This is a genomic window from Nocardioides sp. Soil774 (assembly GCF_001428125.1).
In the GTDB taxonomy this organism is placed as follows: Bacteria; Actinomycetota; Actinomycetes; order Propionibacteriales; family Nocardioidaceae; genus Nocardioides.
In genome coordinates this window covers 171,153-285,063 of the sequence record NZ_LMSM01000010.1, presented here as the reverse complement: position 1 = coordinate 285,063, position 113,911 = coordinate 171,153, and the positions used below count along the sequence as shown (strand labels likewise).

General features: G+C 71.5%; 102 protein-coding genes (2 of these 102 only partly in view). 50 read left to right on the top strand and 52 right to left on the bottom strand.

From position 1 onward, the window contains the following. Positions 1-255, bottom strand: the 5' portion of a protein-coding gene (locus ASG76_RS16775; protein ID WP_056606015.1) for a GNAT family N-acetyltransferase. 318 nt of this gene lie to the left of the window's left edge; 255 of the gene's 573 nt are visible here — the first part of the coding sequence; the start codon lies at positions 253-255; its stop codon lies off the left edge, out of view. Between the two features lie 1,918 nt (positions 256-2,173). Between ASG76_RS16775 and ASG76_RS16765 the strand changes: the two genes are divergently transcribed. Then, on the top strand, positions 2,174-2,512 hold the full coding sequence (locus tag ASG76_RS16765; protein WP_056606009.1) for a VOC family protein: 339 nt from the start codon (positions 2,174-2,176) through the stop codon (positions 2,510-2,512). Between the two features lie 81 nt (positions 2,513-2,593). Here ASG76_RS16765 and ASG76_RS16760 read toward each other — a convergent pair whose 3' ends face one another. Continuing rightward, complete coding sequence (locus ASG76_RS16760; protein WP_200948223.1) at positions 2,594-4,528, bottom strand: hypothetical protein; 1,935 nt, start codon at positions 4,526-4,528, stop codon at positions 2,594-2,596. Between the two features lie 273 nt (positions 4,529-4,801). Between ASG76_RS16760 and ASG76_RS16755 the strand changes: the two genes are divergently transcribed. After that, a complete protein-coding gene (locus tag ASG76_RS16755) occupies positions 4,802-5,305 on the top strand; it encodes a GNAT family N-acetyltransferase (RefSeq protein WP_082587638.1) in 504 nt (167 codons plus the stop codon). A 31-nt stretch (positions 5,306-5,336) separates the two neighbouring features. On the opposite strand, the gene ASG76_RS16750 is transcribed toward ASG76_RS16755, so the two are convergent. From ASG76_RS16750 to ASG76_RS16745, 3 genes are read right to left on the bottom strand one after another with little or no spacing between them, the layout of a single operon-like run. Next, positions 5,337-6,368: an SIS domain-containing protein gene (locus ASG76_RS16750; protein WP_056606005.1), complete on the bottom strand. Its 1,032-nt coding sequence runs from the start codon at positions 6,366-6,368 to the stop codon at positions 5,337-5,339. A gap of 19 nt (positions 6,369-6,387) precedes the next feature. Then, positions 6,388-6,564: a Trm112 family protein gene (locus ASG76_RS18885; RefSeq protein ID WP_082587624.1), complete on the bottom strand. Its 177-nt coding sequence runs from the start codon at positions 6,562-6,564 to the stop codon at positions 6,388-6,390. Positions 6,565-6,579: 15 nt separating this feature from the next. Beyond that, the gene (locus ASG76_RS16745; RefSeq protein ID WP_056606002.1) at positions 6,580-6,942 is read right to left on the bottom strand and encodes a DUF3499 domain-containing protein; all 363 of its coding nucleotides are present in this window, start codon (positions 6,940-6,942) and stop codon (positions 6,580-6,582) included. A 49-nt stretch (positions 6,943-6,991) separates the two neighbouring features. On the opposite strand from ASG76_RS16745, the gene ASG76_RS16740 reads away from it, so the two are divergent. After that, positions 6,992-7,429 carry a metallopeptidase family protein gene (locus tag ASG76_RS16740; protein ID WP_235529697.1) on the top strand — a complete coding sequence of 146 codons (438 nt, stop codon included), beginning with the start codon at positions 6,992-6,994 and terminating at the stop codon, positions 7,427-7,429. Between the two features lie 19 nt (positions 7,430-7,448). On the opposite strand, the gene ASG76_RS16735 is transcribed toward ASG76_RS16740, so the two are convergent. The 3 genes from ASG76_RS16735 to ASG76_RS16725 are packed head-to-tail and all read right to left on the bottom strand — an operon-like array spanning position 7,449 to position 12,066. Beyond that, positions 7,449-8,846 (bottom strand): DUF5719 family protein, encoded by a 1,398-nt coding sequence (locus ASG76_RS16735; protein WP_056605995.1) that lies wholly within the window; start codon positions 8,844-8,846, stop codon positions 7,449-7,451. Further along, positions 8,843-11,755, bottom strand: a complete 2,913-nt coding sequence (locus ASG76_RS16730; protein WP_082587623.1) for a glycosyltransferase family 2 protein — start codon at positions 11,753-11,755, stop codon at positions 8,843-8,845. The genes ASG76_RS16735 and ASG76_RS16730 overlap by 4 nt, the downstream gene beginning before the upstream one ends. 53 nt (positions 11,756-11,808) lie before the next feature. Continuing rightward, positions 11,809-12,066, bottom strand: a complete 258-nt coding sequence (locus ASG76_RS16725; protein ID WP_056605988.1) for a WhiB family transcriptional regulator — start codon at positions 12,064-12,066, stop codon at positions 11,809-11,811. A gap of 122 nt (positions 12,067-12,188) precedes the next feature. Here ASG76_RS16725 and cofD point away from each other — a divergent pair, with 122 nt between their 5' ends. From cofD to ASG76_RS16705, 4 genes are read left to right on the top strand one after another with little or no spacing between them, the layout of a single operon-like run. After that, a complete protein-coding gene (gene cofD / locus ASG76_RS16720; protein ID WP_056605985.1) occupies positions 12,189-13,232 on the top strand; it encodes a 2-phospho-L-lactate transferase in 1,044 nt (347 codons plus the stop codon). After that, entirely contained in the window at positions 13,229-14,143 is a 915-nt protein-coding gene (locus ASG76_RS16715; RefSeq protein ID WP_056605982.1) for a coenzyme F420-0:L-glutamate ligase, read from the top strand. The genes cofD and ASG76_RS16715 overlap by 4 nt, the downstream gene beginning before the upstream one ends. A 50-nt stretch (positions 14,144-14,193) precedes the next feature. Further along, on the top strand, positions 14,194-14,931 hold the full coding sequence (locus ASG76_RS16710) for a DUF3105 domain-containing protein (protein ID WP_056605979.1): 738 nt from the start codon (positions 14,194-14,196) through the stop codon (positions 14,929-14,931). An 18-nt stretch (positions 14,932-14,949) separates the two neighbouring features. After that, positions 14,950-15,681, top strand: a complete 732-nt coding sequence (locus tag ASG76_RS16705; RefSeq protein WP_235529695.1) for a TIGR03089 family protein — start codon at positions 14,950-14,952, stop codon at positions 15,679-15,681. 31 nt (positions 15,682-15,712) lie between these two features. On the opposite strand, the gene ASG76_RS16700 is transcribed toward ASG76_RS16705, so the two are convergent. From ASG76_RS16700 to ASG76_RS16655, 10 genes are all read right to left on the bottom strand, one after another. Further along, positions 15,713-18,448, bottom strand: a complete 2,736-nt coding sequence (locus tag ASG76_RS16700; protein ID WP_157559169.1) for an FG-GAP-like repeat-containing protein — start codon at positions 18,446-18,448, stop codon at positions 15,713-15,715. Positions 18,449-18,700: 252 nt separating this feature from the next. Beyond that, complete coding sequence (locus ASG76_RS16695) at positions 18,701-19,507, bottom strand: ABC transporter ATP-binding protein (protein WP_056605973.1); 807 nt, start codon at positions 19,505-19,507, stop codon at positions 18,701-18,703. Continuing rightward, on the bottom strand, positions 19,507-20,466 hold the full coding sequence (locus ASG76_RS16690) for an ABC transporter permease (RefSeq protein ID WP_056605970.1): 960 nt from the start codon (positions 20,464-20,466) through the stop codon (positions 19,507-19,509). The genes ASG76_RS16695 and ASG76_RS16690 overlap by 1 nt, the downstream gene beginning before the upstream one ends. Then, positions 20,463-22,490 (bottom strand): glycosyltransferase, encoded by a 2,028-nt coding sequence (locus tag ASG76_RS16685; protein ID WP_056605967.1) that lies wholly within the window; start codon positions 22,488-22,490, stop codon positions 20,463-20,465. Before ASG76_RS16685 ends, ASG76_RS16690 begins: the two co-directional genes overlap by 4 nt. Beyond that, positions 22,487-23,695 carry a UDP-galactopyranose mutase gene (gene glf, locus ASG76_RS16680; RefSeq protein WP_056605964.1) on the bottom strand — a complete coding sequence of 403 codons (1,209 nt, stop codon included), beginning with the start codon at positions 23,693-23,695 and terminating at the stop codon, positions 22,487-22,489. The genes ASG76_RS16685 and glf overlap by 4 nt, the downstream gene beginning before the upstream one ends. Before the next feature lie 36 nt (positions 23,696-23,731). Further along, positions 23,732-24,649: a glycosyltransferase gene (locus tag ASG76_RS16675; protein ID WP_235529694.1), complete on the bottom strand. Its 918-nt coding sequence runs from the start codon at positions 24,647-24,649 to the stop codon at positions 23,732-23,734. Continuing rightward, positions 24,646-25,575 (bottom strand): glycosyltransferase family 2 protein, encoded by a 930-nt coding sequence (locus tag ASG76_RS16670; protein ID WP_235529693.1) that lies wholly within the window; start codon positions 25,573-25,575, stop codon positions 24,646-24,648. The genes ASG76_RS16675 and ASG76_RS16670 overlap by 4 nt, the downstream gene beginning before the upstream one ends. Positions 25,576-25,606: 31 nt before the next feature. Continuing rightward, the gene (locus tag ASG76_RS16665) at positions 25,607-27,052 is read right to left on the bottom strand and encodes an LCP family protein (RefSeq protein ID WP_235529692.1); all 1,446 of its coding nucleotides are present in this window, start codon (positions 27,050-27,052) and stop codon (positions 25,607-25,609) included. 189 nt (positions 27,053-27,241) lie between these two features. Next, positions 27,242-27,853, bottom strand: coding sequence for a GNAT family N-acetyltransferase (locus ASG76_RS16660; RefSeq protein WP_157559168.1), 612 nt, complete (start codon positions 27,851-27,853; stop codon positions 27,242-27,244). Positions 27,854-27,861: 8 nt separating this feature from the next. Continuing rightward, the gene (locus tag ASG76_RS16655) at positions 27,862-28,365 is read right to left on the bottom strand and encodes an acyl-CoA thioesterase (RefSeq protein ID WP_056605953.1); all 504 of its coding nucleotides are present in this window, start codon (positions 28,363-28,365) and stop codon (positions 27,862-27,864) included. Between the two features lie 25 nt (positions 28,366-28,390). Here ASG76_RS16655 and ASG76_RS16650 point away from each other — a divergent pair, with 25 nt between their 5' ends. The 3 genes from ASG76_RS16650 to ASG76_RS16640 all read left to right on the top strand — a co-directional run bounded on the left by ASG76_RS16650 (position 28,391) and on the right by ASG76_RS16640 (position 30,857). Further along, the gene (locus ASG76_RS16650; protein ID WP_056605951.1) at positions 28,391-29,590 is read left to right on the top strand and encodes an LCP family protein; all 1,200 of its coding nucleotides are present in this window, start codon (positions 28,391-28,393) and stop codon (positions 29,588-29,590) included. 197 nt (positions 29,591-29,787) lie between these two features. Further along, positions 29,788-30,444 (top strand): PadR family transcriptional regulator, encoded by a 657-nt coding sequence (locus tag ASG76_RS16645; RefSeq protein WP_200948221.1) that lies wholly within the window; start codon positions 29,788-29,790, stop codon positions 30,442-30,444. Next, entirely contained in the window at positions 30,441-30,857 is a 417-nt protein-coding gene (locus ASG76_RS16640) for a DUF1707 domain-containing protein (protein ID WP_082587619.1), read from the top strand. The genes ASG76_RS16645 and ASG76_RS16640 overlap by 4 nt, the downstream gene beginning before the upstream one ends. Positions 30,858-30,863: 6 nt before the next feature. On the opposite strand, the gene ASG76_RS16635 is transcribed toward ASG76_RS16640, so the two are convergent. Then, positions 30,864-31,607, bottom strand: a complete 744-nt coding sequence (locus tag ASG76_RS16635; protein ID WP_235529690.1) for a dienelactone hydrolase family protein — start codon at positions 31,605-31,607, stop codon at positions 30,864-30,866. Between the two features lie 110 nt (positions 31,608-31,717). Here ASG76_RS16635 and ASG76_RS16630 point away from each other — a divergent pair, with 110 nt between their 5' ends. After that, positions 31,718-32,242, top strand: coding sequence for a hypothetical protein (locus ASG76_RS16630; RefSeq protein WP_056605942.1), 525 nt, complete (start codon positions 31,718-31,720; stop codon positions 32,240-32,242). 4 nt (positions 32,243-32,246) lie between these two features. On the opposite strand, the gene ASG76_RS16625 is transcribed toward ASG76_RS16630, so the two are convergent. Next, entirely contained in the window at positions 32,247-33,419 is a 1,173-nt protein-coding gene (locus ASG76_RS16625; RefSeq protein ID WP_056605940.1) for an acyl-CoA dehydrogenase family protein, read from the bottom strand. Positions 33,420-33,589: 170 nt separating this feature from the next. Continuing rightward, positions 33,590-34,513 carry a DUF6801 domain-containing protein gene (locus ASG76_RS16620; protein WP_056605937.1) on the bottom strand — a complete coding sequence of 308 codons (924 nt, stop codon included), beginning with the start codon at positions 34,511-34,513 and terminating at the stop codon, positions 33,590-33,592. 158 nt (positions 34,514-34,671) lie between these two features. Here ASG76_RS16620 and ASG76_RS16615 point away from each other — a divergent pair, with 158 nt between their 5' ends. Then, positions 34,672-35,103 carry a CoA-binding protein gene (locus ASG76_RS16615; RefSeq protein ID WP_056605935.1) on the top strand — a complete coding sequence of 144 codons (432 nt, stop codon included), beginning with the start codon at positions 34,672-34,674 and terminating at the stop codon, positions 35,101-35,103. A gap of 7 nt (positions 35,104-35,110) precedes the next feature. On the opposite strand, the gene ASG76_RS16610 is transcribed toward ASG76_RS16615, so the two are convergent. Together ASG76_RS16610 and lhgO are read right to left on the bottom strand one after the other, a co-directional pair. Then, complete coding sequence (locus tag ASG76_RS16610; protein WP_056605932.1) at positions 35,111-36,106, bottom strand: Gfo/Idh/MocA family protein; 996 nt, start codon at positions 36,104-36,106, stop codon at positions 35,111-35,113. 10 nt (positions 36,107-36,116) lie between these two features. Continuing rightward, positions 36,117-37,370 (bottom strand): L-2-hydroxyglutarate oxidase, encoded by a 1,254-nt coding sequence (gene lhgO, locus ASG76_RS16605; RefSeq protein ID WP_056605923.1) that lies wholly within the window; start codon positions 37,368-37,370, stop codon positions 36,117-36,119. A 67-nt stretch (positions 37,371-37,437) separates the two neighbouring features. Here lhgO and arfB point away from each other — a divergent pair, with 67 nt between their 5' ends. Beyond that, the gene (gene arfB / locus ASG76_RS16600) at positions 37,438-37,872 is read left to right on the top strand and encodes an alternative ribosome rescue aminoacyl-tRNA hydrolase ArfB (RefSeq protein ID WP_056605922.1); all 435 of its coding nucleotides are present in this window, start codon (positions 37,438-37,440) and stop codon (positions 37,870-37,872) included. Here arfB and purE read toward each other — a convergent pair. The 6 genes from purE to ASG76_RS16570 all read right to left on the bottom strand — a co-directional run bounded on the left by purE (position 37,869) and on the right by ASG76_RS16570 (position 42,447). After that, positions 37,869-38,420, bottom strand: a complete 552-nt coding sequence (gene purE, locus ASG76_RS16595; protein ID WP_235529689.1) for a 5-(carboxyamino)imidazole ribonucleotide mutase — start codon at positions 38,418-38,420, stop codon at positions 37,869-37,871. The genes arfB and purE overlap by 4 nt on opposite strands. A gap of 5 nt (positions 38,421-38,425) precedes the next feature. Further along, positions 38,426-39,595, bottom strand: coding sequence for a 5-(carboxyamino)imidazole ribonucleotide synthase (locus ASG76_RS16590; RefSeq protein WP_082587618.1), 1,170 nt, complete (start codon positions 39,593-39,595; stop codon positions 38,426-38,428). Between the two features lie 71 nt (positions 39,596-39,666). Beyond that, positions 39,667-39,984 (bottom strand): winged helix-turn-helix domain-containing protein, encoded by a 318-nt coding sequence (locus ASG76_RS16585; RefSeq protein ID WP_056605911.1) that lies wholly within the window; start codon positions 39,982-39,984, stop codon positions 39,667-39,669. A gap of 83 nt (positions 39,985-40,067) precedes the next feature. Next, positions 40,068-41,090 (bottom strand): adenylate/guanylate cyclase domain-containing protein, encoded by a 1,023-nt coding sequence (locus ASG76_RS16580; RefSeq protein ID WP_235529682.1) that lies wholly within the window; start codon positions 41,088-41,090, stop codon positions 40,068-40,070. Beyond that, entirely contained in the window at positions 41,065-41,568 is a 504-nt protein-coding gene (locus ASG76_RS16575) for a PH domain-containing protein (protein WP_056605908.1), read from the bottom strand. Before ASG76_RS16575 ends, ASG76_RS16580 begins: the two co-directional genes overlap by 26 nt. Positions 41,569-41,646: 78 nt before the next feature. Further along, a complete protein-coding gene (locus ASG76_RS16570; RefSeq protein ID WP_056605906.1) occupies positions 41,647-42,447 on the bottom strand; it encodes a biotin--[acetyl-CoA-carboxylase] ligase in 801 nt (266 codons plus the stop codon). Between the two features lie 121 nt (positions 42,448-42,568). On the opposite strand from ASG76_RS16570, the gene ASG76_RS16565 reads away from it, so the two are divergent. From ASG76_RS16565 to ASG76_RS16535, 7 genes are all read left to right on the top strand, one after another. After that, the gene (locus tag ASG76_RS16565) at positions 42,569-44,152 is read left to right on the top strand and encodes an acyl-CoA carboxylase subunit beta (protein WP_056605898.1); all 1,584 of its coding nucleotides are present in this window, start codon (positions 42,569-42,571) and stop codon (positions 44,150-44,152) included. A 107-nt stretch (positions 44,153-44,259) separates the two neighbouring features. After that, positions 44,260-44,466: an acyl-CoA carboxylase epsilon subunit gene (locus ASG76_RS18875; protein WP_162254132.1), complete on the top strand. Its 207-nt coding sequence runs from the start codon at positions 44,260-44,262 to the stop codon at positions 44,464-44,466. Between the two features lie 130 nt (positions 44,467-44,596). Next, the gene (locus ASG76_RS16555; RefSeq protein ID WP_157559166.1) at positions 44,597-45,595 is read left to right on the top strand and encodes a type IV toxin-antitoxin system AbiEi family antitoxin domain-containing protein; all 999 of its coding nucleotides are present in this window, start codon (positions 44,597-44,599) and stop codon (positions 45,593-45,595) included. 85 nt (positions 45,596-45,680) lie between these two features. After that, complete coding sequence (locus tag ASG76_RS16550) at positions 45,681-47,369, top strand: DUF885 domain-containing protein (protein ID WP_056605894.1); 1,689 nt, start codon at positions 45,681-45,683, stop codon at positions 47,367-47,369. Beyond that, entirely contained in the window at positions 47,366-47,977 is a 612-nt protein-coding gene (locus ASG76_RS16545) for a Maf family protein (protein WP_056605893.1), read from the top strand. The genes ASG76_RS16550 and ASG76_RS16545 overlap by 4 nt, the downstream gene beginning before the upstream one ends. Before the next feature lie 40 nt (positions 47,978-48,017). Then, the gene (locus ASG76_RS16540; RefSeq protein WP_056605890.1) at positions 48,018-48,635 is read left to right on the top strand and encodes a CDP-alcohol phosphatidyltransferase family protein; all 618 of its coding nucleotides are present in this window, start codon (positions 48,018-48,020) and stop codon (positions 48,633-48,635) included. Beyond that, the gene (locus ASG76_RS16535; RefSeq protein WP_056605887.1) at positions 48,635-49,093 is read left to right on the top strand and encodes a VTT domain-containing protein; all 459 of its coding nucleotides are present in this window, start codon (positions 48,635-48,637) and stop codon (positions 49,091-49,093) included. Before ASG76_RS16540 ends, ASG76_RS16535 begins: the two co-directional genes overlap by 1 nt. A 21-nt stretch (positions 49,094-49,114) precedes the next feature. Here ASG76_RS16535 and ASG76_RS16530 read toward each other — a convergent pair whose 3' ends face one another. Beyond that, a complete protein-coding gene (locus tag ASG76_RS16530) occupies positions 49,115-50,296 on the bottom strand; it encodes an ABC transporter permease (RefSeq protein WP_056605884.1) in 1,182 nt (393 codons plus the stop codon). Further along, positions 50,293-51,174, bottom strand: a complete 882-nt coding sequence (locus ASG76_RS16525; RefSeq protein ID WP_056605881.1) for an ABC transporter ATP-binding protein — start codon at positions 51,172-51,174, stop codon at positions 50,293-50,295. Before ASG76_RS16525 ends, ASG76_RS16530 begins: the two co-directional genes overlap by 4 nt. 74 nt (positions 51,175-51,248) lie before the next feature. Between ASG76_RS16525 and ASG76_RS16520 the strand changes: the two genes are divergently transcribed. Continuing rightward, a complete protein-coding gene (locus tag ASG76_RS16520; RefSeq protein ID WP_056605874.1) occupies positions 51,249-51,755 on the top strand; it encodes an AAA family ATPase in 507 nt (168 codons plus the stop codon). Here the strand turns inward: ASG76_RS16520 and ASG76_RS16515 are convergent, their stop codons facing one another. Genes ASG76_RS16515 through ASG76_RS19670 form a run of 5 tightly spaced genes read right to left on the bottom strand, consistent with a single transcriptional unit; the run spans position 51,756 to position 60,587 of the window. Next, positions 51,756-52,385: a hypothetical protein gene (locus ASG76_RS16515; protein ID WP_056605871.1), complete on the bottom strand. Its 630-nt coding sequence runs from the start codon at positions 52,383-52,385 to the stop codon at positions 51,756-51,758. Between the two features lie 2 nt (positions 52,386-52,387). Beyond that, complete coding sequence (locus tag ASG76_RS16510; protein WP_056605868.1) at positions 52,388-54,088, bottom strand: GmrSD restriction endonuclease domain-containing protein; 1,701 nt, start codon at positions 54,086-54,088, stop codon at positions 52,388-52,390. A gap of 15 nt (positions 54,089-54,103) precedes the next feature. Then, positions 54,104-57,058 (bottom strand): type I restriction endonuclease subunit R, encoded by a 2,955-nt coding sequence (locus ASG76_RS16505; protein ID WP_056605866.1) that lies wholly within the window; start codon positions 57,056-57,058, stop codon positions 54,104-54,106. Next, a complete protein-coding gene (locus ASG76_RS19190) occupies positions 57,055-58,305 on the bottom strand; it encodes a restriction endonuclease subunit S (RefSeq protein ID WP_157559165.1) in 1,251 nt (416 codons plus the stop codon). Before ASG76_RS19190 ends, ASG76_RS16505 begins: the two co-directional genes overlap by 4 nt. Then, positions 58,302-60,587, bottom strand: a complete 2,286-nt coding sequence (locus ASG76_RS19670; protein ID WP_235529681.1) for a type I restriction-modification system subunit M — start codon at positions 60,585-60,587, stop codon at positions 58,302-58,304. Before ASG76_RS19670 ends, ASG76_RS19190 begins: the two co-directional genes overlap by 4 nt. A 170-nt stretch (positions 60,588-60,757) precedes the next feature. On the opposite strand from ASG76_RS19670, the gene ASG76_RS16495 reads away from it, so the two are divergent. Continuing rightward, positions 60,758-62,092 carry an HNH endonuclease gene (locus tag ASG76_RS16495; protein ID WP_157559164.1) on the top strand — a complete coding sequence of 445 codons (1,335 nt, stop codon included), beginning with the start codon at positions 60,758-60,760 and terminating at the stop codon, positions 62,090-62,092. Between the two features lie 179 nt (positions 62,093-62,271). Here ASG76_RS16495 and ASG76_RS16490 read toward each other — a convergent pair whose 3' ends face one another. Continuing rightward, positions 62,272-63,468 carry an acyl-CoA dehydrogenase family protein gene (locus tag ASG76_RS16490; RefSeq protein ID WP_056605864.1) on the bottom strand — a complete coding sequence of 399 codons (1,197 nt, stop codon included), beginning with the start codon at positions 63,466-63,468 and terminating at the stop codon, positions 62,272-62,274. Between the two features lie 147 nt (positions 63,469-63,615). On the opposite strand from ASG76_RS16490, the gene ASG76_RS16485 reads away from it, so the two are divergent. The 7 genes from ASG76_RS16485 (at position 63,616) to ASG76_RS16455 (ending at position 74,323) form a co-directional block, all read left to right on the top strand. Continuing rightward, positions 63,616-64,644, top strand: coding sequence for an iron ABC transporter substrate-binding protein (locus ASG76_RS16485; protein WP_082587616.1), 1,029 nt, complete (start codon positions 63,616-63,618; stop codon positions 64,642-64,644). Positions 64,645-64,649: 5 nt separating this feature from the next. Then, on the top strand, positions 64,650-66,200 hold the full coding sequence (locus ASG76_RS16480) for an ABC transporter permease (protein ID WP_056605862.1): 1,551 nt from the start codon (positions 64,650-64,652) through the stop codon (positions 66,198-66,200). Positions 66,201-66,261: 61 nt separating this feature from the next. Continuing rightward, positions 66,262-67,311 (top strand): ABC transporter ATP-binding protein, encoded by a 1,050-nt coding sequence (locus ASG76_RS16475; RefSeq protein ID WP_056605860.1) that lies wholly within the window; start codon positions 66,262-66,264, stop codon positions 67,309-67,311. Then, a complete protein-coding gene (locus ASG76_RS16470; protein ID WP_082587615.1) occupies positions 67,308-69,887 on the top strand; it encodes an AMP-binding protein in 2,580 nt (859 codons plus the stop codon). The genes ASG76_RS16475 and ASG76_RS16470 overlap by 4 nt, the downstream gene beginning before the upstream one ends. A 75-nt stretch (positions 69,888-69,962) precedes the next feature. Then, the gene (locus ASG76_RS16465) at positions 69,963-71,741 is read left to right on the top strand and encodes an acetyl/propionyl/methylcrotonyl-CoA carboxylase subunit alpha (protein ID WP_056606166.1); all 1,779 of its coding nucleotides are present in this window, start codon (positions 69,963-69,965) and stop codon (positions 71,739-71,741) included. Between the two features lie 207 nt (positions 71,742-71,948). Further along, positions 71,949-72,575, top strand: a complete 627-nt coding sequence (locus ASG76_RS16460; RefSeq protein WP_056605854.1) for a TetR/AcrR family transcriptional regulator — start codon at positions 71,949-71,951, stop codon at positions 72,573-72,575. After that, positions 72,572-74,323, top strand: a complete 1,752-nt coding sequence (locus ASG76_RS16455; RefSeq protein ID WP_082587614.1) for an FAD-binding dehydrogenase — start codon at positions 72,572-72,574, stop codon at positions 74,321-74,323. The genes ASG76_RS16460 and ASG76_RS16455 overlap by 4 nt, the downstream gene beginning before the upstream one ends. 46 nt (positions 74,324-74,369) lie before the next feature. Here ASG76_RS16455 and ASG76_RS16450 read toward each other — a convergent pair whose 3' ends face one another. After that, the gene (locus ASG76_RS16450) at positions 74,370-75,311 is read right to left on the bottom strand and encodes a plastocyanin/azurin family copper-binding protein (protein WP_056605850.1); all 942 of its coding nucleotides are present in this window, start codon (positions 75,309-75,311) and stop codon (positions 74,370-74,372) included. Positions 75,312-75,463: 152 nt separating this feature from the next. Continuing rightward, complete coding sequence (locus tag ASG76_RS16445) at positions 75,464-76,165, bottom strand: TetR/AcrR family transcriptional regulator (RefSeq protein ID WP_056605848.1); 702 nt, start codon at positions 76,163-76,165, stop codon at positions 75,464-75,466. Between the two features lie 123 nt (positions 76,166-76,288). On the opposite strand from ASG76_RS16445, the gene ASG76_RS16440 reads away from it, so the two are divergent. After that, complete coding sequence (locus ASG76_RS16440) at positions 76,289-77,233, top strand: NAD-dependent epimerase/dehydratase family protein (protein ID WP_056605846.1); 945 nt, start codon at positions 76,289-76,291, stop codon at positions 77,231-77,233. Between the two features lie 55 nt (positions 77,234-77,288). Next, positions 77,289-80,681: a pyruvate carboxylase gene (locus ASG76_RS16435; protein WP_056605844.1), complete on the top strand. Its 3,393-nt coding sequence runs from the start codon at positions 77,289-77,291 to the stop codon at positions 80,679-80,681. On the opposite strand, the gene ASG76_RS16430 is transcribed toward ASG76_RS16435, so the two are convergent. Further along, complete coding sequence (locus tag ASG76_RS16430; RefSeq protein ID WP_056605840.1) at positions 80,668-81,597, bottom strand: SGNH/GDSL hydrolase family protein; 930 nt, start codon at positions 81,595-81,597, stop codon at positions 80,668-80,670. The two genes, ASG76_RS16435 and ASG76_RS16430, sit on opposite strands and share 14 nt — an antisense overlap. Beyond that, complete coding sequence (locus ASG76_RS16425; RefSeq protein WP_056605833.1) at positions 81,594-82,826, bottom strand: SpoIID/LytB domain-containing protein; 1,233 nt, start codon at positions 82,824-82,826, stop codon at positions 81,594-81,596. Before ASG76_RS16425 ends, ASG76_RS16430 begins: the two co-directional genes overlap by 4 nt. A 116-nt stretch (positions 82,827-82,942) precedes the next feature. On the opposite strand from ASG76_RS16425, the gene ASG76_RS19665 reads away from it, so the two are divergent. Next, positions 82,943-84,565 (top strand): DNA-formamidopyrimidine glycosylase family protein, encoded by a 1,623-nt coding sequence (locus ASG76_RS19665; protein ID WP_235529679.1) that lies wholly within the window; start codon positions 82,943-82,945, stop codon positions 84,563-84,565. Here the strand turns inward: ASG76_RS19665 and ASG76_RS16415 are convergent. Together ASG76_RS16415 and lpdA are read right to left on the bottom strand one after the other, a co-directional pair. After that, on the bottom strand, positions 84,501-85,892 hold the full coding sequence (locus tag ASG76_RS16415) for an NAD(P)H-quinone dehydrogenase (protein WP_056605829.1): 1,392 nt from the start codon (positions 85,890-85,892) through the stop codon (positions 84,501-84,503). The two genes, ASG76_RS19665 and ASG76_RS16415, sit on opposite strands and share 65 nt — an antisense overlap. Continuing rightward, the gene (lpdA, locus tag ASG76_RS16410; protein WP_056605827.1) at positions 85,892-87,292 is read right to left on the bottom strand and encodes a dihydrolipoyl dehydrogenase; all 1,401 of its coding nucleotides are present in this window, start codon (positions 87,290-87,292) and stop codon (positions 85,892-85,894) included. Before lpdA ends, ASG76_RS16415 begins: the two co-directional genes overlap by 1 nt. Before the next feature lie 67 nt (positions 87,293-87,359). On the opposite strand from lpdA, the gene ASG76_RS16405 reads away from it, so the two are divergent. The 5 genes from ASG76_RS16405 (at position 87,360) to ASG76_RS16385 (ending at position 90,954) form a co-directional block, all read left to right on the top strand. Further along, positions 87,360-87,812, top strand: a complete 453-nt coding sequence (locus ASG76_RS16405) for a gamma-glutamylcyclotransferase (RefSeq protein ID WP_056606161.1) — start codon at positions 87,360-87,362, stop codon at positions 87,810-87,812. Between the two features lie 31 nt (positions 87,813-87,843). Continuing rightward, complete coding sequence (locus ASG76_RS16400; RefSeq protein WP_056605825.1) at positions 87,844-88,656, top strand: purine-nucleoside phosphorylase; 813 nt, start codon at positions 87,844-87,846, stop codon at positions 88,654-88,656. Positions 88,657-88,667: 11 nt separating this feature from the next. Beyond that, positions 88,668-89,462 carry an NAD-dependent epimerase/dehydratase family protein gene (locus ASG76_RS16395; protein ID WP_056605824.1) on the top strand — a complete coding sequence of 265 codons (795 nt, stop codon included), beginning with the start codon at positions 88,668-88,670 and terminating at the stop codon, positions 89,460-89,462. Between the two features lie 55 nt (positions 89,463-89,517). Further along, entirely contained in the window at positions 89,518-89,892 is a 375-nt protein-coding gene (locus tag ASG76_RS19445) for a MerR family transcriptional regulator (RefSeq protein ID WP_056605821.1), read from the top strand. A 63-nt stretch (positions 89,893-89,955) separates the two neighbouring features. Continuing rightward, a complete protein-coding gene (locus ASG76_RS16385; RefSeq protein WP_056605815.1) occupies positions 89,956-90,954 on the top strand; it encodes an aldo/keto reductase in 999 nt (332 codons plus the stop codon). Between the two features lie 19 nt (positions 90,955-90,973). Here the strand turns inward: ASG76_RS16385 and ASG76_RS16380 are convergent, their stop codons facing one another. Next, positions 90,974-92,284, bottom strand: coding sequence for a DUF2252 domain-containing protein (locus tag ASG76_RS16380; protein WP_056605811.1), 1,311 nt, complete (start codon positions 92,282-92,284; stop codon positions 90,974-90,976). A 75-nt stretch (positions 92,285-92,359) separates the two neighbouring features. Here ASG76_RS16380 and tpx point away from each other — a divergent pair, with 75 nt between their 5' ends. Continuing rightward, a complete protein-coding gene (gene tpx / locus ASG76_RS16375; RefSeq protein ID WP_056605808.1) occupies positions 92,360-92,857 on the top strand; it encodes a thiol peroxidase in 498 nt (165 codons plus the stop codon). Between the two features lie 73 nt (positions 92,858-92,930). Here tpx and ASG76_RS16370 read toward each other — a convergent pair whose 3' ends face one another. Next, positions 92,931-93,575, bottom strand: coding sequence for an MOSC domain-containing protein (locus ASG76_RS16370; RefSeq protein WP_200948220.1), 645 nt, complete (start codon positions 93,573-93,575; stop codon positions 92,931-92,933). A 9-nt stretch (positions 93,576-93,584) separates the two neighbouring features. After that, on the bottom strand, positions 93,585-93,953 hold the full coding sequence (locus tag ASG76_RS16365) for a VOC family protein (protein ID WP_056605800.1): 369 nt from the start codon (positions 93,951-93,953) through the stop codon (positions 93,585-93,587). Positions 93,954-94,004: 51 nt separating this feature from the next. Between ASG76_RS16365 and ASG76_RS16360 the strand changes: the two genes are divergently transcribed. Beyond that, entirely contained in the window at positions 94,005-95,648 is a 1,644-nt protein-coding gene (locus ASG76_RS16360) for a phospho-sugar mutase (protein ID WP_056605798.1), read from the top strand. Between the two features lies 1 nt (position 95,649). After that, positions 95,650-96,792 carry a right-handed parallel beta-helix repeat-containing protein gene (locus ASG76_RS16355; protein WP_056605797.1) on the top strand — a complete coding sequence of 381 codons (1,143 nt, stop codon included), beginning with the start codon at positions 95,650-95,652 and terminating at the stop codon, positions 96,790-96,792. Positions 96,793-96,811: 19 nt separating this feature from the next. On the opposite strand, the gene ASG76_RS16350 is transcribed toward ASG76_RS16355, so the two are convergent. Further along, positions 96,812-97,420 (bottom strand): hypothetical protein, encoded by a 609-nt coding sequence (locus tag ASG76_RS16350; RefSeq protein ID WP_056605794.1) that lies wholly within the window; start codon positions 97,418-97,420, stop codon positions 96,812-96,814. 78 nt (positions 97,421-97,498) lie between these two features. Here ASG76_RS16350 and deoC point away from each other — a divergent pair, with 78 nt between their 5' ends. The 4 genes from deoC to ASG76_RS16330 all read left to right on the top strand — a co-directional run bounded on the left by deoC (position 97,499) and on the right by ASG76_RS16330 (position 101,574). Further along, positions 97,499-98,476, top strand: coding sequence for a deoxyribose-phosphate aldolase (gene deoC / locus ASG76_RS16345; RefSeq protein ID WP_056605791.1), 978 nt, complete (start codon positions 97,499-97,501; stop codon positions 98,474-98,476). 5 nt (positions 98,477-98,481) lie between these two features. After that, a complete protein-coding gene (locus tag ASG76_RS16340) occupies positions 98,482-99,921 on the top strand; it encodes an aldehyde dehydrogenase family protein (protein WP_200948219.1) in 1,440 nt (479 codons plus the stop codon). After that, on the top strand, positions 99,918-100,778 hold the full coding sequence (locus ASG76_RS16335) for an aldehyde dehydrogenase family protein (protein ID WP_056605788.1): 861 nt from the start codon (positions 99,918-99,920) through the stop codon (positions 100,776-100,778). The genes ASG76_RS16340 and ASG76_RS16335 overlap by 4 nt, the downstream gene beginning before the upstream one ends. Positions 100,779-100,875: 97 nt before the next feature. After that, positions 100,876-101,574 carry an alpha/beta fold hydrolase gene (locus tag ASG76_RS16330; RefSeq protein WP_056605786.1) on the top strand — a complete coding sequence of 233 codons (699 nt, stop codon included), beginning with the start codon at positions 100,876-100,878 and terminating at the stop codon, positions 101,572-101,574. 65 nt (positions 101,575-101,639) lie between these two features. On the opposite strand, the gene ASG76_RS16325 is transcribed toward ASG76_RS16330, so the two are convergent. After that, positions 101,640-103,304, bottom strand: coding sequence for a substrate-binding domain-containing protein (locus tag ASG76_RS16325; RefSeq protein WP_056605784.1), 1,665 nt, complete (start codon positions 103,302-103,304; stop codon positions 101,640-101,642). 94 nt (positions 103,305-103,398) lie between these two features. On the opposite strand from ASG76_RS16325, the gene ASG76_RS16320 reads away from it, so the two are divergent. Both ASG76_RS16320 and ASG76_RS16315 read left to right on the top strand, forming a co-directional pair. Next, entirely contained in the window at positions 103,399-104,016 is a 618-nt protein-coding gene (locus tag ASG76_RS16320) for a hypothetical protein (RefSeq protein WP_056605782.1), read from the top strand. A gap of 10 nt (positions 104,017-104,026) precedes the next feature. Next, the gene (locus tag ASG76_RS16315; protein WP_056605779.1) at positions 104,027-104,572 is read left to right on the top strand and encodes a hypothetical protein; all 546 of its coding nucleotides are present in this window, start codon (positions 104,027-104,029) and stop codon (positions 104,570-104,572) included. Here ASG76_RS16315 and ASG76_RS16310 read toward each other — a convergent pair. After that, positions 104,529-105,647, bottom strand: coding sequence for an adenosine deaminase (locus ASG76_RS16310; RefSeq protein ID WP_056605777.1), 1,119 nt, complete (start codon positions 105,645-105,647; stop codon positions 104,529-104,531). The genes ASG76_RS16315 and ASG76_RS16310 overlap by 44 nt on opposite strands. Before the next feature lie 63 nt (positions 105,648-105,710). On the opposite strand from ASG76_RS16310, the gene ASG76_RS16305 reads away from it, so the two are divergent. Then, positions 105,711-106,163: a MaoC family dehydratase gene (locus tag ASG76_RS16305; RefSeq protein WP_056605774.1), complete on the top strand. Its 453-nt coding sequence runs from the start codon at positions 105,711-105,713 to the stop codon at positions 106,161-106,163. Positions 106,164-106,185: 22 nt separating this feature from the next. Here the strand turns inward: ASG76_RS16305 and ASG76_RS16300 are convergent, their stop codons facing one another. The 3 genes from ASG76_RS16300 to ASG76_RS16290 form a co-directional block, all read right to left on the bottom strand. Further along, positions 106,186-107,808: a substrate-binding domain-containing protein gene (locus tag ASG76_RS16300; protein WP_056605770.1), complete on the bottom strand. Its 1,623-nt coding sequence runs from the start codon at positions 107,806-107,808 to the stop codon at positions 106,186-106,188. 108 nt (positions 107,809-107,916) lie between these two features. Next, complete coding sequence (locus ASG76_RS16295) at positions 107,917-109,200, bottom strand: thymidine phosphorylase (RefSeq protein ID WP_056605767.1); 1,284 nt, start codon at positions 109,198-109,200, stop codon at positions 107,917-107,919. Further along, on the bottom strand, positions 109,200-109,634 hold the full coding sequence (locus ASG76_RS16290; RefSeq protein WP_268788375.1) for a cytidine deaminase: 435 nt from the start codon (positions 109,632-109,634) through the stop codon (positions 109,200-109,202). The genes ASG76_RS16295 and ASG76_RS16290 overlap by 1 nt, the downstream gene beginning before the upstream one ends. A gap of 185 nt (positions 109,635-109,819) precedes the next feature. On the opposite strand from ASG76_RS16290, the gene ASG76_RS16285 reads away from it, so the two are divergent. The 3 genes from ASG76_RS16285 to ASG76_RS16275 all read left to right on the top strand — a co-directional run. Then, the gene (locus ASG76_RS16285) at positions 109,820-110,935 is read left to right on the top strand and encodes a BMP family lipoprotein (protein WP_157559162.1); all 1,116 of its coding nucleotides are present in this window, start codon (positions 109,820-109,822) and stop codon (positions 110,933-110,935) included. A 256-nt stretch (positions 110,936-111,191) separates the two neighbouring features. Then, positions 111,192-112,715, top strand: coding sequence for an ABC transporter ATP-binding protein (locus tag ASG76_RS16280; protein WP_056605757.1), 1,524 nt, complete (start codon positions 111,192-111,194; stop codon positions 112,713-112,715). Further along, positions 112,712-113,911 carry the 5' portion of an ABC transporter permease gene (locus tag ASG76_RS16275; protein ID WP_082587611.1) on the top strand. 99 nt of this gene lie beyond the right edge of the window, so the window shows 1,200 of its 1,299 coding nt (coding positions 1-1,200); the start codon lies at positions 112,712-112,714; its stop codon lies beyond the right edge, outside the window. The genes ASG76_RS16280 and ASG76_RS16275 overlap by 4 nt, the downstream gene beginning before the upstream one ends.

The window sequence follows — 113,911 nt, the reverse complement described above, 5'->3', positions numbered from 1 at the left end:
GGCGGGCGTGCCGAACTGGCACCAGCCGATCGCCCGCTCGCCGTCGTACACGAGAACCTGGTGCACCGTCCCCTCGCGCGTGTGCCTCTCCTTGGCCGCCCGGTGGTCATCGGCGGTGCCGCCGAGGCCCTCGGGATGGAAGCCCATGCACCAGCACCCGCCCCACACGCCGTTGTTGGCCTGCACCAGCTCGGCGAAGTCGTCCCACGTCTCGGGGGTGAGCAGTCGCGTGGTGTACGCCGGTGCCTCGGGCATGGGGTCAGGCTAGGACGGGTTGCGGACGATCAGGCGCCTCATTCGGTGGTTGAGGCGCGAGCGAAGCGACCTCGAAACCACTCGCTCGACTGGATGGGCCTTGACCGAAACTGAGGCCCCTCTGCCGGTTCCCGCTGGGGCGACTGTCAGTAGGACCAACTAGAATCAAACGCATGATCGACACGATGGCAGGCCCCGGACAGGCTGAGGCAGACGCCCTCAGCCCGGCCGGCCTGCTCGCGTTGATCCGTTCCCGAAAGGACGACGAGGACCGTGCGGCGGCTGATCAGCTCGACCTCGCTGCCCGCTGGGCCGACCTCCACCCGCCCGAGTCGATCCACTCCGCGGCCGCGTTCACCGTGCGCGGCAGCGAGCACGAGGAGCCCATCGCCGGTGACGGCTGCCCGCTGGTCGCGGAGTTCTGCATCGCGGAGCTCGGCACCGTGCTCGGCATCTCGACCACCGCGGCGAAGAAGCTCATCGGCCACGCCCTCGAGCTGCGCCACCGCCTCCCACGGTTGTGGGCACAGGTCCAGTCGGGGCGGGTGCCCGCCTGGCGGGCGAGGTCCGTGGCCGAGGTGACGATCCACTCCGCGCCCGCGCTCACGGCTGACGCGGCACGCTTCGTCGACGCCCAGGTCGCCGCCGTGGCAGGGAAGATTGGTTCCGCTCAGCTCGACCGGCTCGTCGCGGAGACGATCAAGCGGTTTGGCCTCGCCGAGGTCGACCCGGCTGCTGATCCGGAGGACGGCTACCTGTTCGTCGACCCGCGCCACGTCACGATCCACGACCAGGACGTGCACTTCGCCGGCACCGTCCGCGTCGATCCGGAGGACGGCTACCTGTTCGTCGACCCGCGCCACGTCACGATCCACGACCAGGACGTGCACTTCGCCGGCACCGTCCGCGTCGAGGCCGAGGTCGGGCTCGCTGACGCCATCGACCTCGACCGCGCGCTCGCCCAGGGCGCCGCGACCCAGAAGGCGCTCGGCTCGACCGAGTCCCTCGACGCCCGACGCGCGACCGCGCTGGGCGACCTCGCCCGGACCCAGACCGCGCTCGACCTCTACTCGCAGGGCGCCACCGAGCCCAGCAGCGGCGAGGACGACGGCCTGCCGGCGGCGCGAGAGGTCGTGCTGCACGCGCACTTCGACGCGAGCGTCGCCCGGGACGGATCCACGGTCTTCGGTCCTACCGGACGCCTCGAGGAGCGCCAGCGGCTCCTGCTCCTCGACCATCTGCAGTCCTGGTGCGGCGACTCCCGCACCAAGATCACCATCAAGCNAGAGGTCGTGCTGCACGCGCACTTCGACGCGAGCGTCGCCCGGGACGGATCCACGGTCTTCGGTCCTACCGGACGCCTCGAGGAGCGCCAGCGGCTCCTGCTGCTCGACCAGCTGAAGTCTTGGTGCGGCGACTCCCGGACCACGATCACCGTGAAGCCCGTCATCGACCTCAACACCGAGCTCTCGACACCGGCGTACGAAGTGCCCGACCGGATCCGCGAGCAGATCGTTCTCCGCGACCGCACGTGCGTGTTCCCGTGGTGCGGCCGCAACGCCCGCGCCTGCGACGTCGACCACGTCGTCGAGTTCGACCACGAGGCTGCCGCAGAGGGACGCGAACAGCCCGGCCCGACGACGACCTCGAACCTCGCTGCCCTCTGCCGCTCCCACCACCGCCTCAAGACCCACTCCGCCTGGCGCTACGAGCTGACAGCGCCCGGAGTGTTCGAGTGGACCTCACCCCACGGCCACCGCTACCGCCGCGACCGGCACGGCACCACCGCACTCGACCCACCCCACCCCGGTCCGCCACGGATCCCGCACCAGCGCCGACCATGACCCCGCCCCACACCCCGCCACCCACGCGATGGCGGGGCCACGGGCATGTCCTGAGCCGTCGCTAGCGTGCGCCCATGACCTCCTTCGTGAAGTCCGTGACCTTCGACTGTCGAGAACCGCTCGTCGTCGCGACGTTCTGGGCTGCCGCGCTCGGCTCCAACGTCGACGAGGACAGCACCGCCGAGCGCGCCTGGGTCGAATCTGCCGGCTGGGGCGGCCCGAGCCTGTGGTTCCAGCGGGTGCCGGAGGCCAAGACGGCCAAGAACCGGCAGCACTTCGACCTGCGGGCTGCCGGCCCGCTCGAGGTCGAGCGCGATCGCCTGGTCGCGCTGGGGGCGAGCGTCGTCACTCAGGACGGCGACCTCTACGTGATGCTCGACCCAGAGGGCAACGAGTTCTGCCTCGAGACGTGACCGCGGACCGGACGCGACACTGCCGGGCCGGGGGACCCCGACCCGGCAGCGCGCATGATGCGTTCCGTCACGGAGATGGCGTCACGGACTGGAGACCGTTCCTCCGTTCGTGATCGTCAGTGCCGACGTCTCGTGGCACTTCGCCGAGATGTCCTCCTGCGCCTGGTTGGTGCTGTCGTAGGCGACCTTCCAGGAGAAGCTGCCCGACGTGCTGACAGCGGTGGTGTTCGACGTGTTCACCGTGACTCCGGAGGCAGCACCGGCCACGCTGCGGTTCACCGGGCCGTAGAGCGCGGTGCCCGTGCAGTCGCTGGTGCTGTAGAGGGTGAACGTGACGGTCCCTGCCAGGTTCCCGCTGCCGGCGGGCGCCGAGATCGTGGCGGAGTCGTTGGGCACCCAGGTCTGCGCGGTGCTCATCGACGACTGCACCGTGTTGACCACGACGTCCTCGTCGGTGTCGCCACATGCGGTGTTGTGCGACGTCCCGCTGGTGTTCGGCGAGCTGCCGCTGTAGACCGCGACCCAGTGGTAGGTGCCGGCAGCCGCCGGCTGGAACTGCGGGTTGGGTGTGGTGTAGGTGCCGTTGCCGCTCACCGTCACCCCGGCCGAGGTGTACGCCAGAGTCGTGCAGTCACCGGGACCGTACAGCTTGAAGGTGATGGTGCCGCCCGCGGGTGCGCCGCTGGTCCCCGTCAGATTGATGACGGGAACGGCCGGCTGGGTCGCCGTACCGCTCAGCGCCGCGGAGTCGGACACCGTGCCCCCGAGGTTGATGTCGGGTCCCGCTGTGGTGGCCAGGGTCGGCGTCACCGGGTTGACCGTGAAGCACTCGGTCGCGCTGGAGTCGCTCGAGGTCGGGATGCCGTTGGTCGCGTCACCGCTGAACGTGGCCCGCCAGCAGTAGCGACCCACCGAGGTGACGTAGGCCGTCGGTGACACCACGGTCACCGGGTAGGCCGTCCCGCTGAGGTTCGTGGATCCGACCGTGGTCCCGCCGGAGGTGCACAGGGCCGGTGCGTCGACCTTGCACAGCGAGAAGGACACCGAGCCCGCCGGAGCGGCGGTCCCCCCGACCAGGCTGACGAGGGCCGAGTCCTTGGCTCCGACGACGCCGGTTCCGATCGAGAGCCCACCCGCCGGGATGTTCGCGCCCGTCGAGTCCTTCGGCGTGGTCACCGTGGTCGACGTGCAGTTGGTGATGGGCGGCGTCGTCTTGAGGATCGTGTCCTTGTAGTCAGCAGTGTCCGAGTTGCCGGTCACCGTGCTCGGGATCGTGTTGGCGAAGGTCTTGCAGGCGGTGCTGCCTCCGAAGATGGTCGCCGTCAGGTCGACCGCGGCCTCTCCCTTGAACCCGTCTGAGCTGTACGCCGCCTGGGAGACCGTGGAGTCGAGCAGCGTCGGAGCCCCCAGGGTGAGGTTGGGCGCGGTGCCGCTCCAGGTCCGCAGGTAGAGGTCCAGGCTGTTGCCCTGCTGGTCCCACAGGATCATGAAGTCGCCGGCCCTGCGGTTGGCCCACGGGTTGCAGCCGTCGATGAGCTGGGTGTCGGTGGCCGTGTCGTAGGCACACGCCGCCGGCGCAGGGTTCTGCATGAACTCGTAGGAGATGAAGCCGCTGCCGCTGTTGGCGTCGCGCTCCCACGCGAAGTAGAGCCAGTCGTGGCTCGAGGCGGTGTCGCGCTCGGTGTCGAGCCAGGCACGGCGCAGGTCCACCTGGCCGTTGGGGTTCGTCAGGCCGAGCGTGGGCACGGCGTCGTTGTGGATGACGCCGATCTTGGTGGTGTTGGAGTTGAGCGGGCCGAGCTCCTTGACGTTGCCCGAGAGGTCGGCGATCTCCGTGGTGCCGGTGTCCGGCACATCGCCTTCGATGGTGTAGGGGCCGTCGGCCGCGTAGGCCGCCAGCGGGACGACGACGGCAGCAGCGACTGCCAGCGAGGCCGCGGCTGCGCCGATCCGGCGCCTCGGACGCCGCAGCGTCCGCGTGCGAGCCCAGGTGAGGGCATGGTCGAGGTGAGGCATGGTGACGCTTCCTTCCGTCGGATGCTCCCGGCCCGTGGATCGCGTCGAGAGGGGCATCGCGCCGGCCGCGCGGGGCCCGTCCCGCGAACGCGAGTGGCCGTGCAGGAGGAGCCCGCACGACGGGGGGTCACAGCAGGGTCGTCGTTGAACCTTCTCCGCACGCTAGGGAAGTGTCACGCCCGCGGCATCGCCGAATTGGTGTAGTCGCACTCACCCATCGGGGTGAGACGGGTCGCCACCGGCCGACCGCGTCCGGCGACTAGGGTGCGCAGCGTGCTGCCCGAGCCGACCGAACGCCTGCGCTTCCGCGCGATGGAGATGGCCGACCTCGACGACGTCACCGCCCTCCTCGTCGCCTTCGACGCCGTCCGCGGCGGCCGACCGCCCAGCACCCGCAAGGACGGCGTGCACTGGATCGAGTGGCAGGAGCGCAACTACGCCGAGCACGGCTTCGGCCTCTGGGTGGTGGAGACCCACGACGGCGAGCTCGTCGGCGACTGCGGCCTCACGATGCAGGACGTCGAGGGCACGGACCTCGTCGAGGTGGGCTACCACCTGCTGCCGCACGCACGCGGGCGCGGCTACGCCACCGAGGCCGCCATCGCCGTGCGCGACTGCGCCGCGGCGGCGGGGATCCCGCACCTCGTCGCGCTGGTCCGGCCCGACAACGCGCCCTCCCAGGCGGTCGCACGCAGGATCGGCATGGAGGTCGAGCGCACCGCCCACGTCCATGGGGTCGACGCGCTCGTCTTCGGGATGCGGCTCGGGGTCTCGTGACGGCCGCGTCGCGACCTCCTCGACCAACGGTTCAGTCGTCGACCAGCCCGACGCGGAGGTACTCCGCGGCATAGGTGCCGCTGAGCAGCAGCGAGGCGTAGCGGGCCACCTCGGCGTCGGCGTCGGTCTCGAGCGTCTCGACCCGTACGCCGTGGCGCGCCGCGGCGGCGCGCAGCAGGCCGGCCTGCTCGCGCACGACGGGGTCGTCGGAGCGGTCGTCGAGCACGAGCAGCAGCGGACGGAGGTCGCCCGCCTCGTCGGAGAACGGGTCGGCGAACAGGTCACGCTGACGGGTGGCCTCGATCACCGGCAGCAGGTGCTCGGCGTCGCCGGCGATCGCCGATCGTCCGCTCGTGCGGCGCAGCGACTCGGCCAACCGCCGGGCGGCGCGGGCGGCGAGCACGGACCCACCCCACACGAGCGGGTTGGTGTCGGCCATCGCGATCGCCAGCATCTTGGCGGGGTTGACCGACAGGTCGCGGTGCGGCGAGCAGCTGGTGGCCACCTCGTCGAGCGACTCGGCCACCGACGCGGCGTCGGCGCTCGGGCCGAGGTGGACGTGCGCGAGGTAGTCGAGCACCACGACGGCCGTGGCGAGCTGGTCGCCGGTCACCGTCGGGAGCAGTGTCACGTGGCGCCCGGAGGCGTGCTCGCCCACGAGCGAGCGAGGCGGGCAGGCGACGACGACCTGCGCGCCGCGGCGTACGGCCTCGGCGACCGCCGACGCCGACCCGTGGTCGTTGCCCTCGGGGGCCAGCATCACGACGAGGTCGAGCGAGCCGGCCCAGCCGGGCAGGCCGGGGTTGGGCCAGGCGACGAAGGGCACGGGGCACCACGGCTCCAGCACCGCCCGCAGCAGGCGCGAGTCGGGACCGGCGGCGATCACCGCACGGGGGCGGGCCTCGTCGCGACCGCGTGCGATCGCCTCGGCGGTCGCGGCGGCGGCCTCGTGGGCCTCGCGCCGCACCCGGGCGCCGCTCTCGGCGAGCGTGCGCAGCCGCAGGTCGACCGTCTCCAGCACACCGGCGTCGTCGAGCCGGGCCTCGTCGAACCAGGTGGCCACGCCAGACTCCTCTGCGGTCTCAGGCGGGCTTGCGGGCCTCGTCGACCAGCAGCACCGGGATGTCGTCGCGGACCGGGTAGGCGTTGCCACACCCCTGGCACACGAGCTCGTCGCCACCGTCGTGCACCTGCGGCGACAGCTCGCCGTGGCAGGCCGGGCAGACGATGATGCTCAGCAGCTGCGGGTCGATGTTCACGCCGACGATCCTAGGTCAGTCGGTGGGGGTGAGGACACGCAGGTGCCCGCGCTTCGCGCCACGGCTCGACTCGTCGGTCGAGTGCAGCGGGACCGCCACCGGCGCCGGGCGCCCGGCCTCGCGCACCGCGTCGGCCAGGGCGAGCAGGTCGTCGGTGCTCGGACCCTGCGCCTTCGGGTCGGGAGCCAGGCGCAGCACCTCCCAGCCGCGCGGCGCGGAGAGGCGCTCGCTGTGCACGTCGCACAGGTCGTAGGCGTGCGGCTCGGCATAGGTCGCCAGCGGCCCCAGGACCGCGGTCTGGTCGGCGTAGACGTAGGTCAGCGTGTTGACCGCGGGACGGCCACACGCCGTACGCGAACAACGACGGCTCAGGCTCACGGCGCCGACGCTACCTGCCCCGTGCACGTCCGGCGTTTAGGCTCGCGGCGTGGACGACGTGAGCAGTGCGGCACGCAGCCGGCGACGTGACAGGCGCGGGCGCGGCATGCGCGGCCCCGGCGTGCTGCCCGAGGTCCCCGGCACACCGGCGCTGCGCACCGCGCGGGAGAAGTTCGACCAGCTCGTGCTCGACGTGGTCACCCCGCTCGACGAGCGCTGGCAGCGCCACCTCGGGCTCGTGGAGTACGCCGTCGAGGACACCCCGATGCTCCCCGACGACTGGGGTGACGACACCGTGCCGCTGTCGTCGCTGGTGCGCGGCAAGGCGCCCGAGCCCACCCGGCTGGTCATCTTCCGCCGCCCGATCGAGCACCGTGCGTCGGACCGTGACGAGCTCGAGGCGATGGTGCACACCGTCGTCGTCGAGCAGCTCGCCGAGCTGCTCAACCTCACCCCCGGACAGGTCGACGAGCGCTACCTGGACTGAGGCTCGACTGGGCGGTCGGCTATCGCTGCGCCGGGCGCACGTCGGGCACCTGGCTGGTGGTCGTGACCTGCGTCAGCGGCAGCACCGACAGCCCACGGTCGCTGACCTCCAGCGACACGACCGCGCCGGTCCGCTCGAGCCGCACCACGGCGAGGACGGCTTCGTCGGGCAGCCGCAGGCGCGCCGCGGTCGCGGGCGCGACCTCGACCCTCCGCTCGCGCACGACGGGCTTGCCGTCGGCGTCCCACGCCTGGAGCAGCAGCACGCCACCCGCGCCAGCACCCGCCACGAGGACGCGCTTGGAGCCGGCCGGCAGCGCCACCGCCGTCTCGTCGGCCACCACGGAGCCGGCGACGGAGAAGGCCAGGTCGCCGGCCGAGCGCACCCGCAGGGCAGCGGTGACCGGGCCGGTTGCCTCGACGCGGATGGCCTGCACGCCCTCGGCCGTACGGCCGCGCAGCACGCCGGCGAGATCGAGCTCACTGACCGACGCCGGGGCGAGCCGGACCTCCTCGAGCCCCGAGGGCGCGAACTCGCTCTCCTCGCTGACCAGCTTGAGCTCGACCCGCACCTCGCTGTCGCCGGGGTTGGCCAGGGTCAGGGTGCGGTCCGAGGGGGTGGCCCCCACCCCGACGACGTACGACGTCGAGGCGGGCGCGGCCTGGCCCGGCAGCCACTCGCGGACCGGCTCGTCGCGCCCCACGGGGTCGAGCACGTCGACCACGCTCGAGGAGAGGCGTCCGCGCGAGACGAGCACCCGGGCGGCCAGGGCGTCGCGGTTGGGGGCGACCTCGGAGAGGTCGAAGGACGTCGAGCGACCGCCGGGCACGCGCACGCCGCGCAGCGCAGGCACGTCCACGAGCCCGCTGCCGTCCCACAGCGTGACGTCGGCGACGGCCGGCCCCTTGTCGGGGTTGACCAGCGTCAGGGTCGAGGTGTGCTCGGCCGAGGCGCCGAGCCCGGTGAACCAGCGCTCGGGTGCCGGCTCGTCGCACCCCACGGCGGAGCCCGCGCCGGAGCGCGACACCACGAGCCCGGGCGCGAGGTCGCCCGCACCGTTGACCACGACGGGGGCGCGCTCCTCGCGCGACGCAACGCCCGACACGAGCGCCTCGGTGTCGTCGTCGCGCCCGACACGGAGCGCGAGGTCGCCCGACGCGAGCCCGGCACTGCCGAGACGCAGCTCGTCGGCCCCCGGCAGGCGCGGCGGGCAGACCGCGGTGGAGCGGTCGAGCGGGGCGTCGCTCGGCGAGTGGGACGCAGGCGGGGTCGCGGCCGGCCGCACGAGCGCGAGCGCGAGCACGGTGAGCAGCGGGATCAGCACGGCGAGCACGGTGAGCGAGGACGGGCGGCGACGGGCCGCCTCGGCGACGCGCCGGCGCCCACCTTCGTCGGGGGGCGTGGTCTGGTCGCTCACGCCGACCTCCCCTCACGCGCGCGGCGCACGGTCGGTGCGGCGAGGACGAGGGCGGCCAGGATCGCCAGGCCCTGGACGACCAGCAGCGCGGTGCGCCACCACGGGCTCGGACCGTCGAGGGCGGCGGCGTCGAGGGGACGGTCGACGTGCCAGGCGCGCGTGGTGCGGTCCTCGGCGCTGGCCTGCTCGAGCCCGGCGGTCGCGTCGAGCAGGGAGGACACGCGGCCGTCCGCGGGCGAGGCGAGGACGACGTACTCCACGCCGCGCTCGCCCAGCGAGGCCACCACGGCAGGTGTCGGGGCCGACACGAGTGCCTGCACGTCGGCGGTCAGCGCGGTGTCCTCGTCGGCGAGGGTGAGGATCTCGTCCTCGCCCACCGTGGTGCCGTCGTCGCGGCGGATGCGATAGGTGATGCCGTCCTCGACCGAGCCGCCGACGACGAGCACGCCGTGCTCCTCGCCGAGCAGCGAGCTCTGCTCCATGTAGACCGGCACGGTCGTCTCCGCGTCGCGCGTCATCGCGTTGTCGGGAGTGGTGAGCCACCAGGCCAGCCCGCCCAGCGGGACGGCTGCCGCCACGACCGCGAGGGCCCCGGCCAGGGCGCGCTGCCACACGGGGTGGTGCTCCTCGAGGCGGCGCAGGTAGGCGTCGGCGCCGAGCACGACCGCGACGACCGCGGTGCCCTGCAGGATGACGGTGAACAGGCCCAGGCTGGGACGGGTGGTCACCGCGGGCAGGTCGAGCGAGACGTGGGCGAGCACCCCGGAGACGACGGCCGCGGCGAGCGCGACCAGCCAGCAGATCACGACCGCCACCCGCGTGCGCCGCGGCAGAAGGGCCGCGACCGCGAGCACGCCGAGCACCACCCCGAGCCAGCCGGGCGCGCCGAGGTCGTTGAGCCGGCCGGTCAGCAGGCCCGTGAAGGTGACCTGGTCCACGGTGAGCCGGCCGGCCTCGAGCATGAGACCGGAGGCCGAGCCGGTGGTGAGGAGCGGGAGCAGCCACGGGGCGAGGAGCAGCGGCGTGGCGGCGACGGCCACCACCGGCGGGCCCCAGCTGTCACGCTCGCGCAGCAGCCGCGGCGAGATGACGGCGGCAGCGCCCAGCACGACGGTGGTCGCGAGCAGCGCGAAGAGCCAGAACCCCGGCACGAAGGCGGCGCCGAGGGCGAGCAGGAGCGCGGTGCGCCACGCCGCACGCCACCGCCGGTCGCGGTCGGGGTCGACGAAGCCGAGCGCGGCGTGCGCCGCCCACGGGAGCAGCGCGGCGACGGCGACGGTGCCGAAGCGACCCTCGGCCCAGGCGCCCGAGGCGGCCGGCACCAGGGCGTACGTCAGTGCGCCCCAGACCACCAGCCAGCGCGGCAGTCCGCGCGGGTCGACGAGGTGACCGACCACCTTGAGCAGACGCCAGGCGCCCCAGGCGGAGATGGGCACCGCGAGCAGCATGAGCCCCGAGACGACGGCCCCGGTGTGGCCGAGCAGCAGGGAGGCGGCCAGGGCGAAGGGCAGGACGTAGGCGGGCGCGGGCACGTCGGTGCCGGTCCCGAGCGGGTGCCACGTGGTGGTGTGCAGGCGCCACCAGTCGCCGGCCTCGGCCGGCACGGGCGACAGTGCGCCGCCGGTGATCGAGCCGAAGGCCTCGCGGGCCGCGAGGAGCGCGAGGATGCCGAACAGCACCATCACCACGGCCACCGGGTTGGTGAAGAACCGCGCCACGAGGCCGGTGTCGGTGAGGTAGGCCTCCTCGTCGTCCTCGGCCGACCCGCGCCGCTGGTCACGGCCCGCCGGCACGGCGTCGGGCGTGCGGGCGAGCCGGCGGCGCTCGGCGACGTCGGCGGCCTGGCTGGTCGCGGCCGAGGCCAGGTCGGTGACGAAGTCGAGGCCGTGCCGGTAGGGCAGCCACGCCGGCGCCAGCAGCGACCGGACGTCGGCCGGCTCCCCCACCCGTCGCTCGGCACGCTCGCGCCGCGCGGCCAGCAGCTGTCGCGGCCGGCCGTGCACCGAGAGCGTCGCGGCGAGCTCGTCGAGCGCCTCGCCCACCGAGCGCACCGCGAGGTAGCCGACGACCCGCAGCAGCGAGCCCATGAACAGGCGGACGTAGTGCCAGGGCAGGGCCCGCGACGACACGTTGGCCAGCGAGGTGAACAGCGCCGCACGGCGCTCCTGGTAGTGCGTGTGGCGGCCGGTGAGCGGCGTACGTCGCAGGCCGCGATGCGCCGCCTCGGCGTGGAAGACCACGGCCTGGGGCACCACGAGGGTGCGGTGCCCGGCGAGCGCGGCGCGCCACCCGAAGTCGATGTCGTTGCCGAAGATCGGCAGCTCCTCGTCGAGCCCGCCCAGCGCCTCCAGCACCGAGCGGCGCACGAGCATGCCGGCGGTGTTGACCGCCAGCACCTCGCGCACGGCGTCGTGCTGGCCCTGGTCGTACTCCCCGCGCTCCAGACCGGTCTCGCGGTGGCCGGTGCCGGTGATCGTCAGGCCGACCTCGAGCAGGCGTCGCAGCGAGGGCCACTCGCGCAGCTTGGGCCCGAGGACGGCGGCCTCGGGGTGCGCCTCGGCGGCCGAGAGGAGCTCGGCCAGCGCGGACGGGTCGGGGTTGCTGTCGTCGTGGAGCAGCCACACCCACTCCGCATCACCGGCGGCGGGGTCGGCCGGGGCCAGGCCGAGGCCGTGACGCACGGCGGCGGGATAGCTCGTCGAGCCGGGGACGACGTCGACGAGGGCCCGCGAGCCGTCCAGGCCAGCACGGTCGAGGGCGTCGCGCACGAGGTCGACGCTGTCGTCGCGGCTGGTGGTGTCGACCGCCACGACGCGGTCCACCGGGAGGGTCTGCCCGGTCAGACCAGCGAGAACTGCTGGGAGCCACCTCGCCCCGTCATGGGTGACGAGGAGCGCGGTGACGGACACCGGAGCACCTTAGCGAGCGCTCGGTGCCGCTCGAAAACGGCGAGCGGACCGCCTCAGACGGCGCGCTTCTTCAGCTTGCGGCGCTCACGCTCGGACAGCCCGCCCCAGATGCCGAAGCGCTCGTCGTTCATCAACGCGTACTCGAGGCAGTCGTCGCGGACCTCGCAGGTGAGGCAGACCTTCTTGGCCTCACGCGTGGAGCCGCCCTTCTCGGGGAAGAACGCCTCGGGGTCCGTCTGCGCGCACAGTGCGCGGTCCTGCCACCCGAACTCCTCGCCCTCGGGCTCGAGGAGAAACAGTTCTGCTCTCATGTCCGTACGCCCTTTCGACCCTGGCTCAAGCTGAACGACACTGTGGGAATTACATGCCTGTCGTACGCGTGAAGTCAAGCCCGGATCTGATATAGCCATTCCCCTTCGGGCAGGCTGTTCCTATGCCATCATCCCCGCTCACGCTCAGCCGTATCACCGTCCTGTCCGGAGGGGTCGGCGGGGCACGCTTCCTGCAGGGCCTCCTGCACGGCCTGCGCACCGGCGCGGTGCCCGGGGGCTCCCCCGACACGCAGGTCACCGTCGTGGCCAACACCGCCGACGACTGGTGGATCCACGGCCTCAAGGTCTGCCCCGACCTCGACACCGTCATGTACACCCTGGGCGAGGGCATCGACGTCGAGCGCGGCTGGGGCCGCAGCCAGGAGACCTGGAGCGCGAAGACCGAGCTCGAGGCCTACGGCGTCGAGCCGACGTGGTTCGGGCTCGGCGACCGCGACATCGCCACCCACCTCGTCCGCACCCAGATGCTCGAGGCCGGCTTCACCCTCTCGCAGGTCACCGAGGCACTGTGCCGCCGCTGGCTCGAGCCGCTGCACGGCCGGCAGGTGCGGCTGCTGCCGATGAGCGACGACCGCGTCGAGACGCACGTCGCGATCGCCGACGCCGACAGCCCGAGCGGACGCCGGGTGGTCCACTTCCAGGAGTACTGGGTGCGCCTGCACGCGGCGGTGCCCGCCGAGACCGTGCTCGCCGTCGGGCAGGACGCCGCCACGCCGGCACCCGGCGTGCTCGACGCGATCGCCACGGCCGACCTCGTCGTGCTGCCGCCCTCCAACCCCGTGGTGTCGGTGGGCACCATCCTCGGCGTGCCTGGCATCCGCGCCGCCGTGCGGTCGACCCCCGCGCCGGTCGTCGGCGTCTCCCCCATCGTCGGCCCCACCCACGTGCACGGCATGGCGCAGCAGATGCTCACCAGCATCGGCGTGGAGGTCAGCGCAGCGGCCGTCGGGCTCCACTACGGCGCGCGCTCGCGCGGCGGGGTGGTCGACGGCTGGCTCCTCGACACCCGCGACGCCGAGCAGCTGCCCCGGCTCGAGGAGGCGGGCGTCCTCGCGCGGGCCGTGCCGCTCATGATGAGCGACCACGACGCGACCGCCGCGATGGCCGCCGCTGCCGTCGAGCTCGTCGCGGGCCTTCGAACATGACCCGGATCGAGGTGTGGGCCCCCGATGGGGTGCCGGAGGTGCGGGCGGGCGACGACCTCGCCGGGCTGCTCCTCGACGTCCTCGGCGGCGGGTCGGAGCTGGCCGACGGCGACGTGGTGTGCGTGACGAGCAAGGTGGTCAGCAAGGCCGAGGGCCGCACCCGCACGGGTGGGCGCGAGGAGGCGATCGACGAGGAGTCGGTGCGCGTGGTGGCTCGGCGCGGCGCGACCCGCATCGTGCGGCACCGCCTCGGCCTGACCATGGCCGCGGCGGGCGTCGACGCGTCCAACGTCGCGGTGGGCTCGGTCGTGCTGCTCCCGCTCGACCCGGACGCCTCGGCCCGGGCGCTGCGGCGCGAGCTCGCGGCCCGGGCCGGGGTCAACGTGGGCGTCGTCGTGACCGACACGGCCGGGCGCGCCTGGCGCGAGGGACAGACCGACATCGCGATCGGCGCCGCGGGCCTCGTGGTGGCGCAGGACTTCGCCGGACGCACCGACGCGCACGGCAACCCCCTCGTCGTCACGCTCCCGGCGGTCGCCGACGAGCTCGCGGGGGCCGCGGAGCTCGCCCAGGGCAAGCTCGGCGCCCGCCCGGTGGCCGTGGTGCGCGGCCGGGCCGACCTCGTGCTGCCCCCCGGTGACGACGGGCCCGGTGCCGCGGCACTCGTGCGCCCCGACGGCGCGGACATGTTCGGGTGGGGCGCGCGGGAGGCCGTCGTACGTGCGCTGGCGGGCGCGGACGGCGACCGCGTGCCCTTCGGCGCGCCGGCCCCCGCCGACGAGCTCGCCTCAGCGATCGCCCACCTGCCCCGCCCGGACGACCGGACCGCGGTGGCGGCGCTGTGCTTCGCCCACGGCTGGCGGGTGGAGGACTGGGACCGGGTGTGCGAGGGATCACCGTCGACTACGTAGACTCTGCCAGCGCAGACCGCAGTTCCACCGACCGAGAGACACCGAGCACCGTGGCCAAGCAGGCAAAGACCGACCGTCAGGCGGTCATCGACTCCATCCGCTCCCAGCAGTCGCGCTCCGAGAACCGGCGCGGCATGGCGATCATCGGCGTGTGCGTGCTCGTCGCCGTCGTGATCATCGCTGCGGCCGCCTACAAGCCGGTCAAGGACTGGTACGACCTGCGTGCCTACTCCTCGGACTCCCTCTCCGAGATCGGCGCCAAGGCGTCGGCGTGCCAGAAGGTGACGACCAAGAAGGCCACGGGCAACCAGGACCACGTCGACGTCGGCACCCCCATGAGCTACCCGGACGCGCCCCCCGCCTTCGGCCAGCACTGGAACATGTGGGACTCGATGGACCGCAAGCTCTACATGGCCTCCGACCGTCCCGACCTCGGCGAGCTGGTGCACAACCTCGAGCACGGCTTCACGATCCTGTGGTACGACGAGACCATCGCCGATGACGGCGACAAGATGGACGAGCTGCGCGGCATCGCCTCCAAGCTCCAGGGCACCACCAACTACCGCGACAAGTTCAAGGCCGTGCCGTGGACCTCCAAGGACGGCAAGGCGTTCCCGAAGGGCCAGCACGTCGCCTTCACCCACTGGTCCGTCGGCGGCGCCGGCGAGACCGACCCGGAGAAGCAGGTCGGCGTCTGGCAGTACTGCTCCGACGTGAGTGGTGCCGCGCTGGAGACCTTCATGGAGGAGTACCCCTACATGGACTCCCCCGAGCCCAACGCGGTCTGAGCCGGCGTCGGTCCGGTCATGATGGACACCTTCGCCGACGTGCTCGCCGCGCAGCTCCGGCGTGACCCCGGGCGCCCGCTGGTCACCTTCTACGACCACGCCACCGACGAGCGCGTCGAGCTGTCGGTGACGACGTACGCCAACTGGGTGGCCAAGGCCGCCGGTCTCCTGACCGACGGAGTCGACCTCGAGCGCGGCATGTCGCTGCGCATCGACCTGCCACCGCACTGGCTCTCGACGGTCTTCCTCGGTGCTGCCTGGACGGTGGGCCTGCGGGTGACGACCTCGGACGACCCCGACGCGGTGGTGTGCGGCCCGGACTCGCTGGACACCTGGGCCCCGCGTGCTGCACAGATGCCTGTGCTCGCCTGCAGCCTGCGCCCGCTCGGCACCCGGTTCACCGACCCGCTGCCCGGTGGCGTCCTGGACGTCGGCGTGGAGATCTGGGGCCAGCCCGACGGCTTCGTGGCGTGGGACCCGCCCACCGCGGACGACGCCGCCACCGACACCCTGACCCAGGGCGAGCTCTTCGCCGCCGGCCGACAGCCGGACGACCTGACGGCCGCCGTCGGGAGCTCTCTCACCGACGGCGGCCGTCTTCTGTCGGTGGCCGACCCGGCTTCCCCACCAGGAACGGCCACCTTCACCGAGCCCCTCAGACGAGGAGGCTCGCTGGTCCTCGTGCGCAACCCCGACCCCGCTCGCCTCGACGACGTCCACGACGCCGAGCGGGCGACCGCGCGGGCCTGATCGCGCTGTCCCACTGCATCCGCCTGTGCCGTCAGCCGGCCAGGTCGAAGCCCCCCAACCCCTCGCCCAGCAGGCGCGGTCGCGAGACGCCGGACCTACGGCCCGGGAAGACGTAGGCCACGCCGCTGGCACGGTCGCGCACGATGTAGTCGCCCGCACCCTTCAGCGTGACCGCCTGGACCTCGATCACCCAGTCGTAGACCGAGAGGTCGGACGGCAGCCCGGCCCGGGTCGGCACCTGGCCGGCCACCGGGACGGGGGCGGTGAAGTGCGTGCCGTTGCCCCGCCACACCGAGAGGCGTCCGCCGGCCGGGGTGCCCATCAGGTCCGGCAGGCCGTCGCCGGTGACGTCGCCGACGGCCTCGAGGCCGGCGATGCCGCCCCAACCGCCGCCGACCAGCCGGGGCTGGGCCAGGGCGCCGGTGCCGTTGCCGCTGAAGATCCAGAGCTGACCGGCGGTGTCGCGGGCGAGCACGTCGCCGAAGCCGTCGCGGTCGACGTCGCCGGCGTTGAGGAGCAGGTCCATGCCGGCGAACGACACACCGGTGTCGACGGGGGCCCCGAGCTCGAAGGTGTCGCGGTTGGCCACGACGACCAGCTGCTGGCCCGAGACGCCGATGAGGTCGGCACCCGAGCCCCCGACGAGGTTGGCGGCGCTGATCCAGCGCATCGTCTTGAGGTTGGTCGCCGGGCCCAGTGCGGCGCCGTACGTCCCGTCGCCGCGACCGGGCAGCATGACCACCTTGCCGGCGCTGTCACGTGCCACCAGGTCGGGACGGCCGTCGCCGTTGAAGTCGCCGGCCACGAGGCGGTTGTAGCCGCTCCAGCTGCCCGCCACACGGCTCGGCGGCGCGAAGCGCCCGGTGCCGTAGCCGGTCTGCAGGAAGACGCGGTTCTTGGTGCGCAGCAGCAGGTCGGCACGGCCGTCGCCGTTGACGTCGCCGGCGCCGACGAGCTGCCGGTAGTTGCCGTAGCCCTTGCGGGTCGTCTTGCGGTCGAAGCCGCCCTTGCCGGTGGCCAGCAGGGTGGTGAGCCGGCCCTTGAAGCGCGCGACCAGGTCGTTGCGGCCGTCTCCGTTGATGTCGCCGACCGCGGTGATCAGGGAGTAGCCGCGCAGCGACATCGTGCGCGCGGTGTCACCGAACTTGCCGTCGCCCCGGCCGGCGCGGATGCGCACCTTGCCCGAGCGGTCGACGGTCACCAGGTCAGGCGTGGAGTCGCCGGTGAGGTCGGGCGAGACCAGGACGTCGGCACGCTGGTCCCAGCCCTTCTTGCCCACCACGCTGCGCTTCTGGAACGAGGTGAGGCCGCCCGTGGGGATCACCATGCCGCGGCCGTCGCTGGCGCGACGTACGACCAGGTCGGGGTAGGGCGAGGCGTCGAGGTTGTTCTGCGGGTCGGGCTCGGAGACCTCGATCGGCTGGACCGGCGGGACCGGCGGGACCGCCGGGGCCGCCGCGCTGGCGTACTGCCGGATGACGGGCAGCTTGGCGTAGAGGTACTTGCCCGGGCAGGCGGTGGCGGCCGTGGGGCTGTCCCGGTGGCCGTTGATGGCCGCCATCGTGGAGCGACCGACCTTCTGCGACGTCGAGGCGGGGTCGACCCCGTGCAGCGAGAGCTTCCAGGCGAAGAGCTGGCCGTAGGCGCGCAGCATCACGTCGGGCGGCTGCACGACGTCGAAGTTGCCGATGGCCGACATCGCGAAGGCGTAGTCGTTGTAGTTGAGGGTGTGGGCGCCGACGACGGGCTTGTCGATGCCGCCGAAGCGCCCCTCCCAGATCCGGCCGAACCGGTCGACGAGGAAGTTGTAGCCGATGTCGCTCCAGCCGCGGGACTTCACGTGGTAGGCGTAGATGCTGCGGATGATGGCCGGCACCTGGGCCTCGGTGTAGTCGTTGGCGTTGACCGTGTGGTGCACGAAGCCGGCGCTGATCGTGCCGTAGCGCAGCGAGCTCTTGTCGCGGATGCTCTCGTCGGCGCCCCACTGGGCGCGGGAGAAGATGGTGGGCTGGGCGACCGTCTGCTTGGCGTACGCCGCCTGCAGGCTGATGCCGTCGGACTTCAGCTGCTCGTCCTGCTCGGCGTAGTCCTGCTCGTAGGAGGCGGTCGGGTCGTCGGCCGACGGCTTGTCGGCCGGGGCCTCGGTCTCGCTGGTCCTCGCCGAGCCCGGGTCGACCAGCGCGAGCGAGAGGTCGTCGGGCAGGGTCGCGCCCTCGGTGCTCGCCTGCACCTGCACGTCGTCGACCTCGCCGACGAACATGGGCTCGGTGCCGGGGCGGGCGTTGGTCGCCTCGGCGCTGCCGGCGTCGGGGCCGTGGTCGTCGTGGTACTCCAGCGCCTCCCAGTCGCTCCAGGTGTCGCCGGTGCGCGTGCGCACCCGCACCGCGATCTGGTCCTCGGCGAGGTCCTCGCCGTGCTGCCAGGTCACGCCGATCGCGGCGAACCCGGTGACGGCCTGCGGCTTGCTCACCACGCGCGAGGCGGTGGCGCCGCCAGCGATCGTCCGCCCGGCGAGGCCCGCGAAGCCGCCCTTGGCGCCGGTCAGCGGCACCTCGGTGACGACCGGCGTGACCGCCGTGGTCGGCACCGTGGCGGAGACCAGCTCGGCCGGCGCGGCCGCGCCGGCGCTGGCGGGCTGACGGCCCGGGTGCTCCCCGACGATGTCGAGGGAGACCACGCCGGAGGCGGGCGTGAGGACGACGAGCACGACACCCAGGGCCAGCACCTGCTGGCACAAGGTGACGAGACGAGCCTGGAGAGGACGCATGGGAGATCTCTGTTCCTGTGTGGGGGAAGGTCACACAAGGCAGGAGTTTCACACCAGTCACACCAGTCACGGAAGAGTTTCTGAGTAACTACAACGGTGTAATTTCCACTCGACACGCCGTTACATGGGTGTAATTCTGACCGATCTTCGGCCGAAAAGCCACTGAAACACCGAGAGCGGTGGTCCAGCCACATTCCTCGCACCGGGAATGAAGGTGGACCGCCGCTCTACGGATACGTCGAAGCGCTCAGCTCAGATGTCGCTGGCGAGCGCGTCGTCGCGCTCGTCCTCGTCGCTCTCCTCGCCGTCGGGCTCGTCGTCGTCGCCGTCGTAGTGGAGGAACTTGATGGCCTCGTCGACGTCGCCGTCGAAGCCCACGTGCCCCTTCTCCAGCACGATCGCCCGGTCACACATGCGCTTGACCGAGCCGGCGGAGTGGCTGACGTAGAACATCGTGATCCCGGACTCGCGGATCTCCTTCATGCGCTTGAGGCACTTGCGCTTGAAGGGCCGGTCCCCCACCGCCAGGACCTCGTCGGCGATGAAGATGTCGCAGTCGACGTGGACCGCGACCGAGAAGCCCAGGCGGGCGAACATGCCCGAGGAGTAGTTGCCGACGGGGGTGTCGAGGAAGCGGCCGACGTCGGCGAAGGCGGCGATGTCGTCGAACTTGGCGTCGGTCTCGTCCTTGGTCATGCCGAGCATCGCGGCGTTCATGTAGATGTTGTCGCGGCCGGACAGCTCGTTGTGGAAGCCGGCGCCCGTGGCGATCAGACCGGAGATGCGCCCGCGGGTCAGCACCTCGCCCTCGTCGGGGCGCATCACGCCGCTCACGAGCTTGAGCAGGGTGGACTTGCCCGAGCCGTTGAGGCCCATGAGCCCGATGGACTCTCCTTGCTGGACCTCGAAGGAGACCCCCGACAGTGCCTGGAAGGTCTGGCTGGTCGAGTTGCCGCGGAACTTGTCCTGCAGGACCTTCTTGAGCGTCGGGTGCGCCTGGTAGCGGAACGTCTTGGAGACGTTGTCGACGACGATCGACGTCGTGGCGGTGGTGGTCATCAGAGGCGCTCCGGGACGGTCTTCTCGAGGCGCGAGAAGACGAACTGACCCACGGCCAGCAGGACGAGCCCGATCACGAGCATCACCAGCCCGCGGGAGTAGAGATCTCCGACGAACTCCGGCAGCTCCGCGCCGGTGAGCGGGTCCACGACGCACGGGCCGTCGCAGGTGGGGATCCAGAAGCCGCGCTGGATGAGCATCACGGCCTCGGCGACCGGGTTGGCGACGTAGAGGTCGTGGTACTTCAGCGGGATCCGCTCACCGTCGGCGATGAGGTAGTAGGGGTACATCATCGGCACGGTGAACGGGATGATGTTGATGAAGGTCTGCACGATGCGCTGGAAGTCGCGGAAGATCACGTTGACGCACGAGAACATCAACCCGAAGGCCGTGCCGTAGACCATGATCAGGGCGAAGCCCAGCAGCGCGGCGGCCATGCCGACCGCGTCCGGCACCCACAGCGGGCCGTCGCCCACCCAGCCGGTGGCGACGCAGGCGATGACCAGGATGACCAGCTGCGGGATGGCGTGCCACAGCGAGACCAGCATCGAGGCCACCGGGAACATCTCGCGCGGCATCGCCATCTTGCCGATGACGCCCCGGTTGGACAGGAGCGACCGGGTGCCGGCGGTGACCGACTCGGTGAAGTAGTTGACCAGCACCATGCCGGCGAAGAGGTGGATCGCGAAGTTCTGCATCCCCGACCCGCGCCCGAGCAGCAGGCCGAAGACGAAGTAGAACGTCAGGAACCGGGTGAACGGGTTGATGTAGGACCACGCCAGGCCGAACGCCGTACCGGCGTAGCGGGCGCGGATCTCGCGGCGCACCATGAGCCGCAGCAGGTAGCGACGACGGAAGACCTCGAGCACGCCCGAGGTGCGTGACGGCGGCACCAGGGGCACGTGGGCGAGGTCGTGGCGGACCTCGACCGAGTCAGCCTGGCCGGCCGCCTGGCTCACCCGTCCTCCCGTTGCGTCGCGTCCTCGCTCCACGGCGCGAAGGTCTTCTCCCACGCCTCGGGCGAGGTGATCTCCCCCAGCGCCTCGCGGTACTGGCGGGCCAGCTCGGGCCACTCGCGGTGGAAGCGTCGGTGGATCTCGATCGTGCGCTTGAGCAGGTCGCGGTAGTGGGCGGGGTCGCGCTGGTAGAGCGCGACCGACGACCCGTCGTTCATCGAGACCACGGCCGAGTCGTACTTCACGAGGTTGTACCAGCTGGCATCCATGGCCGGGAGCTCGGTCTCGGGGAACTGCTGGGACATCTCGCGGACCGGTCGCAGCTGGCGGATCGGCGCCAGCGCGGCGGCGATCAGGGTCGCCTTGCGCCCGGGGATCTCGATGTCGGACTTGCCCTTCTTCGGCGGCTTCTTGCGGCGCACCTGCGGCAGCTCGTCACGGTCGGTGTGGAGCTGGGCGTCGGAGAACTGCTTGCGGAAGGCGTTGATGTCGGCGAGCTTGGTCGCCAGCTCGCCGTGCAGCGCGTGCGGACCGCGGAGCACGTCCTCCAGCGCGAGATGCCGCAGCTCGGCGGTGGAGTACTGCAGCGACGCGAGGTGCTTGATCTGGTGGTTGAAGCTCTCGCGCACCATCCGTCCGCCCCGCTCGTAGGGCGAGTGCAGCAGCGCCGCGATGAACCGGTTGCGCTGGTGGAAGTAGGACTGCCAGTCCACACCGTCGTTCTTGTCGGTCCACGGCACGTGCCAGACCGCGGCACCCGGGAACGACACGGTCGGGTAGCCGGCCTGCTTGGCGCGCAGGCCGAACTCGGAGTCGTCCCACTTGATGAAGACCGGCAGCGACAACCCGACCTCCTCGAGCACCACGCGCGGGATCAGGCACATGAACCAGCCGTTGAAGTCCACGTCGGCGCGCTTGTGCAGCCAGCGCGCCGAGCGCAGGTTGCGGGCCGCGAAGTCCCACTGGCTGTATCCGTCGAGCCGGGTCTGCCACCAGAAGCGCCACGGCTGGACGATCTCGCCGAACGAGTGCAGCTCGGCGCGGCTGAACAGGTTGAACATGTGGCCGCCGACGATGGTCGGACGCTTGGCGAGGTCACCGAAGGTGACCGCGCGGATGATGCCCTCGGGCTCGCACACGACGTCGTCGTCCATCATCATGGCGTACGTCGCGGTGCCCTTGCGCACGCTCTCGAGCTGGCCGCGGGCATAGCCGCCCGAGCCACCGAGGTTGCCCTGCACGATCACACGCAGCTTGTCGCCGAGGCCCGCCTTCGCGGCCGGGAAGTACTCGCTGTCGGTGACCTTGTCCTTGCCCTGGTCCATCACCATCACGGTGTCGAGGTAGGGCTGGAGCTCGGCCTCCGCGCCGAGCTGGCCGAGCAGCTGGGCGCTCATGTCGGGCAGCATCGTGGTGATGCACACGTCGACGGTGCCGTGCTCGGCACGGTCGGCGGGGACCTGGGCGGTCCACTCGGCACCCTCGACCACGGCCCCGTGGTCGCCGGCGACGACGTCGTACCAGTACCACCCGCCGTCGACGAACGGCTTCAGCGGCAGGGAGAACGTGAAGGTCCCGGAGTCACCCTCGACGGTGGCGGAGTCGACGCGCTGGGCGTGACCGCGCGCCATCGACTTGTAGACCGTCACCGACGAGCCGGCGCCGGTCACCATGACGGAGAGCTCGACCTCGGTGACGATGGTGTGGCGTCGCCAGTAGGAGGCCGGGAAGGCGTTGAAGTAGGTGCCGAACGACAGCAGCTGCGACGGCGTGAGCCGCAGCGCCGTACGGGACTGGATCTGGTCGGGGTGCAGCTTCTTGCCCGTCGAGGTGGACTGGCGGATCGCGGCGTTGTTGAGGTCCTTGGCGGCCTTGTCGCCGCCGACCGCGTGGCGGTCGGTGTCGAGCTTGGCGTCCTCGAGGTCGACGTAGAGCGCGAAGACGTCGGTGTCGCGGTCGATCGGCAGGATCTGGCGCTGCAGCAGGCGCGTCACGGTCTGGGTGCCGGTCGGGGTGGTGGTGCTCATGCGTCGATGCCTCCGCTGGTCAGCTCCGCGCCCTCGGTGAAGTGCGGCTTGAGCTTGTTGTCGTACATCGACAGCGCCGACCCGATGGCCATGTGCATGTCGAGGTACTTGTAGGTGCCCAGGCGACCGCCGAAGAGCACCATCGGCTCGGCCTTGGCCAGCTCGCGGTACTTCAGCAGCTTGGCGCGGTCGTCGGCGGTGTTCACCGGGTAGTAGGGCTCGTCGCCCTCCTCCGCGAAGCGGCTGTACTCGTGGACGATCACGCTCTTGCCGGGCAGGTGGGTCTTCTCCCGCTCGGGGTGGAAGTGCTTGAACTCGATGATGCGGGTGAAGGGGACGTCCTGGTCGTTGTAGTTGACCACGCCGGTGCCCTGGAAGTCGTCGGTGTCGACGACGCTCTCCTCCAGGTCGACCGTGCGCCACGAAAGGCGCCCCTCGGAGTTGCCGAAGTATTCGTCCACCGGACCGGTGTAGACGATCGGGACCTTGCCCTTGTAGGCATCGGCCACTGCGAAGAAGTCGGTCTCGAGGCGCACCTCGATGTTCGGGTGGTCGGCCATCTTGGTCAGCCAGGCGGTGTAGCCCTCGACCGGCAGGCCCTCGTAGGTGTCGCTGAACCAGCCGTTCTGGAAGGTGTAGCGGACCGGGAGGCGGGTGATGATGTCGGCGCTGAGCTCGGTGGGGTCGGTCTGCCACTGCTTGGCCGTGTAGCCCTTGATGAACGCCTCGTAGAGGGGGCGCCCGATCAGGCTGATCGCCTTCTCCTCCAGGTTAGAGGCGTCCTCGGTGGCGATCTCGCTCGACTGCTCGGCGATCAGCGCGCGGGCCTCGTCGGGGGTGTGCGACTTGCCGAAGAACTGGTTGATCAGCGCCAGGTTCATCGGCAGGGAGTAGACCTGCCCCTGGTACTTGCCGAACACCCGGTGCTTGTAGTCGGTGAACGACGTGAAGCGGTTGGCGTACTCCCACACGCGCTCGTTGGAGGTGTGGAAGAGGTGGGCGCCGTACTTGTGCACCTCGACGCCGGTCTCCGGGTTGCGCTCGGAGTACGCGTTGCCGCCGAGGTGGTGGCGACGCTCGAGGATCAGCACGCGCAGACCCAGCTCCTCGGCGCAGCGCTCGGCGATCGTGAGGCCGAACAGTCCGGCGCCGACGATGACGAGGTCGGGAAGCGGTGCGGTGTCGTGCGTGGTGCCCTGGGACAAGGGATGAGCTCCTTGGTTGAGAAACGCTGGGTGAGTCTATCGAGGGGGGCGGGCGGTGGCGCTCAGGCGCCGCATGCCCCGCGCCGACGCCATGGCGCGGATCACGTTGCGGGCCTCGGCCCGTCCGCCGCGCAGCGGGCTGAGCAGGACGACCACCAGGGTGATCAGCCACGGCTTGAGCCGCACGAGCGCGTTCTCGCCGTGGCGCAGGTGCACCACGAAGAGGTTGCGATACATGTAGAAGCCCTTCCACCCGGCCAGGTCGTGCTGCTGGTTGAACTCCAGCTGCCGCACGAGCACCGCGTCGCGCACCGCCCAGATCCGCCGTCCGGCACGGCGGGCGCGCACGGCGTACTCCGCGTCGTCGAAGAAGATGAAGAACGCGGGGTCGGGGAAGCCGATCTCGGTGATGACGTCGCGCCGCGCCATGAAGCCCTCGAACGCGACGTTCTGCACCTCGACCAGCTCCGGCATGGAGGCGCGGTCGGCGTAGGTCGAGTCGACGGTGCTGCGCTTGGGCCGGATCGCGAGCGGGTTGCGCAGGTCGAACTCGACGGCCGCCTTCTCCACGAGCGTGCCCGCGAGGTCCTCGCGCACGGCGATGAGGCAGTCCTCGTCGACGGCCATGAGCGCGGCGAGGCACGCGGGAGCAGGCACGACGTCGTCGTCGACCAGCCACACGCGGTCGAAGCCCCGGTCGTACGCCGCCCTCACCCCGCGGTGGAACCCTCCGGCACCACCCAGGTTGTCCTGCTCGATCACCTGCAGCGGCAGGTCGGTGCGCGCGGCCAGCACGTCGGCGGTGTGGTCGCTGCTGGCGTTGTCGACCACGATGACGGCGTCGGCCGCGCGGGTCTGCGCGGCCAGGCCGTCGAGCAGCCGGGCGAGCAGGTCGGCACGGTTGTGGGTGACCACCACGACCGCCACGGTCTCGCTCACGTCGCTCGCGCTCACGTCAAGAACCTCCGGTGGCCCTCGAAGTCGCCGGCGATGCCGGCGCGCATGGCGCCGACGCTGAGCCGCAACCGCGACAGGCTGGGCCGGGTGAAGGTGTAGAACCACGCGGTCTTCACCACGAAGGCGAAGGCGTGGAGGGGGCCGCGGTAGTCGCGCAGGTTGACCAGGTTGTTGCGTGCCATGCAGTAGTGCTTGAGGTCGCTCGGCGAGTCGTTGTAGGTGGTGCGGCCGAACATCATCGGGGTGCCCAGGTTGCCCACGCTCGGGTGGCGCACCGTGGCGGTCACGACGGTGGCGACGCGGGCGCCCGCCTCCTCCGCACGCAGCCGGTATTCGTGGTCGTCGCCCCAGATGAAGAACTCCTCGCGGGGCAGGCCGATGCGGTCCACGAGCTCCTTGGTCACCAGGACGCCGTTGAACGGGATGACGATCCCGTCGATGCGGTCGTGCCTCGCGGCGCGGCGTACGTCGTCGACGGCGTGCACCACGCGGGTGCCGCCGGGCAGCCGGATCGGGAACACCAGCCGGCCGGGGTCGGCCTCGTCGACGACGAGGGGTCCCCAGAAGTCGAGGTTGTCGGTCTCCTCGAGCAGCCGGTCGAGGCAGTCGTGGTCGGGCAGGCCGTCGTCGTCCATCAGCCACACGAGGTCGGCCTCGCGGTCGATCGCCCAGGCCAGGCCGTCGTGGAATCCGCCGGCACCACCGCGGTTCGTGGTGAGCGTGCGTCCCGAGAGCGGGACCTCGCCGGTGTGGCCGCGCGCCGCCAGCCACTCCCCCGTGCCGTCGGAGGAGGCGTTGTCGACCACCAGCACCTCGGCCAGGCCGTCGATCTCACCGAGTCGCTCGACGAGCTTCTCGAGCAGCGCGAGGCGGTTGAAGGTGACCACGACCGCGACGATGCGGGGCAGCGGTCCGGTGGTCACGGCGTACACAGTAGGGGGCGGGCGCGGAGGCTCAGCAAACCGCGCCGAGGTCCTCCGACTGGTTGGCGGCGTAGCCCGTGGACAGCGAGCCGAGCGAACCGCCGGTGATGGCCGGCGGGGTGGTCGGGGTGGCCGGCGCCACGGGGGTGGCCGCCCCACCGGAGCCCGCCGCGGGTGCCTCGGTGGCGGCGTCGCCGGAGTCCTCCGCGGGGGCGGCCTCGGCCGTCTCCGCCGGGGCCTCGGTGGCCGGCTTCTGCCCCTCCGCCCTGGCGATGGCGGCAGCGACCTTCTGCTGGACCAGGGCGATGTCGGGGTGCGCGGTGTTGATCATCGGCGGCACCAGCGAGAGCGTCGCGATCTTCTGGCTCTTCGCCTTCAGGGCCAGGTCGACGAACCGGTCGACCTCGCTGCGCGGCACGTCGGTGGAGACCATCGCCGAGCTCGCGCCGGCGATCTTCTCGAAGTTGCGCAGGGCGACCTGGGGGCTCACCTGCTGCAGCATCGCGCCCATCACGCACTTCTGGCGTGCCATGCGGGAGTAGTCGTCGGAGTCGTAGCGGGCGCGGGCGAACCAGAGCGTGTCGACGCCGTTGAGCGTGCGCTGGCCCGGCTCGATGTAGTGGAAGAAGGAGTCGCTCGGCAGGCCGACCGGGATCTTCTGGCGCACGTTGAGCTCCACGCCGCCGACCGCGTCGACGAGGTCCTTGAAGCCCTGGAGGTTGACCATCGCCCAGTAGTTCATCTTCAGGCCGGTGATGCCCTCGACGCCCTGGATGGTGGCGTCGACGCCGGGGTTCTTCGAGCCCTTGAACACCTCGGGGTGGTCGAGCGCCCACGTGGAGAGGCCGTTGAGGTACATCCCCTCCACGTCGAAGCCGTCGGGGAACTGCTTGCGCATCGCCGATCCCTCGGGGAACGGGAAGTTCTGCATGTTGCGCGGCAGCGAGATCAGCACGGTCTTGCCGGTCTCGGCGTCGATGCTCGCGACCGTCATCGAGTCGGGGCGCAGCCCCCAGCGCCCGGCGCCCGAGTCACCGCCCATGAGCAGCACGTTGTAGCGGCCGTGGTGGGCGCCGACGGCCGACCCCTCGCCGAACATCGAGATCATGAACTCGCGCTGGACGCCGACCATGTGCGCGCCGAAGAGCAGCGCGCCGGCGACACTGAAGCAGAGGAAGCCGTTGACGCCCACGATCGCGAGACGGTGCTGGCGCTGCAGCGTCAGCGGCTGACCGAGTCGCCAGGCGTCGACGAAGAGGTAGGCCCAGCCCACGGCGAGCGCCATCAGGCCCAGCCGGAGCACCTGCAGCAGCAGGGTGTTGGTGCCGGCCCAGAAGGCCACCCCGTGCCAGACGTACGACACCAGCGCGGCGGTCAGCGCCACGACCGCGAGGACGACGAAGGTGCGCAGCGCGATGCGACCCACCCTGCGGTTCCCCGAGACCAGCTGGGCCGATCCGGGGAGCACGAGCGTCATCAGCATCAGCGTCACCGCGCGTCGGAACCGGACGCGCTGCGCACGGTCGAGCGTGGTGAACCGCGTCTGCTGCGACCCGGGGGGTGTTGCGGGTGGCATCGGGGGGCCTCTCTGCTGGGGGAAGTCAGCCCGCCCAGTATCACCAGTCACACCTGTCCCAGCGGCCCGCGACGCGCCGGGGCCAGCAGGTCAGCCCACCAGACCGTCGGGCGGCATCCCCTCGACGGCCAGCGCGGCGACCAGGACGTCGTCGGGCTCACGGTCGAGGAAGACCAGGCGTACGACGTCGGGGTCGGGGTTGTCGGTGTCCGGGCCGCGCCACACGAGCCGGAGCCCGAGCCGCTCCGCGGTGCGGCGCGAGGCGACGTTGTGCTCCACGAGGTAGGCCAGCACCGGTCGGTGCGGCGCGACGGCGCGCGCGGCCTCGAGGGCCGCTGTCCCCATCTCGGTGGCGTAGCCGCGCCCGAGCACGCGCTGGTCGAAGCGGTAGTAGAGGTTCCACCACCCGCGCCCGGTCACGTCGGCCTCGATCGCCTCGTCGGGCACCGCGCAGCCGCCGCGGCCCACCACCGCGCCGTCCACCTGCTCGCGCACCGACCAGTACGCCAGCCCGTCGCGCTCGAAGCGCCGCCCGCTGGCGCGGACCATGGTGCGACCGGCCTCCGGGTCGGTGACCACGCCCGACGGGAAGTGCCGCCACGAGGCCGGGTCGGCGTGGATGGCGAGCAGGGCCTCGGCGTCGCGCTCCTCGGGCAGGTCGAGCAGGAGGCGGGCGGTGCGGACGTGTCGCCAGTCCCTCACCCAGTCCCTCACCCCTCGCGGCCCTCGTCGATCTCGGCCTTGCGAGCCAGCCGGTGGGACCTGCGGATCTCCGCCTCGCGCTGACGGCGTACGTCGCCGGGCGTCTCGGTCTCCAGCGGCGGCACCCGGCGCGGGCGGCCCTCGTCGTCGATGGCCACGAAGACGAAGTAGGCGCTCGCGACGTGCACCGGCTCGTCGCCCGCGTTGCCCCACGGCTGGGCCTCCACCCGCACGCCGATCTCCATCGAGGAGGTGCCCGCCCAGTTGACCTGGGCATAGGTCTTGATGATGTCGCCGACGTGGACCGGGGCCAGGAAGGTCATCTCGTCCATCGCCGCGGTGACGGCCGGTCCTCCGCTGTGCCGGTGCGCGACGGCCCCCGCCGTGGAGTCGGCGAGCTTCATGATCTCGCCGCCGTGCACGTTGCCGAGGAGGTTGGCCTCGCTGGAGTGGGCCATGATGCCGAGGCTGACCCGGCTGTACGACGTGGGTCGCGGTGCACTCTCCGTCATGTCCGGCACGGTAGCGTCCCGTCTCATGGCTGAACGTCCGCAGGGCTCCGGGGTGCCCGAGAAGGGAACTCCCGAGTACGACTGGCTCTACGGCGGCAAGGCGCAGGCCCCGCCCTCCGACGCCACCCAGCAGGTGCCCGCCCAGGGCGGCCAGCGCGCCGACGAGACCCGCGTCATGCCGGTCGCGCGGCGCGAGGCACGCGGGTCGGGCGGTCAGCCGCCCGGCGGCACGCGCACCGCGGCCGCCGCCCCGCCGCCGAAGCCGAAGAAGCCGCGCCGCCGGTTCCGCCCGCGCCTCGGGCTGATCCCGCTGGTGCTGCTGCTCCTGCTCGTCTACCTCGTCGGCGTCCCGCTCTACCACTGGACCACGATCGACAAGGTCGACGCCGAGCCGTCGGGCAAGCGCCCCGACGACCAGCCCGGCACCAACTACCTGATCGTGGGCTCCGACAAGGCCGACGACCTCAGCGACGAGCAGCGCAAGGCGCTCAAGACGGGACCGCGAGGCGGCACCAACACCGACACGATCATCGTGCTGCACACCGGCTCGGGCGGTCGCACGATGATGTCGATCCCGCGCGACACGCTCACCGACGTGCCCGGGCACGGCAACCAGATGATCAACGCCGCCTTCGCCATCGACGGCCCGCCCCTGCTGGTCGCCAGCGTTGAGCAGCTCACCGGCATCCACATCGACCACTACGTCGAGCTCGGCTTCGGCAGCGTGATCAACACCGTCGACGCGTTCGGGGGCGTCGAGATCTGCCCGAAGCAGGACATGAAGGACCCCCTCGCGCGCCTCGACATCAAGAAGGGCTGCCAGGAGGTCGACGGCCTCACCGCGCTGGCCTACTCCCGCTCGCGCCACGTCACCGCCCTGAGCGACCTCGACCGCGTCGCGCGCCAGCGCGAGGTGATCAGCGCCCTCGGCGACGAGGCCCTCTCGCCGTGGACCTTCGTCAACCCGGTGCGCTACTGGAACATCAACGCTGCCGCGTCGGGCGCGATCCGCGTCGACGAGGGGATGAACCCCGTCGACCTGGGCCGCTTCGCGCTCGCCATGACCGGCGAGAGCCAGACCTGCACGATGCCCAACCTCTCCGCGCCCAGCGACCCCAACCGGATCATCGCCGACCCCGACCGCGCGCCCGCGCTGTTCGACGCGATCATCTCCGACTCCGCGGTGCCCAAGAAGGCCTGCACGCCGACCGGCCGCGCCCGCTAGCTCGTCGTACGCCGCTCGCCGGCGCCCGAGCGGTGCGTGAGGCGGGTTCCGACGGTCCGGAGCCCGCCTCACGCACCGCTGCGACGTCCCCAGGATGTGCCTTGTCCCGACCCCGTCGTCGGCGTACGCTCGCGATATATCGTGATAGGTCAGCGACACTCACCGACCCGTCACCCCGAGACGCGAGGGAGCACGACATGGGACACCACTGGCCCGGGGCCGACTGGCCCGGCAACGACCGCGACGACAGCGCACGCGACCGCGGGCCGGGCTGGAGCCGCCGGCCCAGCGGCCCGCCGCCGTGGCTGAGCGAGATCTTCGGCTTCGCCACCGCCCCGCAGCGTCCGCAGCAGCGCAGCCCGCGCGTGCGCCGCGGCGACGTGCGGATGGCGATCATCGACGTGCTGCACCGCGCGCGCACCGCGGGCGAGCCGATCAACGGCTACCAGGTGATCCAGGAGATCGCCGAGCTCAGCAACGGCGAGTGGCGCCCCTCCCCGGGCTCGGTCTACCCCACCATCCAGCAGCTGCAGGACGAGGGGCTCGTGGAGGCCGACGACGAGCGTGGGCGCCGCACGGTCCGGCTGACCGACGCCGGCGTCGAGTGGGTGGAGGCCAACACCGACGAGCTCGCCTCGGTCTGGGCGCCGTTCGTCCGCGCCGAGCGCCCGGCCGCCGACCAGCCGTCGGGGCAGGCCGACATCAAGAGCGAGATCGGCCAGGTCGTCAGCGCGGTCTGGCAGCTGGCGACCCAGGGCTCGGAGGCGCAGAAGAAGGCCGCGCTCGACGTGCTGGTCGACACCCGCCGCCGCCTCTACGGGATCCTCGCCGACGGACGGGACGCGGAGCGATGAGCGTGCCCGACCCCCGGTTGCGGATCTCCGACGCCGACCGCGAGCGGGCGATGGCCGACCTCGCCGGGCACTACGCCGACGGCAGGCTCGACCACGAGGAGTACGACGAGCGCCTCGACGCCATCTGGACCGCTCGCACGCGCGCGGACCTCGCCGTGCTCTTCAGCGACCTGCCCCGGCCCGACCAGGTGCGTCCGGCCGTGCCGGCGGGCAGGTCGGCGCGGACGGCCCGGGGGCGGATCCCGCTGCTGCCCGTCCTCGCGGTGCTGGTCGTGCTCAGCGTGCTGCTCCACGCGCCCCTGTGGCTGCTGATCTTCCCGATCCTGTTCCTGCGCCGCGGTCGGGGCGCTGCGTGCATGCCCGCCCACGGTCGCTCCGACTACCGCCGACCCCGGGGGTCGCACGGCTTCTAGCGGGAGTCAGCGAGCCAGCGTCGAGGTGAGCAGCGCGCGGAGGCTCTCGAAGTGGCGCTCGGCGGACTCCTCGTCGTACATCGACGTGTCGGCCATGGAGTAGCCGTGCGGACCCGGGAAGACCTCGTTGACGGCGCTCAGGCCGGCCTCGTCGAGCGCGGCACCGAGCGCCGCGACCGCCTCGGGCGGCATCGAGCCGTCGTTCGAGGCGTGCCCGAAGGCGAAGCTCGCCCGGGCCGTGGCCAGCGCGAGGTGCGGGCTGTCGGGACCGTCGGTGACCAGGCCACCCCCGTGCCAGCCGCCCACGGCGACGACGGCCGGGTCGAGGCCGGCAGCGCGGATCGCGATCCGCGCCCCCATGCAGTAGCCCGTGACACCGACGCCCTCCCCCGCCACCTCGGGCAGGGCGCGCAGGGCGGCAAGGTAGGCCGGGAGGTCGCGAGCCAGCAGGTCCGTGGTCAGTCGCTGCACCCGGCCCATCGCCTCGCCCATGAAGGCCTCGCGGGCACCGGGCTCGCGCAGGTCGCCCTGCGGGGCCACCTCGCTCGCCGTCCCCTCGCGGAAGAAGACGTTGGGCGCGAGCACCGTGAAGCCCCAGGAGGCGATGCGGTCGGCCATCTCCTCGATCCGGGGCCGCAGCCCGATCGCGTCGATGACGAAGAGCACGCCGGGCGCGGGTCGCCCGCCCGGAGCCGGTGCGACGTAGGCCTCGGCGTCTCCGTCGGGCATGGTCAAGGTGAGTCTCGGCACGCCCCGAGGCTAGCCACCGACCCAAGAGGCGCATGCAACCTCTGCGGCTCCGTGCGCGTCCCTCACTGCGAGGGGCCGACTCGCGGCCGCCCGTCACGGAAGGCGTCACCATGCGTCGTGCTGCCCTGCTCGCCCTCGCGGTCCTCGCGACCCTGCTGCCCACCACCGCTCCGGTCGCAGCTGAAGCGTCCGCCACCCGGTCCGCGCACGTCCGCACGGTCACCTACCCCGGGGACGGCGCCGTGGTGACCCTCGACCACCTCGACCGCATCTCCGGCACGTCCAGCGCCTTCCGCACCTTTGTGGAGCGTCGGCTCACCCGCCTGTGGCACGACAACGACCCCCGACCCGAGTGCCGCACCGCTGCCACGATGATCGTGAAGCGGTGGCGCTCGGACGGCTTCGCGCTGGTCAGCGACATGGGCAACTTCGCCCCGTGCCCCGGCGGCGGCTGGATCCAGATCGTGGTGCGCGAGGACGGGCAGTGGCGTACGCCGGTGCGACTCGGCACGCAGGAGCCCTACCGGTGCTCGTTGCTGGGGTCGTACGACGTCCCCGTCGCGATCGTCCCCGGCGACGTCTGCTTCGTCGGCGAGCAGGTGGTGTCCTACCGCGACTGGCGGGCGGACCACTGAGCGCTCAGAGCTCGGACTGCACCCCGGCGAGCAGCTGGCGGGCCATCACGATCCGCTGGACCTGGTTGGTGCCCTCGTAGATCTGGGTGATCTTGGCGTCGCGCATCATCCGCTCGACCGGGTAGTCGCGGGTGAAGCCGTAGCCGCCGAGCACCTGCACGGCGTTGACGGTGACCTCCATGGCGACGTCGGAGGCGAAGCACTTGGCCGCGGCACCGAAGAAGGTGAGGTCGTCGTCGCCGCGCTCGGAGCGGCCGGCGGCGGCGTAGGTCATCTGGCGGGCCGCCTCGACCTTCATGCCCATGTCGGCGAGCATGAACTGCAGGCCCTGGAAGTCGGCGATCGACTTGCCGAACTGCCGGCGCTCCTTGGCGTAGCCGAGCGCGTAGTCGAGCGCCCCCTGCGCGACCCCGACGGCCTGGGCGGCGATGGTGACGCGGGTGTGGTCGAGGGTCTGCATCGCGGTCGTGAAGCCGGTGCCCTCCTCGCCGATCATCCGGCTCGCCGGGATGCGCACCTTGTCGAAGTAGACCTCGCGCGTCGGCGAGCCCTTGATGCCGAGCTTCTTCTCCGGGGCCCCGAAGGAGACGCCTTCGTCGGACTTCTCCACGACGAAGGCCGAGATCCCGCCGCGGGTCTTCTTCTCGGCGTCGGTGACGGCCATGACGGTGTAGAACTCCGACTCGCCCGCGTTGGTGATCCAGCGCTTGACCCCGTCGATGACCCACTCGTCGCCGTCGCGCACCGCGCGCGTCTTCATCCCACCAGCGTCGGAGCCGGCGTCGGGCTCGGAGAGGCAGTAGGAGAAGCCGCCCTCGCCCTTGGCGAGCTTGGTGAGGTAGGTCTGCTTGAGCTCCTCCGAGCCCGCGATCTGCACCGGCAGCGAGCCGAGCTTGTTGACCGCGGGGATCAGCGAGGAGGAGACGCACGCGCGGGCGACCTCCTCGATCACCAGCACGGTGGCGAGCGCGTCGGCGCCGGCGCCGCCGTACTCCTCCGGCACGTGCGGGGCGTGGAAGTCCGAGGCGAGCAGCGCCTCGGCGGCCTCGTGGGGGTAGCGGGCCTCCTCGTCCACGGCCGCGGCGAAGGGCGCGATCTTGGCGTCGGCGACCGCGCGGACCGCCTCGCGGATGGCCTGGTGCTCCTCGGACAGGGCGTAGAGGGGGAACTCGCTCATGGGTCGGATTCTAGGACGTCCAAGCTTCTGGGAGGAGGCGTCGGCGGTGTGGCGATGACCACGCCCGCCGGCCTGCGCCCGGCCCCCCGCGCATGACGAACGCCCGGCCGGTGCAGTGCACCGACCGGGCGTCGCGGATGTGAGGCTGTGTCGAGCGGGCCTCGAGCGGGTCAGCGGACCCGGATGATGACCTTCTTGTCCTTGGACTTCTCGGTGTAGTCGTCACCGAGGTAGAGCACCTTGACCTTGGTCTTGCCCGCGGGCAGCGCCTTCTTCAGCGTGACCTTGGCCTCGCCCTTGGAGTTGAGGACGCCCTTGCCGAGCGTCTTCTTGCCGAGCATCACCTTGACCTTGCCGGTGGGGACCTCGTTGGCGGCCGCCACGACGACCTTCAGCTTGGTCTGCTTGCCGAGCTTGGTGACGGCGCGGGCCGGCTTGGCGTCGGTGGTCGACTCGTTCTTGGCCAGCACGATCGAGCCGAGGCTCGCCGGCGAGCCCGGCTTGAGCACGCACGGCACGTCGGCGAGCATCGTCACGTCACCCTGCTTGGTGGCGGTGAACTTGAACGCCGACGGCACGACGATGTCGTAGGTGCCCGCGCCAGGCAGGTTGACCGGGACGGTCGAGGCCGGCACGGCGCCCGGGGTGGTGAGCGGGTTGGGCGTGTTGAGCGTCAGCGGCGTGTTGGGCGTCGTCGGCACCGCGGTCTGCGGGAACCGCGCGTTCTGCAGCGGCAGCTGAGCAGCAGCCGACGAGGACAGCTCGTCGAGCGTGGCGACCATGTCGTTGGAGAAACCGCCGATGGTCGTCGCCTGGAACAGGCCCTTGGCCGCGTCGACGACGTCACCCGGGAGAGTCACGCTGAGGAGCACCGGGATCGCCGGGGCGTCGAGGCCCGCGTTGGCAGCCGGGGGGAGGGTGGCCGTGATGGCCACCGGGATGTCCCGCGCGCCGAGGCTCGGGAAGGTGCAGGTGTAGGTGGTCGACGCCGTGGCTGCGGTGGCGGCCGGAGCCGCCATGGCGACGAGCGCGCCAGCGCCGAGCGCGCCTGCGGCAGCGACGACGCCGAGGCGCCGTGATGCGGTGTTGAGCATGTGGGTATTCCCCTCGTGACAAAGTGGGTGTGACGGGGCCCATCCCACCACATGTGTCACAGCAGGCACAGCACAATCGCGAAGTCTCACCAACACTCGGTAGTGCAGCGAGCCGGGTCCGGCGACGGCGTGCGCGGGCGCGGGGCTACGGTCGGGGCATGGGCTCGGACTGGCAGGACCCCGCGACCGTCGAGACGATGCTCGACGACCTCGAGACGTGGGCGGTGGTGGGCCTCTCCGGCGACCCGTCGCGCACGGCGTACTCCATCGCCTCGCTGCTGCAGGAGCGCGGCAAGCAGGTCGTGCCGATCCACCCCTCCTTCGCCGACCCGGCGACGCCGGCTGTGCTGGGCGAGCAGGGCTACGCCACCTTGGCCGACGTGCCGTTCGCGATCGACGTCGTCGACGTGTTCCGTCGCTCGGAGGCCGCCGGCGACTTCGCCGACCAGGCGGTGGAGATCGGCGCGAAGGGGGTCTGGTTCCAGCTCGGGGTCGTCGACGAGGCGGCCTATGAGCGCACCACCGCCGCCGGCGTGCCGATGGTGATGGACACCTGCCCCGCGATCGAGTGGCGGCGCCGGGGCCGCTGAGCCGCGGCTACAGCTCGACGGGCGCCTCGGCCATGTCGATGCCGAGCTGGTCGAGGCACTCCTCGAGCACCCACTGGACGTCGAGGGTGTCGGTCAGCGGCATCACCGGGCTCTCGGCGAGCCCGGCTGCGAGGCAGCGCTGGACCTCCTCGGCCTGGTGGACGTAGCCGCTGCCCCTCGCAGGGCGCTCCATCACCTCGGGCTCCTCGTCCCCACGTCGTACGACGACCCGGCTGGGGTGGTGGAACGGCGGCTCCAGCTCGATGGAGCCCGTCGTGCCCACGAGGACCGCGCGCCCCGGGGTCGAGCTCGACAGCGAGCCGGTGAGCGCCGCGGCCCGGCCGTCGGCCCACGCGAGGTGGATCGCCGCCGAGGCGTCGGCGCCGTTGGGGTAGTGGGTGCCGGTCGCGACCACCCGGTCGGGCCGGCCGAGGAAGTGCTGGGCCAGGGAGATCGGGTAGACGCCGAGGTCGAGGACCGACCCGCCCCCGAGCGACAGGTCGAAGAGCCGGCTCTCGGGGTCGAACGCTCGGTGCGCACCGAAGTCGGCCTGCACCATGACCACGTCGCCGATCTCGCCGGCGGCGACCAGCTCGCGGGCGAGCGCGAGCGCCGGCTGGAAGCGGGTCCACATCGCCTCCATGCAGAAGACCTCGGCGGCACGGGCGGCCGCCACCACCTCCTCGGCGCCGGCGAGGGTGGCGGTGAACGCCTTCTCCACCAGCAGCGGCGTGCCAGCCTCGATCGCCGCGAGGGCGAGGTCGTGGTGCTGCGGGTGCGGGGTGGCGACGTAGACGACGTCGACCTCGCCCGCGCGGCCCGCCTCGACGAGGTCGCGGTAGGTGCCCGAGGCGCTCGCGCCGAAGCGACCGGCGAACTCGGCGGCCGAGTCGGCGGACCGGCTGCCGACGAAGGCGACCTCCGCGTCGGGCACCAGGAGCAGGTCGGAGGTGAAGGCGGCGGCCATGCGGCCGGTCGCGGCGATTCCCCAGCGCGTCGTCATGGGCTCGACCCTAGGCGCCGCGCGCGTCCCCCGGCCACGCCCGGTCCACCACGTAGGCGGCGATCGCCAGGCTCGACGTGGCCCCCGGCGAGGGTGCGTTGCGCACGCAGGTCACGCCGTCGGCGTGGGTGATGCGGAAGTCGTCGACGAGGCTGCCGTCGCGGTCGACCGCCTGCGCGCGCACGCCGGCTCCGGCGCGGGTGACGTCGCCGACACCGATCTCCGGCACGTAGCGCGACGCCTTGCGCATGAAGGCACGCTGGGAGGCCGACCCGACGACCTCGTCGACACCGGTGCGCCAGTGCACGCGGGCCAGGCGCCAGAAGCCGGGCCACGCGAGCACGTCGCGCAGGTCGCGCGGCGACACGTCGCGCCGGCGGTAGCCCTCGCGGCGCGTCGCGAGCACGGCGTTGGGCCCGACCTCGAGCCCGCCGCCGACCCGGCGGGTGAAGTGCACGCCGAGGAAGGGGTAGCGCGGGTCGGGGACGGGGTAGACCATGCCGCGCACCAGGCCCTGCTTGGCCGCGCGCACCGCGAGGTACTCCCCGCGGAAGGGCAGGATCGCCGGGCTCCGCTCGCCGTCGACGAGGGCGGAGACCCGGTCGGCCTGGAGCCCGGCCGCCACGACGACGTGGTCGAAGCGGAGCGGGGCGGGGTCGCCCTCGACCCGCACCAGGGCGCCGCCGCCCTGTCGCCGGATGTCGACCACGCGCGCCCCCAGCCGCACGGTGCCACCGGCCGCGGCCACCTCGTCGGCGAGGGCGCGGGTGATCGCGGGGTAGTCGGTGATCGCGGTCTCGGGGCTGTGCAGCGCCGCGAGCCCGTTGGCGTGCGGCTCGACCTCCCTGATCGCGGCGGCCGGCAGCCGGCGCAGCCCGGGGACACCGTTGTCGGTGGCGGTGCGCTCGAGGGCGTCGAAGCGGCCCATCTCGTCGGGATCCACCGCGACGACGAGCTTGCCGCACGCGTCGTACGCGATGTGGTGCTCGGCGCAGAACTCGCGCAGCATCGCCCGGCCCCGCGTGCACAGCTCGGCCTTCAGGCTGCCGGGCTTGTAGTAGATGCCGGCGTGCACGACGCCGGAGTTGTGGCCGGTCTGGTGGGCGGCGAGCCGGTCCTCCTTCTCCAGCACGACCACCTCGGTGCCGGGGCGCCGGCGTACGACCTCGCGGGCGATCGCGACACCGAGGATCCCCCCGCCGACCACGGCCACCCGCTGCTCCCCCACCCGTGCCGCCGCGCCCTCCGCCACACCCTCCGTCATGGCGACGACGGTGCTGGCTGGCGCGGCCGCCGTCAAGGCGTGCCGGGGTTCATCCCACAATGGGGGTATGCGCGACCTCCACGTGCCCGCCGGACCGGGCCTGCCCGAGGGGCTGGTCGTGCCCGCTGGCGAGCTGGTGGAGCGCTTCTCGAGGTCGCCCGGACCCGGCGGCCAGTCGGTCAACACCAGCGACTCGCGCGTCGAGCTCGACTACGACGTCTCCGCCTCCACGGCGCTCACCGACACCCAGCGCCGGCGCGCACTGCGACGGTGGCCGTCGGGGCGGGTCTCGGTGGCGGCGTCCGAGCACCGCTCGCAGCACCGCAACCGGGTCGCGGCCCGCGAGCGGCTCGCCGAGATGCTGCGCGAGGCACTGGCCCCGCCCCCACCGCCGCGGCGCGCCACGCGACCCACCCGCGGCTCCAAGGAGCGGCGGCTGAAGTCGAAGAAGGAGCGCGCCGGCACCAAGGCGCTGCGCGGGCGCGTGCGCGACCGGGACTAGAAGCCCAGACGGGCGTTACGGCCGGCGGAGGCCTGGCGCACGACCTCGCCCTTGGCGTGCGCGGTCTCGGCGAGCGACGCCTGGTAGGCGACCAGGCGCTGCTGGAGCTCGGGGTCGCTCGTGGCGATGATCCGCGCGGCGAGGATGCCGGCGTTCTTCGCGTTGCCGATGGCGACCGTGGCGACCGGGATGCCGCCGGGCATCTGGACGATCGAGAGCAGGGAGTCCATGCCGTCGAGGTACTTCAGCGGCACCGGCACGCCGATCACCGGCAGCGGGGTGAGCGAGGCGAGCATGCCGGGCAGGTGGGCCGCTCCGCCGGCTCCGGCGATGACCACCGACAGCCCCCGCATGTGCGCCTGCTGGCCCCACGTCACCATCTCGGTGGGCATCCGGTGCGCGGAGACGACGTCGGCCTCCCAGCCCACACCCAGCTCGGTCAGGACCTCCCCCGCGGCCTGCATCACCGGCCAGTCGGAGTCGGAGCCCATCACGATCGCGACCTTCACGGTCTCGTCGGCCATCTGCTCACCCACCTGCTCACTCATCGTGCTCACTCGCTCTCGTTGCCCAGGTCGCCGCGGAACCACGCGGCTGCGTGCCGCGCGCGCTCGAGGCAGTCGTCGAGGTCGTCGCCACAGGCGTTGACGTGGCCGACCTTCCGGCCGGGTCGCAGGTCCTTGCCGTAGAGGTGCACCCGCAGGTGCGGGTCGCGCGCCATCGCGTGCGGCAGGCCGTCGTAGAGGTGGCCGCTGTCGGTGGGGCCGCCGAGGATGTTGACCATCACGGTCCAGCGACTGCGCGGGGCCGGCGAGCCCAGCGGGAGGTCCATGACGGCGCGCAGGTGATTCTCGAACTGGGACGTCACGGCGCCGTCCTGGGTCCAGTGGCCGGTGTTGTGGGGGCGCATCGCCAGCTCGTTGACCAGGATCCGGCCGTCGGTCGTCTCGAAGAGCTCGACGGCGAGGATGCCCGTGACGTCGAGCGCACCGGCCACGCGCAGGGCGATCTCCTGCGCCTCGCCGGCCAGTGCGGGCGAGAGGTCCGGGGCCGGGGCGATGACCTCGTGGCAGATCCCGTCCAGCTGGGTGGAGGCGACCACGGGGTAGGCCGCCGCCTGCCCGCTCGGCGAGCGGGCGACGAGCGCGGAGAGCTCGCGGCGGAAGTCGACCAGCTCCTCGGCCAGCACCTCCACACCTGCGGCCGCGGCCGCGTCGAAGGCGACCTGGGCCTCGTCGAGGGCGCGCACGACCCACACGCCCTTGCCGTCGTAGCCGCCGCGCGTGGTCTTGAGCACGCACGGCAGGCCGAAGGCCTCGACGTCGGCGAGGGTCGTCACGACGGCGTTGCGCGGGCACGGCACGTCGAGCTCGGCGAGGCGGCGTCGCATCACGGCCTTGTCCTGGGCGTGGACGAGCGCGCCCGGCCCGGGACGTACGGCGACCCCGTCGCCCTCGAGGGCGTGGAGGTGGTCGGTCGGCACGTGCTCGTGGTCGAAGGTCACCACGCTCGCGCCGGCGGTGACGCGGCGCAGCGTGGGCAGGTCGGTGTAGTCGCCGACGAGCTGGTCGGGGATGACCTGGGCCGCGGACACGCCCTCGGCCTCGGCGAGCAGGCGCAGCGGCAGGCCGAGCGCGATCGCGGGCTGGGCCATCATCCGGGCCAGCTGGCCACCGCCGATGACGGCGAGCGTGGGAGCACGGTGCTGACCGGTCGAGGACACGACCGGGAGCCTAGCGCCGTGCCCGGCAGCGGGCCGTGGCGGTCTGACCCGCGTCCACGGGGTGGACCCCCTCAGCTGGCGAGGGTGTCCTCGGCCACCTCGAAGCGCAGACCACGTCCGCGGTGGGTGGTGATCAGGGTGGGGTTGCGGGGGTCGTCGTCGAGCTTGCGGCGCAGCCAGCCCAGGTGCACGTCGATGGTCTTGGAGTTGGTGTAGAACGACGTCTGCCACACGTCGGCCATCAGCTCGTCGCGGGTCACGATGTCGCCGGAGCGCACCATCAGGGCATGCAGGAGCTGGAACTCCTTGCGCGAGAGCCTGATCTCACGCTCGCCCCGCCACACCTGCCTGGTGGAGGGGTCCAGTCGCACGTCTTGCACAGCCAACACGCGCCGACGGTAGGGACGCCGCCGCTCCCGGCGGGCCCTTATGGGTGAAAATTGAGGGAGTGGTCTGGTCCACTGCGCGGGCGTCAGCGACGGCGTACGGCGACGGGCTCGACCAGCCCGAAGCCACGGACCGGGCGCGCGGGCAGCCGGCGGCTCTCCCACTCGTCGGGAGGCAGCAGGTCGGCGGTGTTCTGGTCGACGATGAGCCGGTTGCGGCGCGCGACCTGCGTCAGTCGCGCGGCCATGTTGACGGGTGGCCCGAAGATGTCGCCGAGGCGCTGCACCACCGGGCCGCTGGCCAGGCCCAGGCGCACGTCGGGCATCTTGGAGTCGCGGCCGATCACGTTGATGATCCCCTCCGCCACCGCGACCGCGTCGTCGGCGTCGTTGGTCACGAAGAGCACCGAGTCGCCCAGGCTCTTGATGATGCGGCCGGCATAGCGCGCGACCACGTCCTGGCAGCGGCTCTCGAAGACTTCGACCAGGTCGCCGATCTCGTCGCGGTCGAGGGTGTTGGACAGCGCGGTGAAGGACACGAGGTCGGCGAAGCCGACGGTGACGTCGATGGTGTGGAGGTCCTCGTCCTTGGCGCCCATCGCCTCGATGCGCCCCACGGCCGCGGCGAGGTGGCGCCGCCAGGCGTAGATGAGCAGCCGCTCGAACGGCGGGTTCACCTCGTCGATGAGCCGCAGGGCGGAGCCGATCCGTGACCCGGTGGCGTGCTCACCGGCCTCCATCTCCTCCACCCGGCTGACGAGGGTCGAGACCTCCCAGTCGGCGAGGCGCGCCATCGTCTGGCCCACCCCTCGCGTGAGGTTGACCGCCATGTCGAAGTCGACGGCACCGGAGTCGACGAAGCTCATCAAGGTGGAGACCGCCTCGACGTCGGCCGCGGTGTAGGCCTTCTCGCCGACGAACTCGGGGAAGCCGAGCGCGCGCCACAGCCGGCGGGTCTGCTCGATCGTCACGCCGGTCTCGGCTGCCACCTCCAGCGCGTTGAAGGCAGGCTGGCTCCGCAGGATCGCGTCGTCGAGCTGCTCCCCTGTGAGCCGGTCGGGGCGGCGGCCACGCGGGGTGCGGTCAGGAGCCATCGTCGCGTCGGTCACCGCCGGAGAGCAGGTGCAGCTCCTGGGAGACCTGCAGCTGCACCTTCTCCACGTCGGGGATGTCGGAGAGCTCGACGCGGCCGTCGGTGCTCGCGTCGGAGACCACCAGCGTGCCGCAGCCGAAGATGCGGTCGATGACCCCGATCTCGAAGTCGACGCCGCTGATCCGGTTGAGCGGGATGGTGCGGCCCTCCTTGGCGATGAACCCGGAGCGCTTGATGAAGCGGCGGTTGGTGAAGGTGTAGGTGGTGGTCAGCCAGCGCAGGAAGGGTCCGACGACGAACCACACCACCACGCCCAGGAACAGCACCCACACGACCAGGTCGGCGACCGAGCTGTCGACCAGGCGGGTGAGGAAGACCGCGGCGGCCAGCGCCACGAGCACCACCAGCGCGGGCAGGATCAGCGCCTTGGGGTGCGTGCGGGTCGAGACGACGACGTGCTCGCCCTCGTTGAGGAGCTTGCTCGGAAAGGCCACGGGCCGATCATGTCACCCGGCGCACCCGACCACTAGGCAGGTCGCGCAGCGACAGTCGGGCAGGTCGCGCAGCGGTGATCAGGCGGGCCGCACGTGCACCACGTCGCCGGCCGCCACGGTGAAGGTCCCCTCGTCGGTCCCGACCACGAGGGCCCCGCTCGCGTCGATGTCGAGCGCCTCGCCGCGGCGTACGTCGCCCGCGGGCAGGTGGACGTCGACCGTGCGGCCCAGCGTGACGCAGACGTCGGCGTAGGCGCGGCGCAGCGACTCGGTGTCGTCGAGCAGGCCCTGCAGCCCGTGCAGCGAGCCGAGCACCTGGCCCAGCAGGCCGGTGCGCTCCACCGGCTCGCCGGTCTCGAGCGCGACCGAGGTGGCCAGCGCGATCGGCAGCTCGTCGAGCGTCTGGTCGACGTTGATGCCGACCCCGACGACCGCGACCGGCCCGCGGTCGGTCTCGACCCGCTCGACGAGGATGCCGCAGACCTTGCGCCCCGCCCCGAGGTCGCCGCCGTCGACGAGCACGTCGTTGGGCCACTTCAGCGCGATGTCGGGCAGCCGGTCGGCCAGCGCAGCCTGGACGGCGTACCCGGTGAGCAGCGGGATCCACGACCACGAGGCCGGCGGCAGGTCGGGGCGCAGGAGCACCGAGAAGGTCAGCGACGCGCGCGCCGGAGTCTCCCACGCACGGTCCAGCCGGCCACGACCGGCCGTCTGGTGCTCGGTGACGAGCACGAGCCCGGGCTCCTCCCCCGCGCGGGCACGCTCGGCGAGCGCCGCGTTGGTGGAGGGTGTCGCCTCCTCCACCTCGACGCGCCACCCCTCGGGGACGGCCAGCCGGGCGAGATCGAGGGGTGGGCGCGGTGCCGGTGCGTCGGTCATGGCACTAGATTGCCCCAGAGCCGACAAGCCGAGGGCGACCAGCCAGCCACCAGCCAAGCCAACAGGAGGCAACCGCGTGAGTGCACAGCCGGGTGAGGGCACCGACGTCCCCCCTCAGGAGATGGGCCTCGACCTCCACACCACCGCAGGCAAGCTCGCCGATCTCGAGCGCCGCCTCGACGACGCCGTCCACGCGGGCTCGGAGAAGGCGATCGAGAAGCAGCACGCCAAGGGTCGCAAGACCGCCCGCGAGCGCATCGAGATGCTCTTCGACGAGGGCACCTTCGTCGAGCTCGACGAGCTCGCCCGCCACCGCTCGACCGCCTTCGGCCTGGAGAAGAACCGCCCCTACGGCGACGGCGTGGTCACCGGCTACGGCGAGGTCAACGGCCGCATGGTGTGCGTCTTCAGCCAGGACTTCACCGTCTTCGGCGGGTCGCTGGGCGAGGTCTACGGCGAGAAGATCACCAAGGTGATGGACCTCGCGATGAAGACCGGCTGCCCGATCATCGGCATCAACGAGGGTGCCGGCGCGCGCATCCAGGAGGGCGTGGTCAGCCTCGGCCTCTACGGCGAGATCTTCCGCCGCAACGTGCACGCCTCGGGCGTCATCCCGCAGATCAGCCTGATCATGGGCAACTGCGCCGGCGGCCACGTCTACTCCCCCGCGGTCACCGACTTCACCGTGATGGTCGACCAGACCTCGGCGATGTTCATCACCGGCCCCGACGTGATCAAGACCGTCACCGGCGAGGACGTCACGATGGAGGACCTCGGCGGCGCGCGCACCCACAACACCAAGTCGGGCAACGCCCACTACATGGCCTCCGACGAGGAGGACGCCATCGAGTACGTCAAGTCGATGCTGTCCTTCCTCCCGCAGAACAACCTCGACCCGGGGGCCGTCTTCGACGAGGCCCCGGACATGGAGGTCAGCGACAGCGACCGGGCGCTGGACACCGTCATCCCCGACGGCGCCAACCAGCCCTACGACATGCACGACGTGATCACCGCGGTGCTCGACGACGAGGACTTCCTCGAGGTCCAGGAGCTGTTCGCGCCCAACATCCTCATCGGCTTCGGCCGCGTCGAGGGCCAGTCGGTGGGCGTCGTGGCCAACCAGCCGATGCAGTTCGCCGGCACCCTCGACATCGACGCCTCCGAGAAGGCCGCCCGCTTCGTGCGGTTCTGCGACGCCTTCAACATCCCGGTGCTGACCTTCGTCGACGTGCCCGGCTTCCTGCCCGGCACCGACCAGGAGTGGGACGGCATCATCCGCCGCGGCGCCAAGCTCATCTACGCCTACGCCGAGGCGACCGTGCCGCTGGTCACGGTCATCACCCGCAAGGCCTACGGCGGCGCCTACGACGTGATGGGGTCCAAGCACCTCGGCGCCGACATCAACCTCGCCTGGCCCACCGCGCAGATCGCGGTCATGGGCGCGCAGGGCGCGGCCAACATCCTGCACCGCAAGACCCTCAAGAAGGTCGCCGACGCCGGCGGCGACGTCGAGGCCCGCCGCGCGGAGCTGATCGAGGAGTACGAGACCACGCTCGCCAACCCCTACATCGCGGCCGAGCGGGGCTACGTCGACGCGGTCATCACCCCCCACGAGACCCGCATCGAGATCGTCCGGGCCCTGCGCCTGCTGCGCTCCAAGCGCGAGTCCCTGCCCCCGAAGAAGCACGGGAACATCCCGCTGTGATGGACGAGCAGAAGACCGCGAGGGACGAGCGGGCTGCGTCGCGAGGACAGGTTGAGCAAGCCCCGCGACCGAGGGACGAGGTCGCGACGGGCGCGTCGAAACCCCTCGTGGAGGCGCCGCTGCTCAGGGTCGTCAACCCCGACGCCACGGCCGAGGAGGTCGCCGCGCTGGTGGCGGTCTTCGCCGCCCTCGGCTCGGCAGGTGGCGAGGCGCCCGCGAAGCCCCGGCCGTCGTGGAACCTGCCCGCGCGCGGCGTACGCCAGACGCACCGGTTCGGTCCCGGCGCGTGGCGGGCCAGCGGCCTGCCGCACTGAACGTCGTACGTCTCGACGGTGGAGCCCGGAGCCGGACCTAGCGTTTCCTGGCTCCACTGTCGGGCTACGTCATCCACAGATCCCCGCACACATGTCGCGGTGCGACCGCTTCGCGGTCGATCGTGGTCGCATGCCCAGGCGCGCAACGAGCTCCCTCGACCGTGAGGCGTTGGCACGCGTGCTGCGCGAGCAGGACGGCGTCGTGTCGCGGGCCCAGCTCGGCGAGGTCGGCGCCGCGCGGGCCGACGTACGCCGCCTGCTGGCGCGTCGCGAGCTGCACGTCGTCCACCCCGGCGTGTACGTCGACCACTCCGGGCGACCCACGCGTCGCCAGCGTGAGTGGGCGGCCGTTCTCGTCTGCGCGCCGGCGGCGCTGCACCGGGAGTCCGCGCTGGAGGCGCACGGGATGACACGGGACCGCACGTCACCCGGCACGGACGGCACCATCCACCTCCTCGTCGACCGCGAGCGCCGGATCGTCCCGCCGTCCGGCGTCACGATCGAGCGGGTGACCGACCACGCGAGCTGGGTGCAGGCCAACCGCCGACCGCCGCGCGCGCATCTCGACTACGCCCTGCTCAAGACGGCCGCCGCCCGCACAGAGGCAGACGCGATCGGCCTCCTGTCCGATGCCGTCCACCAAGGTCTGACCACGCCGGCCCGGTTGCTCGAGGTGATCGCGAAGCTGCCCCGGTTGCCGCGACGCGCGGTGCTCGGCGAGGTGCTGGCCGACGTCACCGCCGGCACCCGGTCGGTCCTCGAGCAGCGCTACCTCCGCGACGTCGAGCGGGCCCACGCGCTCCCCAGCGGCGAGCGTCAGGTGCGTGAGGGTACGGCGAGCGGCACCGTGCACCGCGACGTCCGCTACCCCGCCGAGCGCACGCTGGTCGAGCTCGACGGCGCGTTCGGGCACCGCGACGCCGTCGACCGGTGGGCCGACCTGCAGCGCGACCTCGACGCGGCGCTCGACGACCACGTGACCCTGCGGCCGGGCTGGGCGCAGGTCCTCGAGCCGTGCCGCCTCGCCCGGCTGGTCGGCGAGGTGCTCGGCCGTCGGGGCTGGGCCGGACGCCCGCAGCCGTGCGGCGCGGCGTGCACGGTCGACAGTGGAGCCGAGGACCCGACCTAGGGGCCTGCGGCTCCACTGATCACCGAGCCTCGAGCCGAGCCCCACCACGGGCGCGGGCGTTGCCACCCGGACTAGGGTCGCCACCGTGACCGAACGCACCATCGATGCCCTCTGCAACGCCTACGTCGAGGACTTCTGCGCCCTCGACCCGCTGACCGCGACGTCGATCGGCGTGGCGGGCCACGAGCACGAGATGACCGACTACTCCCCGGCCGGCTTCGACGCCCGCCTCACCCTGGCCCGCGAGGCGGTGGCGGCCGTGGAGGCGGCGACCCCGGTCGACGACCGCGAGGCAGCGGCGAAGGACGCGTTCCTCGAGCGCACGCGGCTGGAGATCGAGCTCGAGGAGGCCGGCGTCAACCGCTCGCGCATGTCGGTGCTGTGGAGCCCGCTGCACGAGGTCCGCGGCGTCTTCGACCTGATGCCGACCGAGGGCGAGGAGGCCGTCGCGGCGATCGCGGCGCGGCTCGAGGCGGTGCCGAGCGCGCTCGAGGGCCTGCGCGTCACGCTCTCCGACGAGGCCCGCAAGGGCAACGTCGTCGCTGCCCGGCAGTACGCCGAGGTGGCCGAGCAGGTGCGTCGCTGGACCGGGCAGACGGGCGAGGCAGGCGACTTCTTCCTCGGCCTCGTCGACCGGCTCGGCGTCGAGGACCCCACCCGCCTCCGCGCGCTGGCCGGTGCCGCGAGCGCCGCCACGGCGTCGTTCGGCCTGTTCCTCAGCGACGAGCTCGAGCCGCAGGGCAAGGACAAGGAGGGCGTGGGTCGCGAGGTCTACGCGCTGGCCAGCCGCTACTTCCTGGGCGCCGAGGTCGACCTCGACGAGACCTACGCCTGGGGCTGGACCGAGCTGCAGCGCCTCTCCGACCTCATGCACGCCACCGCCGAGCGGATCCTGCCCGGCGCCGACGTCGACGCCGTGGTGGCCCACCTCGACGCCGACCCCGGGCGGGTCGTGCACGGACGCGAGGTGTTCCGCGGCTGGATGCAGGACCTCGCCGACCGCACCATCGCCGCGATGGCCGACGTCCACTTCGACATCCCCGACCCGATCCGGCGCATCGAGTGCATGCTCGCGCCCACCAACGACGGCGGCATCTACTACACCGGCCCCTCGGAGGACTTCTCGCGCCCGGGGCGGATGTGGTGGTCGGTGCCCGACGGCATCGACGACTTCCACCCGTGGCGCGAGGTCACCACCGTCTTCCACGAGGGCGTGCCGGGCCACCACCTCCAGGTCGCGCAGACCGCCTACCGCAGCGACACCCTCAACCGGTGGCAGCGGCTCATGTGCTGGTGCAGCGGCCACGGCGAGGGCTGGGCGCTCTACGCCGAGCGGCTGATGGAGGAGCTCGGCTTCCTCGACGACCCGGCCGACCTCCTCGGCATGCTCGACGGGCAGTCGCTGCGCGCGGCGCGGGTGATCGTCGACATCGGCATGCACCTCGAGCTCACCATCCCCGAGGACAACCGCCTCGGCGCCGGCGGCACGGCCTTCCACCCCGGCGAGACGTGGACGCCCGAGCTGGGCCTGGAGTTCATGCGGCTGCACTGCCGGATGGACGACGAGGTCATCCAGTTCGAGGTCAAGCGCTACCTCGGCCTGCCGGGCCAGGCCCCGTCCTACAAGATCGGCGAGCGGATCTGGCTGGAGGCGCGCGCCGAGGTCCAGCAACGCCACGGCGACGACTTCGACCTCAAGGCGTTCCACCGCGCCGCGCTCGACCTGGGCTCGCTCGGCCTCGACCCGCTGCGCACCGCGCTGGGCCGGCTGTGACGGCGACCCCCGGCGTGCGGCTGGTGCTGGCCTCGGCCTCCCCCGCACGTCGTACGACGCTGCAGGCCGCCGGTCTCGACCCGCTCGTCATCGTGAGCGGCGTCGACGAGTCTGCCCTCGACGGGCTCCCCCCGGCAGAGCTGGCCCTGCAGCTGGCCGAGCTCAAGTGCGCGGCCGTCGCGGGGCGCGAGGAGGTGCCGGCCGGGGCGCTGGTCTTGGGCTGCGACTCCGTGCTGGAGCTCGACGGCGAGGCCCTCGGCAAGCCGGGCGACCCCGACGAGGCCCGGCTGCGCTGGCGGGCGATGCGGGGCCGTTCGGGCGTGCTGCACAGCGGGCACTGCCTGCGCGACGTCGCCACCGGACGGGTGGCCGCGGCGACCGGCTCGACGACCGTCCACTTCGCCGACGTGAGCGACGAGGAGGTCGACGCCTACGTCGCCACGGGTGAGCCGCTGCAGGTCGCTGGGGCCTTCACCATCGACGGCCTCGGCGGCGCCTTCGTCACCGGCATCGAGGGTGACCACCACAACGTGGTCGGTGTCAGCCTGCCGCTGCTGCGCGAGCTCGTCCTCGAACTCGGCCACGGGTGGCCGGAGCTGTGGGCCTGACCCGCTAGCATCAGCGACCGTGGGGAGCGGGGTGGGCAGTATGCAGGCGCAGCCTGTCGCTGATCCCGAGGGCCGCTACGGCGTGCGCGACGAGCGGCTGCTCACCGGCGCCACCGCCATCACCGCGGTCCGCACCGTCGCCTCGGTCGTGCTGGCCGCCCTCGCGGCGCACGAGCAGAGCCTCACGCTGCTGGTGGTCGCGCTCGTCGTCTACTGGGTCGGCGACATGCTCGACGGGTTCTACGCGCGCGTCCGCGACTGCGAGACCCGCATCGGTGCGGTGCTCGACATCATGTGCGACCGCCTCAACGCGGCCGCGTTCTACATCGGCCTGGCCTGGCTGCAGCCCGACCTGTCGCCGGCGATCTTCGTCTACCTCGCCGAGTTCATGGTGGTCGACTGCTTCCTGTCCATCGCCTTCCTGGCCTGGCCGGTCCGCAGCCCCAACTACTTCTTCGTCGTCGACCGCCCCCTCTGGCTCTGGAACTGGTCCAAGCCGGCCAAGGCCGTCAACAGCGCCCTCTTCGCCGTGCTGCTGCTCGTCACGGGGTGGATGTGGCTCGGGCTGGCCATCGCCTCCGCACTGCTCGTGCTGAAGTGTGTGTCGCTCCACCGACTGGCCGCCATCGGCCTGCCGGTGCCGGAGGTTCGCGGCTGATGCTGTTCTGGAGCGTGCTGGGGGCCTCCATCGGCTCCGCCCTGCTCCCCCTGATCAACATCGAGGCCATCCTCGCGGTCGCCGTCAGCCGGGCGCCGGAGGCGATGGGCGCGCTGGTGGTCGCGGCCACCGTCGGGCAGATGCTCGGCAAGATCCTCTGGTACTGGGGCGGCATGAACCTCGACCGCGCCCCGTGGGTCCATCGCCAGCTGCAGAAGCCGAAGGTGGAGGCCTCACTGAGCCGCTGGCACGAGCGGGCGGAGGGCCGGCCGTGGTTCACCGCCGGCCTGCTCTTCGTCTCCGCAGCCATCGGCGTGCCGCCGTACGCCGTCACGGCCGTGCTGGCCGGCATGCTGCGGGTGCCCTTCTGGGTCTTCTTCCTCACCGGCCTCGTCGGTCGCGGCCTGCGGTTCTGGGCCGTGGTGAGCGGCACCACCTCGCTGCTCCACCTCTTCTGAGCCAGGTCACGAGCCGGACGTTCACTCAGCCGCGGACCACGCCTGCCGCAGGCTGACCCGACCACCGGTCTGGAGCAGCGCCCGTCGGTAGAGCCGCTCGCCGATCCACACCGTGGCGAGCGCGAACGCCGCGAGCAGGCCGAGCGCCAGCAGCGGCTCCCACCACTCGACCCCACCGGCGAGGATCCGCTTCGGCATCACGACGGCCGACACCGGGGGCACGAACGAGGCGACGACCTGCCCTCGCCCGTCGAGCGAGACGCCGCCGAAGAACATCACGAGCATCAGCATCGTCAGCGGCGTCGAGGTGGCCTGCAGGTCCTCGGTGCGCGAGGCGAGCGACCCGGCGACGGCCCACAGGCAGGCGAGCGCGATGAAGCCGGCCAGGAAGAAGGCGAGGAACCACACGGCCGGCCCGGACAGCTCCGGCACGTAGGACCGGTAGGAGGTGAAGGACAGCCCCACGAGGCCGACGACGAGGTAGACCAGTAGCTGGAGGAGCGCCAGCGCGGTGTTGCCCAGCACCTTGCCGGCCAGCAGGTGCCGCAGCGGGATGGCGGCGGCGATGATCTCCACGATGCGGCTCTGCTTCTCCTCGATGACCGAGGAGGCCAGCTGCATGCCGAAGACCAGGGCGGCGAGATAGAACAGGAAGACGAACACGAAGCCGACGGCCTCAGCCACCGCAGCCCGCTCCGCGTCGCCGCGCAGGAAGTCGGTCGTGACGGCGCTGCCCGCCTCGAGGGTCTCGATCGTCGTGCCGGCGCTCGCGGCGTTGCCGGCCACCACCACCTGGCGTACGACGACGCGCGCGGCCGCGGTCAGCGCGTCCTGCTCGCTCGACTCCGAGGTCAGCACCCAGCCGCCGTCGACCGGGTGCAGCCAGGCGTCGACCTCGTCGTCCTCGAGCGCGGCACGGGCCGCTGATTCGTCGTCGAGCTCCACCATGCGCACCGCGAGCTTGTCGTCGACCTGCGGCGCGGCGTCGGTGATCGCCCGGGCCATCTCGACCGCGTCCGGCGTCGCCCCGAGGACGGCCCGGTCGGTCCGCTCGTCCTGCCAGGCGGTGAACCCGATGAAGCCGACGAGCATCGCGACCATCAGGACCGTGCCGACGAGGAAGGTCCGGTCGGTGATGCGGGAGACGAGCTCGCGCCGCGTGACGAGCAGCCAGGCCCGTCGGGGGTTGTGCAGCGTGCTCATGCGGTGGCCTCCCGGTAGATCTCGCTCAGGGCCGGGCGCACCCGGACGAACTCGTGCACGTCGCCGCGACGGGTGGCCTCGGCGAGGACGTGCTGCTCGGCGCCCGGCTCGCGCACCTCCACGAGGGCGGTGGAGCCGTCGAGGTCGAGCACCGCGAGCCCGCGCTGGTCGCGGACCCAGCCGGCGTCGCCGCCGACGACCAGGCGGAACCGCGGCACTCCCGTCTCGCGCAGCTCCGTGACCGTCCCTGCGGCCACGCAACGTCCGCGGGCCAGCACGACCAGCCGGTCGCACACGCGCTCGACGAGGTCGAGCTGGTGGCTCGAGAACAGCACCGGGACGCCCTCGCGGGTGTGCTCGCGCAACAGGTCGACCATGGAATCGACCGCCACCGGATCGAGCCCGGAGAAGGGCTCGTCGAGCACCAGCGCGGCCGGGGTCGGCAGCACGGAGGCGATGATCTGCGCCCGCTGCTGGTTGCCCAGCGAGAGCTTCTCGACGTGGTCGCGCGCACGGTCGGCGAGCCCGAAGCGCTCCAGCAGCTCGAGCACGCGGGCGCGCGCCGCGGCCCGCGCCATGCCCTTGAGCTGGGCGAGGTAGACGAGCTGGTCGAGCACCGGCTGCTTGGGGTAGAGGCCGCGCTCCTCCGGCATGTAGCCGAAGGCGCGCCGGTCGAGCCGCGTGATCGGCCGGCCGTGCCACAGCACCTCTCCCCCGTCGATGCCGAGGACGCCCATCACCATCCGCATGGTGGTGGTCTTCCCCGCCCCGTTAGCGCCCACGAAGCCGGTCATCAACCCGTCGGGCACCTCGAACGACACGCGGTCGACGGCCGTGTGGTCGCCGAAGCGCCTGGTGAGCTCCCGGATCTCCAGCATGTCCCGAAGGCTAGGGGGCACTGCCGCGGAGCGGATCCGTCGGGAGGATGAGTCGGGTGCGCCATGATTGAGCGATGGGTGTGCGCAACTTCCTGGTCGAGGGTGTGTCGGGGACTGGAAAGACGTCCGTGTGCCACGAGCTGCGGCGCCGCGGCTTCCACGCCGTCAACGGCGACACCGACCTCGCCTACCAGGGCGACCCGGTGACCGGCCTTCCGACCGGCACCGTCGCTCACGAGAACCACATCTGGGACCTCGACCGGGTGCGCGCCATCGTCGGGGACCGCTCCGAACCGGTCACGTTCTTCTGCGGCGGCTCGCGCAACCACGCCCGCTTCGTCGACCTCCTCGACGGCGTCCTCGTCCTCCAGGTCGACCGGGCCACGCTCGAGCGACGGCTGGACGAGCGTCCGGCCGACGAGTTCGGTGCGACGCCGGAGCAGCGCGCGCTCGTCCTGCGGGTGCACGAGACGCAGGAGGACGTGCCGGACGGCGTGGCGGTGGACGCTACCCGACCGCTCGAGGTCGTCGTGAGCGAGATCGTGCGCCTTGCCGCGATCGAGGTCCCGCGCATCCAATGATCAGGCACGCGGTACGTGACTCAGTTCGACCAAAGCCTGTGCCAGCGACGGAGTGGTGATCAGGCTCTGAGGCGCGACCTTGGTGAGCGCGCCGCCCTTGTAGCAGTCCTCCTTCACGACTTGGCGCCAGCGCTCCCCTTGCAGCGGTCTCATCTGGTTTTGCGCCTTGATGCCAAGCACCGAAATGAGGAGTGCTTCGAGCTCACGAACCGCACCATCGACTGTGATCGCTCGCGAGTTCTCGTCACGCAGGTCGACGGACACCCACGGGTCGTAGGCGTCCCTGTTCGGTGTCACGTCGTCGAAGGCGAACCACGAAAAACGGGTCCAGTCCTTGGGCGCGTGCCGTAGTTCCTTTGGCTGCTTGGTCTGAGGCAGCGTGTGAACACGCAGGCGTTGACCGAAGCCCTGCTTCCCGCGAGCGAGCCCGACGTAGGTCGGTCCGTAGTCGTTGAGCAGCATGTAGATGCCTCGAGCCTTCCGGAAGTCGCAGACCTTCAGCGTCCCGCGGTTGGACCCGATTGCTCCGAGCATCTGCCATTGCTTGCCTGGTCCGGGATTCCAATCGACAAGTTCTCGCTCCCAGAACAGCCCGTAGGCACCTACGAGGTGCTTCTTCTTGGTGGGCATCGTCAAACTCCTTCCCGCGCAGAAGAACTAGATGAGTCCGTAGCGGCTGGCACTGGCGCACTCCAGCCGGTCACGAGTCGGATCTGCTCGTGCAGGTGCTGCTCGCGCCAGGTCAGGAACGCCTCGAAGTCGTCCGACAGCAGCGAACCCTGAGCGTCCGCGGGCAGGCCGTGGCTCTCCAGAACCCTCTCCAGCAGTTGCGCGCCCAGCGCCTTCTCCATGTCACCGAGATACGTCGATGGCGCCTTGTGCTGGATGCGGATGTTGGTGGCTCTATCGATGAGGGTGCGGTTCAGCACCGAGTCCTTGAGCGCCTTGGGATACGCCGAGCCCAAGTATGCCTGCGGGAACACGTGGTGATCGTCGATCTGGTCCGCGACGATCCGCGTGGCCGTGAGCGGCTTCCCTTGGTGGAAGTCGAGGGGGTGGTTCCGGAGGGACAGGGCGATCGCCGCCGAGTACAGGGCCTGGGTGTTGTTATTCACCGCACGGAAGGTTCGCAGCTCGCCATCGTTGACGACCTCAGGTGCACCACCCGCGCCGGTCAGCCACGCCCGCAGCTCGGGGACGTCGTTGGACGTCCGGCTGTTGCCCTGAGTCTCGTAGCGTTGAGCGAACGTCGCGCACCAGAACCAGCGCTTGAGCTTGTCGCGACGCGCCGCCACCTCGGGTCCGGTCACGGCCGTCACCTCCGACCACGCAGCGGCAAGGGTCAGAAGCATCGTGCGATAGGGAAAGTACTTCTTGGTCAGGACCCCGCACTCCGCCTGAAGCATGTGCAGCACCGCACCGATGTTGCTCGCCGCCTCGTCCCAGCGGGGCTCGACGTCGTTCTTCACGTCGAGTCCCAGGACGGTGCTCCGCGTGGGGTTGCCCCGCACCCACACCGCGACCACCTGGAGCAGGTAATACGGGTCGATGCTGAACTCGTCCAGGATCGGGTGGTCCGCGCGCGCCTGCTCCAGCAGGCCGCGCAGCTCGACTCCTTGGGCATAACCTCGCGCCACCAGCAGGTCAAAAACGCTGAGCTTCACGCCGGTTCGGTTCAACGTCTCGAAAATCGTGCATACGGCGTCGAGGCTCGTGTGCCGGTTCAGTGTCGTGACCGGGAACTGATACTGCAGGACCGGAGCAATGTACGTCGTCTCGATTTCGTTCAGCTTGCGCTTGAGGTCCTTGCTGTCCTCGGTGGGGAACAGCAGCTCACGCTCGTCGATCACATCGTCGCGCCAGTTCGCGAAGTCACGCAGTCGCGACATCGGCAGTGCGAGGTCTCGCGCTTGGCCCTTGATGTCGCGCCACGCCCCCTGACGCGAGTGGTGGTACACCTCGATCGCTTCGTCCAGGTCCTCTCCGTCCAGCAATTCCTGGATATGCAGGAAGTAGCGGTAGTCCCCCCGCCCACTGAAGGCCAAGCTCAGCGACGTCAGTCGCTGCTGCCCATCGAGGGCCAAGAAGGAGGGCTCGACTCCAGTGAGTGCCGCCGCCTCGGAGAACGGTCTCGGTTTGAAGTGCTTGGCACCTCCCTGCATCAACAGGATCGTTCCTGCTGGGAAGGACTGCATGACGGATCGCACCAGCTCCCGCGTCTCCCCCGGCTTCCACACGAAGTCACGCTGGAAGTCGGGCAGCGCGAGGTCGCGGTTGTCGATCTGGTCGAGCAGAAAGGTGAGGTGTTTCTTGTCCGTGTCGAACGATGTCATGGTGCGATCCCCCGTTTATCCGGCCTCGGACCGGAACTCGTCGTAGGTGCCAGCGAGATAGCTGAGCATCATGGTCTGGAAGTCCGGATTGGCGAAGAACAGGTCGAAGAGATGCCCGTTCTTGTCGTGCCGCTCCACCAGGAACTGCTTGATCTTCTCGGCCAGCACCAGCTCGTACTGGCTGCGGTCGTTGTGCAGGGCGACGTCCCGCATCTCATCGTCGTCCTTGACGACCACCCACTGCTGGTCCACCCAGACCTTGTCGGCGTCACCCAGGTCGGCGCCGTACTTCTCGTTCATTGCAGAGATGAGCGCGGAGAGCTTGTCGAGGATCGGCTCGACCTGCTTGCCCTTCCCCTCGCCGGGGAGCGCGACCCCCGCCTCGTCGGCAGCCGTCAGCTCGATCGCGTGATCGCCCGACACCGACATCCGCAGGTGCGTGAGCTGCACTGACTTGCTGAGCTGGGGCATGGGGTCGGTGTCGCCCGTCGGCAGCTCGGTGAGCAGTGCCTTGCCGTAGAGGAAGAGCCGCTCGAGATCGGGATCGGTCCATGGCATCACCTGCGCGACGAAGGCGTACGCACGGCAGTAGCCGTTGAGCGTGGAGCGGAACTCGTCCGCCGCTTCCTCGTCGAGCTGAGCGAACCGACCCACGGCCGATGTGAGGTTGTCGTAGATCACCGACTGCTGGGTCGGGTCTTCGGACAGCAGCGCTGCTACGGCTGCAGCCATCTCCGCTGACGACAAGACTCCGGCGGCGAGCAGGTCGTGCTCCATTGTGTAGAGGACGTTCGGATCCGTGGGGGCCGCGAACGACTCCTCGTAGAACGGCTCGAACGCGTCCTGGATCTCCTCGGCGCTGTTGGCGAAGTCGAGGACGAAGGTGTCCTCCTTGCCCGGGTGGGTGCGGTTCAGGCGTGACAGCGTCTGCACCGCCTTCACCCCGGCCAGCTTCTTGTCGACGTACATCGTGTGGAGCAAGGGCTCGTCGAAGCCGGTCTGGTACTTCTCGGCCACCACCAGGACCTGGTACCCGTCCTCGCGGAACCTCGTCGGCAGTTGCCCCTCGCCGAATCCGTTCATGCCCGCTTCAGTGAACTCCAGGTCGGGGGCTTCGGGATCGGACACGGTCCCCGAGAATGCGACCAGGACTCGGAGCGCTGCGCTGCCCTGGTCGTAGCCCTTGCGCTCGATGTAGGAGTCGAGTGCCTGCTTGGTGCGCACGGCGTGCAGTCGGGAGCGCGTCACCACCATCGCCTTCGCGTTGCCGTCGAGCTTCGCCGCGGTCTTCTGGCGGAAGTGCTCGACGATCACTTCGGCCTTCGCCTCGAGCTGGTAGGGATGCAGCGACACGAAGCGGGCCAGCGCCGCCTTGGCCTTTCCCGCGTCCATCTCGGGGTCGTTCTTCGGGTGCGAGTTGGCGAGCTTGTAGTAGGTCGAGTACGTCGTGTAGCTGGCCAGGACGTCGAGGATGAAGCCCTCGTCGATGGCCTGACGCATCGAGTACGTGTGGAAGGGCCGCTTGTGCCCGTCGGCGTCCAGGTGCCCGAACGTCTCCAGGGTCTTCGGCTTGGGTGTGGCGGTGAAGGCGAAGAAGGACAGGTTCTGCTGCTTTCCGCGCGCCCGAGCGCTCGCCAGCAGCGCGTCCTCCTCTGGCGCGGTCTCGGTCTCCTCCTCGGCCGCCTCAGCCTCGGCGAGCCCGCCCCCGAGCACCTTCTTGAGCTTCTTGACCGCATCCCCTGTCGTCGACGAGTGGGCCTCGTCCACGATGACGGCGAACCGGCGACCCATCACGGCGTTCGCCGTCTCCGCGATGACGGGGAACTTCTGGAGAGTGGTGATGATGACGCGCGCGGCGTTGCCCTCGAGCGCCTCCTTGAGCTGGCTGGAGTGCTGGTCGACCCGGACGATCGTGCCCGGCGTGTGGTCGAGACCTGCCACGGTCTCCTGGAGCTGTCGGTCGAGCACGCGGCGATCGGTGATCACGACGACCTTGTCGAAGATCGGCGCGTCGTCGTCGCCATGCAGACGCGACAACGAGTGAGCCGTCCAGGCGATCGTGTTGGACTTGCCCGAACCGGCCGAGTGCTGCACGAGACGATCGGCGCCCGGGCCGTCGGCCGTCGTCGCCGACAGGATCGTGCGCACCGCGTGCCACTGGTGGAAACGCGGGAACAGCGTGCCGCCGTCGTGGGCGTGCACGAACGAGTGCATCAGGTCGAGCCAGGCGTCGCGCTGCCAGACCTGCTCCCACAGGTACGCCGTCTGGTAGCCGTTGCCGGCCGGGTTTCCGGCCGCGCCGGGCCGCCCCGGCCCGTTGGAGCCGGTGTTGAAGGGGAGGAACCTGGTCTGCTCGCGGTCCAGCTTGGTCGTCATCGCGACCCGGTGCGGGTCCACCGCGAAGTGCACGAGCGTGCGCTTGGCGAAGATCAAGTCGTGCGGGTTGCGATCCGTGCGGTACTGCGCCATCGCGTGCTCGATCGTCTGATGCGTGAGCGGGTTCTTCAGCTCCGCTGTCGCCACCGGGATCCCGTTGACCACCAGTGCCAGGTCGAGCGAGTCGCCCGGGTTGGACTCCGAGTGGTGCAACTGCCGCACGACGCCGCACCGATTGGCCGCGTAGCGCTCGGCAAGCTCGGGGGTCAGGTTGTTGGCCGGCCTCGACCAGCACATCCGCACGGTGACGCCGGAGTCCTTCACCGTCCCCCGCAGGACGCTGATCGTGCCGCGGTGGTCAATCGCGTCGGCCACGACCTTGAGGAACTTGGACGTCGCCATCTGCTCACCGCCGTGCCGAGCGACCAGCTGCTCCCACTCCTTGGGCTGGGAGTCCTGCACGTACCCCACGAGCTCCGCGCCGAACAGTCCGAGCTGCTTGTCGTAGGACTTCGGGTCGAGCTTGAGCCAGCCGTCGCTGGTGAGGTGTGCCTCGATGTTTGACTCGAAGGCCGCCTCGTTGTGGACGCTCATGCGGGGATTCCACTTCCGGCGGTGGTGACGTCGAGCTCGCCGGTGACGGCTGCCGTGATGAGGGAGGTCTTGTACTCGGTGAGCAAGCGCACAGAAGCCGCGAGTGTTGCCTCTGCGCTGGCGAACCGAGCGTGCAAGGCCCCGACTGACATGACGTAATCGCGCTGCTCTGACTCGCCCGCGGTAGAAATTTCTGAAGCCTTGGCGACATCCGTATTCAGGCGTGCTCGCGTGGCACCTCGTCCCAGCAATCCCGCTCGGGCAGCAGCAGGAGGGCTAGAAAGGAACGCAGCAGCGAATTCATGGCTGATCCGTGGGTCAAGGCGAATCCGATAACAATCGGCCTTAACGATGGCCGGACCGATGTCCGCCGGCGCTATGGCGCATCGACCGAGAGGCCACCGATCATCACCCATCCCAGCCATGATGAGATCTCCAGGAGCAACGGAATGCGCAAGCAACGCAGAGGCATGTGTTGCCGAAATATAGGCCCGATCGTGGTCTCGGAAGGTGGCGACGCCGATGTTGCCTAGCCGGATGACCCGTGTCCCCGTGTCGGAATAATGGCTCGATGTGAGGGACGACCCAAAGGGACCGTCCACGATCGAAACGAGGAATCGACGGAGCGGAACATTGGGGAACAGTGATTCCACCGCACGAGTGCGCTCTGTCCAGTCAGCCATCATCGCGTCGCGCGCGAATCGGATTTGCTCGCGACGAGCCGCGATGAGGCCGTCGATTCGCGCGACCCTACCGTCCAGAAAGCCTGCGATCCGCTGTTGCTCCTCAGGAGACGGAACAAAGAGTGTCAGTCGCTTTAGGCCATCAGATCCCAAGTGCAGGATGTTTGCACCCGTCGCCGCTGCACCGATCTGGCCAGACGCGTGCGCATGCCGCGCCCACCACGCCAAGAACCTACCGTCGGTGATGCCCGTGCGTGGACGTAGACGAAGCAGCGTGTTCTGAAAGCACACGGGTCCACTGATCTCGTCAGCCCAGACGGCAGAGGTCCCGACGGTTTCGCGGCTGCCGCTACCTTCCGTCATTAGCACGTCGCCCGAAGCCAATCGGAAAAGCGTCTGTTCCTCTGCCTCGAAGTTCATGTGTTTCACGTCGGACAGATCCAGTGCACCATCCACGACGTTCGCCGATCTCAGGTAGGGCACCATCGAGTCACCCTCGTGGTCCTTGGGTGAGCGCTGCCGCCCTAAGCGGACTTCCGCTGCTTGGCCGAGGGTGAGCCTCATAAGCCCAGCTCCCTCATCCACTCCTGGATCTGCCCCTCGAGCTCGTTGATCTCGGCGGCGATCTCCTCGACCGGACGCGGCGGTGTATAGACGTAGAACTGACGCGTGAACGGGATCTCGAACCCGACCTTGGTCTTGGCGTGGTCGATCCAGGCATCGGCGACGTACGGCCGGATCTCCTCCTCGAGTTGCTTCTCGGCCGCCTCGCGCAGCACCCTGGTCCGTTCGCCTGCGTCGAGATCGAGGAACCCTGCCGGCAGCGGCACGTTCTCCTGGTCCCGCAGCTTGGGGTCGGGAACCGGCTTGCCCTTCTTCTCCAGAGCGGGCGACGAAGCAGAGGTCCCTGCCGCCAGGCCGGTCAGCTCGCCGAAGAGCCCGTGGCGCGGGGGCCCGATCATGGTGTTGACCGTCGACCCGTCCCGGATGAGCCCCGGGCCGGCCTCGAAGCGCCGGTCGCATGTTCCCTCACACCAGGTCTCGTGGATCCGATGCTCGAGCGCCTTGACCGTCGCCGCCTCATCAGCCTCACCTGCGACGACCACGTCGTCCCACGTCCCGCCGCGAGTCGCGATCCACGTGCCCCGCTCCTCGTCGAAGCCGACGTCGTAGTGCGTCTGGTCGACGCCGAGGTGCGCCTCCCACCCGTCGTACTCGGACGAGAGTGGCAACAGGTGGCTCCGGTTGTCCGGCAAGCATCCGTGGCCGGTATATGCGTCGAACAGCCGTGCCCTAAACACGTCCTCCGAGTCAGCCTGGACGCCGAGGAGCCGCTGCAAGTCGGTAGTCTCGCCGCCGTCCGCCTCCAGGCGATCCAGGACGGCCGATGTCAGCTCCCAGCGCGGCCGCAGCGGCCGCTCGACGGTGATGCGCTGGAACCCGAAGGTCTCGCGGGTCAGCACCTTCACACGTGGGTCATCGGCGTACTCCCCCAGCGCGCCGCCGTACAGCTGGACGATCTGGGTGATCGCGTCGGCGGTGAGCTCCTTGCGCTTGTCGCCGAGCGACTTGCGCATCTTCGTGCCGAGCTCACGGGCGTCGACCAGCTTGACGAGGCCGCGATCGGCTGCGGCCTTGTCGTTGGTGAGGATCCAGACGTAGGTGGAGATCCCGGTGTTGTAGAACATCTGGTCCGGAAGGGCGACGATGCCCTCGAGCCAGTCGTTCTCGAGGATCCAGCGGCGGATCTCCGACTCCCCCGAGCCGGCCTGACCCGAGAACAGAGGCGAGCCCGAGAGCACGATGCCGACGCGAGAGCCGCCAGGCTTCATCTTGCTTAGCATGTGTTGCAGGAAGAGCAACGACCCGTCTGACACGCGAGGGAGACCGGCGCCGAAGCGACCGTCGAAGCCGAGCTTGGAGTGCTCGTCCTTGATCGGGGCCGCGTAGCCCTTCCAGTCCACGCCGTAGGGCGGATTGGCAAGGATGAAGTCGAAGCCCGGAAGAGTCGCGAAGGCGTCGGCGACGAGCGTGTTGCCGTTGGCCATCTGCTTGGGATCGATGTCCTGCATCATCAGGTCGGACTGCGCGATCGCCCAGGTCTCGTCGTTGAGCTCCTGACCGTAGACCTTCACCACAGCGCCGGGGTTGAGCTGCTCGATCTGGTGCAACGCACCCATGAGCATGCCGCCCGTGCCGGCGGACGGGTCGTAGACGGTGCGGACGGGCTTGGGATTCTCCGTGAGCTCTGCCGCGGTCCTGCCGGTGAGCATCAGGTGCACCATGAGGTCGATGACCTCGCGCGGCGTGTAGTGCTCACCTGCCGTCTCGTTGGACATCTCGGAGAACTTCCTCAGCAGCTCCTCGAAGATGTAGCCCATCGCCTCGTTGCTGACGATGCTCGGGCGCACGTCGAGGTCGGCGAAGTCAGCCAGGACGGCGTACAGGATCCCGGCCTTGTGCATCCGCTGAATCTTGTCGTCGATGTTGTACGCCTCCATCACGGCGTACGCGTCGGAGGAGAGGCGTCGGACGTATCCCGCGAGCGCTTGGTCGAGGTTCTTGTCGTCGCTCAGCATCGAGGCGATCGTCAGCGGCGAGGTGTTGTAGAAGCGCTGGCCCGCTACCCGCTTCAGGATCGCGTCCTGGCCGGGCCCGATGTCGCTCATCCCCTTGGCGGCGTCCAGGACGGCCTGCTTGGTCGGCTCGAGCACGGCGTCCATCCGGCGCAGCACCAGCAGCGGAAGCATGACGGAGCCGTACTCGTGCTGCTTGAAGGTGCCGCGCAGCTTGTCTGCCACCTTCCACACGAACGCGACCTTGTCCGAGAACCCCTGCGGTGCCATTTCTTCCCTTCGTCCACACAGTGCAACGGCAAACCTAACCTCTCGGATCTGCGGCCGACGGCGTTCGGAGCAACTTGACAGCCGGCCGGGCGAGAGGCGCGGGCCGCGCTCTCAACCCCACGGGCTTGAGCCCCCATCCCGTTGTCGGACCCTCCTGCTTGAGTAGGTCCATGCCCACCACCCAGCCCCTCACCGCCGCCGCCGTCGCGGCGATGCGGCGCGAGGTGCAAGTGGGGCTCGACGGCCCGAGCTGGCTCGACGACGCGGGGCGGTTCGACCTGATCCGCGCGCTCGAGGAGCTGGTCTGCACGGCCACGGCGGCGCAGGCCGCGCACGCCGCCGACCTGGCCGAGTCGGTCGAGGCGGACCATGAGGACCTCGGCGTCCCTGCCGCCAGAAGGGGTCAGGGTGTCGGCTCGATGGTCGCCCGCGCACGCCGCGAGTCCCCGCACCGCGGCCAGCGCCACCTCGGCCTGGCCCGTGTCGTGCAGCGCGAGCTGCCGCACACGTGGGCCGCGTGGCGCGCCGGCCGGATCACCGAGTGGCGCGCAACCGTGGTGGCACGCGAGACCGCATGCCTCTCACTCGAGCACCGGCTGGCCGTCGACGAGCTGCTGGCCGCCGACCATGACGCGTTCGAGGCGATGAGCGACCGGGAGGTCATCGGTCGTGCGCAAGGCGAGGCGGCCAGACTGGACGCGGAGGCGGTGACAGCCCGCCGGCGCAAGGCCGAGTCCGAGCGCCGGGTCTCGATCCGGCCCGCGCCTGACACGATGGTCTGGTTGTCCGCCCTGCTGCCGGTGGCGGCCGGCGTGGCGGCGTTCGCCGCGCTGACGCGCGATGCAGACACTGCCCACGCGCAGGGCGACCCGCGCTCGAAGGGCCAGGTGATGGCCGACGAGCTGGTCAGGCGCGCCCTCGGCGTCGACACGTCCGAGCACGCCGCGAGTCCCGCTTCCGCGTCCCGCTCCGTCGACCTCAACCTCGTGATGTCCCACGACGCACTGCTTGGCACAGCCGACGACGACGCTCGCCTCGCCGGGTTCGGACCGATCCCCGCCGAGCTCGCCCGCGAGATCGTCGCCGACGCCCTCGGCTCAGGCGAGGAGGTCTGGCTCCGCAGGCTCTACGCCTCGCCAACGACAGGCGACCTGGTCGCGATGGACAGCCGCGCCCGCCTCTTCCCTGCGGGTCTGGCCCGCTTCATCCGGCTGCGCGACCAAGTGTGCCGCACGCCATGGTGCGACGCCCCCATCCGGCACATCGACCACGTACGCCGCCACGCCGGCGGCGGACCCACGTCGAGCACCAATGGTGAAGGTCTCTGCGAGGCCTGCAACTACGCCAAGGAGTCCCCGCGCTGGCGGACGAGACCCGAGCCGGACGGCAGCGTGACCACCATCCTTCCGACCGGCCACAGCCACAGCAGCCGACCGCCACCGGTCGCGACGATCAGGCGCCGAGACGTGCCAGCCCTGACGATCGACTTCGTCCTCGCTGGCTGATCAGGTCGAGGAGCGTGATTGCCACACCCGGCCGCGATGACCGCCGCGAGCTGTTGCTGTTGTTCGTCCCCGCGCGCTCGGCCTGACGCTGTCCACAGGAGGCGTGCAGCTGGTGGCGCTTGTCCGCATCGGTGGCCGCAAGGCGACCGCGTTCGTCCGCGGTGCGCTGTGAGCCCGCCTCACTCGACCGGCAGGCCGAGCCCCCGCGCGATGAGCATCCGCTGGACCTCCGAGGTGCCCTCGCCGATCTCGAGCACCTTGGCGTCGCGGTAGAACCGGACGACGGGGTACTCCTCCATGAAGCCGTAGCCGCCGAAGACCTGCGTGGCGATGCGGGACGCGGTGACGGCCGACTCGGTGGTGTAGAGCTTGGCGACGGCCGCGGCCTGCTTGAAGGCACCCATCGAGACCGAGTGGCCGGCGTCCATGGCGTCCTTCATCGCGGCGGCCTTGTAGGTCAGCAGGCGCGAGGCGTCGAGCATGACCTGCAGGTCGCTGACCTGGAACGCGAGGCCCTGCTTGCGCCCGATCGGACCGCCGAAGGTCTGGCGCTCACCGGCGTACTGCAGCGACATGTCGAGGCAGGCCTGGATGCAGCCGACCGCGAGCGCGGCGATCGCGACGCGGCCGTCGTCGAGGGTGGCGAGGAACTGGGCGTAGCCGCGGCCGCGCTCGCCGAGCAGGTTGGCCTCGGGCACGCGCGCGTCGGAGAACGAGAGCGGGTGGGTGTCGGAGGCGTGCCAGCCGAGCTTGTCGTAGGCCTTCTCCGCGGTGAAGCCGGGGGTGTCGGAGGGCACGACGATGGTCGAGATCTCCGGGCGACCGTCGGCCCGCTCACCGGTGCGTGCGGTGACGGTGACCAGCGAGGTGATCGAGGAGCCGGAGTTGGTGATGAACTGCTTGGCGCCGTTGACGACCCACTCGCCGTCCTCCAGGACGGCCTTGGTCCTCGTCGCGCCCGCGTCGGAGCCGGCACCGGGCTCGGTGAGGCCGAAGCCGGCCACCTTCTCGCCGGCGACGAGCTCGGGCAGCCAGGTCTTCTTCTGCTCATCCGTGCCGTAGGTCAGGATCGGGTTGATGCCGAGCCCGACCGCGGCCTCGAGCGTGATGCCCATCGACTGGTCGACGCGGCCGATCTCCTCGATCGCCAGGCACAGCGAGGTGAAGCCGCCGTCCTCGCCGGCCATCCCGGCGCCGCCGAACTCCTCCGGAGCGGTCAGGCCCATCAGGCCGAGCGCACCCATCTTCTGGACCACGTCGGTCGGGAAGTGGTGGTCGCGGTCCCACTGCGCGGCGTGGGGCGCGATCTCGGCCTCCGCGAAGTCACGGACGCTGCGACGGAACTGCTCGTGCTCGGGGGACAGCTCGAAGGTCATGACTCGCAGAATAGCCGCAGAGGTTAGCGATCGCTAACCCTGCACGTGACCCACGTCGCAGTCGCCGTCCGTGTGACGTACGCGATTCCCGCGCGGCAGCCACCCCGGGCTAGAGTTAGGGCAGCCTAAGCAAAGTAAGGACGCCCTGTGACGACCTCCCCGCGACGCTCCGCCGCCCGCATCGGCGTGGCGCTGGCCAGCACCCTCCTCACCGCCTCGACCCTGTCGGGCTGCGGTGTCTTCAGCTCGCCCGACCTCGTCATCTACAACGCCCAGCACGAGCAGCTGCTCGACGAGATCGTGCCGATGTTCGAGGAGCAGTCCGGCCTCGACGTCGAGCTGCGCAGCGGCAAGGACCTCGAGATGGCCAACCAGATCGTCGAGGAGGGCAAGGACTCCCCCGCGGACGTCTTCCTCACCGAGAACTCCCCGGCCATGAGCATCGTCGACAACGCCGGCCTCTTCGCCGAGCTGCCCGAGTCGGCCACCGCGACCATCCCCGACGACTACGTCCCCGCGGACCGGATGTGGACCGGCTTCCTGGCCCGCTCCACCGTCGCGATGTACAACACCGACTCGATGACCGACGCCGACATGCCCGCCTCGATCCTCGACTTCGCCAAGCCCGAGTGGAAGGGCCGCGTCGCCTTCTCCCCCACCGGCGCCGACTTCCAGGCGATCGTGTCCGCGGTCCTCGAGCTCGAGGGCAAGCAGGCCACCGCCGACTGGCTGGCCGGGCTCAAGGCCAACGGCGTCGTCGTGCAGAACAACCTCGTCGTCATGCAGTCGGTCGACTCCGGCGAGGTCGACGCCGGCATCGCCTACAGCTACTACTGGTACCGCGACCGCGCCGAGAACGGCAGCGACTCCGACGGCTCGGCGCTGCACTTCTTCGGCGACCAGGACCCCGGCGCCTTCCTCAGCGTCTCCGGCGCCGGCATCCTCGCCAGCAGCGAGCACCAGGACGCCGCCGAGCAGTTCATCACCTGGCTCACCGGCACCGAGGCGCAGCAGGCGATGGCCGAGTCGTACGCCCTGGAGTACCCCCTCAACCCCGACGCCAAGCTCAACCCCGACATCAAGCCGTTCGACGAGCTCGAGCCCCCGCAGGTCGACGTGTCCAGCCTCAACGGGCCGGAGGTCACCGACCTGATGACCGAGGCTGGCCTGCTCTGAGCACGATGCACGACACCACCGGACGCCACACGCCGCGCCTGCTGCTCCTCGCAGGCGCGGTCGTGGCGCTGCTGGCGCTCGTGCCGCTGGGCTACGTCGCGACGTACGTCGTCGTCATCGGCCCCGTCGACCTCTGGCACCTGCTCGCCCGCCCGCGCATCGTCGAGCTGCTGACCAACACCGTCAGCCTCGCCCTCGCCTGCATGGCCGCCACCGCCGCGCTCGGCGTGGCGCTCGCGGTCCTCGTCGAGCGCACCGACCTCCCCGGCCGCCGCCTCTGGCACGGGTTGCTGGTCGCGCCGCTCGCCGTGCCGGCCTTCGTCAACGGCTACGCCTGGGTCTCGCTCAACCGTGACGTGCACGGCTTCAGCGGTGCCTTCGTGGTCGTGACGCTCTCCTACTACCCGCTGGTCTACCTCCCCGTCGTGGCAATGCTGCGGCGCCTGGACCCAGCGCTGGAGGAGTCGGCCTGGTCGCTCGGCCACTCACGCGCTCGCACCTTCCGCACCGTCGTGCTGCCGCAGCTGCGCCCTGCCCTGCTCGGCGGCGCGCTGCTCGTCGGCCTGCACCTCCTGGCGGAGTTCGGTGCCCTGTCGCTGCTGCGCTTCCCGACCTTCACCACCGCGATCTACGACCAGTACGGCTCGACCTTCAACGGTGCCGCCGCGACCGCGATGGCGGGCGTGCTGGTGCTGCTGTGCCTGGTGCTGCTGCTCGCCGAGCTGCGGATGCGGGGCGACCGCCGCTACGCCCGCGTGGGCCGTGGCGCCGCACGCGCCGCCGTGCCCGTGGCGCTCGGCCGCTGGCGCTGGCCGCTGCTCGGCGCCGCGACCGGGATCGTGGTCCTGGCCGTCGGGGTGCCGGCCTTCTCCCTGCTGCGGTGGCTGCTGGTCGGCACGTCGACGGAGTTCCCGATGGCCCAGCTCACCGAGGCCCTCGTCGCCACCGTCACCCTCGCGCTCGCCGGCGCCGCGCTCACCACCGTCGCCGCCATCCCCGTGGTCTGGCTCGCCGTGCGCCACCGCGGCTGGGCCTCGACCGTGATCGAGCGCAGCACCTACGTCGCCAACGCGCTGCCCGGCATCGTCGTCGGCCTGGCGCTCGTCGTCGCGTCGCTGCGCCTGGCGCCGGCGGTCTACCAGACCGCGGCGCTGCTCGTGGTGGCGTACGCCATCCTCTTCCTGCCGCGTGCCGTGGTGACCGTCCGCGCCGGGCTCGAGCAGGCCCCGGCCGTGCTCGACGACGTCGCGCACGGCCTCGGCCTGGGCCCGCTCGCCACCGCCCGCCGGGTCACCCTCCCGCTGATCGCGCCCAGCCTCGGCGCGGGGGCGGCGCTGGTCTTCCTCGCCATCTCCACCGAGCTGACCGCCACCCTCATGCTCTCCCCCATCGGCACCCGCACGCTCGCCACCGAGTTCTGGTCGGCGTCGTCGGAGCTGCGCTACGGCGCCGCCGCCCCCTACGCGCTGCTGCTCGTGCTGGTCTCCGTCCCGGCGACCGTGCTGCTGATGCGCACCGACACCCCTGCCACCCAGACGGAGAGGGTCCCCGCATGAACACCCCACGGCGTTCTTCTCCGCCGCTGCGCTCCCCCGAACAACGCCGCGAGGACCCCGCATGAGCTCCCTGAGCATCACCGGCGTCACGAAGTCCTTCGGCGCCACCCGTGCGGTCGACGACGTCACGCTCGACGTCCCGCACGGCTCCTTCACGACCGTGCTCGGCCCCTCGGGCTGCGGCAAGACCACCCTGCTGCGCCTCATCGCCGGTTTCCTCGCGCCCGAGTCCGGCAGCATCGCCTTCGGCGACACCGTCGTGGCCGGCGACCGCGTACGTCCGGTGCCCCCGCAGGACCGCCGCGTGGGCTACGTGCCCCAGGAGGGTGCGCTCTTCCCGCACCTCGACGTCGCGGCCAACATCTCCTTCGGCCTGCCCCGCGAGGCCCGCGCCACCCGCGGCGACGACCGCGTCGCCGAGATGCTCGAGCTCGTCGAGCTGCCCGCCGACTTCCGCCACCGCCGCCCCGACGAGCTCTCGGGTGGCCAGCAGCAGCGCGTCGCCCTGGCCCGCTCGCTGGCCCCCGCGCCGGCCGTCGTGCTGCTCGACGAGCCCTTCTCCTCCCTCGACGCCGGCCTGCGCGACAGCACCGCGCGGGCCGTGCGTCGCGCCCTGCAGGCCACCAACACCACCGCGCTCCTGGTCACCCACGACCAGAACGAGGCCCTCTCGCTGGCCGACCAGGTCGCCGTCATGCGGGGCGGGCGCCTGGTGCAGTCGGCGTCGCCGAGCGAGGTCTACCTCTCCCCCAGCGACCCGCAGGTCGCGGAGTTCGTCGGCCGCGCCGTGGTGCTGCCGGGCACCGCCCACGGCGACCGCGCCGCCTGCGCGCTGGGCGAGGTGGTGCTCACCAGCCCCGCCGAGGGCGAGGTGGCCCTCATGGTCCGGCCCGAGCAGGTCTTCGTCGACCTCGCGCACGCCGAGGGCGTGCGGGGCACGGTGCAGGAGGTCAGCTACTACGGCCACGACTGCGCGGTGCAGGTGCGCCTCGGCGACGGCACCCCGGTCCAGGCCCGGATGGCCGGCGTGCGCCACCCCGTCGCCGGCGACACCGTCCACCTCCGCGTGACTGGGCTGGTCCGGGCCTACCGGCCCGCGGGGTCGCCGTGACCGTCACCTCCACCACGCCGGGAGCCCGCGAGAAGCAGGCGACCACGGCGGTCCTCCCGCACGCCCACTTTGGTGACGCCGCGGCCGTCGTGGCCGACGGCGAGGTGCTCAGCCACGCCGAGCTGGCCCGCCGCGTCGCGGACCGCGCGCACGCGTGGGGTCCGGCCCGCCGGCTCGTCCTGGTCGAGGGTGCCAACGACCTCGACTCGCTCGTCGCCTACCTCGCCGCGCTCCAGCACGGACACGTCGCCCTCGTCGTCCCCGACGCCCGCCCCGCCCAGCGCGACGCCGTCGTCGCGGCCTACGACCCCGACATCGTGTGCGTCCACGGCGAGCACGACGACGTACGCCGCTCCGACAGCGCGCACGAGCTGCACCCCGAGCTCGCCCTGCTGCTGAGCACGTCGGGCACCACCGGCTCGCCCAAGCTGGTGCGCCTCTCCCGCGACAACGTCGCCGCCAACGCAGCCGCGATCGCCGACTACCTCGCACTGACCCCCGCCGACCGCGCGATCACCTCGCTGCCGCTGCACTACTGCTACGGCCTGTCGGTGCTGCACTCGCACCTCGTCGCCGGCGCCAGCGTCGTGCTGACCGGCCTCAGCGTGGTCGACGAGTGCTTCTGGGACCTCTTCCGCCGTGCCGGCGCGACCACGCTGGCCGGCGTCCCGCACACCTTCGACCTGCTGGCCGCCAGCGGCTTCGAGGAGCGCGAGCTGCCCACCCTGCGCCAGGTGACCCAGGCGGGCGGGCGCCTCGACCCCGACGCCGTACGCCGCTGGAGCCGCTCCGGGCGCACCCGCGGCTGGGACCTCGTCGTGATGTACGGCGCGACCGAGGCCACGGCCCGCATGGCCTGGCTGGCGCCCGACCTCGCCGAGGACCACCCCGGCTCGATCGGCGTGGCCATCCCCGGCGGCGAGCTGCGCCTCGACGAGTCGGTCGACGAGCGTCCGGGCGTCGGCGAGCTGGTCTACAGCGGGCCCAACGTGATGCTGGGCTACGCCGAGTCGCGCGGCGACCTGGCCCTGCCGCGGGTCACGACCGAGCTGCGCACCGGCGACCTCGCCCGCTGCGTCGACGGCCTCTTCGAGGTGGTCGGCCGGCGCAACCGCTACGGCAAGGTCTTCGGCCTGCGCATCGACCTCGACGCCGTCGAGCAGACCCTGCGCGCCACCGTCGACCGCCGCGCGCGGGTGGTGGCCACCGAGCGGATGGTGCACGTCTTCCTCACCAGCGGGCGCGCGAGCTCCGCGGCCCGGTCGCTGGCGACCAGCCACAGCGGGCTGCCGGCCCACGCTGTGCGGGTCACGGTGGTGCCCGAGCTGCCGGTGACCAGCACGGGCAAGCCCGACTACGCCGCACTCGGGGCGCTCGCCGACCTCGCCGAGCGCTCGGACGACCACGGCGGTCACCACGGCGGTCACCACGGCGGACACCAGGGCGGGGCCCACCCGGTGCGCGCCGAGGTCGTGCACGTCCTGGGTCGTCCCGACGCACGGAGCAGCGACTCCTTCGTCGACCTGGGCGGCGACTCGCTGTCCTACGTCGAGCTCGCCACCCGGCTCGCGGACCACTTCCCCGAGGGGCTGCCCGCCGGGTGGCACACCCGCAGCATCGGCGAGCTGGAGGAGCTCGCGGCCCGTGCGCCGGCAGCGGAGTCGCGACCGCGCCAGTGGGTGCGCGTCGACACCACCGTCGCCCTGCGGGCGCTCGCGATCCTGTTCGTCGTCGCCAGCCACGTCGACCTCGTCGCCCTCGAGGGCGGCGCCCACCTCCTGCTGGCCCTCGCCGGCTTCAACTTCGCCCGCTTCCAGCTCTCCGCGGCCGGTGGACCGCGCCGGCGGCTGCGCCACGGCCTGTCGGGGCTCGCGCAGCTCGTCGTGCCGTCGGTGATCTGGGTGGGCGGCGTCGCCCTGCTGCTCGGCACCTACGACCTCACCACGACCCTGTTCGTGCGCGAGCTGGTGGACGGCTCGGAGTGGGACGACCAGTGGCAGCTGTGGTTCCTGGAGTCGCTGGTCTGGATCACCGCCGCAGCCCTCGTCGCCACGTGCGTGCCGGCGCTGCACCGGCTCGAGCGGCGTACGCCGTTCGGGTTCGCGCTAGGCGTCCTCGCCGTGACCGCGGTGGCCCGCTTCGCCGACGTGGGCCTGCGGGCCGGACCCACCGAGCGCTACACGACGCTGGTCGTCGCCTTCTTCTTCGCGCTCGGCTGGGCCGGCGCCCGCGCTGACACCGGGCGCCGCCGCGTGCTCGTCTCGGTGCTGGCCGCGCTGCTCACGATCGGCTTCTTCGGCCAGCCCCACCGCGAGGCGATCGTGCTCGGCGGCTTCCTGCTCATGCTGTGGCTGCCACGTGTGGCGCTCCCCGCGCCCCTCGCACGCGCCGCGGGCGTCCTGGCCGGGGCCAGCCTCTACGTCTACCTCACCCACTGGCAGGTCTACCCCGCCCTCGAGGACGCCGGACACCAGTGGCTGGCGCTTGTGGCGTCGCTCACAGTGGGCATCGCCTACGCGCACGTCGTGCGTCCTGTCCATCAGGCAGTCGGACGCGCGGTGCTCGGGTCGCGGTAGCCTGCCGAGCGGTACGCCCTCCGGCTGCCCGTCGCCGCCCAGCCCCGTGTCACCGCCAGGAGTCCTCGCGTGAGCTTGAAGAAGGTCCTCATCGCCAACCGCGGCGAGATCGCCGTCCGCGTCATCCGCGCCTGCAAGGACGCCGGCATCGGCTCGGTCGCGGTCTACGCCGACCCCGACCGCGACGCTCTCTTCGTGCGCCTGGCCGACGAGGCACACTCCCTCGACGGCGCCACGCCGGCCGAGTCCTACCTCGACATCGCCAAGATCATCAAGATCGCCACCGACACCGGTGCCGACTCGGTGCACCCCGGCTACGGCTTCCTCGCCGAGAACGCCGACTTCGCCCAGGCCGTGATCGACGCCGGCCTGATCTGGATCGGTCCCCCGCCGGCCGCGATCGAGGCGCTGGGCGACAAGGCGAAGGCCAAGCACATCGCCGACCGCGCCAACGCCCCGCTCGCCCCCGGCACCAAGGACCCGGTCGCCGACGCCGACGAGGTCGTCGAGTTCGCCAAGGCCAACGGCCTCCCGGTCGCCATCAAGGCCGTCTTCGGCGGTGGCGGTCGCGGCCTCAAGGTGGCCCGCACGCTCGAGGAGATCCCCGACGCCTACGACTCCGCGGTCCGCGAGGCCGTCACGGCGTTCGGTCGCGGCGAGTGCCTGGTGGAGAAGTTCCTCGACAAGCCCCGCCACGTCGAGACCCAGTGCCTCGCCGACCAGCACGGCAACGTCGTGGTCGTCTCGACCCGCGACTGCTCGCTGCAGCGCCGCAACCAGAAGCTCGTCGAGGAGGCGCCCGCGCCGTTCCTCACCGACGCGCAGCGCGAGGAGCTCTACGCCTCTTCCAAGCGCATCCTCACCGAGGCCGGCTACCACGGCGCCGGCACGTGCGAGTTCCTCGTCGCCCAGGACGGCACGATCTCGTTCCTCGAGGTCAACACCCGCCTCCAGGTCGAGCACTGCGTCTCCGAGGAGGTCACCGGCATCGACCTCGTGCGCGAGATGTTCCGCATCGCCGCGGGCGAGGAGCTCGGCTACGACGACCCCGAGATCCGCGGGCACTCCATCGAGTTCCGCATCAACGCCGAGGACGGCGGGCGCAACTTCATGCCCGCCCCCGGCACCCTGTCGGCCTGGTCGCCGCCGAGCGGCCCCGGCGTACGCCTCGACGGCGGCTACGAGAACGGCGAGACCATCCCGGGCTCGTTCGACTCGCTCATCGCCAAGCTCGTCGTCACCGGCACCACGCGCACCCAGGCGCTCGAGCGCTCCCGCCGCGCGCTCGACGAGTTCGTCGTCGACGGCATGCCGACGGTGATCCCCTTCCACCGCACCGTGGTGCGCGACCCCGCCTTCGTCGGCGCCTCGACCCCCACCGGTGAGGGCGAGTTCACCGTCTACACCCAGTGGATCGAGACCGAGTTCGACAACCAGATCGAGCCCTTCTCGGGCGACCACGCCGAGGCGGACGAGCAGGGCGAGCGGCAGAAGGTCACGGTCGAGGTCGGCGGACGCCGCCTCGAGGTCGTGCTCCCCGCAGGGCTCGGCGGCCTGGCCGTCGGTGGCGGCAACGGCGGCGGGAACGGCGCCAAGAAGACCAAGCGGTCGGCGAAGAAGGCCGGCGCCGCGGCGTCCGGCGACGCCGTCACCTCGCCCATGCAGGGCACGATCGTGAAGGTCGTCGTCGACGAGGGCCAGGAGGTCGCCGAGGGCGACACCATCGTGGTCATGGAGGCGATGAAGATGGAGCAGCCGCTCAAGGCCCACCGCGCCGGCACGGTCACCGGCCTGCAGGCCGAGGTCGGCGCCACGGTCACCAACGGCGCCGTGATCTGCGAGATCAAGGACTGAGGCTCAGCCCCGCCGTCCACCGAGCGGTGCGTGAGGGGGATTCCAGACCACCGGAATCCTCTCCACGCACCGCTCGTCTGCGTGCCCTGGTGCGCCACGCCCGCGGGCGGTGAGTGAGGAGGATTCCAAACCACCAATATCCCCTTCACTCACCGCCTTGGCAGAAGTTAGGTAGCAAGCGCTCACTTTTTATGTGACACTTCCCCGGTGACGACCACTGCCGCCCGCCGGACGCAGGCCGAGCGCCGCGCGGGCACGATCACCGCGCTCCTCGACGCGACCGTGACGTGCCTGGCCGAGCGCGGGTACGCCGCCACCTCGACCGCCGCGGTCTGCGCCGGGGCGGGCGTGAGCCAGGGCGCGCTCTTCCGCCACTTCCCCACCCGCCAGGACCTGCTGGTCGCCACCGCCGAGCACGTCGCGACCCGCAACGTGGCCGCCTTCCGCGCGGCGGTCGACGCCGACGTCGACACCGTGGACGACGTGGTGGCGGTGCTGGGCCATCTGCGCTCGGTCGTGCTGTCCCCGGCCAACCAGACCTGGCGCGAGCTGCTCGTGGCGGCACGCGCGGACGCCGGGCTGCGGGCTGCGCTCCTGCCGGCGCGCGAGTCGCTGCAGGCGCAGATGCTCGACGCGGCCGCCGACCTGTGGGGCGACCGGATCCCGGCCGACGACCTCCCCGCGGTGCTCAGCATCGTGGTCAACATGCTCGACGGCCTGGCGTTCTCCGCGCTCGACCCCCGCCCCACGGCCGCACCCGGCCGCACCGTCGAGCGGGCGCTGCGCCTGCTCGCCGAGCTGATCGTCAGCCACTACCCCGAGGAATCGTCATGAGCCCCGACCCCAGCCCCGACTCCAGCCCCGACTCCAGCCCGGACTCCAGCCCCGACTCCGAGCCGGACTTCAGCCCCGACGTCATCGTCGTCGGCGCGGGCCTCGCCGGCCTCGTCGCGACCCACGAGCTCGCCCTGGCCGGCAAGCGCGTGCTGGTGCTCGACCAGGAGAACCGCGCCAACCTCGGCGGGCAGGCCTGGTGGTCGCTCGGCGGCCTGCTGTTCGTCGACAGCCCCGAGCAGCGTCGGATGGGCATCAAGGACTCCCCCGAGCTGGCATGGCAGGACTGGCAGGGCTCGGCGCAGTTCGACCGGCTCGGCGACGGCACCGACGGCCCGGGCCGCGGCGAGGACTTCTGGCCGCAGCAGTGGGCGAGGGCGTACGTCGACTTCGCGCACCGCGAGAAGCGCGACTACCTCCGCGCCCTCGGCCTGCGTTCCCTGCCGTTCGTCGGGTGGGCCGAGCGCGGCGACGGCCGCGCGACCGGCCACGGCAACTCGGTCCCCCGCTTCCACCTGACGTGGGGCACCGGCCCCGAGGTGGTGCGCATCTTCGCCGAGCCGGTCGAGCGCGCGGAGTCGGCCGGGCTCGTACGCCTCGCGTTCCGCCACCAGGTCGAGGAGGTCGTGGTCGAGGACGGGGCAGTCGTGGGCGTGCGCGGCACCGTGCTGGTCGACGACGACGGCGCACGTGGCGTGAAGTCGAGCCGCGAGGCCGCCGGCACCTTCGAGCACCGGGCCCCGGCCGTCGTGGTCACCAGCGGCGGCATCGGCCACAACCACGAGCTGATGCGCCGCAGCTGGCCGACCGAGCGGGTCGGGGCCGCGCCGACGCACATGATCTCCGGCGTGCCCGCCCACGTCGACGGCCGGATGCAGGGCATCGCCGAGGACGCCGGCGCGACGATGGTCAACCGCGACCGCATGTGGGCCTACGTCGAGGGCATCCACAACTGGGACCCGGTCTGGCCCGACCACGCCATCCGGATCCTCCCCGGGCCGTCGTCGATGTGGTTCGACGCGAGCGGCAAGCGGCTCGAGGGCATGTCAGGCGTGCCGGGCGCCGACTCGATCGGGGCGATGAAGCAGATCCTCGCCGCCGGCCACGACTACTCGTGGTTCGTGCTGACCCAGTCGATCATCGAGAAGGAGTTCGCCCTGTCGGGCTCGGAGCAGAATCCCGACATCACCGGCAAGGACCTGAAGTTCCTCGCCCGGACCCGGCTCGCCAAGGGTGCGCCGGCCCCGGTGGAGGCGTTCAAGGAGCACGGCATCGACTTCGTCGTGGCTGACACCCTCGACGAGCTGGTGAGGGGCATGAACGGCATCGCCCGCGGGCCCGAGCTCGACCCCGACCAGCTGCGCACGCAGGTCGAGGCGCGCGACCGCGAGGTCGACAACCCCTTCGCCAAGGACCTCCAGGTGATGGCGATCCACAACGCGCGGCGCAGCCGCACCGACAGGCTGATCCGGGTCGCGAAGCCGCACAAGATCCTCGACCCCGCCCACGGCCCGCTCATCGCCGTACGCCTCAACATCCTCTCCCGCAAGACGCTCGGCGGGCTGGAGACCGACCTCGACGGGCAGTGCGTCGCCGCGGACGGCACCCGGGTCCCCGGGCTGTACGCCGCAGGCGAGGTGGCCGGCTTCGGCGGCGGTGGGGTGCACGGCTACAACGCGCTCGAGGGCACCTTCCTCGGTGGCTGCATCTTCTCCGGGCGGGCCGTGGGTCGAGCGCTCGCGCGCTGACCGGGTGCGGGCTCTCGCCCACGGCCGCTCGCTGTCCGTGCCCGGGCTACTGGACGACCACCTGACCGACCATGCCCATCCCGGCATGGAGCAGGCAGACGAACGGATAGGTGCCGGCCTTGGTGAGCTTCACCGTGAACGCGTTCGGCGGCGGCCCGAAGCCCGGAGGCAGGATCACGCCGGAGCTCAGTGCTCCGCCCTGGAAGTTCGCCGGATCTCCGGTGGGCGCGAACGGGTTGGCCGGGGGCGGCCCGAACGTGATCGTGTGCGGGACCGGGAACGCGTTCCTCGACATGTCGAAGCTGACGCTGTCGCCGACCTTCACCACGATGCTGCCGGGACTGAACCGGTTGACCATCGCGGTCATGTCCGAGGCACCCACGAAGACGTGGTGGTTGTCGGCGGCACCCAGGGCGTCAGCCCACAGGTCGAGCCCGTGCTCGATGGCCGCGTTCGACGCCTGGACGGCCATCGCGTCGTAGTCGGCCTGCGTGTGCGGGTACGGCTTTCCCGCCTTGCGGACCACGACGACCGCCGACATGGCCTTGCCGTGGAGGTAGCAGAGGTAGTGGTACTTGCCCGGCTCGAGGAACTTCAGGTCGTAGGACTTGACCGCGTCGGGGAAGACGGCGTCGGGTGCCGGGGCCATGATCCCCGAGCTCCGGAACTGCCCCTTGCGGATCGTGTGCCTCGACGTGGGCGCCGTCATGTAGGTGATCGCGAGGTCGAACGGGACCGCGGGGTGCTTGGCGTCGACGAACGACACGGTGTGCGGTTCCATCGAGCGGGAGACCCAGTGCACCGTGTCGCCGGCGTTGATCCAGATCTTCTTGGGGCCGTACGCCATCGTCTGGATGGCGCCGGAGCGCGACTCGGAGCCGACCGTGACGTTCCAGGTCGTGCTCGTGGTGGGGGACGCGGCGTGGGCGTTGCTGGCCAGCAGGGCAGGCAGTGCGGCGAGCAACAGGGCGAACACCGCGAGGAACACCGAGGATCTCCTCGGTCGAGCTGACGTCGGGGACATGCTCACTCCTTCGCAGTTGACGATCCTTCCCACTGTCCTCGCGGCACGCGTCCTCGACAACGGTGGATCACTGCATGCATAGACCACCTCCGCCGGGGCCTCCCCGGCACGGGGCGCTACGCCAGCCCGACCGCCTCCGACAGGGCGGCGAGGTGGTGCTCGAACAGGTCGCCGGCGGAGGTGAACGTGTCGGGCCCGTACTGCCCGAACACCTCGAAGCCCACGCACCCGAAGAGTGCCGCCCACGCGAAGAGGCCGCGCGCGATGAGGGCGTCGGGGGCGGTGATGCCCATCTGCCGACGGATCCGGGCCAGGTCACGCGAGAGGCGCCGCGGCGCGACGGCAGCCTCGCCCACCGTCACCGCGCCGGCGCGCCAGGCGTCCTCCCAGACCTCCACCAGACGGACGACCACCCGCGTGCCGGGGCCGGTCGTCTGCTCGGCCGGCGCCTCGTAGCCCGGCACCGGGCTGCCGAAGAGCAGGGCGTACGTCGCCGGCTCCGCGAGCGCCCACGCGCGGACCGCGCGACCGATCGCGTCCAGGCGACCCCGGAAGTCGTCCCGCTCGACCGGGGCCAGTGCGGCGTCCACGGCGTCACCGAGCTCGTCGTAGCCGTCGACGACCAGGAGCGTCAGGAGCTCGTCGCGGCTGGCGACGTAGCGGTAGACGGCCGAGGAGACGACGCCGAGGTCGCGTGCGACGGCGCGCAGCGAGAGCGCGGCGGCACCGTCGGTCGCGAGGTGCTCGCGGCCGATGCGCACGATGTCGCGCATCGTCTGCTCACGCGCCCGGGCACGCGGGGAGGGAGGGTCGCCCATCCGTCCAGTGTGGCACATCCGCGAGCAGGTGTGACGGAAGAGAGCACCGCTCTTGCTTTTTTCTCGGGGAGGGGTCATGATGGACGCAACGAGAGCACCGCTCTCTCTTTCGAGGAGATCGCCATGAACCACCACGTCCACGTCGTCACCGGAGCCGGCCCTGTCGGCTCGACCGTCGCCCAGCAGCTCGCCGACGCCGGCCACCACGTGCGCCTCCTGACCCGCTCGGGCAGCGGTCCCGACCACCCGCGCATCGACCGCCGGAAGGTCGACGTCTCGCAGCCCGACGCGATGACCGACGCCCTCGAGGGTGCCGTCGCGGTGCACCACTGCATCCACGGGTCGGCGTACGACTCCCGCGTCTGGCGCGCGGAGCTGCCGGCCGCTGAGCGTGCCGTGCTCGAGGCAGCGGGGCGCGCAGGCGCCGTCGTCGTCTTCCCCGAGAGCCTCTACTCCTACGGGCGGGTCGACGGACCGATCACCGAGGACACCCCGCGCACGGCCACCACCGGCAAGCTCGGGGTGCGCACCGAGCTCCTGGCGCAGCGCGAGGCCTCGGAGACGCCGACCGTCAGCGTCGCCGCGTCGGACTTCTACGGTCCCGTCGTGCGCAACGCGCACGCCGGCGAGCGGCTGGTGCCGACCGTGCTCGCCGGTCGCACGATGCGGGTCCTGGGCAGCCTCGACCAGCCGCACTCCTTCACCTTCGTCCCCGACCTCGCCGCGGCGATGATCGCCGCGGCAGCCCGCGAGGACCTGTGGAACTCCTTCCTCCACGCACCCACCGCCGCACCCCTCACCCAGCGTCGGCTCGTGGAGATGGTCGCCGAGGCGGGTGGCGTCGCGGTGCCGAAGGTGGCGTCGATCCCGGTCGGGGTCCTGCGCGCGAGCGGGCTGCTGTCGCGCGAGATGCGCGAGCTGGCCGAGACCGGCTACATGTTCGACCGCCCGTTCGTGCTCGACTCCACCATCAGCGAGCAGCGCCTCGACCTCTCCCCCACCCCGCTGGCCGACGGGCTCGCCGCCACCGTCGCCTGGTGGCGCACGCAGGAGCAGCTGGCGGCTTGACCGGCGTACGGACGAGTAACCCGGCTCACACCCGCCACTCGATAGCGTTCGGCGCATGTTCTCCAAGGTGCTCGTCGCCAACCGTGGCGAGATCGCAGTCCGGGCACTCCGTGCCGCGCGTGAGATCGGCGCGCGCACGGTGGCCGTCTTCCCCCACGAGGACCGCTGGTCCGAGCACCGGATGAAGGCCGAGGAGGCCTACCAGATCGGCGAGGTCGGGCACCCCGTGCGGGCCTACCTCGACCCCGAGGCGATCGTCGAGGTCGCCGTGCGGTGCGGCGCCGACGCGGTCTACCCCGGCTACGGCTTCCTGTCGGAGAACCCCGCGCTCGCCGAGGCCTGCGCCGAGGCCGGCATCACCTTCATCGGCCCCAGCGCCGAGGTGCTCACTCTCACCGGCAACAAGGCCCGCGCCATCGCGGCGGCGAAGGCGGCCGGGGTCCCGGTGCTCGAGTCCGTGCCGCCGTCGACCGACGTCGACGAGCTCCTGGCCGCGGCGGAGTCGATCGAGGCGCCGCTCTTCGTCAAGGCCGTCGCCGGCGGCGGTGGTCGCGGCATGCGGCGCGTCGACGACCGTGCCGACCTGCGCGAGGCGATCGAGGCCTGCATGCGCGAGGCCGACGGCGCCTTCGGCGACCCGACGGTCTTCATCGAGCAGGCCGTGGTCGATCCCCGCCACATCGAGGTGCAGGTCCTCTCCGACGGCACCGGCTCCGACGGCGGGGTCATCCACCTCTACGAGCGCGACTGCTCGGTGCAGCGCCGCCACCAGAAGGTCGTCGAGATCGCCCCGGCGCCCAACCTCGACCCCGCGATCCGCGACCGCATGTGCGCCGACGCGGTGCGCTTCGCCCGCGAGATCGGCTACAAGAACGCCGGCACCGTGGAGTTCCTCCTCGACCCGTCCGGCAACTACGTCTTCATCGAGATGAACCCCCGCATCCAGGTCGAGCACACCGTGACCGAGGAGGTCACCGCCGTCGACCTCGTGCAGTCGCAGATGCTCATCGCCGGCGGCGCCACGCTGGCCGACCTCGGCCTCACCCAGGACTCGGTGGAGCCGCGCGGCTTCGCGCTCCAGTGCCGCATCACCACCGAGGACCCCGCCAACGGCTTCCGCCCCGACACCGGCAAGATCACGACCTACCGCTCCCCCGGCGGTCCCGGCGTACGCCTCGACGGCGGCACCACCTACACCGGTGCCGAGATCAGCCCGCACTTCGACTCGATGCTGGCCAAGCTCACGTGTCGCGGCCGCACCTTCGAGGCTGCGGTGCAGAAGGCACGGCGCGCGCTGCTCGAGTTCCGCATCCGCGGTGTCTCCACCAACGTCGGCTTCCTCCAAGCAGTGCTCGCCGACCCCGACTTCGCCGCCGGCGGCGTCACCACCTCGTTCATCGAGGACCACCCGCAGCTGCTGACCGCCCAGGTCGGCCGCGACCGCGCGACCAAGCTGCTCGCCTACCTCGCCGACGTGACGGTCAACCAGCCGCACGGCGCTGCCCCGGTCACGGTCACCCCGGCCAGCAAGCTCCCCGACCTCGACCGCTCCGGCCCCGTGCCCGACGGCACCCGGCAGCTGCTGCGCGAGATCGGGCCCGAGGAGTTCGCCCGCCGCCTGCGTGCCCAGGACCGGGTCGCGGTCACCGACACCACCTTCCGCGACGCCCACCAGTCGCTGCTCGCCACCCGCGTGCGCACCCGCGACCTCCTCGCCGTCGCCGACCACGTCGCCCGCACCACCCCGCAGCTCTGGTCGTTGGAGTGCTGGGGCGGGGCGACGTACGACGTCGCGCTGCGCTTCCTCTCCGAGGACCCCTGGGAGCGGCTGGCGGCGCTGCGCGAGGCGGTGCCCAACATCGGCCTCCAGATGCTGCTGCGCGGGCGCAACACCGTCGGCTACACGCCGTACCCGACCGAGGTGACCGAGGCGTTCGTCCAGGAGGCCGCGGAGACCGGCATCGACGTCTTCCGCATCTTCGACGCCCTCAACGACGTCTCCCAGATGCGGCCCGCCATCGACGCGGTGCGCGCGACGGGGACCTCGGTCGCCGAGGTCGCGCTCTGCTACACCGGCGACTTGTCGTCGCCCGGCGAGCGGCTCTACACCCTCGACTACTACCTCCGCCTCGCCGAGGAGATCGTCGACGCCGGGGCGCACGTGCTCGCCATCAAGGACATGGCCGGGCTGCTGCGCGCGCCCGCCGCCCGCACCCTCGTGACGGCGCTGCGTGAGCGCTTCGACCTGCCGGTGCACCTGCACACGCACGACACCCCCGGCGGCCAGCTGGCCACCCTCACCGCCGCGATCGAGGCCGGCGTGGACGCGGTCGACGCGGCCTGCGCCGCGATGGCGGGCACCACCTCCCAGCCCGCGCTGTCGGCGCTGGTCTCGGCCACCGACCACTCCGCGCGCGAGACGGGGCTGTCGCTCGCCGCCGTCAACGCGATGGAGCCCTACTGGGAGGCCACGCGCCGCGTCTACGCCCCCTTCGAGTCCGGCCTGCCCGCGCCGACCGGTCGGGTCTACCGCCACGAGATCCCCGGCGGCCAGCTCTCCAACCTGCGCCAGCAGGCGATCGCGCTCGGCCTGGGCGAGAAGTTCGAGCAGGTCGAGGACATGTACGCCGCGGCCAACGACATCCTCGGCAACGTCGTGAAGGTGACCCCGTCGTCGAAGGTCGTCGGCGACCTGGCCCTCGCGCTGGTCGCCGCGGGTGCCGACCCGGCCGAGTTCGAGGCCGACCCGGCGTCCTACGACGTCCCCGACTCGGTGATCGGCTTCCTCAGCGGCGAGCTCGGCGACCCGCCCGGCGGGTGGCCCGAGCCGTTCCGCACCAAGGCCCTGGCCGGGCGCACGTGGAAGCAGCCCAACGAGACCCTCACCCCCGAGCAGCAAGCCAGCCTCGGCACCGACCGGCGCGCCACGCTCAACGAGCTGCTCTTCCCCGCCCCGACGAAGGCCTTCCGCGAGTCGCGCGAGAAGTACGGCGACCTGTCGGCGGTGTCGACGATCGACTACCTCTACGGCCTGCGCCGTGGCGAGGAGCACCGCGTCCAGGTGCGTGAGGGGCGCGAGATGCTCTTCGGCCTCGAGGCGATCAGCGAGCCCGACGAGCGCGGCTTCCGCAACGTGATGGCCACCATCGACGGCCAGCTGCGCCCGGTCTCGGTGCGCGACCGCAGCGTGTCCGCCGACGTCGCCTCGGCGGAGAAGGCCGAGCCCGGCACCCCCGGGCACGTGGCCGCGCCCTACGACGGAGCGGTGACGGTGACCGTCGCCGAGGGCGACACCGTCGAGGCCGGTCAGACCGTGGCGACCATCGAGGCGATGAAGATGGAGGCCTCCATCACCGCGCCGGTCGGCGGCACGGTGCAGCGGCTCGCGGTGCGCGCCACGCAGGCCGTCGAGGGCGGCGACCTGGTGCTGGTGATCAGTCCTCGTTGAGCACGATCACGTCGGGGTCGGGCTCGGCGTACTCGGTGACGTCAGGCTCCTCGCCGGTGATGCTCGAGTAGACCTCGGCGGCTGTCGCGCGCATGCCGTTGATCTTGGGGTGGAAGGGCGCCGCGATGCCCGCGCGGAACCTCGGGCCGTTGATCCACGCACGGCCCTTGGCGCACACGTCGTGCCCGTCTGAGACCGCCGCCATGTCGACGTACGTCGCCCCTGCCGCGGTCGCGCCGCGGCGCAGCGAGGCGTTGAGGGCTCGGGCCACCTCGGCGACCGGGGCGAGCACGTCGGCGGACACGCCCACCGCGGCGCACGTGCGCTCGGCGGGCAGGATGTCGGGATAGCCGACGACGTAGACCGATGCGTCCGGCGCGACCTTGCCGATGCGACGCACCGCCTGCTCGATGCGGCCGGCCACCTTGCGGGCGTCGGCGCGCAGGTCGGCGACCGGGCAGTCCAGCCCGCGGCCGTCCTGGCAGTGGATGAGCGAGTCGTAGATGCCGAAGTCGTTGCCGCCCATGCCGAGGGTCACCAGGTCGGTGTCGGCTCCGACCGCGTCGAGCTGCGGCCCCGTGGGCTCGCCGTTGATCATCGTCATCGTGCCGTAGAGGTCCGCGGTCGTCGCGGCCGAGCAGGTGACGTCGGTGTAGCTGGCCACGTCGAGCCAGTCGGCGAGGAACGCCGGGTAGTTGTCGCGGGAGCGGGCGCACCCCTCGGGATCGGTGCGCATGGTGCCGATGAAGGGGCCGGCCGAGAACGAGTCGCCCAGGGCGACGTAGTCGATGTCGGAGGTGGTCTCGGTGTCGAGGAGGTCCGGCACGGCCTCGTCGCCCGACCCCGCGCTCGACTCGCAGCCGGTGGCGGCGAGCACGAGCAGGGCCAGGAGCGCGGCCAGTCGTCGAGCGTTCACTGGCGGGCCGGCCCGGTCTGCCGCGGAGCCACGGCGAAGGTGAACCAGTCGGAGTAGAGGCCGAAGGCGCTGCGCACGGTGTCGCCGTCGACCCGCGCGGTGCCGGCGGTGCCGACGAACGCCATGTCGTTGACCCGGCCGCCCCAGTCGCCGTTGCCGTCGCGTGCGCTCACCTCGATGGACGTGAGGTCGCCGATCTGGGGCCACTGCCGCTCGACCATCGTGTCGTCGATCGTCGCGGTCCAGGTGGAGTACTTCGGGTTGGCCAGCGCGTCGTAGGGGTCGGCCTGGGCGACGAGGTAGGGCATGGACCCGGCCGAGGAGAACCCGCCGTTGCTCGCGGAGAACTGGGTGAACGCGGGTCGGCCGTCGAAGTAGAGGCCCTGCCCGGCCGTGGCCCGGATGGCAGCGGTGGCGGCCGGGTGCTCGACGTCGGCGCCGCCGTAGACCTGGCACTGGCTGGTGTCGCAGAGGTCGTAGTGGCCCGCGGCCGGGTGCGAGCGCTCGAACGCGGCGTAGGTGCGGGCCGCGACCGACTGTGCACTCACCGCAGCCGGCTCCCACAAGGCGGGCACCTCCTGCGGCACGACGCCGCGCAGGTAGGCCTCCATGCCGACCTTGTTGACCGTCTGGCGCCTGCCCTGGCGCGACGACACCGACTGCAGCGTCCCGCGGTAGTCGTGGCGCGCGCCCGGCAGCACCAGCGTGAGCGGGCCTGCGGTCGAGGAGAACTCGGCCTCGCCGCGGATCCGCTTCCACGTGCGCCAGCGCCCGCCGGTGGTCCGCTGCACCAGGGTGTCGTCACCGCTGGCGACCAGGCGCCACTTCCGGGCAGCGAGCGCAGGGACGCGCCAGGTGCGCGCGCGGCGCAGGCTGCCGACGCGGAGACCGTCGCGGGCGACGACCTGGACGTCGCGCCCGGTGTCCGCGGTGATGAGCACGCGGACCTTGCCGGTGACCGCACCCCACGTCGTGCCGGGGTAGTAGAACTCGATGATCTGCTGCCACGTCAGCCCCTGCCCGGCCGCACCGTGGGCGCCGTACTGCGACAGCCCGTGGCCGTGCCCGTAGCCGTGCCCGGTGACCGTGATCGCGGTGCCGCCCGGCGTCGGCCACGTCTCGGCCTGGCGCCGACCGCTGGGGTCGGCCGCCTGCGCAGGCAGCGCGGACAGCACGAGCACCCCCGCCAGGACGGCGAGCAGCAGGCGCACGAGGCGTGGACGGACCATGGGTGGGCTCTCCCCGGGGAGACGACGAACAGAGTCCCCGAGACTACAGGCGGTGCGTGAACCTCCGCAGGCGAGTGCACAGACCCGGCCCCTCGGCACGTGGCAGACTCCGGACCATGTTCGGGGGACGGCGGCGACGCCGTGAGGAGGAGCTGGCCGCGCTGGACCGCTGGCGCGCCGCTCGACGGGTGATGGACGAGGACGTCACTGTGCTCGGGGAGCAGCTCCGAGACCTGCACGTCGACACCCTGGCCGACGACCTGGACCCGGTGGCCCGCGACCACTACCGCCGCGCGCTGGAGCACTACGACCAGGCCAAGCACCTGATGTCGACCAGCCGCAGCGTCGAGGACGTCATCGCCGTCGAGCAGGTGGTCGCCGACGCGCGCTACCACCGTGCCGCCGTGCTCGCCGTCCGCGACGGCGAGCCGTTGCCCGAGCGCCGCGAGCCGTGCTTCTTCGACCCACGCCACGGCCCCTCGATGCAGGACGTGCAGTGGACCCCACCCGGCGGTGCTGCCCGCTCGGTCGCGGTGTGCGCCGCGGACGCCCGGCGCCTCGCAGCCGGCGAGGCACCGCTCGAACGGCTCGTCCGGGTCGGCGACCGCTGGGTGCCGTGGCACCTCTCCGCGGGCGTCCGCGGCGCCGTCGACGCCGGCACCCAGCTCGCGCGGGGCTCGTCGCACGGCGTGCACGGACAGCAGAACCTCGCGCAGGTCTACCTCACCCAGGGCTTCGGCGGGGCCAACACCACCAACCCCCGACCTGACCTGACCCGCTGCGGTCGGGCTGTCGCACCCGCCTGTGACACTGGGCGGGTGCCCGAGGGAGACAGCGTCTGGAAGCTCGCCCGCCGGCTGGACCGCCAGCTCGCCGGCCACACGGTCGTGCGCTCCGACTTCCGCACGCCGAGGCTGGCCACGCGTGACGTGTCCGGTCGCACGGTGCTCGGCCACGACACCCACGGCAAGCACCTGCTGACCCGGCTCTCGGCGACCGCCGACTCCCCTGCGGCGACCCTCCACAGCCACCTCAAGATGGACGGCTCGTGGTCGACGCTCGCACCAGGGAAGCGGCTGCCGGGCCGGGTCCAGCCGCACGTGCGGCTGGTCCTCACCCTCGACGACGACCGCGCCGTCCACGGCATCCGGCTGCACGACCTCGACCTGGTGCCCACCGCCCGCGAGCACGACCTCGTGGGCCACCTCGGCCCCGACCCGCTGCGCGACGACTGGGACGCCGCCGAGGCCGTACGCCGCCTCGGCGCCGACCCGGCGACCCCGCTGGTGAGCGCGCTGCTCGACCAGCGGCGGATGGCCGGCCTGGGCAACCTGTGGGCCAACGAGCTGGCCTTCCTCACCGGCGTCAGCCCGTGGACCGCGGTGGGCGACGTCGACGTCGAGCGCCTGGTGGACCGCGCCGCGACGATGCTGCGTCACTCGGCCACCGTCGAGGGCGCCTACCAGGTGACCACGGGGTCGTCGGCCAAGGGCGACGACCACTGGGTCGTGGGTCGCCAGCGCCGCGGCTGCCGCCGGTGCGGAGGCCCGGTGAGCACCGTCGAGGAGATCGCCGGCGACGCCGCCAACCGCTGGTCGTGGTGGTGCCCGGCCTGCCAGCCGGGCCCCGGACCCGAGGCCCGGGTGCGGGCGGGCGTCGGGCCGGGTGCCGGCGTCAGACCCGGTGCAGGCGGCGGGCGGCCTCGGCGATCGACCCGCTCATCGACGGGTAGACGGTGAAGGCCTGCGCCAGCTGGTCGGCGGTGAGCGACTCCGCCACCGCGATCGACACCGGGTGGATCAGCTCGGACGCGCGCGGCCCCACCACCACTCCGCCGACCACGATGCCGGTGCCGGGGCGGCAGAACAGCTTCACGAAGCCGTCGCGCACGCCCTGCATCTTGGCGCGCGCGTTGCCGGCCAGGGGCAGCATGACGACCTCGGCGGTGATCTCGCCGGCGTCGACGGCCTGCTGCGACCACCCCACCGTCGCGATCTCGGGCGAGGTGAAGACGTTGGAGGAGACCTTCTTCAGGTCGAGCGGGGCGACGGCGTCACCGAGGAAGTGCCACATCGCGATGCGGCCCTGCATGGCCGCGACCGAGGCGAGCATGAGCACACCGGTGCAGTCGCCAGCGGCGTAGATGCCGCGGGCCGAGGTCCGCGACACGCGGTCCACGGCGATGAAGCCGCCGTCGTCGGTCGCCACGCCGGCCTCCTCGAGGCCGAGGTCGGCGGTGTTGGGCACCGACCCGAGCGCCAGGATGCAGTGGCTGCCCGACACGGTGCGCCCGTCGGTGAGGGTCACGGTGACGGTGTCGCCCTCGCGGGTCACCGACTGCATCCGCGACTGGCCGAGCACGTGCATGCCGCGGCGGGTCAGCACGTCCTCGAGCACCTTGGAGGCGTCGGCGTCCTCACCGGGCAGCACCCGGTCGCGGCTGCTGACCAGGGTCACGTCGATGCCGAGGGAGAGGTAGGCGCTGGCGAACTCGGCGCCGGTGACGCCCGAGCCCACCACGATCAGCTTCTCCGGCACCTCGGTCAGGTCGTAGACCTGCTCCCAGGTGAGGATCCGCTCGCCGTCGGGCTGCGCGCTGGGCAGCGTGCGCGGCGCGGCGCCGGTCGCGACGATGATCGCGTCGGCCTGCAGCGTCTCCTCGCCGTCGGCCGTCGTCACCGACACCGTCATGTCCGGCCCGAGGCGACCGCGACCGGTGAGGACACGTACGCCGTCGCGGTCGAGGCGGGCCGCGATGTCGCTCGACTGGTCGGCCGCGAGCTGCTTGACGCGGGCGTTGACCCGGGCCAGGTCGACCGAGATGGTCGTCGCGGCGTCACCCTGGTGGTCGTGGAAGTTGACCCCCAGCTCCTGGGCGCCTCCCATGTCGGTCATCAGCTCGGCGGTCGCGATGAGCGTCTTGCTCGGCACGCAGTCGGTGAGGACCGCGGACCCGCCCACGCCGTCGGTGTCGACGACGGTGACCTCGGCCCCGAGCTGCGCGGCGACGTGCGCCGCCTCGTAGCCACCGGGGCCACCGCCGATGATGACGATGTGGTCGACCATCAGAAGTTGATCATGTGGCCGGCGATGCCGTGGACGGCCTCCTTGACGGCCTCACCCAGGGTCGGGTGCGCGAAGACGTTGCGGGCGACCTCGTCGGCGGTGAGGTCCCACTGCTGGGCCATGGTCAGCACCGGGAGCAGCTCGGTGACGTTGGGCCCGATCATGTGGGCGCCGATGATCTCGTTGTGCTCGGCGTCGGCGACGACCTTGACGAAGCCGATCGGCTCACCGAGGCCCATGGCCTTGCCGTTGGCGCTGAAGGGGAACGACGCGGTCCTGACGTCGTAGCCCTTCTCCTTCGCCTGCGCCTCGCTGTAGCCGAACGAGGCGATCTGCGGGTTGCAGTAGGTCGCGCGGGGGACGAAGTCGAAGGCGACCGGCATGGTCTCGGCGCCGTTGATCGTCTCGGCGGCCACGATGCCCATTGCCTCGGCGACGTGGGCGAGCATCATCTTCCCGGTGCAGTCGCCGATGGCGTACACGTTGTCGACGTTGGTGCGACCGAAGTCGTCGATCTCGATCGCGCCGCGATCGGTGACAGTGACGCCGGTGTTCTCGAGGCCGTAGCCCTTCGTGCGGGGGGCGAACCCGAAGGCCGCGAGGAACTTGCCGGCCTCGAGCACTTGCTCGTCGCCACCGGCGGCGGGGGCCACGGTCACCTTGACGCCGGAGCCGGTGTCCTCGACCTTCTTCACCGCGGTCGAGGTCATCACCTTCACGCCGAGCTTCTTGTAGTGCTTGGCGAGCTCCTTGGAGATGTCGGCGTCCTCGGTGGGGACCATCCGGTCGAGGAACTCCACGATCGTCACGTCGACGCCGAAGTTGGCCATGACGTAGGCGAACTCCACGCCGATCGCACCCGAGCCGCCGATGATGATCGACTCGGGGAGCTGGTCGGTGAGGATCTGCTCCTCGTAGGTGACGACGTTGTCGCTCAGCTCGACGCCCGGCACGAGCCGCACGGTCGCACCGGCCGCGATGATGAGGTTGTCGAAGGTGTAGGAGGCCTTCTGGCCGTCCTTCTCGACGTCGATCCCGGTCGCGCTGGTGAGCGTGCCCCAACCGTCGATCTCGGTGATCTTGTTCTTCTTCATCAGGAAGTGGACGCCCTTGACGATGCCGGCGCTGACGTCGCGGCTGCGCTTGTGCGTCGGACCGAAGGCCATCGTGGCATCGCCCTCGATGCCGAACTTGGCCTTCTCGTGCTGGAGGGTGTGCGCGAGCTCGGCGTTCTTGAGCAGGGCCTTCGACGGGATGCACCCGACGTTGAGGCAGACACCTCCCCAGTACTTCTCCTCCACCACGGCCACCTTCTGGCCGAGCTGGGCTGCGCGGATCGCGGCGACGTAGCCACCGGGGCCGGCGCCGAGGACGAGGGTGTCGAAGTGGGTGTCGGTCACGGGTCCAGCCTAGTTGTCCGCCTCGGCGCCCGCCCACCCGAGGTCGGGGCTGGATATCGTGTGGCCCGTGACGCTCTACGCCGCCTACGGGACGAACCTCGATCCCGCCCGGATGGGCGAGCGCTGCCCGCACTCGATCCTGCAGTCCACCGGCTGGCTCACGGGCTGGCGGCTGACCTTCGGCGGCGAGGAGCACGGCTGGGACGGCGCTCTCTCCACGATCGTCCAGGACCCCTTCGAGCAGGTCTTCGTCGCCGTCTACGACGTCACGCCCGAGGACGAGCGCGCCCTCGACGGCTGGGAGGCCGCCGACACCGGGCTCTACCGCAAGACCAAGGTGCGGGTCTCCACGATGAACGGTGAGGTCGTGGTGTGGGCCTACGTCCTCGACGCCTACGAGGGCGGCCTGCCCTCGGCGTCCTACCTCGGCGTGCTCGCCGACGCCGCCGACGCGGCGGGGGCACCGGAGGACTACGTCGCCGCGCTGCGCCGCCGCGCGTGCCGCTCGACCGGGCTCTGAGGCACGTCCCCGCTCGTCTAGAGTTCGCGCCGTGACCCACGCCGCACCCGCCCCCACCCCCTACGAGCTCGCCGGCTCGGCCGCCGAGCGCCTCGCCGAGCTGACCGGCGTCGAGCGCCACGACATCGCCCTCGTCCTCGGTTCCGGCTGGCTGCCGGCGGTCGACGCGCTGGGCGAGGCGACCGCCGAGATCGACACCACCGACCTGCCGGGCTTCAGCGCCGCGGCCGTCGCGGGCCACAGCGGCAAGATCCGCTCCATCAGGAGTGGTGATCGCAACCTGCTGGTCTTCCTCTCCCGCACCCACTTCTACGAGGGCAAGGGCGTCGCCGCGGTCGTCCACCCGATCCGTACGGCGGCAGCCGCCGGCTGCTCCGCGATCGTGCTCACCAACGGGTGCGGCGGCCTCAAGCCCGGCTGGAAGCCCGGCCAGCCGGTGCTGATCAGCGACCACATCAACCTCACCGGGACCAGCCCGATCGTCGGCGCCAACTTCGTCGACCTGACCGACCTCTACAGCCCGCGCCTGCGTGCGATGTGCCAGGAGATCGACTCGAGCCTCGACGAGGGCGTCTACGTCCAGTTCCCCGGCCCGCACTACGAGACCCCCGCCGAGGTCCGGATGGCCGGCGTCATGGGCGGCCACCTGGTCGGCATGAGCACCACGCTCGAGGCGATCGCGGCACGCGAGGCGGGCATGGAGATCCTCGGCATCAGCCTGGTCACCAACCTCGCCGCCGGGCTGAGCGGCGAGCCGCTCAACCACGAGGAGGTCCTCGAGGCCGGCAAGGCCGCGGCCAGCCGGATGGGCGGCCTGCTCAGCCAGGTCGTCGCGAAGATCTGAGGTCGTCGGCGATGCGCGTGCTCGTCACCGGCGCCGCGGGCAGCCTGGGCCGCGCCATCACCGTCGGCCTCGACCGGCTCGGCCACGAGGTGGTCTGCCTCGACCTGGTGCCTCCCGTCGACGGCTCGCCGTTCGCGTGGCACGAGGCCGACTGCACCGACGCCGACGCGGTCGCCGCGGTCTTCGCCGAGGAGCGCCTCGACGCGGTCGTGCACCTCGCCGGCACGCCGGAGGAGGCCGCGCTCCCCGACGAGCTGACCTCGCACGTCATCACCACGGCGGCGCTCCTCGACGCGATGGTCGCGCACGACGTGCCGCGCCTGGTCTACGCCTCGTCCAACCACGCGGTCGGGCGCACCCCGCGCGCCGACGGCGAGCTGGGCGAGCACGTGCCACCGCGCCCCGACACCTACTACGGCGTCGCCAAGGTGGCCGCGGAGGCGTTGATGCGGCTGTTCGCCGAGCGCCACGGCACCGACGCCGTCGCGTGCCGCATCGGGTCGTTCCTCGAGGAGCCGACGAGCGTGCGGGGCCTGTCGACCTGGCTCTCCCCCGCCGACGGCGTGCGGATGGTCGAGGCCGCGCTCACCGCGCCGGCGCCGGGCTACGCCGTGCTCTACGGCGTCAGTGCCAACACCCGCGCCTGGTGGGACCTCGAGCCTGGCCGCCGGCTGGGCTACGAGCCGCAGGACGACGCCGAGGCGTATGCCGAGCGGATCGCGGCGGGCCCGGACGACGAGGCCGAGGCGGAGTTCGTCGGCGGCCCCTACGCGACCGCACGGCTGCACCGTCCTGCGCTGGGCTGACCCCGACGGTCCCGGCGCTTGACTTGGAGCGCACTCCAGGTCGGAGACTGGACGGGTGACCAGCCTGAGCATCGCCGAGGCCGCCGAGCAGACCGGGCTCACCGCCCACACGCTGCGCTACTACGAGCGCGACGGCCTGCTGCTGCACTCGGTCGAGCGCGCCCCCTCGGGCCACCGGCGCTACACCGACGACGACCTGCGCTGGATCCAGATGGTGACCCGTCTCCGCGCCACCGGCATGCCCATCCGCGACGTACGCCGCTATGCCGCGCTGGTGCGCGACGGCGACGGCAACGAGGCCGAGCGCCTGGACCTGCTGCTCGCGCACCGCGAGGTGGTCGAGCGCCAGCTGGCCGAGGTGAGCTCGCACCTGCGCGCGATCGACCACAAGATCGCTCTCTACGAGCACAAGGTCGCGCCATCGGCCTGATCCGGTGATCCGACCCGCCGCGGGCTTGACTTCGAGCGCACTGCAAGGCGAAGGGTGGGTGCCATGAGCATCCAGAAGCGACAGATCGGCACCACCTCCGCCCTGACCGTCTCCTCCCTCGGCCTCGGCTGCATGGGGATGTCGGAGTTCTACGGCACCCCCGACGAGCAGGGCGGCACCGACACCATCCACCGGGCCCTCGACCTCGGGGTCACCTTCCTCGACACCGCCGACATGTACGGCCCCTTCACCAACGAGCAGCTCGTCGGCCGGGCCATCGCCGGGCGGCGCGACGAGGTGCAGCTCGCCACCAAGTTCGGCAACGAGCGCCTGCCCGACGGCACCATGGTCGGCATCAACGGCCGTCCCGACTACGTCCGCTCGGCCTGCGACGCCTCGCTGCAGCGACTCGGCGTCGACCACATCGACCTCTACTACCAGCACCGCGTCGACAAGTCCGTGCCCATCGAGGAGACCGTGGGCGCCATGGCCGAGCTCGTCGAGGCCGGCAAGGTCCGCCACCTCGGGCTCTCGGAGGCGTCGGCGGCCAACATCCGCAAGGCCCACGCGGTGCACCCCATCACCGCGCTGCAGACGGAGTACTCGCTCTTCACCCGCGACCTCGAGGACGAGATCCTGCCCACGCTGCGCGAGCTCGGCATCGGGCTGGTGCCCTACTCCCCGCTCGGTCGCGGCCTGCTGACCGGCGCGATCTCGGCGGACACCGGGGCCGACGGCGAGCAGGACCGCCGCCGCTCCGAGTACTTCCCGCGCTTCCAGGGGGAGGCCCTCGACGCCAACCTCGCGCTCGTCGAGCAGGTGCGCGAGATCGCCGCGGGCAAGGGCTGCACGCCGGGCCAGCTGGCCCTGGCGTGGGTGCTCGCTCAGGGCGAGGACGTCGTGCCGATCCCCGGCACCAAGCGCGTGAAGTACCTCGAGGAGAACGTCGGCGCCACCGACGTCGACCTCAGCGCCGACGACCTGTCCGCGCTCGAGCAGGCCGTGCCGCGCGACGCCGTCGTCGGCGACCGCTACGGCAACATGGCCCACATCGACGTCTGAGCCCTGCCCTCGGCGAGGGTCAGGTCGCGGCGATACCCACCTGGCCCTCGCGGAAGGCGTCGACGAAGAGCGCGTGGTCCTGCCGGACCCGCTCGGCGTAGGCGATGCCCCAGTCGCCCAGCCACGTGACGAACTCGTTGCGACGACCATCGACCGAGGCGGCGATCGCCGCCTCGACGTCGAAGTCGACGAGGTCCTGCTGGCTGTCCTCGTCGGAGGCGCAGTGGATCTTCGCCGTGGCGCGACCGAGGAGGTCCACCACCGAGCGCATGTCGTCGGGCTCGTTGATCTCGCTCCAGTCGAGGTCGACCTCGTAGGGCGACACCTCCGAGACGACGTAGCCGACGCCGTCGATGCTCGTGTGGCCGAGCAGCGGGTCGGTGTGCACCTGCAGCGCCCGCTGGCTGACCACGGTGCGGTGCCCCTCGTGCTCGAAGTAGGCGTCGACCTCGCTGGTGTCGACGAAGCGGCTCAGCGCCGGCACGTTGGCCTGCTTCATGCTGAGCACCACGTCGTTGTCGAGCGCCTGGCTGTAGCCCTCGACCAGCACGTTGTACGCCGGCAGCCCGGCGCTGCCGATCCCGAATCCCGACTTGCCCACCACGTCGCGCAGCTCGTAGAACAGGTCGCGGTCGAAGCGCTTGGAGTCCGGGATCGTGTCGAGGTAGGCGCGGAAGGCGGCCACGACCGTGGCGCGCTCGTCCTTCTTCAGCCGGCGGGTGCTGCCGTCCTCGGTGAAGCGGCGTCGCCCCGCCTGCATGTGGGTCATGCCGTCGAGCAGGTCGGCGCGGCGCATCTGCCGGGCCTCGACCAGCGCCGTCAGCACGGGCCCGTCGGCCTTGTCGAGCCTGATCTCGAAGTCGTCGTCGGAGTCGGAGGCGACGTAGTGGTTGACCTGCGCGAGGTAGGACCGGGCGTAGCGGGAGATGAGCTTGCGGATGGCGTCCTCGGGCAGCGCCTTCTGCCACCCCACCAGCGCCAGGCTCGCGGCGAAGCGCTGGAGGTCCCACGTGAAGCGTCCGACGTAGGCCTCGTCGAAGTCGTTGATGTCGAAGACGAGGCGGCCGTCGGAGTTGAGGTAGGTGCCGAAGTTCTCCACGTGCAGGTCGCCGTGGATCCAGATCCGCTCGGCACCGTGGGCCGCCCAGTCGTCGGACTCGCCGGTGACGTCGTGGAAGAACAGGCAGGCCGTGCCGCGGTAGAACGCGTGCGGGTCACGCGCCATCTTGCGGTACTTGGCGCGGAACGCGACCGGGTCGGCGCGCATGAGGGGCGCGAAGGCGTCACGCAGCGTGTCGACGATCACCGCGGTGCGGTTCGCAGGAGCCATGTCCGCACTCTAGGGGCCGCCTCCTCGCGAGACGGGTCGCGCCGGCGCTCGGGGCGGGCCGCTAGGTTGGGCGCCATGGCAACCACTCAACTCGGCGACAACACCGTCAGCACCGTGGGCGAGCTCCCCGCGGTCGGCTCGCAGGCACCCGGCTGGGACCTGGTGGGACTGAAGTTCCAGCCGGTCACCGATGCCGATGCCGCAGGCAAGCGCGTCGTGCTCAACATCTTCCCCAGCATCGACACCGGCGTGTGCCAGGCGAGCGTGCGCAAGTTCAACGAGCTCGCGGCAGGCCTCGACAACACCGCGGTCGTCAACGTGTCGGTCGACCTCCCGCTCGCGCAGGCCCGCTTCTGCGGCGCGGAGGGGATCGAGGACGTCGAGGTCGCCTCGGCGTTCCGCTCCTCCTTCGGCCAGGACTACGGGGTCGCGATGGCCGACGGCGGCTGGCAGGGCATGCTCGCCCGCGCGGTGGTCGTGCTCGACACCGACCGCACCGTGCTCCACACCCAGCTCACCGAGACCATCGGCACCGAGCCCGACTACGACGCGGCGGTCGCTGCGCTCTCCTGAGCGGGCTTGCACGAGCGGTACGTGAGGCGGGTTCTGCGAACGGCGGACCCGCCTCACTCACCGCCGGGCGTCGTCACTGGCGCGAGGCCAGCCAGTCGTGCTCGGCCTCGGGCAGCACCCGCGCGTCGAGGAACACCGCGGCCAGCTCACGGTCGCCCATGGCGGCCCGGAAGAACATCGGCACCGTCAGCCCGTGCCCGGGCCGGTGCACCACCTCGATCGGGTCGTCGCGCTCGATGACCCCGGCCTCGCGGACGGCGAGGTAGGCCCCGGTCCGCCCGTGGTCGGCGAAGCGGCGCACCCACCGCGGCTCGGCCATGTGCAGCGCGAAGGTCGCGCACGGCACCCGCGGCCCGCACACCTCGAGCAGGGTCAGCCCGACCCGCCACTGCTCCCCCACCTCGGCTGCGTCGACGTCGAGCCCGCTGGTGGTGAGGTTCTCCCCGAACATCCCGTCGGGGAGGTCGCGGCCGAGCTCGCGGCCCCAGTGGTCGAGCTCCTCGCGGGCGACGGCGTACACCGCCTGCGTCTCGCCGCCGTGGTGCTTGCGGCTCACGATCGCGTCCCCCACCACCCCGCTGCCGAGGCCGCCGCGCTTGGGCCCGGGGTCGCGCACCTCGATGCGGTCGACCGGCCGCTTGCGGATGCCGCTCGGGCGCTTCATCCCCGGCACCGGCTCCGCGCCACCGAGGTTCACTGACAGGACGGTGGCGTGCACGGGGTGAGGCTAGTCGCCGGTGTGGCAGACCGCCTCGATGTTGTTGCCCTCGGTGTCGCGCACGAAGGCGGCGAAGTAGGCCGGGTGGTACTCCGGCCACAGCCGCGGCTCGTGCAACGACTCGGCCCCCGCGGCCACCGCCTCGGCGTGCCAGGCCCGCACCGTCGCCGCGTCGGGGGCGGAGAACGCCACGTGCACCTCGCGGTTGGGCCCCACGCCCTCGAAGGTGCTGATCCAGAAGTCGGGGCCGTCGGTGCCGTAGCCGATGGCCACCTCCACGTCCATGACCCGCCGGTGGCCGAGCACACCGAGGACCCGGTCGTAGAACGCAGCCGCCCGGGGCAGGTCGTCGCAGTTGATGCCGAGGTGATCGATCATGGGCAGATCCTGCCAGCGCCCGCCGACAGCGCGCCGGGATAGCGTGCGCCCATGACCGATCTGACCCCCTTGCTGGAGCAGGCGCGCGCCTGGGCCGCCGAGGACCCCGACGAGCAGACCCGCACCGAGCTGGAGGCCCTCGTCGCGGCCGCGGAGCGCGGCGAGGAGTCCGACCTGGCCGACCGCTTCGCCGGCACCCTCGAGTTCGGCACCGCCGGGCTGCGCGGCGCGCTCGGCGCCGGCCCCAACCGGATGAACCGCGTCGTGGTGACCCGCGCGGCGGCCGGGCTGGCGGCGTACCTCCTCGACACCGGCCACAAGGGCGGGTCGGTCGTGATCGGCTTCGACGCCCGGCACAACTCCGACGTCTTCGCCCGCGACACCGCCGAGATCATGACCGGCGCCGGGCTCAAGGCCCTCGTCATGCCGCGCACGCTGCCGACACCCCTGCTCGCCTTCGCGATCCGCGAGCTCGGCTGCGCGGCCGGCGTGATGGTCACCGCCAGCCACAACCCGCCGCAGGACAACGGCTACAAGGTCTACCTCGGCGACGGCAGCCAGATCGTGCCGCCGGCCGACAGCGAGATCGCCGCACGCATCGAGGCCGTCGGTCCGTTGGCCGACCTCCCCCGCGGGGACGCAGGCCGGCTGGTCAGCGAGGAGATCATCGACCGCTACCTCGACACCGTCGCCGGCCTCGCCGAGGACGGCCCGCGCGACCTGACGGTCGTCTACACCCCGCTGCACGGCGTCGGGGGCACCACGGTCGCGCAGGTGCTGGAGACCGCCGGCTTCGAGGCCCCCCACGTCGTGGAGCTCCAGGAGCACCCCGACCCCGACTTCCCCACGGTCTCCTTCCCCAACCCCGAGGAGCCGGGCGCGATGGACCTCGCCATGGCTCTCGCCGCCCAGCAGAAGGCTGACCTGGTCGTCGCCAACGACCCCGACGCCGACCGCTGCGCCGTCGCGGTGCCCGACGCCCACGGCTGGCGGATGCTGCGCGGCGACGAGGTGGGTGCCCTGCTGGCGCACCACCTGCTGGCGCGCGGTCGCACCGGCACCTTCGCTAACTCCATCGTGTCCTCGAGCCTGCTCGGCAAGATGGCCGCGGCCGCCGGCCAGCCGCACGAGGAGACGCTGACCGGATTCAAGTGGATCGGCCGCGTCGAGGGCCTGGCCTTCGGCTACGAGGAGGCGCTCGGCTACTGCTGCGACCCTGAGCACGTCCGTGACAAGGACGGCGTCTCGGCCCTGCTCCTGGTCTGCGAGCTCGCCGCCGAGGCCAAGGCCGCCGGGCGCGGGCTGCCCGACATCCTCGACGACATCGCCCGCACCCACGGCCTGCACGCCACCGACCAGCTCTCGGTGCGCTTCGACGACCTGTCGCACATCGCGGCCACCATGGAGCGGCTGCGCGCCACCCCGCCGACGGTGCTGGGCGGCCTCGCGGTGGAGCGGGTCGAGGACCTCTCCGAGGGCTCGGCACAGCTGCCGCCCACCGACGGCCTGCGCTACACCCTCGCCGAGGGCGCGCGCGTCATCGTGCGCCCGAGCGGCACCGAGCCCAAGGTGAAGTGCTACCTCGAGGTGGTCATCCCTGTCGGGGACGAGGACGTCGACGCCGCCCGGATCTCCGCGGCCGGCCGCCTCGACGCGATCAAGGCCGACCTGCGGGGCACCGCCTTCGGGGCCTGAGGTGCGCACCGCGGCACCGCTCGCGCTCGTCCTGGCCGCCGGCCTGCTCACGGCCGTGCCCGCCTCGGCGGCGTACGACGACGCGCCGCGCACGTGGCGGGTCGGTCCGGGTCGCGCGCTGACGACCCCCAGCGCGGCGGCCGCCGTCGCGGGTGACGGCGACACCGTGCTCATCGACGCCGGCACCTACTCCGGCGACGTCGCCACCTGGACGCAGGACGACCTGACCATCCGAGGCGTGGGTGGTCGCGCGCACCTGCGGGCCGACGGCCGGGACGCCCAGGGCAAGGCGATCTGGGTCGTGGTGGGCGACCGCACGCGCATCGACCGCATCGAGCTCAGTGGCGCCTCGGTGCCCGACGGCAACGGCGCCGGCATCCGGGCCGAGGGCACCGACCTCACGGTCACCCGCAGCTGGTTCCACGACAACGAGAACGGCATCCTCGCCGGCGCCGACCCCGACAGCGACGTCGTGGTGCGGCGCTCGCGCTTCTTCCGCAACGGCGCGGGCGACGGCTACACCCACAACCTCTACGTCGGGGCCGTCCGCTCGCTGACCGTCACCGGCAGCTGGCTGTGGGGAGCCGACGTCGGTCACGAGCTGAAGTCGCGCGCGGCGCGCACCACGATCGTCGGCAACCGGATCGACGACGCCGACGGCACCGCGAGCTACTCGATCGACCTGCCCGACGGCGGACTCGCCCTCGTCGCCGGCAACGTGGTCATCCAGGGTCCGCGCTCGGAGAACTCGACGCTCGTCTCCTACGGCGCCGAGGGCCTGACCCAGCCGTCCCACACGCTCCGGGTCGTCCACAACACCTTCGTCAACCGCCGCAGCTCCGGCACCTACGTCGCACTCGTCGCCGGCAGCCGCGCGATCCTGCTCGACAACCTGCTCGTGGGCCCGGGCGGGCTGACGTCGGGTGCGTCGGCGACCGCGCGCGCCAGCCGCCGCGTGGGCACCGGCGGCTTCGTCGACCCCGGCGCCGACGACTTCCGGCTGCTGGCCTCCTCCCCCGCCGTCGACCGCGGCGTGCTGGTGCCGCGGCGCTGGCGGCCCCTCTGGGAGTACGTCCACCCGGCGGGGCTCGCGCGACGGGTCATGGTGGGCCGCCCCGACCTCGGGGCATTCGAGCTGCGCTGAGCGGGTCAGCGCGCCGGGGTCAGACGAAGAAGCTCACGACCAGCAGGAGGGCGGCCGCCACGATCAGCGTGATCGGCAGCCGGGCCGGCTCACGGCGTACGGCGTCGGGCAGGGCGAGCTGCTCGGGCGACCCGGGGCGCACCCCGTGGCGGGTGCGGGCACGGTCGACGAGGTCGTGGAGGCGGCTCTCCACGAAGTCGACGTAGGGCATGCCCTCGACGGCCTCCCCGGAAGCAGCCGCTCGCCGACGCGAGGTGAGCGCCTTGCGCCACGTGCGCCCGACCACGGTCGAGACCCAGCGCCGGTCGTCGGCGCGCACGGCCAGCACCTGGCGCACGGCCATCTCCTCGACCGCGGCGAGCCTGATGTGAAGGGTCTCGGCGAGGTTGCGCATCACCAGGTGCTCGTCGGTCGCCCACAGCGCAGGACGCAGCATGGCGGCCCACGCGAGCACGCCGAGGAGCACCGCGAGGCCCACGACCCAGGCGGGGAAACCGTCGTCGAGGTAGACCAGCCCGGCCAGCGCGACGGCAGCGGCGATCGCCACCGCCAGCCATCCGGTCAGGCGGCCGCTGGTGGCGTGGAAACGCTCCACGACGGCGTCGTGGTCGTCCTGCAGGGATGCCATCTTCTCCTCATCCATTTGGGCAGACTTTGGCCCATCGGCGATTGCTCCGGTGATTCGGACCAACTCTATGCTGGGTCGGTGACAGCCACTTCCACCTCCACGGCGAGCAGCGCCTCGAGCCACGGTGCCTTCGACGACATCGTCGGCTCGGACTCCTCGCTGCGCCGATTCCTGCACGGCCTCCCCGGCGTCGACCAGGTCGGCTGCGAGGCCCGCGCCGCCGGGCTCGCCACGCGTTCGATCAAGACCACCGCCAAGGCCTTCGCGATCGACCTGGCCATCCGGATGGTCGACCTCACCACGCTCGAGGGCCAGGACACCCACGGCAAGGTCCGCGCGCTCGCGTCCAAGGCGATGCGCCCCGACCCGGCCGACCCGACGTGCCCCGCCACCGCCGCCGTCTGCGTCTACCCCGACATGGTCGCCACCGCCAAGCAGACGCTGGGCGACAGCGGCGTCAACGTCGCGGCCGTCGCCACCGCGTTCCCCAGCGGCCGCGCCGCCATGGACATCAAGCTCGCCGACACGCGCGACGCCGTCGAGGCGGGCGCCGACGAGATCGACATGGTCATCGACCGTGGTGCGTTCCTCTCGGGGCGCTACATGGACGTCTACGAGGAGATCGCCCAGGTCAAGCAGGCTTGTGGAGACGCTCACCTCAAGGTCATCTTCGAGACCGGCGAGCTGCAGACCTACGACAACGTCCGTCGCGCGAGCTGGCTGGCGATGATGGCCGGCGGTCACTTCATCAAGACCTCCACCGGCAAGGTCCAGCCCGCCGCGACCCTGCCCGTCACGCTCATCATGCTCGAGGCGGTCCGCGACTTCCGCGAGCAGACCGGGCAGATGGTCGGCGTGAAGCCGGCCGGTGGCATCAAGACCACCAAGGACGCCATCAAGTACCTCGTGATGGTCAACGAGATCGCCGGACCCGACTGGCTCGACCCCGACTGGTTCCGCTTCGGTGCCTCCACGCTGCTCAACGACCTGCTGATGCAGCGCACCAAGATGACGACCGGTCGTTACTCCGGTCCCGACTACTTCACCCTGGACTGATGGGAATGACCAACATCTTCGAGTACGCCCCCGCGCCCGAGTCGCGCGCGATCGTCGACATCAAGCCGTCCTACGGCCTGTTCATCAACGGCGAGTTCGTCGACGGCCACGGCACGTCGTTCAAGACGATCAACCCGGCCACCGAGGAGGTCCTGGCCGAGGTCGCCGAGGCCAGCGACGCCGACGTCGACGAGGCCGTCAGGGCCGCGCGCCGCGCGTACACCCGGGTCTGGTCGCGGATGTCGGGCGCCGAGCGCGCCAAGTACCTCTACCGGATCGCCCGCATCATCCAGGAGCGCGGCCGCGAGCTCGCCGTGCTCGAGTCGATCGACAACGGCAAGCCGATCAAGGAGTCGCGCGACGTCGACATCCCCGTCGTCGCCGCCCACTTCTTCTACTACGCCGGCTGGGCCGACAAGCTCGAGCACTCCGGCTACGGCTCGACCCCGCTCGGCGTCGCCGGCCAGGTCATCCCGTGGAACTTCCCGCTGCTGATGCTGGCGTGGAAGATCGCCCCGGCGCTCGCGTGCGGCAACACCGTCGTGCTCAAGCCGGCCGAGACCACGCCCCTGACCGCGCTGCTCTTCGCCGAGATCTGCCAGCAGGCCGACCTCCCGCCGGGCGTCGTCAACATCGTCACTGGCGCCGGTGACACCGGCCGCGCGATCGTGGCGCACCCCGACGTCGACAAGGTCGCCTTCACCGGCTCCACCGAGGTCGGCAAGGCGATCGCCCGCGCGGTGGCCGGCACCGAGAAGAAGGTCACCCTCGAGCTCGGTGGCAAGGCGGCCAACATCGTCTTCGACGACGCCCCGCTCGACCAGGCGATCGAGGGAATCGTCAACGGCATCTTCTTCAACCAGGGCCACGTCTGCTGCGCCGGCTCACGCCTGCTCGTCCAGGAGTCGGTCGCCGACGAGGTGATGACCCGCCTCAAGCGCCGCATGTCGACGCTGCGCGTGGGCGACCCGCTCGACAAGAACACCGACGTCGGCGCCATCAACTCCGCCGAGCAGCTCGCCAAGATCCGCGAGCTGTCGCAGATCGGCGAGGACGAGGGTGCCGAGCGCTGGTCCACCCCGTGCGACCTCCCGAGCAAGGGCTTCTGGTTCGAGCCGACGGTCTTCACCGGCGTCTCCCAGGCCCACCGCATCGCCCGCGAGGAGATCTTCGGCCCGGTCCTGTCCGTGCTGACCTTCCGCACGCCCTCGGAGGCGGTCGAGAAGGCCAACAACACCCCGTTCGGCCTCTCGGCGGGCGTGTGGACCGACAAGGGCTCGCGCATCCTGTCCATGGCCAACAAGCTGCGGGCCGGCGTGGTGTGGGCCAACACGTTCAACAAGTTCGACCCGACCTCGCCGTTCGGCGGCTACAAGGAGTCCGGCTACGGCCGCGAGGGCGGTCGCCACGGGCTCGAGGCCTACCTGAAGGGAGCGGACGCGTGAGCCGCATCGACGTGCGCAAGACCTACAAGCTCTACATCGGGGGGCAGTTCCCCCGCTCGGAGTCGGGCCGCTCCTACGTCGTCAACGACGCCAAGGGCAAGCTCCTCGCCAACGCCGCGCAGGCCTCCCGCAAGGACGCCCGCGACGCCGTCGTGGCGGCCCGCGCCGCCTTCGGTGGCTGGTCGGGCAAGACGGCGTACAACCGCGCGCAGGTCGTCTACCGCATCGCCGAGGTGCTCGAGGGCCGTCGTGAGCAGTTCGAGGCCGAGCTGCGCGCCGCCGAGGGCATCAGCCCCGCCAAGGCCCGCACCTACGTCGACGCCGCGATCGACCGCCTGGTCTGGTACGCCGGCTGGGCCGACAAGATCACCCAGGTCGTCGGCAACGCCAACCCGGTCGCCGGCCCGTTCTTCAACCTGTCCACCCCCGAGCCCAGCGGCGTCATCGCCGTGGTCGCCCCCCGCGGCGCCCTGCTCGGCCTGGTCAGCGTCGTCGCGCCGCTGATCATCACCGGCAACACGGTCGTGGTCATCGCCAGCGAGGACAACCCGCTGACCGCGATCACGCTCGGCGAGGTCATGGCCACCAGCGACCTGCCCGGCGGCGTGGTCAACGTGCTCACCGGCTCGCAGGCCGAGATCGCCCCGTGGCTGGCCTCGCACATGGACGTCAACGGCATCGACCTGACCGGCGTCGAGGACGCCGAGCTGGCCGTCGAGCTCGAGGTGGCCGCGGCCGACAACCTCAAGCGCGTACGCCGTCCCGCCCCCGACACCGACTGGCTCGTCGAGCCGGGCCTGGACCGGATGACCCGGTTCCTCGAGACCAAGACGGTCTGGCACCCGATCGGGGTCTGAGCACCCCGGCACCACCTTCGTGGAGCTCCTGAGCCGCATGCCGGCACAGGAGCTCCACGCCATTTCGGGGAACCCCACCGGTGCTACGTTCCCGGTCGTGGAGTCCCGGGCCGTCGACGTCGCAGGTGCACGGCTCCACGTCGGCGTGAGCGGCGACGGTCCGGACGTGGTGGTCCTGAGCGGAGGCCCGGGGTGCGTGCACTACCTCGAGCGCGACGGGCTCGCCGTGCCCGGTCATCGTTCGTGGTTCCCGGAGCCCCGGGGCGTCGGACGCTCCGGCGGAGGCCCCCACGACATGGAGCGGGCCGTCGCCGACCTGGAGGCGATCCGCGAGTCCCTGGGCGTGGACAGCTGGGTGGTGGTCGGCCACTCGTGGGGAAGCGACCTGGCAGTGCGGTACGCCGTCGACCGGCCGGCCGCGGTCACGGGCGTCGTGGGACTGGCCGGGCGGGGCCCGCAGCGCGACCGCACGTGGTCGGAGGCCTACGAGGCCGGGTCGCCGACCGAGCCGGCGGTCGAGATCGAGGTGGCCCGGGACGTGTGGGCCTCACTGAGCGAGTCCTTCACCGAGTGGATCCACCGCCCCGACCTGTGGAGCGGCCTGGCCGCCTGCGACGTACCCGTGCACCTGGTCGCCGCCGGCGCGGACGTCCGGCCGTCCTGGCCCCTGCAGCAGCTGGCCGCGCTGCTGCCACGTGGGAGGTTCTCGGTCGTGCCGGACGTCCCGCACGACTTCTGGGCGACCGACCCGACCGTCTGGGTGGCGACGGTGGCGCAGGCGCTCGCCGAGCTCTGAGCACTCCCCCGGCACGCGACGAAGGCCCCCGGAGATCCTCCGGGGGCCTTCGTGGCTGTGTGGGCTCAGCGGTTGAGCAGCGCCGAGGCGAGCACCCCGAGGATCTCGTTGGGGTTGTTCACCAGGTAGTTCTGGCCACCGGTCGCGGCCGCGATCTGCTCGAGCTCACCGGTGTCGGCGTCCTGCGAGATGCCGATGATGATCACCTTGACCGGCTTGGCGGGGTCGCGGATCGACTTCAGCTGGTTGACCAGCGAATCGAGCGAGAGCGAGCTGGAGTCGTCGCTCGCGCCGTCGGTGAAGATCACCACGGAGTTGAACCACGCCGGGTCCCACTTCTCCTGGGCGTACTTGTACGCCGCCAGCGTGGTGTCCATGACGCCGGTGCCGCCCCTGACCCGGCTGGCCAGCTTGCCGGCCTCCGCGCGCACCACGTCACCGTGGGTGCCCCCGCCCTCCGGGGCGTCGAGGCGGTCGAGGGTGGCGTACTCCTCGTAGGAGGCGCCGTTGTCGCCCCGGTTCTTGGAGAAGCCCCAGATGCCGATGCGGGCCTGGGCAGGGAACGCGTCGAGCGCCAGCTGGGAGGCCTGCACCGCGAGTCCGATGCGGGTCGTGTCACCCAGCGCCATCTTCATCGAGCCCGAGAGGTCGACCACCGCCAGGATGCTCGAGGGCACCGACAGCACGCGCCACTGGCGCAGGGTGTCGTCGGTGGTCTTCTGCGCCACCGTGCTCAGCACGGTCGCGTCGCCGAGGCCGATGTCGTTGGGCAGCGGCGCACCGTCGGGCCCGCGGAGCTCGGCGGCGGCGATCGCCTCCACCCCGGCGCTCGAGGTGAACCAACGGGTCATCGCGCGGCCGACGCGGGCCGACAGGTCGCCACCGGTGGACAGGATGTCCTTGGTGCCACGGTTCACGTCGATGAGCGGGTAGCGCAGCATCGGCACACCGGTCTTCGGCGCGACGAGGCTGAGCTGGTCATTGCTGCGTCGCGCGGCGAGGTAGGCCTGCTCGGTGGCCGGGACCAGCTGGGTGCTGGACGCGGAGATGGTCGTCAGGTCCGTCTCGTTGGTGCTTCCGGCCACGGCACGCTCGCCGTAGGTCTGGGCGACAGGGACGGTCTTCTCCTCGATGGACAGCGGCGTCTCGCCGGTCTTCTTCATCTCGGCGTAGGGCGCCAGCAGGGCGAGGGCCGAGGCGCCCTCGGCGCTCGGGTCGGCCATGGCCAGGCTGCCGTTGTCGAGCACGTCGGCCCACGAGTCGGGCGCCTTGGCAGACGGGCCGCCGATGAGGCCGACGGGCGTCTGGGCGAGCACGTTGGCGATCGGCGTGCCGGTCCAGCCGGCCGCGGTGAGCTGGCCCTTCCAGGTCGGGCTGTCGGGGATCCAGATCTCCGGCAGCTCCGCGTTGGGGTCGGCCAGGAGGGCGACGACGTCCTTCACGGTGCCGGCGGTGACCTGGATGTCGATGCAGGGCTCGTCGGCGTTGACGTCCTTGACGGCCGCCTTGACCAGGTCCTCCATCACCGGGGCGGTGGTGAGCGTGACCTTCTCGGAGACGCAGTCCGCACCCTCCGGTGTGTTGCTGTTGCCACGCATGGCGAAGAATGTGATCAGGCCGAGGACGAGCACGAGGGCGAGTCCGGCCAGCACGAAGGGGTTGCGGGAGCGGCCGGCGGCGGCTCCGGGGTGTGGCGCGGTTTCGGGCGCGCTCGAGTCGTCCTGACTCATGAGGTCCTCCCACAAGAACGTCAATCGGGGGTTTGGGTGAGACTAATCTCCACCCGGACCGTCCGTGGCCGAACGAGGAAATGAGTTCGTAACGATGAGCACAGCCCAGGTCGTCGTCCTGGCCGGCCCGAGCGGCGCCGGGAAGTCCCGGCTCGCCGAGCGCCTGGGGCTCCCGGTCCTGCGCCTCGACGACTTCTACAAGGACGGCGACGACCCGACGCTCCCCCGCATCACCCACGGCGCCAACGCCGGGCTCGTCGACTGGGACCACCCCGACTCGTGGCACGAGGCCGACGCGATGGCGGCGCTGCGCGAGCTGTGCGCCACCGGGCTCAGCGAGGTGCCGATCTACGAGATCGCGCAGAACGGCCGGTGCGGCTCGCGCACCGTCGGCCTCGGCCACAGCACGCTGTTCGTCGCCGAGGGGATCTTCGCCCCCGAGGTGGTGGCGGCGTGCCGCGACGAGGGCCTGCTGGCGGCCGCCTACTGCATCACCCAGCACCCGCTCGTGACCTTCTGGCGCCGGCTCAGCCGCGACCTGCGCGAGCACCGCAAGCCGCCGCTCGTCCTGGTGCGCCGCGGCTACGCCCTCGCCCGCGACCAGCGGCGCGTGGTGTCCCACGCGCTGAAGCAGGGCTGTCGTAGGGCCACGGGCGACCAGGCCTACGCCGAGCTCACCGCGGACGGACACCGCTCGCCGGAGTCGGCGTGAGGCCCCCGGCGTGAGGCTGCGCCAGCCCGACCGCCGCTCCTGCGGGGCCGCCGCGCTCGTGATGGCCCGTCGGATCGTGCGCCCCGGCTATGCCGCTCTCGTCGGCGACCAGTCCGTCTTCGCCCGCGAGACCATCACGCTGCACCGCCGGCTCACCTCGCTGGCCGACACCACCGGCGCCTGGCAGCTGCCGTGGCCGCGCGCGGTCGGCACCCCGCCCTGGGCGGTGGCCCGCGAGCTCGGCATCCTCACCGGCCTGCACTACTCGGTGCGGCAGGTGCGCGTCGGACGACGCGTGTGGCCGCTGCTCGAGCGCGCGACGCCGCAGCGTCCGGTGGCGGTGTTCGTGGGCGACCGCCTCCTGCCCCGCCACGTCGTGCTCGTGACGGGGATCGAGGCCGTTGGCGCCCGGACCTACGAGCCGTCGGCGGGCGCGGACCTGCTCGTGTCGTCCGGGCGCTGGGAGCGTGGCGACCTCGCCCTGGCCGGGTGGGACCGGCCGTGGCTCGTGGTCAGCCCCGCGCCTGGGCCATCAGCTCGGCGTAGCCCGGCTTGACGATGCCGTCGATGATCGCGAGGCGCTCGTCGAAGGGCAGGAAGGCCGACTTCATCGCGTTGATGGTGAACCACCGCAGGTCCTCGAGCGTGTAGTCGAAGGCCTCCACCAGGCCGTACATCTCCTGCGTCATCGACGTCCCGCTCATGAGCCGGTTGTCGGTGTTGACCGTGACCCGGAACCGGAGGTCGGTCAGCAGCCCGATGGGGTGCTCGGCGAACGACGTGGCCGCGCCGGTCTGGATGTTGGAGCTCGGGCACATCTCGAGCGGGATCCGCTTGTCGCGCACGTAGGCCGCGAGCCGCCCGAGGGTGACCGAGCCGTCCTCCGCCACGGTGATGTCGTCGGCGATCCGCACGCCGTGGCCGAGCCGGTCCGCGCCGCACCACTGGATCGCCTCCCAGATCGACGGCAGCCCGAAGGCCTCGCCCGCGTGGATGGTGAAGTGGGCGTTCTCGCGCTGGAGGTACTCGAAGGCGTCGAGGTGGCGGGTGGGCGGGAAGCCGGCCTCCGCGCCCGCGATGTCGAAGCCCGCCACCCCGCTGTCACGCCAGGAGATGGCGAGCTCGGCGATCTCCATCGACCGGGCCTGGTGGCGCATCGCGGTCAGCAGCTGGCGTACGACGATCCTGCCGCCGCTCGCGGCCATGCCGGCGTCGAAGCCCTCCTGCACCGCGGCGACGACCTCGTCGAGCGTCATGCCACCCGTCACGTGCTGCTCGGGGGCGTAGCGGACCTCGGCGTAGACGACGCCGTCGGCGGCGAGGTCCTCGACGCACTCACGGGCCACGCGGGCGATGGCCGGGCCGTTCTGCATGACCGCGACGGTGTGGTCGAAGGTCTCGAGGTAGCGCACCAGCGATCCGGAGTCGGCCGACTCCGCGAACCACGTCCCCAGGGACTCCGCGTCGCCGGCCGGGAGCTCGTGACCGATCTCCGCGGCGAGCTCGACGATCGTCTGCGGCCGCAGCCCTCCGTCGAGGTGGTCGTGCAGCAGCACCTTCGGTGCGGCGAGCACCTGCTCACGCGTGGGGAGCGGCTGGGTGCGGCTGGAGTCCTGCGTCGCGTCGTTCACGGGCCCATCCAACCAGCCCGGCTCACCGCCGCCTCCTGCGGACGCCGGTCCTAGGGTGGACCCATGCGCACCTTCACCACGCTCGACGACGTCGCCGCAGCCGCCGGGTCCGAGATCGGCACCAGCGAGTGGCTCGAGGTCGACCAGTCCCGCATCGACGCCTTCGCCGACGCCACCATCGACCACCAGTGGATCCACGTCGACGTCGAGGCGTCGGCCACCGGCCCGTTCGGCACCACGATCGCGCACGGCTTCCTCACCCTGAGCCTGCTCCCGCACTTCGCCTCGCAGGTCTTCCGCCTCGAGACGCCCGGCGCCCGGCTCAACTACGGCCTGGAGAAGGTGCGCTTCCCCGCGCCCGTCCCGGTCGACAGCCGGCTGCGGTCGCACGTGCGCTTCGGCGAGGTCCGCGACCTGCCCGCCGGCAAGCAGCTGATCGTGGAGCACACGGTCGAGATCGACGGCCAGGACAAGCCGGCGTGCGTGGCCCAGCACGTGGTGCTGCTGCTCGCGTGATCCCTCCGCGTCCGGGTCGAGGTCAGCGCGACAGCACCGCGCGCGCGAAGACGCCGAGGATGTCCTGCGGCTGCGCCGCGAGGTAGGCGTCACCGCCGGTGGCCTGCGCCATCTGCTGGAGGGCCGCCAGGTCGGCGTCCTCGCTGATCGCGATGCCCACGATCCGCACCGGGCGTTCGGGGTCGCGCAGGGCGCGCAGGTTCGCGAGCAGCCGGTCGAGCCCGATCGACCCCGGGTCGTCGTTGCGACCGTCCGTCATGAGCACCACGGCGTTGGAGTAGTTCGGCCGATAACTGCGCACGGCCTCTCGGTAGGCCGCGAGCGCGGTGTCGTAGAGGCCGGTCCCGCCGTTGGTCAGGCTCGGCAGCTCACGCGCGCGCTCACGCAGGGCGTAGCGCTGGGTCCGGCCGAAGCGCAGGTCGTCGAGGCGGCGGATCGGTTCGAGCACCCGCCAGTCCTGTCCCGGCGCGCCCTGGTCGATGGAGAAGACCCACAGCCCGACCCGCGCGTGGTCGGGGAGGAACGACAGCCCGATCTCCGCCGCGTCGGCCAGGAGGGACACCCGCGACCCGGTCCCCGCGTCGAAGTCCATCGACCCCGACACGTCCACGACGGCCAGGATCGCCGAGGGGATCGCGAACACCTTCCACGACTGCACTGCCGCGATGACGGCCTCGGCGGGCGGTGTGGGGAGGAATCGCGAGACATCGGCGCCGAGCTCGTCGGTCCGAGGCGACCGCGCAGGACGAAGGCCGTCCTCCTGCAGGGCCGCGCTGCCCTCCTCGCCGATCAGGTAGTCGACCAGCCGCCGGGCCAGCGCGCGCGTCTGACGGGGGGCATCGGCCGCTACGGCGAGCGGGAAGTCGAGCACCGGAGCACCCACTGTCGGGGTGAGGTCACGCACGAACCCCTGGTCCTGCGTGGTGGCGATCTCCTGCTCGGTGGTCACGACGAGGCGTCGTGAGAGCGGCTTGAACATCGTCGGACGCACCTGCTGGTCGGCGCCTCGTGCCCGTCGCGCCCCGTAGGTCTGGGCGAACGGGACCATGAGCTGCTGGGCCTCGGCAGTCGTGCGTCCCACCGCCCGCGCCTCGGCCCGCGGTGCCACCACGGCCAAGGTGCCCACAGTGGAGACCTGCGGGTCGGGAACGGACACGAGGCCGGAGGCCTCTGCGTCGCCCCAGGTGGGGAACCGCCGGCCCAGACGACCACCGACCAGCAGCACCGGGGTCCGCGCGACGCTGGATGACAGCACCCGTACGAGGCCACCGGCACCGAGGTGGGCCGGGCTCAGCCACAGGCGCGACTCCGGGATCCAGATGTCGGGCACGTCACCACCCGTGGCCACGCCGAGGGCGACGGCGCCGCCGGGCCGCATGCTCGGTCTGACCTCGGTGCACGGGCGCGCCACCTTGTCCACGGCGTCCAGCACCACTCCGTACAGCTCTGGCGCGGCGGCGACGTCGATCTTCAGGGAGCGGCCGCACACGTCCGGCACGGCGGCGGTCTCGTCCTGGCGGGCCCAGAACGCGTAGGACACGGCCCCGCCGACGAGCAGCCCGGTGACGAGCAGGAGGGCCACGAACAACGGCAGCCGCAGCCGCTCACGCGTCGTGCCTCCGCCGTTCCCGGTCGCCGTGCTCATGGTGACCCCGGACCATCCATGAAGCCTCCCCTGCTACTCCCGGGAGGCTAGGCCGACCAGGTGGGGGGTCCGGCCGGATCAGGCTCCAGACCCCCAGAGTTGGGGAACTCAGCCGATGCGGTCGAGCACGATCTCCCCGCGCGTGAAGCCGGCGCCGTCGCCGATGTCGTAGCCACCCTCGAGCGAGGCCAAGGCGCGGTCGAAGCGCTCGGGCTCGTCGGTGAGCAGCGTGAAGAGCGGCTGTCCCTCGGTGACCTCGTCGCCCGGTCGGGCGTGCCACACCACACCGGCGCCGGCCTGCACGGGGTCCTCCTTGCGGGCGCGGCCGGCGCCGAGGCGCCAGGCGGCCAGGCCGACGGCCATGGCGTCGAGCCGGGTCAACGTGCCGCCGGCCGGGGCCGTGACGACGTGCGACTCCCGCGCCTGCGGCAGCGTCGCGTCGGGGTCGCCGCCCTGGGCCCGGATCATCGCCTTCCAGGCGTCCATGGCGGAGCCGTCGGCGAGCTTGTCGGCGGGGTCGACGTCGGTGACGCCGGCGCCCGCGAGCATCTCGCGGGCCAGGGCCAGGGTCAGCTCCACCACGTCGGCCGGGCCGCCGCCGGCGAGCACCTCGACCGACTCCGCGACCTCGATCGCGTTGCCGGCGGTGAGGCCCAGCGGCGTGGCCATGTCGGTGAGCAGCGCGACGGTGTGCACCCCGGCGTCGGTGCCGAGGGCGACCATCGTCTCGGCGAGCTCGCGCGCGGTGGCGAGGTCCTTCATGAAGGCACCGCTGCCGACCTTGACGTCCAGCACGAGCGCGCCGGTGCCCTCGGCGATCTTCTTGCTCATGATCGAGCTCGCGATCAGCGGGATCGCCTCCACCGTGCCGGTGACGTCGCGCAGCGCGTAGAGCTTCTTGTCGGCCGGGGCGAGGCCGTCGCCGGCCGCGCAGATCACGGCACCGACGTCCTCGAGGATCGCGAACATCTCCTCGTTGCTGAGCGCCGCGCGCCAGCCCGGGATCGACTCGAGCTTGTCGAGCGTGCCGCCGGTGTGGCCCAGGCCGCGTCCGGACAGCTGCGGCACCGCGACGCCGCACGCGGCGACGAGCGGGGCCAGAGGGAGGGTGATCTTGTCACCGACACCGCCGGTCGAGTGCTTGTCGGCGGTCGGGCGCGAGAGCGTGGAGAAGTCCATCCGCTCACCCGACTCGATCATCGCGCCGGTCCAGCGGGCGATCTCGCGCCGGTTCATCCCGTTGAGCAGGATCGCCATCGCCAGCGACGACATCTGCTCGTCGGCGACCTCGCCGCGCGTGTAGGCGTCGATCACCCAGTCGATCTGGCTGTCGCTGAGCTCGCGCCTGTCGCGCTTGGCGAGGATCACCTCGACGGCGTCGTGTGCGGCCATCAGCGGGCTCCTTCGGTTCCGGCTCCGGCGAGCGAGGTGAGGTCGTCGGGTCCGAACGCGTCGGGGAGCACCTCGGACATGGGCTTGACCCCCGAGACGGTCCAGACCAGGAGGTCGCGCCCGCCGTGCTCGAAGAGCAGCTGGCGGCACCGACCGCACGGCATGATCACCTCGCCGTCGCCGTTGACGCACACGAAGTGCGTCAGCCGGCCCCCGCCGCTGGCGTGCAGCTGGGAGACCAGCCCGCACTCCGCGCACAGCACCACGCCGTACGCCGCGTTCTCCACGTTGCAGCCGGTCACCAGCCTGCCGTCGTCGACCAGCGCGGCGGCGCCCACCGGGTAGTGGGAGTACGGCGCGTAGGCGCGGCGCATCACCTCCACGGCGGCAGCCTTGAGCTCGTCCCAGTCCTGCTGATCCAACGGTGACTTCACGCCGCCACTATGGCGCATACGACGAGCCGCCGGTCTTTGGCAGGTATCGCCGAAAGATCTCCTGCACGTTTTATGTCTCAAACGCATTTCGGAAGTTCTGTTCTGCGTGACGCAGCCCTCACCGGGGGGCATCATGCTCAGCGAAAGCTGACCCCACCCCGGGGTGCACGAACTTGGAGGCATTTGTGTTGAAGACGAGGAAGGTCGTCTCGAGCGGCCTCGTGGCGCTGCTGGCAGCCGCGACCCTGGCTGCATGTGGAGACGCGCCCGCGAAGGACGACACCGGGAGTGGGAACGACAGCAGCGCTAGCGGCAGCGACGTGAAGCCGTGCATCGTCTCCGACGCCGGCGGTTTCGACGACAAGTCGTTCAACCAGCTGAGCTTCGAGGGCGCGCAGCAGGCCGCCGACGAGCTCGGCGTCAAGCTGACCCCGGTCGAGTCCAACAGCGAGAACGACTTCGCTCCCAACCTCGAGAGCCTGGTCGGCCAGGGCTGCAACGTCATCGTGACGGTCGGCTTCGCCCTCGCCGCGGCCACCAAGGACTCCGCCGAGGCCAACCCCGACATCGAGTACATCCTGATCGACGACTCCGCCGACGGTGGTGACGACGGCGCGACCTTCGACGGCAAGGCCGACCAGCCCAACATCAAGCCGCTGCTCTACAACACCGCCCAGGCCGCGTTCCTGGCCGGCTACGCCGCTGCCGACTACACCAAGACCGGCGTCGTGGGCACCTACGGCGGCATGCCGTTCCCGACCGTCACCATCTTCATGGACGGCTTCAAGCAGGGCGCGGAGTACTACGCCAAGGAGAAGAAGAAGGACGTCAAGGTCGTCGGCTGGGACGGCAAGAACGGTTCGTTCACCGGTGGCTTCGAGGCCAACGAGGCCGCGACCAGCACCGCCAAGCAGATCCTCGACCAGGACGTCGACGTGATCCTGCCCGTCGGTGGCCCGATCTACCAGGGCGCCATCACGGCCATCGAGGACTCCGGCAAGGACATCGCGATGATCGGCGTGGACGCCGACCTCTACGAGACCGACCCGACCACCCAGGACTACGTCATGACGTCGATCCTCAAGAACATGAAGGTCTCGACCTACGAGGCGATCATGGAGGCCGACGGCGGCGACGTCGACTACACCCCCTACGTCGGCACGCTCGACAACGACGGTGTGGGCATCGCCCCGTTCCACAACTTCGAGAGCAAGGTCAACCCCGACCTCGCCGACGAGCTCGACACCGTGAAGGCCGGCATCATCGACGGCTCGATCGAGGTCAAGTCCTACCTGGGCTGATCCCCACCACGCTCCACCACGGAGGGAGGCCGACGCTCGCGTCGGCCTCCCTCTCTGTTCTCCCCGCCGGGCCCCGAACGGCTTGCCAGTCCGACCCCGCGACCTTTGGCAGATGTCGGGGCAGTGGCCGGGCCCCTGTGACAGTTACCCTTCCCCGCGCGCTCTCGCGCCCGCGTACGCGCCCGCTCCGCGAGGCCGTCGTACGAGAAACCCGGTCCAGACCTGCGGACCCAAGCGACCCCTAGGATGCGATGCCATGAGACTCGTCCTGCGAGGCATCACCAAACGCTTCGGCAGCGTGGTGGCCAACGACTCCATCTCCCTCACGGTCGAGCCCGGCGAGATCCACTGCCTGCTCGGTGAGAACGGCGCCGGCAAGTCGACCCTGATGAACGTGCTCTACGGCCTCTACCGGGCCGACGAGGGCGAGATCGAGCTCGACGGCGTGGTCCAGCACTTCACCGGACCCGGTGACGCGATGGCCGCCGGCATCGGCATGGTCCACCAGCACTTCATGCTCATCCCCGTCTTCACCGTCGCGGAAAACGTCATGCTCGGCAACGAGACCACCGGCCTCGCCGGCAGCCTCGACCTCGAGGCCGCCAGCGCCCGCGTCACCGAGATCTCCGAGCGCTTCGGCTTCCACGTCGACCCCGACGCGCTCGTCGAGGACCTCCCGGTGGGCGTGCAGCAGCGCGTCGAGATCATCAAGGCGCTCTCCCGCGACGCCGAGCTCCTCGTCTTCGACGAGCCGACCGCGGTGCTCACGCCCCAGGAGACCGACGAGCTGATGGAGATCATGCGCCAGCTCAAGGAGGCCGGCAAGGCGATCGTCTTCATCACCCACAAGCTGCGCGAGGTCCGCGAGGTCGCCGACCGCATCACGGTGATCCGGCTCGGCAAGGTCGTCGGCGAGGCCGACCCCAAGGCCAGCAACGCCGAGCTCGCCTCGATGATGGTGGGTCGCCCCGTCGAGCTCGTCGTGCACAAGGACGAGCCCCGGCTCGGCGCCGACGCGCTGGTGGTCAAGGACCTGCGTGTCGTCGACGCCGCGGGCCACACGCACGTCGACGGCCTGAGCTTCACCATCCGGGCGGGCGAGGTGCTCGCCGTCGCCGGCGTGCAGGGCAACGGCCAGACCGAGCTGACCGAGGCCCTCCTCGGCCTCCAGGACGACGTGCACGGCTCGATCGAGCTCGACGGCGTGGAGCTGGTCGGCCGTTCGACGCGCAAGATCCTCGACGCCGGTGTCGGGTTCATCCCAGAGGACCGGCAGGTCGACGGCCTCGTGCCGGGCTTCACCATCGCCGAGAACCTCATGCTCAACCGCAGCTTCAGGTCGCCGTTCGTGAAGAACGGCTCGTTGCGCATCAGCGCGCTGCGTGACTTCGCGGAGAAGAAGCTCAAGGAGTACGACGTCCGCGCGCGCGACATCGACTCGCTGGCCGCCAACCTCTCGGGCGGCAACCAGCAGAAGGTCGTCGTGGCCCGCGAGCTCTCGCGCGAGCTGCGCCTGCTCGTCGCGGCCCAGCCCACCCGCGGCGTCGACGTGGGCTCGATCGAGTTCATCCACAAGCAGATCGTCGCGACCCGCGACAGCGGCATCCCCGTCCTGGTGGTCTCCACCGAGCTCGACGAGGTGGTCGCGCTCGCCGACCGCATCATGGTGCTCTACCGCGGCAAGGTCGTCGGCGTCGTCCCGGCCGACACCCCGCGCCAGACCCTGGGCCTCATGATGACCGGCGAACGCCCGAAGGACCTGAAGGACGTGGTCGCATGAGCGAGACCGACAAGCCCCAGCCCGACGACAAGCCCACCGACCAGCCCTCGTCGGTGAAGCAGGACGAGGCCCCCGCGTCAGGCCCCGACGCCACGGACGTCCACGTCGCCGAGGACGCCAGCGCGGCCCGGGAAGAGCGCTCGCGGTCAGTGCTGCACGAGATCGTCTCCGGCGACGCGCTCGCCGGCGTGCTCGCTGTGTTCCTCGCCGTCTTCGTCGGCTCGGTGATGATCGCCGCGACCGACCAGGGCGTGCGCGACACGCTCAGCTACATCACTGCTCGACCCTCCGACTTCTTCAGCGCGGTGTGGAACGCCGTCTCCGGCGCCTACAGCGCGATGTTCCGCGGCGCGGTCTACAACAACCTCGTCACCGACCCCGCGCAGCAGTGGCGCCCGCTGACCGAGACCCTCAAGTTCGCCGGCCCCCTGATCCTCGGCGGGCTCGGCGTCGGCCTGGCGTTCCGCGCTGCGATGTTCAACATCGGTGGCCGCGGCCAGATGCTGCTCGCCGGTGGCGCGGCCGCCTGGATCGGGTTCCGGTTCGACCTGCCGATGATCATCCACCTGCCGCTCGCCATCGCCGTCGGCATGCTGTTCGGCGCCCTGTGGGGCGGCCTGGCCGGCCTGCTCAAGGCCCGCACCGGCGCGCACGAGGTGATCGTCACGATCATGCTCAACTACGTCGCCTACTACTTCGTGTTCTGGGCCCTCACGAAGGAGTGGCTGCTCGCCACCCCGGGCTCGGTCAACCCCAAGTCGCCGCCGATGAAAGACACCGCGATCCTGCCCAAGGTGCTGGGAGACCGCTTCAACCTGCACCTCGGCTTCGTGATCGCGCTGGTCGCCGTCGCCGTGGTGTGGTGGCTGCTCAACCGCTCCACCCTCGGCTACCGCATCCGCGCCGTCGGCGAGAACCCACGCGCTGCCCGCGCCTCCGGCATCAACGTCGGGCGCACCTACACCGTCGTGATGATGCTGGGCGGTGCGCTCCTCGGCCTCGCCGGCGTCAACCAGGTGCTCGGCACCGTCACCAGTGGCGTCTCGGTCGACATCGACGCCGGCATCGGCTTCGACGCGATCACGGTCGCGCTGCTCGGACGCTCGCGCCCGCTCGGCATCCTCGCCGCCGGCATCCTGTTCGGCGCGTTCAAGGCCGGCGGCTTCACCATGCAGGCCTCGGAGAACATCTCCGTC

Bases quoted from the DNA above. Each gene is read 5' to 3' on its own strand.
- ASG76_RS16765 (WP_056606009.1), top strand. From the start codon at position 2,174: ATGACCTCCTTCGTGAAGTCCGTGACCTTCGACTGTCGAGAACCGCTC.
- ASG76_RS16760 (WP_200948223.1), bottom strand. From the start codon at position 4,528: ATGCCTCACCTCGACCATGCCCTCACCTGGGCTCGCACGCGGACGCTG.
- ASG76_RS16725 (WP_056605988.1), bottom strand. From the start codon at position 12,066: ATGAGAGCAGAACTGTTTCTCCTCGAGCCCGAGGGCGAGGAGTTCGGG.
- cofD (WP_056605985.1), top strand. From the start codon at position 12,189: ATGCCATCATCCCCGCTCACGCTCAGCCGTATCACCGTCCTGTCCGGA.
- ASG76_RS16715 (WP_056605982.1), top strand. From the start codon at position 13,229: ATGACCCGGATCGAGGTGTGGGCCCCCGATGGGGTGCCGGAGGTGCGG.
- ASG76_RS16705 (WP_235529695.1), top strand. From the start codon at position 14,950: ATGATGGACACCTTCGCCGACGTGCTCGCCGCGCAGCTCCGGCGTGAC.
- ASG76_RS16700 (WP_157559169.1), bottom strand. From the start codon at position 18,448: ATGCGTCCTCTCCAGGCTCGTCTCGTCACCTTGTGCCAGCAGGTGCTG.
- ASG76_RS16695 (WP_056605973.1), bottom strand. From the start codon at position 19,507: ATGACCACCACCGCCACGACGTCGATCGTCGTCGACAACGTCTCCAAG.
- ASG76_RS16685 (WP_056605967.1), bottom strand. From the start codon at position 22,490: ATGAGCACCACCACCCCGACCGGCACCCAGACCGTGACGCGCCTGCTG.
- ASG76_RS16665 (WP_235529692.1), bottom strand. From the start codon at position 27,052: ATGACGCTCGTGCTCCCCGGATCGGCCCAGCTGGTCTCGGGGAACCGC.
- ASG76_RS16655 (WP_056605953.1), bottom strand. From the start codon at position 28,365: ATGACGGAGAGTGCACCGCGACCCACGTCGTACAGCCGGGTCAGCCTC.
- ASG76_RS16650 (WP_056605951.1), top strand. From the start codon at position 28,391: ATGGCTGAACGTCCGCAGGGCTCCGGGGTGCCCGAGAAGGGAACTCCC.
- ASG76_RS16645 (WP_200948221.1), top strand. From the start codon at position 29,788: ATGGGACACCACTGGCCCGGGGCCGACTGGCCCGGCAACGACCGCGAC.
- ASG76_RS16640 (WP_082587619.1), top strand. From the start codon at position 30,441: ATGAGCGTGCCCGACCCCCGGTTGCGGATCTCCGACGCCGACCGCGAG.
- ASG76_RS16630 (WP_056605942.1), top strand. From the start codon at position 31,718: ATGCGTCGTGCTGCCCTGCTCGCCCTCGCGGTCCTCGCGACCCTGCTG.
- ASG76_RS16625 (WP_056605940.1), bottom strand. From the start codon at position 33,419: ATGAGCGAGTTCCCCCTCTACGCCCTGTCCGAGGAGCACCAGGCCATC.
- ASG76_RS16620 (WP_056605937.1), bottom strand. From the start codon at position 34,513: ATGCTCAACACCGCATCACGGCGCCTCGGCGTCGTCGCTGCCGCAGGC.
- ASG76_RS16615 (WP_056605935.1), top strand. From the start codon at position 34,672: ATGGGCTCGGACTGGCAGGACCCCGCGACCGTCGAGACGATGCTCGAC.
- ASG76_RS16610 (WP_056605932.1), bottom strand. From the start codon at position 36,106: ATGACGACGCGCTGGGGAATCGCCGCGACCGGCCGCATGGCCGCCGCC.
- lhgO (WP_056605923.1), bottom strand. From the start codon at position 37,370: ATGACGGAGGGTGTGGCGGAGGGCGCGGCGGCACGGGTGGGGGAGCAG.
- arfB (WP_056605922.1), top strand. From the start codon at position 37,438: ATGCGCGACCTCCACGTGCCCGCCGGACCGGGCCTGCCCGAGGGGCTG.
- purE (WP_235529689.1), bottom strand. From the start codon at position 38,420: ATGAGTGAGCAGGTGGGTGAGCAGATGGCCGACGAGACCGTGAAGGTC.
- ASG76_RS16570 (WP_056605906.1), bottom strand. From the start codon at position 42,447: ATGACCGACGCACCGGCACCGCGCCCACCCCTCGATCTCGCCCGGCTG.
- ASG76_RS16565 (WP_056605898.1), top strand. From the start codon at position 42,569: ATGGGCCTCGACCTCCACACCACCGCAGGCAAGCTCGCCGATCTCGAG.
- ASG76_RS16555 (WP_157559166.1), top strand. From the start codon at position 44,597: ATGCCCAGGCGCGCAACGAGCTCCCTCGACCGTGAGGCGTTGGCACGC.
- ASG76_RS16540 (WP_056605890.1), top strand. From the start codon at position 48,018: ATGCAGGCGCAGCCTGTCGCTGATCCCGAGGGCCGCTACGGCGTGCGC.
- ASG76_RS16535 (WP_056605887.1), top strand. From the start codon at position 48,635: ATGCTGTTCTGGAGCGTGCTGGGGGCCTCCATCGGCTCCGCCCTGCTC.
- ASG76_RS16530 (WP_056605884.1), bottom strand. From the start codon at position 50,296: ATGAGCACGCTGCACAACCCCCGACGGGCCTGGCTGCTCGTCACGCGG.
- ASG76_RS16525 (WP_056605881.1), bottom strand. From the start codon at position 51,174: ATGCTGGAGATCCGGGAGCTCACCAGGCGCTTCGGCGACCACACGGCC.
- ASG76_RS16520 (WP_056605874.1), top strand. From the start codon at position 51,249: ATGGGTGTGCGCAACTTCCTGGTCGAGGGTGTGTCGGGGACTGGAAAG.
- ASG76_RS16515 (WP_056605871.1), bottom strand. From the start codon at position 52,385: ATGCCCACCAAGAAGAAGCACCTCGTAGGTGCCTACGGGCTGTTCTGG.
- ASG76_RS16510 (WP_056605868.1), bottom strand. From the start codon at position 54,088: ATGACATCGTTCGACACGGACAAGAAACACCTCACCTTTCTGCTCGAC.
- ASG76_RS16505 (WP_056605866.1), bottom strand. From the start codon at position 57,058: ATGAGCGTCCACAACGAGGCGGCCTTCGAGTCAAACATCGAGGCACAC.
- ASG76_RS19190 (WP_157559165.1), bottom strand. From the start codon at position 58,305: ATGAGGCTCACCCTCGGCCAAGCAGCGGAAGTCCGCTTAGGGCGGCAG.
- ASG76_RS19670 (WP_235529681.1), bottom strand. From the start codon at position 60,587: ATGGCACCGCAGGGGTTCTCGGACAAGGTCGCGTTCGTGTGGAAGGTG.
- ASG76_RS16495 (WP_157559164.1), top strand. From the start codon at position 60,758: ATGCCCACCACCCAGCCCCTCACCGCCGCCGCCGTCGCGGCGATGCGG.
- ASG76_RS16490 (WP_056605864.1), bottom strand. From the start codon at position 63,468: ATGACCTTCGAGCTGTCCCCCGAGCACGAGCAGTTCCGTCGCAGCGTC.
- ASG76_RS16480 (WP_056605862.1), top strand. From the start codon at position 64,650: ATGCACGACACCACCGGACGCCACACGCCGCGCCTGCTGCTCCTCGCA.
- ASG76_RS16475 (WP_056605860.1), top strand. From the start codon at position 66,262: ATGAGCTCCCTGAGCATCACCGGCGTCACGAAGTCCTTCGGCGCCACC.
- ASG76_RS16455 (WP_082587614.1), top strand. From the start codon at position 72,572: ATGAGCCCCGACCCCAGCCCCGACTCCAGCCCCGACTCCAGCCCGGAC.
- ASG76_RS16445 (WP_056605848.1), bottom strand. From the start codon at position 76,165: ATGGGCGACCCTCCCTCCCCGCGTGCCCGGGCGCGTGAGCAGACGATG.
- ASG76_RS16440 (WP_056605846.1), top strand. From the start codon at position 76,289: ATGAACCACCACGTCCACGTCGTCACCGGAGCCGGCCCTGTCGGCTCG.
- ASG76_RS16435 (WP_056605844.1), top strand. From the start codon at position 77,289: ATGTTCTCCAAGGTGCTCGTCGCCAACCGTGGCGAGATCGCAGTCCGG.
- ASG76_RS16425 (WP_056605833.1), bottom strand. From the start codon at position 82,826: ATGGTCCGTCCACGCCTCGTGCGCCTGCTGCTCGCCGTCCTGGCGGGG.
- ASG76_RS19665 (WP_235529679.1), top strand. From the start codon at position 82,943: ATGTTCGGGGGACGGCGGCGACGCCGTGAGGAGGAGCTGGCCGCGCTG.
- ASG76_RS16415 (WP_056605829.1), bottom strand. From the start codon at position 85,892: ATGGTCGACCACATCGTCATCATCGGCGGTGGCCCCGGTGGCTACGAG.
- ASG76_RS16395 (WP_056605824.1), top strand. From the start codon at position 88,668: ATGCGCGTGCTCGTCACCGGCGCCGCGGGCAGCCTGGGCCGCGCCATC.
- ASG76_RS16385 (WP_056605815.1), top strand. From the start codon at position 89,956: ATGAGCATCCAGAAGCGACAGATCGGCACCACCTCCGCCCTGACCGTC.
- ASG76_RS16380 (WP_056605811.1), bottom strand. From the start codon at position 92,284: ATGGCTCCTGCGAACCGCACCGCGGTGATCGTCGACACGCTGCGTGAC.
- tpx (WP_056605808.1), top strand. From the start codon at position 92,360: ATGGCAACCACTCAACTCGGCGACAACACCGTCAGCACCGTGGGCGAG.
- ASG76_RS16365 (WP_056605800.1), bottom strand. From the start codon at position 93,953: ATGATCGATCACCTCGGCATCAACTGCGACGACCTGCCCCGGGCGGCT.
- ASG76_RS16360 (WP_056605798.1), top strand. From the start codon at position 94,005: ATGACCGATCTGACCCCCTTGCTGGAGCAGGCGCGCGCCTGGGCCGCC.
- ASG76_RS16350 (WP_056605794.1), bottom strand. From the start codon at position 97,420: ATGGCATCCCTGCAGGACGACCACGACGCCGTCGTGGAGCGTTTCCAC.
- ASG76_RS16340 (WP_200948219.1), top strand. From the start codon at position 98,482: ATGACCAACATCTTCGAGTACGCCCCCGCGCCCGAGTCGCGCGCGATC.
- ASG76_RS16325 (WP_056605784.1), bottom strand. From the start codon at position 103,304: ATGAGTCAGGACGACTCGAGCGCGCCCGAAACCGCGCCACACCCCGGA.
- ASG76_RS16320 (WP_056605782.1), top strand. From the start codon at position 103,399: ATGAGCACAGCCCAGGTCGTCGTCCTGGCCGGCCCGAGCGGCGCCGGG.
- ASG76_RS16305 (WP_056605774.1), top strand. From the start codon at position 105,711: ATGCGCACCTTCACCACGCTCGACGACGTCGCCGCAGCCGCCGGGTCC.
- ASG76_RS16300 (WP_056605770.1), bottom strand. From the start codon at position 107,808: ATGAGCACGGCGACCGGGAACGGCGGAGGCACGACGCGTGAGCGGCTG.
- ASG76_RS16295 (WP_056605767.1), bottom strand. From the start codon at position 109,200: ATGGCCGCACACGACGCCGTCGAGGTGATCCTCGCCAAGCGCGACAGG.
- ASG76_RS16280 (WP_056605757.1), top strand. From the start codon at position 111,192: ATGAGACTCGTCCTGCGAGGCATCACCAAACGCTTCGGCAGCGTGGTG.